This is a genomic window from Geodermatophilus sp. SYSU D00742 (assembly GCF_054049935.1).
Window position 1 is genome coordinate 1 of record NZ_JBJGYJ010000022.1, and the last position, 82713, is coordinate 82713.

The following is an 82713-nucleotide window of genomic DNA, read 5'->3' on the forward strand; positions in this document are numbered from 1 at the left end:
CGGGGCTCCCCCCGCCGCGCCCCCCCGGCCGGGGGCCGCGCCGCTGGCCGCGCCCCTCGGCCCCCGCCGGGGCGGCCCCCCCCCCCCCGGCGGCCGGCAGGTGCCGGCGCAGTCCGCCGCCGACGCCGTCGTCCGGCTGGCGCGGGCGGAGGAGGCGGCCAGCTACGCCCGCCCGGGCAGTGCGCCGACGGCGGGCGCGGACCTGGCGGCGGCGCTGGCGACCGCCCGGCGCGGGCTGCTGGCCGGCGCCTCGCGGCGGGCACGGCTGCGGGCGCTGCTGGTGCCGCCCTCGCTCGGCCGCGCGGCGCGCGACCTGACCGCCCGGCTGCCGCGGCCGGGGTGGGGCCGCCGGGCGGCGCTGCGCGGCTGAGGCGCCGGTGGCTCAGGCCGGTCCGTCGACCTGCAGCCGCAGGAGGCGCTCGGTCAGGTCGGTCAGGGGCACGGGGAACCCGTCGCCGCCGGCGGAGAGCACCGCGGTGCCGATCCCGGCGCCCAGCCAGCCGGGGATCTCGGCGAGCAGCGTGTCGAGGTCGAGGAACACCGGTGCCTCACCGGGGTCCCCGTCGGTGCCGGCACCGGCCGCGGCCAGCTCCGCCGAGGCCCACAGGGGGACGACGTCGCGGCCGTCCTCCCCGGCCCACGGGACGATGCCGTCGTCGTCGCCCCAGCCCCACAGCCCGCGGGCGGCGGTCAGGGCCTGCCACACCTGCTCCTCGGACACGGCTCCTCCTGCGGTCGTCGGGGCCCCGACGCGCGACAGCCGCCGTCCCGGTGGGGACGGCGGCTGTCGCGAGGGGCGTACGGGCTACTGGTCGTAGCGGCGGCGGAAGCGCTCCTCGAGCCGGTTCTTCAGCGGCTGGCGGCGGGGCTTCCCGGCCCGGCCGCTGCGCCCGGGGGCGGCGGCGGGCCCGGCGGGGCCGGACTCGACCACCCCGGTGGCCGACCGGTAGTTGAGGACGGCGAGCGCCAGGCCACCGAAGGCGACCAGGAACCCGAGGACGCCGAGGGGGACCGAGGGAGCCACGGCGCCACCGACGAGGACGGCCATGCCGACCAGGAGCAGGAGGGCGCCCAGTTGCAGCTTGCGGCGGGCCTTGACCCGGCGGTCACCGGTGCGGACCTGCGAGGCGAACTTCGGATCGTCATCGACGAGGGCGCGCTCGATCTGCTCCAGCAGACGCTGTTCGTGCTCGGAGAGCGGCACGTCGACCTCCATTGGGCCTGAACACATCCCGTCGGAGGTGCCGCCGACGGTGACAACGAGGATACGAGCCCTTTGCGGGGCGCGAAAGGCGAGTCGTCCCCGACCCGTCGTGATCACTCTCGCGGGTGGGTCGGGAACTCCACGGAGAGGACGAACGGGAGCCGTCCCGGGTTCCTCGGACGGTGGTCACCGGGCGCGCTGCCGGTCGCGGTGCAGCAGGGTCGCCGGGCGCACCGCGCCCGCCCCGAACCGGCGGGCGGCGCGGTCGGCGGCGAGCTCGGCCTCCCGGCGGCCGTGCTCCCGGGCGCCCAGCTCCAGCTGCCGGGGCGCGGCACCGGCCTCGACCAGCCGCTCCGCGCGCACCCCCACCAGCCGGATCCGGGCCCGCTCCAGGCCCAGGGCGTCGAACAGCGCGCGGGCGGTGTCGTAGAGCTCCTGCCCGACGTCGGTCGGCACGTCGAGGGTGCGGGACCGGGTGATCGTGGCGAAGTCGGCGAACCGGACCTTGATGCTCACCGTGCGGGCCAGCCAGCCACCCGAGCGCAGTCGGCCCGCCGTCCGCTCGGACAGCCGCAGCAGCTCCCGGTGGACGACCACCGGGTCGTCGACGTCCGTGGCGAAGGTCTCCTCGTGCCCGGCGGACTTCTCCGGCTCGTCGGGCACCACCCGGCGGGGGTCACGCCCCCACGCCAGCGCGTGCAGCGAGGCGCCGGCCGCGGGACCCACCGCCCGCTGCAGGGTGCGCGCCGGCACGTGGGCGAGGTCACCGACGGTGCGCAGCCCCAGGCGCAGCAGCACCTCCTCGGTCTTGGCACCGACCCCCCACAGCGCGCCGACCGGCAGCGGGTGCAGGAACTCCATGACCTCGGCGGGCCGGACGACGAGCAGGCCGTCGGGCTTGGCCCGGGTGGAGGCCAGCTTGGCGACGAACTTGGTGCCGGCCACGCCCACCGAGCAGGTGATGCCCTGCTCGTCGTAGACGCGGGCGCGGATGTACTCCCCGATCTCGGCGGCGTCGCCGAGCCGCCGGCCGGCCCCGGAGACGTCGAGGAAGGCCTCGTCCAGGCTCAGCGGCTCCACCAGCGGGGTGATGGAGCGGAACAGCGCCATCACCGCCCGGGAGACCTCGGTGTAGAGCGCCATGTCCCCCGGCAGCACCGTGGCCGTCGGGCACAGCCGCAGCGCCCGCGAGGTGGGCATCGCGGCGTGCACCCCGTACCGGCGCGCCTCGTAGGTGGCCGAGGTGACCACCCCGCGGTTGCCGGCCCCACCGACGATCACCGGGGTGCCGGCCAGCTCGGGGCGGCGGCGCACCTCGACGCTGGCGAAGAACGCGTCCATGTCGACGTGCAGGACGCTGCAGCCGGCAGCACGGGCGGACTGGCTCATGACCCCTTCCCGACCTCGAACAGGTGTTCGACGGACGGGAGGACGGTAGCGCCCCCGGCCCGGTCCGGGCACCTCGACGCGGCGCACGTGACCGGGCTCGCGAGGTCACGACACGGCCACGGCACCCCGGGCGCGGGACCACGAGCGCCGGCGGGGAGACCCGTGACCGAGCCGTTGCCGAGCCGCCGTTCCCGCTGGTCGGCGTGGGTGTGTGAGAGCAGGATCGGTGAGGTACAGCACGCCCGGAGGGCCACCGCCCGGTGGCCCTCGACCCGATCTGATCGGAGACCCATGGCGCTCGACGACGATGACATGACCACGGCCGGCGTGGGTGACGGTGGCGCGGACGGCGGTGCCGACTCCGGTGCCGACGGCGGGGCCGACAGCGGCGCGGGCCACGGCCCGGCGGACGGCGGCGCGGGTGACGGTGGTGCCGATGGTGGCGCGGACGGCGGTGCCGACGGTGGCGCCGACGGCGGGGCGGACGGTGGTGCCGACGGCGGCGCGGACGGCGGTGCCGATGGTGGCGCCGACGGCGGGGCCGATGGTGGCGCGGACGGCGGCGCGGACGGTTCGGCCTGACTGAGACCCCCACCGCGCAGGGCCGGCCGGGGTCCCGGCCGGCCCTGCGCCGGTGCACCGCCCTCGACCCGCAGGTCTTCGCCGACGAGTACTGGTCCCGCCAGCCACTGCTCACCCGTGCCGAGCAGACCGGGGGGTCCTTCGCCGACCTGCTCGACCTGGCCGCGGTCGACGAGCTGCTGTCCCGCCGGGGTCTGCGCACCCCGTTCCTGCGGATCGCCAAGGACGGCGCCGTCGTCGACCCCAAGCGGTTCACCACCTCCGGCGGCGCCGGAGCCGAGGTCGCCGACCAGGTCTCCTCCGACGCGGTGCTGCGGCTGTTCGCCGACGGCAGCACCGTCGTCCTGCAGGGCCTGCACCGGCTGTGGCCCCCGCTGATCGAGTTCGCCGACCAGCTCGCCGCCGACCTGGGCCACCCCACCCAGGTCAACGCGTACATCACCCCGCCGTCCTCGCGCGGGTTCTCCCCCCACTACGACGTGCACGACGTCTTCGTGCTGCAGGTGGCCGGCGAGAAGCACTGGCGCATCCACGAGCCGGTGCTGGCCGACCCGCTGCGCACCCAGCCGTGGAGCGACCGGTCCGCCGCCGTGGCTGCCGCCGCGGGAGGCGAGCCGGTCATCGACGCGGTGCTGCGCCCCGGCGACGCCCTCTACCTGCCCCGCGGCTACCTGCACTCGGCGGTTGCGCTGGGCGAGATCAGCGCGCACCTGACCATCGGCGTGCACCCGGTCACCCGCTGGGCGGCCGCCGAGTCGGCGCTCGACCTCGTGCGCGTGCTCGCCACCGAGGACCCCGAGCTGCGCCGCTCGCTCCCCCTGGGTGTCGACCTCGCCCAGCCGTCGGCGGTGACCGCGGACGTGACGGCCGTCGTGGCGGCGCTGAAGGACTGGCTGGACCGCGTCGACCCCACCGAGGTCGCCGACCGGCTCCGCTCGCGGACCTGGGCCCAGGTGCGGCCCGAGCCCGTGGCGCCGCTGGCCCAGGCGACCGCCGCCGCGGCCCTCTCCCCCGACACCGTGCTGCGGCTGCGCGGCCGGCTGCGCACCCAGCTGCGGGAGCCGGTCGGCGACCGCGTGACGCTGGTCGCCGGCCGCCGGTCGCTCGAGCTGCCCGCGCAGACCCGCCCCGCGCTGGCCGCGCTGCTGGCCGCCGGCGAGCTCAAGGTCGCCGACCTGCCCGGGCTGGACGACGCCGACCGGCTGACCCTCGCCCGGCGGCTGGTCACCGAGTCGATCGCGGTCGTGCCCGACGCCGTCGTCCCGGACCTGTCCGCGGGGCACGATGGCGAGCGTGACCGCGTTGCCGACCCCGGGTCGTGAGCCGGCCGGGCACGCCGGCATGAGCCGACCGGCCGGCGCACCCCGCTCCTCGCCCGGTCCCGGAGCGCGTCCACCGCGGCCGGGCGGGGCCGAGGATCCCGACTTCTGCCGCCCGGCGGAGGTGCCGGGCCGGCCCGCCGGCCGGATCGACGAGGACCGCTGCTCGGTGCGTGCCCTCGTCCGCGGGGACTCCGGGGTGGCCACGGCCTCCCCCGCGCAGCGCTGGCTGCTCATCGAGCAGCCGGGGCCGTGGGGCGTCGACGCACTGCGGCAGTCCCGCTTCGACCCCGCGGTCGCCAAGGAGGTGGCGCACCGGGCACGGGCGGAGAACGTGCGGGTGCTGCTGGTGCGCCGTCCCGGTGACCGGCTGACCGACTCGCGCCGGCGCTGGGCCTACGCCGACGGCCGGCCCGGCCGGGAGGGACTGTGGTGGTCCGAGCGCGACACGGACGGCGACCTGCTCGACGTCCCGTGGGACGGCTCGGCCGGCGAGCCCGCCACCGGGCCGACGTACCTGGTGTGCGCGCACGGCGGCCACGACGCCTGCTGCGCCCTGCGCGGCCGGCCGCTGGCGCGCACGATGCCGTCCGACGACGTGTGGGAGTGCAGCCACCTGGGCGGTGACCGCTTCGCCGCCAACGTGCTCGTGCTGCCGCACGGCTTCTACTACGGCCAGGTGCCCGACGACGGCGCGCGGCTGGTGGCCGCGCACGCCGAGGGGCGGGTGGCGCTGCCGTGGCTGCGCGGCCGGGCCGGCTGTCCGCCGCCGGTGCAGGCCGCCCAGCACGCCGCCCGCGGCGAGCTGTCCCTGCTCGGCATCGACGACCTGCCGCCGCGCGGGGTGCGCCGGCTGACCCCGCCCGGCGCGGACGTCGAGCGCTGGGTGGTCACCCTCGCCGGCCCGGACGGCGACGTGGTGGCCGAGGTGGAGAGCCGGATGTCGGAGGAGCCGGCCCGGCTCACCTGCCGGGCCACCCACGAGGCGCACACCCACGTCTGGCGCGTGCGGCTGGTCGCGGCGGTCTGAGCCGCGTCAGGTCAGGGCGCGGCCCCGCGCGGCGAGCAGGGGGATCGCGAGCTCGGTCGCGGTGAGTGAGCCGTGGTACCCGACCAGCCGGCTGGGGCCGGGCTCCCGCTCGGTGGCGGTGAGCGCCCACGTGCCCCGGGTGAGGGCCACGACGTCCCCGATGCGCTGCGCGAGGTCGTCGTCGACCGGGCCGAAGACGCCGCTGGCGATCGCCTCGTCCCGGCCGGCGACCCAGGCGCGGTCCCCGAGCACCTCCCGCCACCGGGCCAGCAGGTCGTCGGCCGCACCGGGGACGGCGTGCACGTAGCGGGCCCGCGGCTCCCCGGCCAGCAGCCGGACGCCCTCGTCGAGGACCGGGTCGGCGTCGAGGTCGATCCGGGTCTCCGGCGGGACGTCGAGCATGCCGTGGTCGGCGGTGACGAGCAGCGCGGCGTCGTCCGGCAGGCCGTCGACGACCTGCTCGACGAGCCGGTCGACCTGTGCGAGCTGCGCGCGCCAGCTGTCGGAGTCGACGCCGCGCACGTGGCCGGTGAGGTCCAGCTCGGCGGTGTAGCCGTAGACGAGGGTCCGTGGTGCGGCGGCCAGCGACTGCAGCAGGCGAGCGGCGAGGTCACCGGGGCTGACGGTGCCGGAGTACCGGGCACCGCGGTAGGCCGCACGGGTGAGCCCGGAGCCGGCGAAGGCGTACGGGGCGACCGCGGCGACCTCGACCCCGGCCGCCGCGACCTGCTCGAAGACGCTGGGCCGGGCCTGCCAGAGCTGCGGGTCGGGGTCGTCGGCCCACTGGATGTGGTTGAGGGTGCGCTCCTCACCCGGCACCGCCGTGACGAAACCGAGGATGCCGTGACTGCCGGGCGGCAGCCCGGTGCCGAGGGTGGCGAGACTGACCGGGGTGGTGCTCGGGCAGGGCGCCGAGAGGTCGCCGACCGGGCTGGCGAGACCGGCCAGAACGGGCGCGGTGGCGGCGTGTGCGCGCACGAGGTCGGCACCGAGGCCGTCCACCAGCAGGACGGCGACGCGGCGGGCACCGGCCAGCGCGGCGGTGAGCCCCAGGGGGTCGGCGGGGAGGTGCCCACGCTCGAGCGGGACCCCGAGCGCGGCCGCGGCGCCGGGGAGGACGTCGGCGAGCGTCGCCGTCCCGTAGCGCGGGCGGCCCAGGTCCGCCGGGAGGGTCGCGCGTCGGCCGGCGGGCCCTGGAGCGGGGCCGTCCCCGGTCACGCGCGGGTGGCCAGGACGTGCAGCCCGGCGGCGACGTCGCGGTACGGCGAGCTGCCGGCCAGCGCGAGCTCCAGCCGGCGGACGGCCGCCGGGTCGGCGCCGGAACCGATGTCGAGGAGGTCGGCGACGACCGACACGCCCCGCCAGGTGCCCGGCTGCAGCCCGGCCGCCTCGACGAGGGCGAGCAGGTCGTCGGGTGCGAACCGCCGGCGCGCGGGGCGGGTGGCGCCGGGCTGCCTCCCGGCCCCTCCGGCGGGGTCGCGGTCTTCGAGCAGCGCCAGGGCCTCAACCGGGTGCCCGGCGAGGGCGCGGGCGAGGACCGCCCCGGCGCGGTTGGCCGCGGCGATGCTCGCCGTGCCGCCGGGGCGCAGGGCGCGGGCGATCTCGCGGAGGGTGGTGGCGGGGTCGTCGACGACCTCGAGCACCGAGTGGCACAGCGCCAGGTCGTAGCTGCCCTCGGCGCCCTCGCCGGCGGGGACGACCTCGTGCAGGAGGTCCCCGTCGCCCTGCACGCCCCGGACCCGCGGCGCGACCCCGGCGGTCTCGGCCCGCCGATGGAGGGTGGCGAGGGCGTCGGCGCTGGGGTCGACGACGGTCACCTCGTGCCCCATCTGGGCCAGGCGCACGGCCGAGTTGCCGCTCCCGCCGCCGACGTCGAGCACGCGCAGCGGGGTGCCGGCCGCGACGAGCGGGTCCAGGGCGGCCCAGACGGCGGCCGCCCGGGCGGGGAGCTGATCCGCGGTGGGCGAGGCGGGAGCAGACGGCGGCACCCGTCGGAGCCTAGTGGCGGGCGCCGTCCGGCACAGCGACGCGCGGGGCTGCCGGTCCTCGCGGCGGGCTCAGGCCGGAACGCCGTCCGCGGCGCGCCTGATCTCGGCGATGTCGATGCGGCGCATCTGCAGCATGGCCTGGGTGGCGCGCTGTGCCCGGCCGGGGTCGGGGTCGTTCACCAGGCTGAGCAGCTCGACGGGGAAGACCTGCCAGGAGACGCCGAACCTGTCCTTGAGCCAGCCGCACATGCTCTCCTCGCCACCGTCGGCGGTGAGCCGATCCCAGTAGTGGTCGGCCTCTTCCTGGTCGGCGCACATGATCTGGAAGGAGATCGCCTCACTGAAGGGGAACTGCGGCCCGCCGTTGAGGGCCGTGTACTCCTGCCCGTCGAGGGTGAAGTCCACGGTGAGGACGTCGCCCTCCTCCATCGGCGGCGGCATGCCGGGGCCGTAGCGGGTGACCTGGCCGATCGAGCTGTTCGGGAAGACCGAGGTGTAGAGCTGGGCGGCCTCCTCGGCACGGCCGTCGAACCACAGGCACGGGATCTGCTTCGGCATCGCGGTGTCCTCTCGGTGTGCTGCGGGTGGGTCCGTCGGTGGGTGGACCGGACGCCGGACCGGAACTCATCGGTGCGGTCGGGCCCCCTCGTCGATCCAGGCCTGCCAGCGCGGCCAGAGGAGGTCGGCGCACTCCTGGTAGCCGGCCGCCGCGGGGTGGGCGCCGTCTCCGGCCGCCACCTCGCGGACCCAGGTCGGGTTCGTCCCGAGTCCGGCGCGGACACCGACGTAGGGGACGCCGGCACCGGCGCAGACCTGCCGGAACCGGACGTCGAGGCCGGCGATGCGCTGGTCCTGCCCGGGGTCGGCGATGGGCGGTGGTCCGACGACGAGGGCGGACCAGCGGGCGGCTGCGGCCTCGGCCAGGACGGCGGCGAGGTTGCCGGCCGACTCCTCCGGGGGCACCCGGAGGGCACCGTCCTCCACGGTGGTGTCGTTGACGCCGAACGAGACCACGACGCGGCTGTCCCACTCGGCCGACAACCGCGGGGCGCACTCGGCGGCGATGCGGGCGCGGACGTCCCGGCTGGTCTGCCGGCGCACCCCGAGGCCGTAGGCGGTCAGCGGCTGCCCCGCCCGGTGCGTGCGGGCGCAGAGCCGCCCGACCCAGCCCAGGTGCTCGGGGTCACCGACGCCGGCGACGAAGGAGTCCCCGACGAAGCACACCCGCAGGTCGCGTGTCACCGCGGCATCCTCCCCGGCTGGGCGGGCCGCTCGTCCCGGCGGGCAGCACGGCCGCGCCCGGCTGCCTGCTGTCAGTGGCCCGAGCTCCCGGGGCTGGAGTGCCACAGCTTGCGCGGCGCCGCAGCTGCCCGCCGCGCCGCGGTGGCGGCGTCGTCCCCGGCGGGCTTGATGTCGGCGTAGGGCGACATCCGGAAACCGGTCGGGTGGACGAGCACCGGTCTCACCACCACCGGGCGGGAGCCGCGGGAGGCCGCCGCCCCGGTGATGGCCGCCTCGGTGTACTCCCCCGGGCGGGCCATGTGCTCGGCGACCGCCGCCACGCCGCCGGTCTCCCACGCCTCGTGCAGCGCCGGCAGCTCCCACGCCCCGGTGGCCCGCAGCGAGACCCCGCGCGGACCGGTGCGGCGCAGCACACCGCGGATGACCAGCAGCCACGAGTGGAAGACCGTGGCGGCGTAGGGCCCCTGCGCGTCCTCGAAGAAGGTGGAGTCGGTGCAGCCGGTGCCGTCGTCGAGGGTCACGAACACCACCCGGCGTCCGGACCGGATCGGCGGCGTCTGGGTCGCCACCTTGACCCCGGCGACGAGCACCTCCGCGCCACTGCGGCTGCCGAGCAGGTCCCCGGCCGGCACCGCGCCGATCGCGGCGAGGAACGGCCGGTAGAAGTCGACGACGTGCCGGCTGGCGTCCAGGCCCAGCACCTCCAGCTCCGCGCGGACCAGCTCGGCGTCGGTGAACTCGGGCAGCCCGCTGCTCGCCGCCCAGCTCAGGCCCGGCTCCTCCGCACCGGCCTCCTCCTCCGGGAGCTCCAGCCCCATGAGGTCGAGGGTGAGCTGCCCGCTGGAGCCCGCCTTCGCGCCGCTGCGGCTCCACCGGTCCAGCTCACCGATCTGGAGCAGGAGGTCCCGGCGGGTGACCTGCCGCCTGGTGCGGGTGGGTCGGCCTGCCTCGCGGTCGCGCACCCCGAAGCCGTAGAGGGAGTCGAAGCCGCCGGCCAGCACCAGCCGTTCCACCACCGGCCGGGACACCGACGCCCGGTGCCAGAAGTCGGTCAGCGAGCGGTAGGGCTGCCCGGCGACGACGCGGGCCACCTCGTCGTCGGAGATGCCCTTGACGTCGGCCAGGGACAGCCGGATGCCGTACCGCGACGGGTCGGGCATCGACGCCGGCATCCACTCCGGACGCCGCCAGCCGGGCGGGTCGGCCACACCGGCCCCGGCCCCGACGTCGTCCTCGCCGCCCGGGATCCGCTCGACGCGGTAGACGCCGGTCGAGGCGTTGACGTCCAGGCCCAGCACCCGGACGCCGAAGTTGCGGGCGTCGTCGAGGATCAGCCGCTTCGGGTACATGCCCGGGTCGTGGGTCAGCACCCCGGCCAGGAAGGCCGCCGGGTGGTGCGCCTTGAGCCACGCGGACTGGTAGGTGGGCAGGGCGAAGGCCGCGGCGTGGGCCTTGCAGAAGCCGAACGAGCCGAAGGCGACCAGCACCTCCCACACCTGCTCGGCCACCTCCGGCGGGTAGCCCTCGGCCAGGGCCCGCGGCACGAACCAGGCGCGGACCTCGGGGTGGGCGTCCCGTTCGCCCAGCGCCCGGCGCACCTCGTCGGCCTCGGCCAGGGTGCAGCCGGTCATCCGCGCCACGACCTGCAGCACCTGCTCGTGGAAGACCACCACCCCGGCGGTCTCCTCGAGGGCGAAGGCGAGGTCGGGGTGCGGGTAGACCGTCTCCCGCCAGCCGTTCCGGGCCATGAGGAACGGGGTGACCATGTCGCTCTTCACCGGCCCGGGGCGGAACAGCGAGATGTCGATGATGATGTCCTCGAACGTCTCCGGCCCGAACTTGCCGACCAGCTCGCGCTGTCCCGGTGACTCGATCTGGAACATGCCGAGGGTCCGGGTGCTGCGGATCAGCTCGAACGTCGTCGGGTCGTCGCGGGGCACCGCGTCGATGTCGACGGTCTCGCCGTCGATCCGGGCCACCTCGTCGAGGGCGTGCGCGATCGCCGACTGCATCCGGATGCCGAGCAGGTCCAGCTTGAGCAGCCCGAGCTCCTCGACGTCGTCCTTGTCGAACTGGCTCATCGGATACCCGAGGTAGCTGTTCTCCACCGGGGTGCGGTCGAGCAGCGTGGCGTCGGAGAGCAGCACCCCGCACGGGTGCAAGGCGATGTGCCGGGGCAGGCCGTCGAGCCGGGCGACGAGGTCGAACAGCAGGTCCAGACCACCGCTGCCGCCGGACCGTCGCGACCCCAGCCGGCTGGCCTGCAGCTCCGGGAGGTCCTTGAGCGCGGCGTGCACCTGGTTGGCCCGGATGTGCGGGAAGGCCTTGGCGACGGCGTCGATCTCCGCCGGCGGCAGGCCCAGCGCGGCACCGACGTCGCGGATGGCGTGCCGCACCCGGTAGGTGTCCATCATCGAGATGCAGCTGACCCGGTGGGCGCCGAAGCGGTCGATGACCGCGTCGTAGACCTCCATCCGGCGCGCGGACTCCACGTCGATGTCGATGTCGGGCAGCTGGTGGCGCAGCGGGGAGAGGAAGCGCTCCATCAGCAGGCCGTAGCGGATCGGGTCGACGTCGGAGATGCCGAGCAGGTAGGTGACCAGGCTGCCGGCGCCGGACCCACGCGCCGCCGCGCGGACCCTCAAGCTCGAGATGAGGTCGACCACGTCGGCGACGGTGAGGAAGTAGGACGGGTAGCCGAGGGCGTCGATGACCCCCAGCTCCTCCTCCAACCGCACCCGCACCCGTTCGGTCAGGGCCATCCCGCGCCGGCCCAGCCCGGCCTCGCAGCGGGCGCGCAGCACCTGGGACGGGCTCATCCCCTGCTCGGCCGGGGTGGTGACCACGTCGAGCTCGGGGTAGCGGACGGTGCCGATGCCGAGGTCGGCCCGGACGTCGACGGCGCACTGCTCGGCCAGCCGGGCGGTGCGCTCCAGCAACCGCAGCACCGCGTCGCGGTCGGGGCCGACGAGGTCCTCGGCGACCTCGGCCATCTCCTTGCCCGACTTCAGGTAGCCCTCGGCGGTGCGCCGGTCGACGTGCCGGGTGTCGAGCGGGACCAGCCGCCGCGCGGCGTCGAGGACGTCGGCGGTGGGCGCGTCGAGGGCGTCGACGTAGCGGACCGCGTTGGTCAGCACCACCGGCACCCCCTCGGCGGCGGCGAAGCGCATCAGCGCCCGGGCGCGGGAACGGTCGCCCCGGCCGCGGTGGTGCACGACCTCCAGCACCAGGGACCCGGCGCCGAAGACCGCGCGCCAGGCCGCCAGCCGCGCGGCGGCGACGTCGGCCCGGCCGGCCGCCAGCGCCCGCCCCACCGGCGAGTCGGGACCCAGCAGCGCGACCAGCCCCGCGGCGTGCTCGGCGGCCAGCGCCAGCGAGCTCACCGGCTCGCCGCGCGTACCGCGCAGGTGGGTGGCGCTGGTGAGCCGGCACAGCGAGCGCCAGCCGGCGCCGTCCCTGGCGAGGAAGGTGACCCGGGGCAGCCGCGGGTCGACGCTGGCCCCGCCGCGGGCCGGCACGCGGCGGCCCGCGCCGGCCGGCACGGCAGGTGCACCCGGCCGGCGCGCGCGGGTCAGCCCCGGTGAGTGTCCCTCCCCGAGGACCGGCGCCAGGGCCGGCGGGACGGTCGAGTCGACCGCCGGGACCACGGCCAGGTCCACCCCGAAGACCGGGCGCACGTCGGCCGCCCGGCAGGCGAGGGCGAACTTCACCGCACCGTAGAGACCGTCGCGGTCGGTCAGCGCCAGGGCACGCATGCCGTGCTCGGCGGCCCGGTTCACCAGGTCGGCCGGGTGGTTGGCCCCGTACTGCATGGAGTAGCCCGAGGCGACGTGGAGGTGGACGAAGGGGTCGGCACTCACCTCCGGCGGCGGTGCTCGGAGCCGCCGACCACCCGGGGGCGCGCCCGCCGGGGCGACTCGGCCACCGGGGTGTCCCCCAGGCTGTTCTCGACCACGGCGAGGAAGGCGCGGACGTCGCGGACGAGGTCGTCGGCCTCGCGCTCGGTGACCGCCCGGGACAGCCCGGCTTCGGCAGCGGCCCGCTTGGCGGCGCCGGCGGCGAAGAAGGTGGCCCACTCCCCCAGTTCCGGGGCGACCTGGCCGAGCAGCACCCAGGCGCTGCGCGGACGGCGGCGGCCGCCCTCCGGACGGGTGCGGGCGGCCAGCACCGCCGCGGCGGCGCGGAGGGCGCCGAGGTGGGCGGTGGCGTAACGCTGCCGGGGGTCGGAGCTCGCCGCCGCCTCGTCCAGCGCCCGGGAGGCCTGGTCGAGCAGCTGGACGGCCGCAGCGGGCAGCGGCGGGGGCAGGGGCAGCTGGTCGGCCATGACGTGGGCGGCGCCCATCAGTCGTGCACCCGCACGAGCGACCACCGGTTGACCGTCGGCTCCCAGGTCAGGTCGAAGACGCCGGCGAAGCTCATCCGTGACCGGCCGGCCCGGACCGCCTCCAGCCGCCACACCTCACGGGTGGCGACCAGCTCGGCCGAGGCGCCACCGGCCACCGCGGCGTCGCGCTGCCACCACGGCGCCGTCTCCACCCACGAGTCGAGCAGCTCGCCCACGACGTACCGCGACTGCCCGCGCCAGAACTGTGCCGGACCGAGCGGCCCCCGCTCGACCTGCACCTCCTCGCCGACCCGACCGCCGACCCCACCCAGCACCCGGCTCATGACAGACTCCCCACCGCTCTGCGCCGACCGGCCGGCCCCGGTCCACCGCTCCGGGTGGGGAAGGACCCGGGAGCGGTGGGAGGCCGGCACGTCGTTCGAACGCGTGTTCGAACGACGTCGAGTAGACCGGACCCTGCCGACGGCGTCAAGCGGGACGCGCAGGAATGGGCGGACCCCGCGCCGCGCGCGGCGGCGGGCCGCCCGGGCCGATGGCAGGATCGGCCCCATGAGCCGACCCGAGCACCCACGGGTGGCCGCCATCGCCCGGCTCCTGGCCGACTCCGGTGCGGCCGGGCAGGTGCTCGAGCTGCCCGAGAGCGCCCGCACCGCCGCCGCGGCCGCCGCACAGCTCGGCGTCCCCGTCGGTGCGATCGCCAACAGCCTGGTCTTCGACGTCGACGGCGTGCCGCTGCTCGTGCTCACCAGCGGCGCGCACCGGGTCGACGTCCCCCAGGTGGCCGCGCTGCTCGGGGTCCCCCGCATGCGGCCGGGCTCCCCCGACTTCGTCCGCCGGCACACCGGCCAGCCCATCGGCGGCGTGGCCCCGATCGGCCACCCCGAGCCCATCGGCACGCTGGTCGACATCGAACTGGCCCGCCACGAGCGGGTGTGGGTCGCGGCGGGGCACCCGCACGCGGTCTTCCCCACCACCTACGAGGAGCTGCTCCGGTTGACCTGTGGCACCGCAGCCGAGGTCGGCACCGGCCCCCTCACCCCGGTGGGGGTGGTGTCCTCGTGACCGGGCACGTGCGGTCCCGCACGGGCGGGGCGCCCACCGGCACGGGGGCGCCCGGCGCCGACGGGGAGGCACCGTGACCGGCACGACCCCGGCCGCGCGGGTCACCGAGCTGCCCACCACCTGGCTGCGCGAGCACATGCACGACGCCCTGGCGATCTACGGCGCGGCCATGGGCTACTCACCGTCGGTCGTCGCCGGCCGCTACGGCTACGCGATCCAGCACACCGAGCGCCCCGGCTTCCGGGCCGTGGGGGCCTTCGTCCAGACACCGGAGGGCGAGCAACTGGTCGGGTTCGGCTACGGCTACCTCGTGGCCCCCGGGCAGTGGTGGCACGACCAGGTGCGCGCGGCGCTGGACCGGCGGACGGCGAAGCGCTGGCTGCCGGGCGCCTTCGAGGTCTGCGAGCTGCACGTGCACCCCGACCACCAGAGCCGCGGGCTGGGCCGACAGCTCCTGCACGCGCTGGTGGCCGACCTGCCGTACCCGGCGGCGCTGCTGTCGACCCCGGACAACGACACCAAGGCCTTCCGGCTGTACCACGCCGACGGCTTCGTCGACCTCGCCCGCAACCACCACTTCCCCGGTGACTCACGGCCCTTCGCGATCCTCGGCGCCCGTCTGCCGCTGCGGCCGCCGGCCCCCCGGTCCGACCGCGCGTGAGGGCCGAGGCCACCGCCACCGCCGACGTCACCACTGACGCCGTCGTCGTCGGCGCCGGGCACAACGGGCTGGTCGCGGCCTGCTACCTGGCCCGCGCCGGGCTGGCCGTGGAGGTGGTCGAGTCCGACGAGGTGCTGGGCGGCGCGGTCTCCACCGTCGAGCGGTGGCCCGGCGTCCGTGTCGACCGCGGCTCCAGCGCGCACGTGATCATCCGGCAGAGCGGCATCGTCGAGGAGCTCGACCTGGTCGCGCACGGCCTGCGCTACCTGGACTGCGACCCCTGGGGCTTCGCCCCCGCGCCCTCCCCCGGCGCCCCCGGTCCCGACGGCCGGCCACTCGTCTTCTCCGTCGACCTGGACGCCACCTGCGCCTCGATCGAGGCCGCCTGCGGCGCCGCCGACGCCGCCGCCTACCGGCGCTTCGTCGAGGTGTGGGCGCCCCGCAGCCGGGCCGTGGTCGCCTCGTTCGGCCGGCGGCCGGACGCCGCCGGGCTGCTGCGCTCGTTCTGGCCGCTCGGCGCCCCGGCCGAGGGCCGGCCGCGCACCCCCGGCGGGGACCTCGCCGTCGACTTCCTCGGGTCCGGCGACGCGCTGCTGGACCGCTGGTTCACCAGTGAGCGGCTCAAGGCGGCCCTGGCCTGGTTCGGCGCGCAGTCGGGGCCACCGACGTCCGAGCCGGGCACCGCGGCGATGGTCGCCTGGGCGACGCTGCTGCACGACGTCCCGCCCGGGCACCCCGTCGGCGGCTCCGGGGGCCTGACCGCCGCCCTGCGCCGCCGGCTGGAGGCCGACGGCGGGCGGGTGACCCTCGGCGACGGCGCCGCCCGGCTGCTCGTCGACGACGGCCGGGTGGCCGGTGTGCAGACGAGGTCGGGACGGCGGATCGCCGCGCCGGTGGTCGTCGCCGCCTGCCACGTGCTGGCGACCCGCGACCTGGCCGGCGAGCACGCCCCGCCGGCCCTGGCCGACGCCGCCCCGCCGCTGGGCAACGGCTTCGGCCTGGTGCTGCGCGCCCTCACCGACTCCCCGCCGGTCTACCCGGGCGTGCCCGAGGAGCTGGCCCAGGGCGGGCTGCAGCTGCTGTGCACCGACCGCGCGCAGCTGGCCGCCGCCCACGGCGACTGGCGGGCCGGCCGGCTGCCGCGGGAGCCGGTGCCGCTGGCGATGTGCTTCTCGGCCACCGACGACACCCTCGCCCCACCCGGGCAGCACGTGGTCACCGTCTGGGGCCAGTGGTACCCGTACGAGCCGGCCGACGGCGCGGACTGGGACGCCCTCGCCGACACCGAGGCGCAGCGTCTGGTCGCGGCCGTCGACCGCTACGCTCCCGGCTTCGCCGCTTCGGTACAGCGACTGTACGTCCAGACGCCGGTGCTGCTGGAGCGGGAACTGTCCCTCCTGCGTGGCAACGTCATGCACGTGGAGATGGGCCTGGCCAGCATGTTCGCCTTCCGGCCCACCCCGGCCCTGTCCGGCTACCGGGTGCCCGGGCTGCCCGGCCTCTACCTGGCCGGCGCCTCGACCCACCCCGGCGGCGGCGTGTCGGGCAACTCGGGCAGGACGGCGGCCCGCGTCGTGCTCGGCGACCGGCGGCTGCCGCAGCGGGCCCGCGAGGCGGCCGGCCGGCTGGCCCGCCGGGTGCGGAGCCGGCGGTGACCCTCGCCGTGCCGCGGTCGCGCCGCGCCGCCGACGTCGTGCCCTGGGCGCTGGCCGGGCTGCTGGTGCTGGTCGCGATCTCCTACCCGCTCACCGCCGGTGAGGTCCGGAACACCGTCAGCTGGACCATCGTGCTGCTCGGCGCCGCCCTGTCGGTCGGTCACGCCGGGCTCGGCCGGGGCGCGCGCACCGGCGTCGGCGTCCTGCTGGTCACCGCGGCGACGGCGGTGGCCTTCGAGGCCGTGGGGCTGGCCACCGGCGTCCCGTACGGGCAGTACACCTACAGCGACGACCTGGGTCCCACGCTGTTCGGCGTCCCGTTCCTGGTGCCGCTGGCCTGGCTGATGATGGCCTGGCCGAGCTGGCTGCTCGGCGCCCGGCTGACCCGTGGCCTGCGTCCGTCCCGGCGCCGGCCGGCGCGCGTCGCCGTCGCCGCGGCGGTCTTCGCCGCCTGGGACGTCGTGCTCGACCCGCAGATGGTGCAGGCCGGCTACTGGACGTGGGCGCACCCGCAGCCGTCCCTCCCCGGCATCGACACGGTGCCGCTGACCAACCTGGCCGGCTGGCTCCTGGCCGGGCTGGTGCTCATGACGCTGCTCGACGTGCTCGTCGCCCGCACCGCGGCCACGCCCGCCCGCGTCGGTGACGGCGCCCCGCTGCTGGCCCTGGGCTGGATGACGCTGGGCGGGGCGCTGGCGCACGCCGGCTGGCTGGGCCTGCCGGGTTCGGCGGCGTGGGGCGTCGTCCTCGCCGTCCCCGTCCTCGTGGCGCTGGCCGTCCAGACCCGGCGGACCCCGAGCCGGTGAGCGGGCGCCTGCTGCCGGTCCTGTCCGGCGTGGCCGTCGCCGGTGCGCTGCACGCCGCGGTCAACGCCGCGTTGCTGCGCCGTCCCCCGGGGCACCCGCCGCCGGTGCGCCGGCCGGTGACGGTCGTGCTGCCGGTGCGCGACGAGGAGGCGCAGGTCGGCGGCTGCCTGGCGGCGGTCCTCGCGCAGCAGGGGGTGCCGGACCTGCGTGTGGTGGTCGTCGACGACGGCTCCACCGACGGCACCGCGGCGGTGGTCCGCGCCGTGACCGACCCGCGGGTGCGGCTGGTGACCGCGCCGGAGCCGCCGGTGGGCTGGCTGGGCAAGCCGCACGCCTGCGCCGTCGGCGCGGCCGCGGAGGACCACGGCACCGACGACGGCGTGCTGGTGTTCGTCGACGCCGACGTCCGGCTCTTCCCGGACGCCGTGGCCGGGGCGGTGGCGCTGCTCGACCGGCACTGCCTGGCCCTGGTCTCCCCCTGGCCCCGGCCGGTCACCGGAACGCTCGCCGAGCGGCTGGTGCAGCCCCTCGGCCCCTGGCTGTGGATGACCACCCTGCCCCTGCGGCTGGCCGAGCGCTCCCCCCGACCGTCGCTGACCGCGGCCAACGGGCAATTCCTCGTGCTCACGCGGGCCGGCTACGCCGCCGCCGGCGGGCACGGCGCGGTGCGCGGGGAGGTGATCGAGGACGTCGCCCTGGCGCGGGCGGTGAAGCGGGCCGGGGGCCGGGCGGCGCCGGCCGACGGGTCGCGGTTGGCCGCGTGCCGGATGTACTCGGGCTGGCCGGAGCTGCGCGCGGGGTACGCCAAGTCGCTGTGGGCCTCGGTCGGCGGGTCGCCGGTGGCGAGCGCCGCGGTCGCCGCCGGGCTGACCGCGGTAGAGGTGCTCCCCGCGCTCGCCGCCCTGCGGGGCTCCCGGGCCGGGCTGGCCGGCTACGCGGCCGGGGTCGCCGGGCGGGCGGTGTCGGCGGCGGTCACCGGCACGCGGGTGTGGCCGGACTCCCTCGCCCACCCGCTGTCGGTGCTGCTGTTCGACGTCCTGCTGGCCGGCTCGCTGGCCGGACGGCGCCGGGGTTCGCTGTCCTGGCGCGGCCGCCCGGTCGGCGCCACCGGGGCGGTGCGGGAGACGATGGCCCGGTGACCGGTCCGACCACCCGCGTGCAGTTCGACCCGGCGACCATGGACAGCGGCGCCTTCTACCGGGTGCTGAACTCGGTCGTCGTGCCCCGCCCGATCGCCTGGGTGACCAGCCGGTCGGCCGAGGGGGTGGTGAACCTGGCGCCGCACTCCTTCTACACCGTGGCCTGCGTCGACCCGCCGGTCGTGCAGTTCACCTCCGTCGGGCGCAAGGACTCGCTGCGCAACGTCGAGGCCACGGGTGAGTTCACCGTCAGCCTGACCCCGGAGTGGCTGTTCGAGCAGGTCAACGCCACGGGCACGGACTTCCCGCGCGGGGTGAGCGAGGCCGACGAGTGCGGCGTGCGGCTCGAGCCGGGCGAACGGGTGTCGGTGCCGCGGGTGGCCGGGTCCCCGGTCGCGGTGGAGTGCACGCTGCACTCGACGCTGCGGCTGGGTGACAGCACCGTCGTCTTCGGCCGGGTCGAGGTGATCAGCGTGTGGGAACGCGCGGTCCGCGACGGCCGGCCCCGGATCGAGGAGCTGCAGCCGCTGGCCCGCCTCGGGGGCAACGAGTGGACGACGATCGGCGAGGTCAAGGAGATCCGGCGCATCTCCTACCGCCGCTGGAACGACGACCCCTCCATCGGCGCCCAGCTCCGCGAGGAGTAGCAGCACCCCGCACCCGGCCCCCGTCCGGCGCACAGGTGGTGCCGTCCGGGGCCGCGAGAGCCCGTGCGGTGCGCAGGAGGTGCTCCCGGGCCCGGACGCGACCGGGTTCAGCCCGGCAGGTGGGGGGCGACCTCGTCGGCGGCGTCGGCGCCGAACGCGGCGGCGAACCGCTCCAGGAACGGCGTCTTGTGCAGCTCGTACTCCTGCGTGCCGACGACCTCGACGGCCTCGGTGGCCACGGCCGACCCGAGCTGCGCGGCCCGCTCGAAGCCCAGGCCCCACATCCGCCCGGCGATGAACCCCGCCCGCAGGGCGTCGCCGCCGCCGGTCGGCTCCACCGGCTTGGTCTCCGGGACGGCGATGACCGAGATCGGCTCGGCCCCGGCCTGCCGCACCCGCACGCCGGCCGACGCCCGGGTGGTGACCCAGGTGCCGACCCGGTCGAGCACCTCGGCGTCGCTCCAGCCGGTCTTCTGCAGCAGCAGCGCCGCCTCGTACTCGTTGGTGAACAGCAGGTCGGCGCCGTCCACCAGCTCGCGGATCATGGCACCGTCGGCCCAGGCCAGCTGCTGGCTGGGGTCGGCGGCGAAGCGGTAGCCGCGGTCCCGGCACTCCTGGGTGTGCCGCACCATCGCGGTGGGGTCGTTGGGCCCGACGACGACGAGGTCGGGCTCACCCACCCGGCGGGCGACCGGCGCCAGTTCGATGGACGCGGCCTCGCTCATCGCGCCCGAGTAGAACGAGGCGATCTGGTTGTTCACCGCGTCGGTGGTGCACACGAACCGCGCGGTGTGCTTGAGCTCCGACCAGTGCACGCTGCCGGTGTCGACGCCGTGCCGCGACAGCCACGCCTCGTAGTCGGCGAAGTCGCTGCCCACCGCGCCGACCAGCACCGGCGCCAGCCCCAGCAGGCCCAGCCCGTAGGCCATGTTCGCGCCCGCGCCGCCCCGGTGCTGCACCAGGTCGTCGACGAGGAAGGAGAGCGAGACGTTCTCCATCTGCCCCTCGACGAACTGCTCGGTGAACTTCCCGGGGAAGGTCATGAGGTGGTCGGTGGCGATGGATCCGGTGACGACGACGGGCACGGGGGCTCCCTCGGGGACGGTCGCTGAGACGGCCCGCGCGGTGTCGGGTCGAGCTGGACGGCGGGGGTGCCGGGCCGCGACCAGCCTAGAGGCGCCCCCGGTCGCTGCCGAGCCGAGTCAGTCGGCCAGCGCCCGGCGCAGCCCCACCCCGAGCTGGGCGACGCCGACGACGCCGAGCAGGCACCCCACGGCGGCGCCGGTCGTCACCACCTCCGCCGCGAGGCCCGGGCCGGACAGCACACCGGCCCCGCCGAGGGTGAAGCCGGTCATCGCCACGCGCGTCGGTCTCTCCCAGACCGAGACGGCGCCGGTCTCGGTGACCCCGGCCTGCCCGGCCCGGGCGCGCAGGTAGTCGGGCAGCCAGCACAGGCCGCCGTAGGCCGCGGCCAGCCAGCCGGGCGCCCCGGCGGCCCACAGCGCGGCGGCGAAGGCGGCCTCGCTGAGCCGGTCGACCGCGGAGTCGAGGACGAACCCGCGGCGGGAGGCCCGGCCGGTCGCGATGGCCAGCGCACCGTCGAGGGAGTCCAGGGCGGCGGAGACGCCGACCAGCGGCCCGGCGACCATCAGCCAGGCACCTCCGGCCCAGGCCGGGACGACGGCGGCGACCGCCACGGCGAGGCCGAGCGCGGTGGCCGCGATCGGGGGCACCCCGGCCAGCGGGCGGGCCGCGGTGTAGGCGGCCGACAGCCAGCCCCGGACCAGTCGGCTGTCCGCGGGGTCGGTCCCGCCGTGCCACTGCGACCACGCGGCGAGGTACTCGTCCCGGCTCAGCACGGCGTCCTGCCCACGCCGGCAGTCCACCAGGCGCGGCCTGCGCCGGCGAGACCGGGGACAGTGGGCGGGTGCCCGCCGGTTCCCCGACGTCCCGTCGTCTCCTCCTGGGGGCCGTCGCCCTCGCCGTCGTCGCCGCCCTGGGAGTGGGCGCGGTGCTGCTGCTGCGGGGCGGCGACCCCGGGGGCGCCGGGACGGCGGCGGTCGCGGAGCGGCCGGGCCCGGTGGTGCTCGTCCCGGGGTACGGCGGCTCGACGGCCGCGCTGCAGCCGCTGGCCGACCGGCTGGGCGCCGAGGGCCGCGACGCCACCGTGGTCGCCCTGCCCGGCGACGGCACCGGTGACCTCACCCGGGCGGCCGACGCGCTGGCCGCGGCCGTCGATGACGCCCTCGCCCGCACCGGTGCCGACAGCGTCGACGTCGTCGGCTACTCGGCCGGCGGGCTCGTCGCCCGGCTGTGGGCCGCCGACGGCGGCGCGCACCTGGCCCGCCGCGTCGTCACCCTCGGCTCGCCGCACCACGGCACGACCGTCGCCGACCTCGCCGCCACCGTGGCCCCGGACCGGTGCCCGGAGGGGTGCCGGCAGATGACCACGCGCAGCGCGCTGGTCGCCGCGCTCAACGCCGGGGACGAGACCCCGGCGGGCCCGGACTGGGTGTCGGTCTGGACGACGGCCGACCGGACGGTCACCCCGCCGGAGTCGGCCCGGCTGGACGGGGCGCTGAACGTGCCGGTGCAGTCGGTGTGCGCCGACGCCCGGACCGGCCACGAGGAGCTGCCGTCCGACCCGCTCGTCGCGGGCCTGGTGGTCGAGGTGCTCGGGCCCGGCGAGCTCGTCGCACCGGTGGCCGCGGACTGCGGGCGGCTGCGCGCGGGCTGAGCCCGCGGGGTGAGGCGCCCGCTGGGCAGGAGTCCGCGGCCGCGCTGCCGATGGCGGCCGGTGGACGGACACCCCGGTCCGACGACCGACGGGCACGCCCGCGGATCCGCATGGACCGGCGGCACCGGCGGGTAGGACCCGCTCATGGCAGCCATCAGCGATGCGGTCGTCGTCGACGTCCTCCGGCGGGTCGACCGCCTGACCGCCCCGCTGGTCCGCCGGCTGGGCCGGCCCCCGGCGCTGCCGCAGGCCGAGCGCACGCGGTGGTGGGCGCACCGCGTGGCCCGGGTGGCCGCCGGGGTGAGCGCGGTCCCGCGGTTCGCCGGCAAGCTCGCCGACCTGCTGCCGCTGCAGAACACCGTCGGGGCGGCGGTGCAGGCCCTCGTCGTGGGCGGGGTCGCCGCCGAGCACGGCGTCGAGGACCCGGCCGAGCGGGTGTCGCTGCTCGCCCGGGTGCTGCTGGGCCGGGAGCTGCCCGTGGAGGAGGTGCGGCCGCTGCTGCAGCGCGCGAGGGGCACCTACGCCGACGAGGCCCTCGGGGCGCGGGACGACCGGGCCGGCGTCCGCGGCAACGTCCGCACGCTGTGGCGGGTGGCCCGACTGCTCAGCCGGATCGACGAGACCCTCGACGCCCGCCCCAAGGGCAAGCTGCGTCACCGTTTCCTGGCCAACCTGCCGGTGGTCGGGGTGGTCGGTGGCTACGCCGCCGAGCGGGAGGCGCTGCGCCGGGCCGCCGCCGAGGCCGCCGCGGCGCTGGGGGCGGCGCCGGTCAGTGGACGGCGGGGACCGCGGTCAGGTTGGCGTACACCTCGCGCGTGGCCGTCGAGCGGTTCATGGTGATGAAGTGGATGCCGGGCACGCCCTCGTCCAGCAGCGTCCGGCACAGGTCGGTGGCCACCTCGACGCCGTAGGCACGCACGGCCGCCTTGTCCTCGGGCCGGTCGCCGTCCAGCTCGGCGAAGCGCGCGGCCAGGGGGGCCGGGAACGCCTGGCCGGACAGCTGCACGATCCGGGTGATCTGCCGGGCGTTGGTCACCGGCATCACCCCGGCGATGATCGGGACGTCGCAGCCGCGGCCGGCCACCCGGTCGCGCAGCCGCAGGTAGTCCTCGACCCGGAAGAACATCTGCGTGATGGCGAAGTCAGCCCCGGCGCGGCACTTGCGGACGAACATCTCGACGTCGGTGTCGAAGTCCGGCGAGCGCGGGTGGCGCTCGGGGAAGGCGGCCACCCCGACGCTGAAGTCGCCCATCGAGCGGATGAGCTCGACCAGCTCCGCGGCGTAGGTCAGGCCCTGCGGATGGGCCACCCACTCCGCCTGCGGGTCGGTGCCGGGCGGGTCGCCGCGCAGCGCCAGCAGGTTGCGCACCCCGGCGGCGGCCAGCCTGCTGACCACGTGCCGCAGCTCGGCGACGCTGTGGTCGACCGCGGTCAGGTGCGCCAGCGGCGTCATCGTCGTCTCGGTGGCGATCCGCTCGGTCACCGACACCGTGCCCTCGCGGGTGGAGCCGCCGGCGCCGTAGGTGACCGACACGAACGACGGCCGCAGCCGCTCGAGCTCACGCAGCGCCGTCCACAGCTGGGCCGCACCGTCGGCGGTCTTGGGCGGGAAGAACTCGAACGACCAGGTCGGCCGCGCCTCCGCGAGCAGGTCCCGCACGGTGCCGGTCATGGGCCCCGAGGATACGGATCGAGTTCCCCCGCGATGGCTGCATCCACCCGGTGTCGTCGGGCGAAGAGGACGGAGGACGTGTGCACGCGCGGAACGAGGAGGCTGGCCCGTTGACCCTGATCGAGGACGTCCCACAGGCCGCGCGGGCCGCCACACCGGCAGGCGATACTTGGGCGATGACCGCTGGGGCGCGCACGCGCGGGACCACCGCCCTGCCCGACGCCCCGCCCGTGGCCGCCGCGGAGGTGGACCGCGTCCGCGCCGCGGTGCACCTGGCCCTCGCCGGCTTCCTCGACGAGCAGCGGGACGTCCTCACCGCCATGGACGCCGCCCTCCTGCCCGTGGTCGACGAGGTCCGCGCCCTGGCCGACGGCGGCAAGCGGCTGCGTCCGCTGTTCGCCTACTGGGGCTGGCGCGCGGCGCGCGGCGAGGGCCCGGCCGAGGACGACGCCGCCGTGCTGCGCGCCGTCGCGGCCCTGGAGTTCGTGCACGCCAGCGCGCTGGTCCACGACGACGTCATGGACGGCGCCCTCACCCGCCGCGGCCGCCCGGCCACCCACGTGGGCTTCGCCGCCCGGCACGGTGACGGGCGGCTCACCGGGGACGGCGGGACGTTCGGGGTCGGCGCGGCCATCCTCGTCGGCGACCTGGCGCTGGTCTGGTCCGACGAGCTGCTCCGCCGCTCGGGCCTCTCCCCCGCCACCCTCACCCGGGCCCGCGCGGTCTGGGACACCATGCGCACCGAGGTGACGGCGGGCCAGTACCTGGACCTGCTGCGGGCCGCCGGCGGCCTGCCCGGCGCCCAGGGCGCGCTGACCGTCGCCCGCTACAAGAGCGCCGGGTACACCGTCCAGCGGCCGCTGCAGCTCGGCGCCGCCATCGCCGGGGCCGGCGAGCGGGCCGCTGAGGCCTGTACCGCGATCGGGCTGCCGCTGGGCGAGGCGTTCCAGCTGCGCGACGACGTCCTCGGGGTGTTCGGCGACCCGTCGGTCACCGGCAAGTCCGCCGACGACGACCTCCGGGAGGGCAAGCAGACCCTGCTCGTCGCCCTCGCCGAGGAGGCGACGGACGACGCCGGGCGCCGGTTGCTGGCCGCTCTGCTCGGCAACCCGGACGCCTCGACGGAGGACCTCGACGCGCTGCGGGCCCTCATCGAGACCACCGGCGCCCGCGCGCGGGTGGAGGAGCGCATCGCCGAGCGCACCGCCCTCGCGCGCACCGCCATCGCGGAGGCCCCGTTCGCCGGCGACGCCCGGGCCGCGCTCGACGCGCTCGCGGTGGCCGCCACCACCCGCACCGCCTGATGGTCCGGACCGTGCCCGGGCGCACCGACCGCGTGGTCGTGGTGGGCGCCGGGCTGGCCGGCCTGTCGGCCGCGCTGCGGCTGCGCGGCGCCGGGCGCGAGGTCACCGTCGTCGAGCGCGGTCCCGGCCCCGGTGGCCGCGCCGGCCGCATCGAGGAACGCGGCTACGCCCTCGACACCGGCCCGTCGGTGTTCACCGCCCCCGAGCTGGTCGCCGACACCCTCGCCGCGGTCGGGGAGGAGCTCGAGGACCGGCTGCCCCTCGTCCCGCTGGACACCACCTACCGCGCGCAGTTCGCCGACGGGTCGCACCTGGACGTGCACGCCGACCCGGCCGCCTTCGCCGCGGAGGTGGAGGCGCTGTGCGGGCCGGGCGAGGCCGCCGCGCTGCGCCGCTACCTGGCCGAGCTGGCCGAGCTCTACCGGTTGCAGCTGGACACCTTCATCGACCGCAACCTCGACACCCCGCTGGACCTGCTCGGGCCGGAGCTGGTCGCGCTGGCCCGGCGCGGCGGGTTCGGGCGGCTGTCCCGGCACGTGGCGCGGGCCTTCACCGACGACCGGCTGCGCCGGCTGTTCAGCTTCCAGGCCCTCTACGCCGGGGTCAGCCCGCAGCGGGCGATCGCCGCCTACGCGGTCATCGCGCAGCTCGACATCGGCGCCGGCGTGTGGCACCCGGTCGGCGGGATCGCCGCCGTCCCGCGGGCACTGGCGGCCGCGGCGGCCGACGCCGGCGTGGCCCTCCGGTACGGCACCGCCGTCCGGGAGCTGGAGCTGTCCGGGCGGCGGGTCACCGGCGTCCTGCTCAACGACGGGGACCGGCTGCCGGCCGACGCCGTCGTGGTGACCGTGGACCGGCCCGAGCGCCTGGTGCCCGGCTCCTCCCGGCGGCGCCGGCCCGTGTACTCGCCGTCCTGCGTCGCCCTGCACGTGGGTGTGCGCGCCGAGCTGCCCGGCCAGGCGCACCACACCATCAGCTTCGGCACCGCGTGGGAGGAGGTGTTCGAGGAGCTGACCCGCGCCGGCCGGCCCATGAGCGACCCGAGCCTGCTGGTGAGCATGCCGTCGGCCACCGACCGCAGCCTGGCCCCCGACGGCGGGCAGGTGCTCAGCATCGTCGCCCCCACGCCCAACCTGGACCCGCACAGCGGCGGCAACCCCGACCTGGACTGGACGGCGCTGGGCCCCCGCTACCGCGACGAGGTGCTGGCCACCCTGGAGGCGCGCGGCTGGACCGGCCTGACCGGCGGCATCGAGGTCGAGCACATGGACACCCCGCGCACCTGGGCGGCGCAGGGCATGGCCGCCGGGACGCCGTTCGCGCTGGCCCACACCTTCGGCCAGACCGGCCCGTTCCGGACGCCGACCCTCCCCCGCCGCGGCCCGGAGAACGTCGTGCTGGCCGGGTCGTCGGTGCAGCCCGGGGTGGGCGTGCCCATGGTCGTCATCAGCGGCCGGCTCGCGGCCGAGCGGATCACCGGCCCCGCGCACAGCCGCGGACCCGCACGGCGCACGCCGGCGGACGTGCACGGACGGGCGGGGTGACCACGCTGCAGCCGCCGCCGACGCGGGAGGAACGGCAGGAGCGCCTCGACGCCGCCTACCGGCACTGCGCCGCGATCGCCGCCGCGCACGGCAAGAGCTACCACCTCGCCACCCGGCTGCTGACCCCCGAGCGCCGCCCGGCGGTGCACGCCCTCTACGCCGCCGCCCGCACCGCCGACGACCTGGTCGACCACCCCGGCGCCGACCCCGCCGGCGACCTGGCCGCCTGGTCCCGCGCGGTGCTCGCGGAGCTCGACGCCGGCTGGTCCGGCGACCCGGTGCGCCTGGCGCTGGTGCACACCTACCGCCGGTACGACATCGCCGTCGAGCACCTCGTCGACTTCCTGGCGGCGATGACCAGCGACCTCGACGTCACCGGCTACGCCGACATGGACGCCCTCGACCGTTACATGTGGGGCTCGGCGGCGGTGATCGGGCTGCAGGTGCTGCCGGTCCTCGGCACCGCGCGGGGCGTGGCCCGTGAGGAGGCCGAGCCGCACGCCATCGCCCTGGGCGAGGCGTTCCAGCTGACCAACTTCCTGCGCGACGTGGCCGAGGACGTCGACCGCGGCCGCGTCTACCTGCCCGCCGACCTCATGGCCGCGCACGGCGTGACCCGCGAGCAGCTCGCGGCCAAGCGGTACGACGCGCGCTTCCGCGCGCTGATGCGGGAGATGGTGGCCATCGTGCGGCGCCGCTACGACGACGCCGCGCCCGGGACGCCGATGCTCGCACCGGAGTCCCGCGACTGCGTGCGGGCCGCGACCGACCTCTACGGCGGCATCCTCACCGAGATCGAGCGCGCCGACTACCGGGTGCTCGACCGCCGGGTGCGGGTGTCCAGGCCGCGCCGCCTGGGGGTGTTCGCCCGCCGGTTGACCGCCGCCCAGCTGGCCAGGGTCAGGGTGACCATGGCGAAGCCGAACAGCAGGTCCTCGACCGGGGCGTAGGCGATCCGCGGGCCCCAGATGGTGTCCGGGGCGTAGACGACGACCTCCATCCCGGTGAGCACGCCGTTCATCAGCAACTGGAAGGTGACCACGATCGCGTAGGCCACCCAGAAGACCCGCCGGGTGACCATCCGCGTCCGGTAGACCGCGAGGTCCACCACGAGGACGGCGACCACCGCGAGCACCGCCAGCGTCGAGTAGCTCACCGCTCGGCCTCCTCGGCCGGGTAGCCGGCGTCCCAGCCGGTCACCTTCCGCACCGCCTCCAGCGCCAGCACCGAGCACAGCGGGACGACGAGGAAGAACAGCACCTCCTCGACCGGGAGACCGCCGGGCAGCCGGACGCCCAGGGTCAGGCGGTCGGAGTAGTCCCAGTGCCCCTGCGCGATCGCGTACAGCACCCAGACCACGAAGACGGCGAACTCCGGGACGACGGCCACCAGCAGCCGCCGCCAGCGCGCGTAGACCCGCACCCGGAGGACCAGCTCCAGCGGCGCGGTGACGACCAGGCAGCCGGCCAGGAGCGCCAGGTACGTCAGGGAGCCCACGCGCGACTCAGAACGCCAGTGCCTGGGCCCGGCGGGTGACCTCGGTGTGCCGGTCGTTGCGCAGCGCCTCGACCGGGGTGCCGGGCAGCGACTCGTCGGCCCGGAACAGCCACTCGAAGGCCTCCTCGTCGCTGAACCCGCCGTCCCTGAGGACGGTGATGAGCCCCGGCAGGTGCTTGAGGACGGCGCCGTCCTGCAGGAAGTCCGCCGGGATCCTGCTGTTGCCGCTCCCGGGCACCGCCATGAGCTTGCGCTCGCGCAGCAGCTGACGGACCCGGTTCGGTGAGACCCCGAGGACGGCGGCGACCTCCGCTGGGGTGAGCGTCTCCATGGGCAGCGAGCCTATGGCGCCCGGGCGACGGACACCGGCGGGACCGGTCCCGCGGCCACGGCTACCATCGCTGCGGGGCCGTGACTGGCGCATCGAGGTGGGCACGACCACCGGGGAGCGGCCCGCACCACCCCCGCCGGGCGCCTGGGCACCTCCCCGAGTCGACCCCCGCTGGAGGGCTCCCATGACCGACGCCACCGCCGCCTTCGACGCCGCCACCGCGTCGGCGGCCTACCGCAGCGCCCTCGACGTCATCGGGGCCGTCGAGCCCCGCGTGGCCGACGCCATCGGCGCCGAGCTCGCCGACCAGCGTGCCTCGCTCAAGCTCATCGCCAGCGAGAACTACGCCAGCCCCGCGGTGCTGCTGACCATGGGCAACTGGTTCAGCGACAAGTACGCCGAGGGCACCGTCGGGCACCGCTTCTACGCCGGCTGCCAGAACGTCGACACCGTCGAGGCGCTGGCCGCCGAGCACGCCCGCGCGCTGTTCGGCGCGCCGCACGCCTACGTCCAGCCGCACTCCGGCATCGACGCCAACCTGGTCGCCTTCTGGGCGGTGCTGGCCACCCGCGTCGAGGCGCCGGCCCTGGAGAAGGCCGGCGTGCGGCACGTCAACGAGCTCACCGACGCCGACTGGAGCGACCTGCGCCACGCCCTGGGCGACCAGCGGATGCTCGGCATGTCGCTGGACGCCGGCGGCCACCTCACCCACGGCTTCCGGCCCAACATCAGCGGCAAGATGTTCGAGCAGTCCTCCTACGGCACCGACCCCGCGACCGGGCTGCTCGACTACGACGTCGTCCGGGAGCGGGCCCGCGAGTTCCGCCCCCTGATCCTCATGGCCGGCTACTCCGCCTACCCGCGCCGGGTCGACTTCGCCAGGATGCGGGAGATCGCCGACGAGGTCGGTGCGACCCTCGTCGTCGACATGGCCCACTTCGCCGGCCTGGTCGCCGGGAAGGTGCTCACCGGCGACTTCGACCCGGTGCCGCACGCCCACGTCACCACGACGACGACGCACAAGTCGCTGCGCGGTCCGCGCGGGGGCATGGTGCTGGCCCAGCCGGAGTACGCCGACGCCGTCGACCGCGGCTGCCCGATGGTCCTGGGCGGTCCGCTCCCGCACGTCATGGCGGCCAAGGCGGTGGCCTTCGCCGAGGCGCGCCGTCCGGAGTTCGCCGGCTACGCGCAGGCCGTCGCCGACAACGCGCAGAGCCTCGCCGAGGGCCTGACCCGCCGCGGGGCGACGCTGGTCACCGGCGGCACCGACAACCACCTGGTGCTCGTCGACGTCAGCTCCTTCGGCCTCACCGGCCGGCAGGCGGAGTCCGCGCTCCTGGACGCCGGCATCGTGACCAACCGCAACGCCGTCCCGGCCGACCCCAACGGCGCCTGGTACACCTCCGGCGTCCGGCTGGGCACCCCGGCGCTGACCACCCGCGGCTTCGGGGCGGCCGAGTTCGACCGCACCGCCGAGCTGATCGTCGACGTCCTGTCGGGCACCACGCCCACCGCCACCCGGGACGGCGGCGTGTCGAAGGCCGGGTACACGACCACCGAGGGCCTGGCCGAGCGGACCCGCGCCGCCGCCGCGGAGCTGCTGGACGAGCACCCGCTCTACCCCGGCCTCGACCTGTAGGGGACCGCGGGGCCGGGTCCGTTCGGCCCGGCCTGACGGGTAGGAGGGGACGGGTGTGACGGGTGAACCGCCACACCGGTCACACCCGCGTGTGCGGGCGGCGGACGTCCCGGCCGCTCCTACACTCGACCGGGTGGACACCGCCGTGACCGACCCCGCGGTCGGCCTCGTCCTGGAGGGGCGCTACCACCTCCAGGAGCGGCTGGCCCGCGGCGGCATGTCGACCGTCTACGCCGCCCAGGACCTGCGGCTGCACCGGACGGTCGCGGTCAAGGTCATGGCCGAGCACCTCATGCACGACCCGACCTTCGTCGACCGGTTCACCCGCGAGGCGCGGGCCGCGGCGATGCTGAGCCACCCCAACGTCGTCTCGGTGAGCGACCAGGGCAGCGACCAGGGCCTGGTGTTCCTCGTCATGGAGCTGGTCCGCGGCCGCACGCTGCGCGACCTGCTGCAGGCCCGCGGCCGGCTCACCATCGGCGAGGCGTTCGCCGTGCTCGAGCCGGTGCTGTCCGGGCTGACCGCCGCGCACCGGGCCGGCATCGTGCACCGCGACATCAAGCCGGAGAACGTCCTCATCGGGGCCGACGGGGTCGTGAAGGTGGCCGACTTCGGCCTCGCCCGCGCGCTCACCGGCACCGGACAGACCAGCCACACCGGGGGCGTGCTCATCGGCACCGTCGCCTACCTCTCCCCCGAGCAGCTCGAGCGCGGCAGGGCCGACGCGCGCAGCGACGTGTACGCCGCCGGGGTCGTGCTGTTCGAGATGCTCACCGGTCACCCGCCCTACGGCGGCGACACCCCGCTGGCGGTGGCCTACCAGCACGTGCACCACGACATGCCCAGGCCGTCGGACGAGGTGCCGGGCATCCCGTGGGAGGTCGACGAGCTCGTCGCGCGCACCACCCGCCGCGACCCCGCCGTCCGGCCGCTGGACGCCGGCGCGTTCCTCGCCGACCTCGAGGACGTGCGCAGCGACCTCGGCATCGACCGGGTCCCCGTGCCCACCGGCCGCAGCACCGCCGGCCCCGGCACACTGCGCCCCACCAACCGGCCCAGCCGTCCGCGGCACCCCAGCGACCCGGGCCCCTCCGACGGCACCGAGGTGCTCGGCGCCACGAGCACCCGCCCGGGTCGCGGCGCGCGCACCTCGATGCTGCCCGGCACGGTCCCCGGCCCGACCACCGACGTCGCCGGCCGCCGCCCGTCGCTGGAGCAGCGCCGTCCCGGCGTGCCCCAGCACATCCGCCGCCGCCGCGCGCGCCTCGCCGTCGCGGTGGTGCTGCTGCTGGCGATCACCATCGGCGCCGTCGGCTGGTGGATGGGCTCCGGCCGCTGGACGACGGTGCCGGCGCTCGCCGGCAAGGAGCAGTCCGCCGCCATCGACCTGCTGCAGGAGGCCGGGCTGGACCCCGACTGCTGCGCGGAGGAGTTCAGCGAGGAGGTCGACGCGGGCGTGGTCATCGCCGCCGACCCCGACGGCGGTGAGGCGATCCGCGGCACCGACGTCCGGCTGACCGTCTCCAAGGGCCCCGAGCGGTTCGAGGTGGACCCGGCGATGGTGGGTCGGCCGCAGGAGGAGGTGCTCGGCCGGATCGAGGCCGGCATCCCGGTCGTGTCCAAGGTGGTGCAGGACTACGACAACAAGGTGCCCGTCGGCCACGTGACCGGCTTCGAGCCCGAGGCGGGCACCGAGCTCAAGCGCGGTCAGGAGCTGATCGTCTACGTCAGCCGCGGGCACGAGCCCGTGGCCGTCCCCGCCGTCGTCGGCCTGTCGCCCGACGAGGCGGCGGCCAACCTGCAGGCCCTCGGGTTCACCGTGCAGCGGACCGAGGGGCGCAGCGCCGACGTCGACCCCGGCGAGGTGATGGCGGTCGACCCGGCCGCCGGCCAGGCCGCGCCGCACCGGAGCACCGTCACGATCCAGGTGTCGGTCGGCCTGCCGCAGGTGACGGTCCCCGACGTGGTCGGCAGGAGCGAGGAGGAGGCGACCGCCGCCCTCCGGGCCGCCGGCCTGCAGGTGCAGGTCAGCCAGTTCTTCGGCAACCGCGTGCTGCGGCAGACGCCCAGCGCCGGCGAGGTGGTCGACATCGGCACGTCGGTGACGATCCTGGTGACCTTCGGACAGGACTGAGGACACTGCGCACACTCCCCGGTGTGCCGCCGATCGGCGCGCACATCCAGATCAAGGGCGGGCTGGCCAAGGGCGGCCTGGCCTACACCGACGCCGTCGCCGCCCGGGCCGTGCAGGTCTTCGTCGGCAACCCCCGCGGGTGGAAGCTCACCGCCGGTGACGCGGAGCAGGACGCCCTCTTCGTCGAGGGCTGCGCCGAGCGCGGGGTGCCGTCGTTCATCCACACGCCGTTCCTGGTCAACGTCGGCTCCCCCACCGAGGCCACCGTCGAGCAGTCGATCGCCTCGATCGCGCACAACCTCGCCCGGGGTGCGCAGCTGGGCTGCCGGGGCGTCGTCGTGCACGCCGGCTCCGCCGTCGGCGAGGACCGCTACGAGGACGCCCTGCGCCAGCTGCACGAGCGGTTGCTGCCGGTGCTGGAGGCGGCGCCGGCCGACGGCCCGCGGCTGCTCGTGGAGCCGACGGCCGGTGGTGGCAGGTCGCTGGCCGCCACCGTCGAGGACCTCGGCCCGTACCTGGCGGCTCTCGAGCACCACCCCCTGGTCGGCGTCTGCTTCGACACCTGCCACGCCTGGGCGGCCGGTCACGACCTGTCGGTGCCCGGCGGCATGACCGCCACGCTGGACGCGCTCGAGGCCACCGTGGGCCCCGGCCGGCTGGGCCTGGTGCACGCCAACGACTCCCTGGACGACTGCGGCTCCAGGCGCGACCGGCACACCACCATCGGCGAGGGCACGATCGGCAGCGGCGAGTACGGCACCGGCCCGTTCGCCGAGCTGCTGGCGCACCCGTCGATGGCCGGCGTCCCGGTCGTGGTGGAGACGCCGTCGGAGCGGGACGGCGTCGCCTGGGCCGGTCACGCCGCGGACATCGCCCTGCTCAAGGACCTCACGGCCCCCCGGCCGGCCGCCGTCCCGCTGGCGAGCTGAGTCCTCCGACCGTCGCGGGACGTCCTGCTGGTGATGCCGCACACATCCCGGCTCCCGAAGATGGGCACAACGACCCTTGGCGTTCCGCTAAGGGTCGGCTAACTTAGGGGTGCCTTTCCTTCCCCGGCCCCGGGAGTGCGCGTGTACGTCTGCATCTGCTTCGCCGTCAGCGACACCCAGCTGGCCGGCGTGATCGACGAGGGCGCGCGCACCGAGGAGGAGGTCGGCGAGGCCTGCGGTGCGGGCACCGGGTGCGGCAACTGCCTCGACCGCATCTGCGACCGGCTGCGCGCCGTCGACCCGCTGCACGGCCTCGAGCTCCGCGAGCCCGCCGCCTGAGGACAGGCTGCCCATGCTGAGGCCGACCTGGGTGCGGCCGGGCCCGGACCGTGCCACTAGCCTCGGCCCCAGTCGAGCCGAGGAGGAGCGCCATGCAGGGTGACGCACGGGTCATCGAGTACCTCAACGAGCAGCTGACCAGCGAACTCACCGCCATCAACCAGTACTTCCTGCACGCCAAGATGCAGGCCAACTGGGGCTACAACAAGCTGGCCAAGCACACCCGGGACGAGTCCATCGAGGAGATGACCCACGCGGAGCGGCTCACCGACCGCATCCTCTTCCTCGAGGGTCTGCCCAACTACCAGAAGCTGCTGCCGCTGCGGATCGGGCAGACCGTCCGCGAGCAGTTCGAGTCCGACATGGCCATCGAGGTCGAGGTCATCGCGCGGCTGCGCGAGGCCATCCCCTACTGCGAGTCGGTCGGCGACCGGGTGAGCAAGAACCTCTTCGAGCAGATCCTCGCCGACGAGGAGCACCACATCGACTACCTCGAGACCCAGCTGCACCTGCTCGACACCCTCGGCGAGCCGCTGTACCTGGCCGGCCAGATCGAGCACCCCACCCCCGGCGACCACGCCGAGTAGCCCTCCACACGCACGGCAGCGGGCCCGCACCCCCCGGGGGTACGGGCCCGCTGCCGTGCCGGCGCCCGACCCACCCGCCACACGCGTCACGTGCCCGCGTGGGAACCGGACGCGGTCCCCGTCCCCGTGTTCGCTGCCGGTGCCTCCCACCGCGGACCCGAGGCGCCGCAGCCTGCGATCGAGGAGACCCCGTGCCCATCCGCCGCCCCCTGGCCGCTGCCGTGCTGGCCGTCCTGGCCGCCACCGGAGTGGGGGCCACGGCCGGCCCCGCAGCCGCTGCCCCCGCCGAGACCGCACCCGGCTCGGCTCTCGCGTCCTACGTCGTCACCGTCGACCCCGGGACGCGCCCGGCGACCGCCGCCGAGCGGGCGCGCGGACTCGGAGGACGGATCAGCCACGTCTACACCGAGGCGCTATCCGGCTTCGCCGTCCGTCTGCCGGCAGCGCTCGCCCCACGCCTCGCCGCGCTGCCGGGCATCCGCGCGGTCGAACCGGACGGGCCGGTCCGGGTGTCGGCGACCCAGGCGATCGCGCCGTCCACCGGGCCGTGGGGACTGGACCGCACCGACCAGCGCGCCCTGCCGCTCGACGGGTCCTACACGTACACCGCGACCGGCTCCGGCGTCACGGCGTACGTGATCGACACCGGGATCCTGACCGGCCACACGGAGTTCGGCGGGCGGGCCGCGGTGGGCACGGACGTGCTCGGCGGCACCGGACAGGACTGCAACGGGCACGGCACCCACGTCGCCGGCACGGTCGGGGGCGCCACGTACGGCGTCGCCAAGGACGTGTCGCTGCTCGCCGTGCGCGTGCTGGACTGCGCCGGCAACGGCAGCATCTCCGGCGTCATCGCCGGCGTCGACTGGGTGACCGGCCACCACCAGGCCGGCGTGCCCGCCGTCGCCAACATGAGCCTCGGCGGCGCGACCAGCACGGCGCTCGACAACGCCGTGGCCCGCTCGATTGCCGACGGCGTCACGTACGCCGTGGCGGCCGGCAACGGCAACGCCGCGGGCATCCCGCAGGACGCCTGCAAGACCTCACCGGCGCGGGTCTCCGGGGCGCTCACGGTGGCGGCCAGCGACGAGACCGACCGCCCGGCCTCCTTCAGCAACTACGGCCGCTGCGTCGACCTGTTCGCCCCGGGCGTCCGGGTCGCCAGCGCGTGGCACACGGCCCCGGCCGCGACGGCGGTCCTGAACGGCACCTCGATGGCCACCCCGCACGTGGCGGGGGTCGCGGCCCGCTACCTGCAGGACCACCGGACCGCCTCACCCGCCGCGGTCGGTAGCGCCGTCCTCGGCGCGACCACGAGGGACGCCGTCCCCACGACCCGCACGGCGAACAACGACCTGCTGCACGGCACCTGGTGAGCAGCGCGCCGGGCCGCCTCCGTGCGCGGAGGCGGCCCGGCGCGGCGGGGTCAGCGGTCCAGCAGCCCCGCGAGGACGTCGGCGGCGCGCTCGACGCCGGCCCGGTCGACGTCGAGGTGGGTCACCAGCCGGACCCGGCGCGGGCTCACCTGGGAGACCAGCACCCCCTGGGCCTTGGCGGCCTCGGCGACCACGGGCGCGGGGACGTCGTCGAGCACGACCATGTTCGTCTCCACCGTGGCCGGGTCGACGCCCAGCCGCTTGGCCAGCAGCCGCGCGTGCTCGTGGTCCTCGGCCAGCCGCGCGAGGTGGTGGTCCAGGGCGTACAGACCGGCGGCGGCCAGGACGCCGACCTGCCGCATGCCGCCGCCGAGCCGCTTACGCCACAGCCGGGCGGCCGCGATCCGCTCGGCCGAGGCGACCAGCACCGAGCCCACCGGCGCGCCCAGGCCCTTGGACAGGCACACCGAGGCGGTGTCGGCCAGCCGCCCGTAGGTGGCCAGGTCGATCCCCGAGGCGACCGAGGCGTTGAACAGCCGGGCGCCGTCGAGGTGCACGGCGACCCCGGTCTCCCTCGACCAGTCCCACAGCCGCTGCAACTGCTCCAGCGGCTGCACCAGGCCGCCGCCGCGGTTGTGGGTGTTCTCCACGGCGACCGCGGCGGTGGCGGTCAGGTGCCAGTCGCCGCGCGGGCGCACCTGGGCGATCAGCTGGTCGGCGTCGAGCCGGCCGCAACCAGCCGTCCCACCCTCCCGCCCCTGACCACCGGTCACGACCGTGCGGGTCGAGATGCCGAACACCGCGGCCGCGGCGCCCATCTCGTAGGTGACCACGTGCGCGTCGGCGTCGCAGAGCACCTCCTGGCCCGGCTCGCAGACCAAGCGCATGCCGATCTGGTTGCCCATGGTCCCGGAGGGCACGAACAGCGCCGCCTCGTGGCCCATGAGGTCGGCGACCCGCTCCTCCAGCGCCCGCACCACGGGGTCCTCGCCGTAGACGTCGTCGCCGACCTCGGCCCCGGCCATCGCCCGCCGCATGCCGGGCGTGGGCCGGGTGACGGTGTCACTGCGCAGGTCGACCACTGCGGTCATGACGACCTCCCGCAGGGTCCCTGCACCGGCCCCGTCCAGAGGCCCGTCCCGAGCTTGCGGGGGATGAGGAGGACGGGACCCTTACCCACGCAGCATCTCGGCGACCAGGAACGCCAGCTCCAGCGACTGGCCGGTGTTCAGCCGCGGGTCGCAGGCGGTCTCGTACCGGCTGTTGAGGTCCTCGTCGCTGATCTCCATGGCGCCGCCGAGGCACTCGGTGACGTCCTCACCGGTGAGCTCGACGTGGATGCCGCCGGGCCACGTGCCCAGCGCCCGGTGCACGTCGAAGAAGCCGAGGACCTCGTCGACGATGCGGTCGAAGTGGCGGGTCTTGTAGCCGGTCGAGGACTCGTGGGTGTTGCCGTGCATCGGGTCGCACTGCCACACGACCTGGTGCCCGCTGGCGGTGACCTTCTCGACGATCGCCGGGAGGACGTCGCGGATCTTGCCGTTGCCCATGCGGCTGATCAGCGTGAGACGCCCGGGGACACCCTCGGGGTCCAGCCGCTCGACCAGCTCGGTGGCCTGCTCCGGGGTCGTCGTCGGGCCGATCTTGACGCCGATCGGGTTGGTGATCCGCGACATGAACTCCACGTGCGCGCCGTCGAGCTGCCGGGTGCGCTCACCGATCCAGACGAAGTGCGCCGAGGAGGCGTAGGGCCGGCCCTCGTGCACCCGCAGCAGCGCCCGCTCGTAGTCGAGGACCAGCGCCTCGTGGCTGTTGTAGAGCTCCACACCCCGCAGCGCGGCGTCGTCGACCCCGCAGGCCTTCATGAACGCCAGCGCCCGGTCGATCTCGCGGGCGATGACCTCGTAGCGCACCCCGGCCGGGGAGTTGGCCACGAAGTCCTTGTTCCAGTCGTGCACCGCGTGCAGGTCGGCCATGCCGCCGCGCGCGTACGCCCGGATCATGTTCATCGCCGCGGCCGAGTTGGCGTAGGCGCGGACCAACCGGTGGGGGTCCGGGATGCGCTGCTCGAGCACCGGCTCCAGCGCGTTGACCATGTCGCCCCGGTAGGAGGGCAGGCCCAGCGCGTCGATGTTCGACGACCGCGGCTTGGCGTACTGCCCGGCGACCCGCCCCACCTTGACCACGGGCACGCTGGCGCCGTAGGTGAGCACGACGGCCATCTGCAGCAGCGTGCGCGTGGTGCTCTGCAGGTGCGCGTCGGTGTTCAGGTCGAAGGTCTCCGCGCAGTCCCCGCCCTGCAGCAGGAACGCCCGACCCTGCGCGACCTCGGCCAGGCGGGTGCGCAGCTCGTCGACCTCGCTGGGGGCGACGATCGGCGGCACCGACGACAGGGTGGAGAGGACGGCGTCCAGCGCGGCGCGGTCGGGCCACTCCGGCTGTTGGGCAGCCGGCAGCTCACGCCACCGGTCGAGGCCGGGGACCACATCCGCGGGATCGGGAAGGCTCACGCCTACAGAGGGTACGGCGGTGCCGCCGCTCAGCCGAAGAAGACCTCCACCTCCGCGTACCGCTCCACGGGCACCAGTTTCAGCCGGGCGGTCGCCGCCGTCAGCGGGACGCGGACGATGTCGGTGCCCCGCAGCGCCACCATCACGCCGGACTCGCCGTCGTGGACGGCGTCGACGGCGGCCAGCCCGAACCGCGTGGCCAGCACCCGGTCGAACGGCGAGGGGGTGCCCCCGCGCTGGATGTGCCCGAGCACGACCGCCCGCGCCTCCCGCCCGGTGCGCTGCTCGATCAATGAGGCCAGCGCCGTGCCGATGCCGCCGAGCCGCACGTGGCCGAACGCGTCGGTCTCCCCCGTCGCGAGCACGAGGTCCCCGCCCTTGGCGACCGCCCCCTCGGAGACCACGACGATCGGCGAGTAGCCGGAGTCGAAGCGGTGCTGGCAGTGCGCGACGACGGCGTCGACGTCGAAGGGCTGCTCCGGGATGAGGACGACGGTGGCCCCGCCGGCCATCCCCGCGTGCAGGGCGATCCACCCGGCGTGCCGGCCCATGACCTCCACGACGAGCGTGCGGTGGTGGCTGTCGCCGGTGGTGTGCAGCCGGTCGATGGCCTCGGTGGCCACGCCCAGCGCGGTGTCGAAGCCGAACGTGTAGTCGGTGGCGTCCAGGTCGTTGTCGATCGTCTTCGGGACACCGACGACGGTCACGCCGGCCTCGGCCAGCCTGGTGGCCACCCCGAGGGTGTCCTCCCCGCCGATGGGGATCAGCGCGTCGATGCCCAGCCGCTCGAGGTTGGCCATCACCCGGTCGGCGCCGCCCTCGAGGGCGTAGGGGTTGGTCCGCGAGGTGCCCAGCACGGTGCCGCCACGGGGCAGGATCCCGCGGACGGCGGACAGGTGCATCGGCACCGTGTCCGCCTCGAGCACGCCCCGCCAGCCGTCGCGGAAGCCGACGACCTCGTCGCCGTGCTGGGTGACGCTCTTGCGGACGACCGCCCGGATGACCGCGTTCAGGCCAGGGCAGTCACCGCCGCCGGTCAGGATGCCGATGCGCATGTGCGTCCTCCGCGGGAAGGGTCCTCGCTGCTCAGCGGTTCGTGCGGTCATGATGCCGCACTCCGGGCCAGGTCACCCGTGACGCGCACGATCGGGGTCACCGGGGCCACCGGCACCCTCGGCGGGCGGGTGGCCGCCCGCCTCGCCGGGCGGGACGACGTCGCCCTGCGACTGGTGGTCCGCGACCCGGGGCGGGCCCCGCGGTTGCCGGGCGCGGAGGTCGTCGCCGCACCGGGCGGGTACGCCGACGGGCCCGGCCTGGCCGCCGCGCTCGCCGGCGTGCACACCCTCTACCTGGTGTCGGCGGCCGAGGCCGAGGACCGCCTGGAGCAGCACCGCACCGCCGTCCGCGCCGCCGCCGACGCCGGCGTGCAGCGGGTCGTCTACACGTCCTTCCTCGGCGCCGCGCCGGACGCCGTCTTCACCCTCGCCCGGCAGCACGCCGCCACCGAGGACGCCCTCGCCGCCACGGGCGTCCGGTCCACGGTCCTGCGGCACGCCATGTACGCCGACTTCGTGCCGTTCTTCGCCACCCTCGAGGAGGGGCGGGTGGTGATCGCCGCCCCGGCCGGCGAGGGCCGGGCGAGCTTCGTCTCCCGCGACGACCTCGCCGACGTCGGCGCCGCCGCCCTCCTGGACGACTCCCCCGCCCTGGACGGCGCCACGCTGGACGTCACGGGGCCGGCGCCGCTCTCGCTGGACGAGGCGGTGGCGGTCCTGGCCGAGGTCACCGGCCGGCCCGCGGTCTACCGCCGGCAGACGGTCGAGGAGGCCTGGGCGACCCGCCGTCCGTCCGGGCACCCCGACTGGGAGATCGAGGGCTGGGTGACCAGCTACCTCGCGATCGCCGCCGGCGAGATGGCGGCGGTCAGCGACGTCGTCCCCTCGCTCACCGGCCGGCCCGCCCGGACCGTCGCCGAGCACCTGCGTGCCCACCCGGAGGACTGGGCGCACCTGCGGGGCGCAGCCGGGACCGGCCGGAGCACTAGTGCCCTGCCCGGTGCCTCCCCGGACGCCTAGCGTCGAGCCGCGGGCCGAGCCGCGGCGCCGCCGAACACCCCGTCCGGAGGTGCCGGGATGGACAGTCCCTACCAGGCCGCGCCCGACGTCCACGTGCTCCCCGCCAACCTGGCGCTGCCGGGAGCCGGCGTCCTGCCGATCAACGCCTTCCTGATCATGGCCGAGGAGCCGGTGCTCGTCGACACCGGGCTCGGGGTCGACGCCGACCAGTTCATCGACGCGCTGAGCTCGGTCATCGACCCCCGCTCGCTGCGCTGGATCTGGCTGACCCACGACGACGCCGACCACACCGGCAACATCCAGCGGGTCATGGACCTGGCGCCGGACGCCCGGCTGGTCACGCACGGGTTCAGCGCCCTGCGGATGGCGACCTGGTGGCCGGTGCCGATGGACCGCGTGCACGCGATCCGGTTCGGTGACGAGGTCCACGTCGGCGACCGCACCCTGACCGCCGTCGCCCCGCCGCTGTTCGACAACCCGATGTCCACCGGCGTGCTGGACCGCTCCACCGGCGCGCTCTTCAGCGTCGACGCCTTCGGGGCGATCATCCCGGAGGCGACGCACGACGCCGCCGAGGTGCCGCCCGAGGCGCTCGCGGGCGGGATGCTCGGGTGGGCGACGATGGACTCGCCGTGGGTCCACCTGACCGAGCCCGCGGAGTTCGGTCAGGTCCTGGACCGGGTCCGCCGGCTGCAACCGACCCGGATCTTCTCCTCGCACCTGCCCACCGCCAACGGGACGGCGCTCGAGGACTTCCTGCGGGTGCTGCAGCAGGTGCCGACGGCCGAGCGCTTCGTCCCGCCGGACGCGGAGGAGTTCACCCGGATGATCACGGCGCTCACCGAGCTGCAGCGCGCCGGGGTGCCGGTGCCCCGCACGGGGGCGGAGCCGCGGGCGAACGCACCGGCCACCTGACGGGTCACCGCGTCCCGGGGAGGCATCGACCCGGTCCCCGCCCGGTGCCACGCTGGTCCCCGTCCCACGGGGGTCCTGCGACCGGAGGGGAGCCGGCCATGACCGTGCCCACCACCCCGCTGGCCGACCCGCTCGAGCTGGCCGACCCCTGGCCGGTGCTCGCCGCGCTGCGCGAGAGCGGGCCGGTCCGCCGCACCGACCCGCGGTTGGGGCTGCCCGTGTGGGTGGTCGCCCGCTACGACGACGTCCTGGCGGCGCTGGGCGATCCGCGGCTGAGCAACGACCCGCACCACGCGGTCGCGCTGCGCCCGCTGCTGCGCGGCGACTTCCTGAGCCGCAGCATGATCGGCACCGACCCGCCGGAGCACACCCGGCTGCGCCGGCTGGTGTCCCAGGCCTTCACCGCCCGCCGCGTCGAGGGGCTGCGGCCACGGGTGCAGCAGATCACCGACGCGCTGCTCGACCGGTTCACCCCGCGCGGCACGGCCGAGCTCGTCGGCGAGTTCGCCCTGCCCCTGCCGATCACCGTCATCGGCGAGCTCCTCGGCGTCCCGGAGGCCGACCGGGAGCGCTTCCGCGCGTGGACCGACGAGGTGCTGGACCGGCCGTTCGACCCGCACGAGGACATGGCGCGGGTGGCGGCGGCCCGGCAGCGGATGCACGGCTACCTCGCCGACCTCGTCGAGACCAAACGCGCACGGCCCGCGGACGACCTGCTCAGCGACCTGGTCGGGGCGACCGACGAGGGTGAGCGCCTCGACCGGCAGGAGCTCCTCGCGATGACCTTCCTGCTGCTCGTCGCCGGGTACGTCACCACCGTCAACCTCATCGGCAACGGCACGCTGGCCCTGCTGCGCTCCCCCGACCAGCTCGACCGGCTGCGCGCGGACACCTCCCTCGTGCCCCGGGCGGTCGAGGAGCTGCTCCGCTTCGACGGCCCGGTCAACCCCGGGCTCACCCGCTACGCCGTCGAGGACCTCGAGATCGGCGGGGTGGCCATCCCCCGCGGGGACGTGGTGCTGCTCGCGATCGCGGCGGCCGACCGCGACCCCGACCGCTTCCCGGACCCGGACTCCCTCGACGTCGGGGCAGGCGGTCGCGGACACCTGGCCTTCGGGCACGGCGTCCACTACTGCCTGGGCGCTCCGCTGGCCCGGCTGGAGGGACAGGTCGCGTTCACCGCGCTCCTGGCCCGGCTGCCGGACCTCGCCCTCGCCGTGGCCGAGGACGAGCTGGAGTGGTCGGCCGGCGGCGTCCTGCGGGGCGTGAAGGAGCTGCCGGTCCGCTTCACCCCCACGCCGGCCCGGGGCGCCTGACCGCCGCGGCCGTCAGCGCGGCCGTGCGCCCTCCATCGCCTGCCAGCGCGCCAGGTTGTAGCGCGCGTCGACCAGCGCGTCGTGGGTGCCGGCCGGCTTGGGCGGCAGCGGCGGCTGACCGAGGTCGTCCCACCGCTGGCGCAGCTCCCGGGTGAACCGCGGGATCGGCCGGGGCAGCGCCGGCATCGCGCCCCACAGCTGGCACAGCGCCACGTGGTCGTAGGCGGCGAACCAGGCCCACAGCTCGATCTCCTCACCGGGCCCGGTGAGGAAGGCCAGGAGGTCCTCGCGGATGCGCTGCCGGCTGCGCCAGGCCCGGTCGGCCGGCGGGGGCAGCTGGTCGAGCACGTTGCGCCGCACCCACGGGATGGCCCGGCGCTCGTCGAACTCGGTGCTGACGGCGTAGAACTCCCGCCCGGTCTCGTCGACGACACCGATCGACACCAGGTCGATCGTGGTGCCGTCCTCGATGAACTCGGTGTCGTAGAAGAACCGCCGCACGGCACCCACCGTAGGCGGGTGGGCTCGGCGCGGTGCTCGCCGCAGGGGCCACCGGATAGGTTCGGGCCCATGCCGGTGCTGGCGATCGACGCGGGGACGACCGGGGTGACCGCGCTGGTCGTGGGTGAGGACGGAGCCGTCCTCGCCCGCGGCTACCGCGAGTTCGCGCAGCTGTTCCCCCACCCGGGTTGGGTCGAGCACGAGCCCGAGGACATCTGGACGGCGACCCTCGCCGCGTGCCGTCAGGCGCTGGCCGGCACCGACGCGCAGCCGACCTGTGTCGGGATCACCGACCAGCGCGAGACCGCCGTGGTCTGGGACCGGCGCACCGGCCGCGCGCCGCGGCCGGCGATCGTGTGGCAGGACCGGCGCACCAGCGGCATCTGCGACCGGCTGCGCGAGGCCGGGCACGAGGAGCGGGTCGCCGAGCTGACCGGGCTGCGGCTGGACCCCTACTTCACCGGCACCAAGTTCTGCTGGCTGGCGGCCGAGGAGCCGCGCCTGTGGGCCGGGGTCCGCGACGGCAGCCTGGCGCTGGGCACGGTCGACTCGTTCGTCGTCGCCCGGCTGACCGGCGGGGCCGCGCACGTCACCGACCCCAGCAACGCCTGCCGCACGCTGCTCTACGACCTCGGGACGGGCGGGTGGTCGGAGGAGCTGTGCGCGCTGTTCGACGTCCCCCGCGCCGCGCTGCCGGAGGTGGTGCCCAGCTCCGGCGCCGTCGGCACCACCGACCCCGACGCGTTCCTGGGGCTGGAGCTGCCCGTCGCGGGCATCGCCGGCGACCAGCAGGCCGCGCTGTTCGGCCAGGCCTGCTACTCCCCCGGCATGAGCAAGTGCACCTACGGCACCGGCTCCTTCGTGCTCACCAACACCGGGGCGACGCCGGTCCGCTCGGACGCCGGGCTGCTGACCACGGTGGCGTGGGACCTCGGCGACGGCCTGGTCTACGCGCTGGAGGGGGCGATCTTCGTGACCGGCGCGGCGGTGCAGTGGCTGCGCGACGGGCTGGGCCTGATCGACTCCGCCGCCGAGATCGAGGGCCTGGCGCGCACCGTGCCGGACTCCGGCGACGTCGTCTTCGTCCCCGCGCTGACCGGCATGGGCGCCCCGCACTGGGACCCCCACGCCCGCGGCGCCATCGTCGGCCTCACCCGCGGCACCACCCGCGCGCACCTGGCGCGGGCCACCCTTGAGGCGATCGCCTTCGAGGTGCGCGACGTCGTCGACGTCATGGTCGACGAGGCCGGGCTGGAGGTGCCGGAGCTGTCGGCCGACGGCGGCGCCAGCGCCAACGACCTCCTGCTCCAGCTGCAGGCCGACCAGCTGGGCGTGCCGGTGCGCCGTCCGGTGGTCACCGAGACCACGGCGCTGGGTGCGGCGTTCCTCGCCGGGCTGGGCACCGGGGTGTGGTCGACCACCGACGAGCTGGCCGCGACGTGGTCCCTGGACCGCCGGTTCGAGCCCGAGCCGGGACGGCGGGACGACGGCCGGCACGACCGCTGGCGGGCCGGCCTGGCCCGGGCCGGCGGCTGGGCGGTGTGAGCATGCCGACGACCGGCCGCCACGCGGACCTCCCCCTCCGGGACGGCGACCTCGTGGAGTTCCTGCTGGCCCGGTTCGACGAGGACGAGGAGGCCGCCCGCTTCGTCCAGCTCAGCCCCGTGCCGAGCAACCGGGCCCTGGTCGAGCACGTCCTGCGGGACGCCGCGGCCAAGCGGCAGCTGGTGGAGTACTTCCGCGACCTGGAGCGGCAGGGCACGCGCGGCGACACGATGGACCACGCCCTGCGCCTGATCGGCCAGACCTACGCCGAGCACCCGCACTACCGCGACGAGTGGCGCCCCGGGCCGCACCCGGCGTGACGGTGGACCCCGTCCGGCCCCTCCCGGGCACCGCCCGGGAGGGGCTCAGCCGGCCAGGGTGTCGGGCGCCCGGTCGCCGGCCTCGTCGACGGGGGGCTGCATCTCCCGGATGACCTCGGAGGCGCTGGCCCCGGTCGCGTCCATCGACTTCTTGACCTTGGCGCCGTAGACGTCGACGTACTCCTGCGACGACAGGGTCATGATCTCGTACATGATCTCGTCGGTGATCGACCGCTCGACGAAGCGGTCGCCGGCCAGCCCCTCGTAGCGGCTGAAGTCCAGGGGCGCCCCGAAGCGGACGCACACCCTGGGCAGTCTCTCCCCCACCAGGGGCAGCCGGCGGGGCCGGTAGACCATCGCGACGGGGACGACGGGCGCGCCGGTCTCCAGCGCCATCCGCGCCACGCCGGTCTTGCCGCGGAACAGCCGCCCGTCCGGCGAGCGGGTGCCCTCGGGGTAGATGCCGAGCAGCTTGCCCTCGCGCAGGATCCGCAGCCCGGTGCGGATCGCGTTCTCCGCGGCCGAGGCGTTGGTGCGGTCGATCGGCACCTGCCCCGCGCCGGAGAAGAAGGCGCGCTGCAGGAAGCCCTTCACGCCCTTGCCGGTGAAGTACTCCGACTTCGCGAGGAAGGTGACGCGACGGCGCAGCGACAGGGGCATGAAGACCCAGTCGGCCGCCGACAGGTGGTTGCTGGCGAGGATGGCCGCCCCCGTGCGGGGGACGTTGTCCACGCCCTCGGCCCGCGGCCGGAACACCACCTTGACGACCGGGCCGACCGCCACGAACTTGAGGAACCAGTAGAACAACACGCCTCCCTCGGGGGCTGCCAGACTAAGGAGCCCGGCGGCCCGGCGACAACGTGACGTCCGCGCCGCCGGTCCCCGCCCGCCCTGCCGGTCGGCTGCACCGCCGACGACGAGGAGGACCACCGTGCCCACGAACGAGGCACCCGGAGCCGGTCTGCTGCCGGGTGCCGAGCCGTTCGCCTTCCCCGGCGGCCCCGCCGGCGGTGGCACCGGCGTCCTGCTCGTCCACGGGTTCACCGGCTCGCCGGGCAGCATGCGGCCGTGGGGGGAGCACCTGGCTGCCCAGGGCTTCGCCGTCCGGGCGCCCCTGCTGCCCGGCCACGGCACCCGCTGGCAGGACTGCAACCTGACCGGCGACCAGGACTGGGTGGATGCCGTCTCCACCGCCTTCGACGAGCTCGCCGCCGATTGCGACCGGGTCGTCGTCGCGGGCCTGTCGATGGGCGGCACCCTGGCGATCCGGCTGGCGGAACTGCGGCCGGACGAGGTCGCCGGGCTGGTGCTGGTCAACCCCTCGCTGCTCACGCAGCGGCTGGACGCCAAGCTGCTGCCGCTGCTGGCCCGCCTCACCCCCAGCTGGAGGGGCATCGGCAACGACATCAAGAAGCCCGGCGTCACCGAGCCGGCCTACCTCGAGCTGCCCACCCGCGCGGTGCTCGGCCTGCGCCGGCTGTGGACGGCGACCCGTGCCGACCTGGGCCGGGTCACCGCTCCCCTGCTGGTGTTCCGCAGCGTCACCGACCACGTCGTCGAGCCGGCGTCGGTGCGGGTGCTGCTGGCCGGCGTCTCGAGCACCGACACCACCGAGGTGCTGCTCGAGGACAGCTACCACGTCGCCACCCTGGACAACGACGCCCCGCGCATCCTCGCCGGCTCGGTGGACTGGATCCGCGCCCGCACGCCGGCGCTGGAGGCCGGGGCGTGAACGGGCGACGGGGGCGCCGTGACAACGGCCTGGACGCCGCCCTCTGGACGCCGCTGCGCGACGTCGACCCGAGGGTCGGCGAGCACCTGCTCGACGTGCTGCGCGACGCGGGCATCGCCGCCTACCTGGAGCCCTCGGCCGACGTCGAGCCCTACACCCGCACCGTGTCGCTGCCCAGCCCGCCGACCGACCGCCTCTTCGTCGACCGTGCCCGCACCGGTGAGGGACGCGCCCTGGTCGAGCAGCACGTCGACGAGCACGTGCCCGAGCGGACCCGCGCGGCGCGCGCCCCGCGCCCGGACGTCGACGAGGACGCCGAGTGGACCCGGATCGTGGCCGCCTTCGAGGCCGAGCACGGCCGCACCGCCGTCGACGACGAGCCGTCCGACGCCCCACCCCCGCCGCCGGCCGAGCCCGAGGTGCTGGACCGGCCGGAGGAGCACTACGAGCCGCCACCGCCCCCGCCGGTCCCGGCTCCCGCACCCGCCTCGCTGTACGCGGTGCTGCTGATCGCCGTCGGCGCGGTGCTGGTGGTGGCGCCGCGCGTGCTCCGGCTGTCCCCCGACGTCGGCCTGGTGCTCGGCGTGGCCGCGGTCGTCACCGGGGTGGCGATGCTGGTGTCGCGGATGCGGGAGCGGTCGACGGAGGACGGCGACGACGGCGCGGTCGTCTGAGACGGGCCCCGTGGAACTCGCCCGGCACACCACCACGGTGTCGCTGAGCGGCCACCTCATGGACACCGGCATCCTGGCCCGGGTGCTCGACGACGTCCTGGAGTACGGCGGCGACTACCGCATCGAGACCCTCGACCTCGGTCGGGAGCACGAGGACGAGTCCCGCGCGACGGTGCGGATCAGCGCCGGGGACGCCGACCTCCTCGAGCGGATCGTCATGCGCCTGCAGACCCGCGGGGCCAACGCCGTCGACCCGGGGACGGCGACCACCCGGCCCGCCCCTGCCGACGGCGTCTTCCCGGAGGACTTCTACTCCACGACCAACCTCGACACCTTCGTGCGCCTGGACCGCGAGTGGCTGCCGGTGGACCGCGCCGAGATGGACTGCGGCCTGGTGGTCGGTGAGGAGGCCGGGCGCACGGTCGTCCGCACGGTGCCGGTCAGCGACGTGCGGGCCGGGGAGGCCGTGGTCTGCGGCGCGCACGGCGTCCGGGTGGAGATGCCACCCGCGGTGGCCCGCGGCCAGGAGGAGGCCTTCGGGTTCATGTCGTCGGCGGCCTCCAGCGAGAAGCCGCAGGCGCTGCTGGTGCGACAGATCGCCGAGCGGATGCGGGAGGTGAGGGCGGCCGGGCAGAAGGTGCTCTGGGTGGGCGGCCCGGCAGTCGTCCACACCGGCGCGGCCCCGGCGATGGTCCGCCTGGTGGACGCCGGCTACGTCGACGTCCTCTTCGCCGGCAACGCCCTGGCCACCCACGACATCGAGTCGGCGCTGTACGGCACCTCGCTGGGCGTCGACCTGGCGAAGGGCTCGGGGGTCCCGCACGGCCACGAGCACCACATCCGGGCGATCAACACGATCCGCCGGGCGGGCTCGATCGCGGCCGCCGTGGAGTCCGGCGTCCTGACCGGGGGCGTCATGCACGCGATGGTGCGGGCCGGCAAGCCCTTCGTGCTGGTCGGCTCGGTGCGCGACGACGGCCCGCTGCCCGACGTGTACACCGACGTCATCGCCGGTCAGCGGGCGATGCGTGCCCAGCTGCCGGGCGTCGGCTTCGCGATCATGGTGGCCACGATGCTGCACGCGATCGCGACCGGGAACATCCTGCCGGCGTCGGTGCCGCTGGTGTGCGTGGACATCAACCCGGCGACGGTCACCAAGCTCGCCGACCGCGGCAGCGCGCAGGCGATGGGGATCGTCACCGACATCGGCCTCTTCCTCGAGCAGCTCGCCCGGGAGCTCACCTGAACGGAGTGCCACGGGCCCGTTCCCCGCGCCCGGGCACCCCACCTCAGGCGTCGCCCTCGCAGACGGCGCGCCGCACCAGGTCCGCGGCACCCACCAGCCCGGCCTGCGCGCCGAGCCGGGCGGCCACCACCCGCGGCCCCGGTCGGAACCCGCGGCCGGGCAGCGCCCGCTCCAGCCGCTCCCGCGCCGGGCGCAGCACCATCTCGCCGAGCACGCTCACCCCGCCGCCGATGACGACCACCTCGGGGTCCAGGACGGCGGCCAGGTCGGCGATCCCCTGCCCGAGCCAGGAGCCGACGTCGGTCAGCAGCTCCAGCGCGAGCGGATCGCCCTCGGCCGCGGCCCGGGCGACGTGCTCCCCGGTGAGCCGGTCGGCCTCGCCGTCCACCCGCTCCAGCAGCAGCGCCGCGGCCGCCGGCGAGCTGCGCGCCACCTCCCGGGCGGTCTGACCGAGCGCCGTGCCGCTGGCGTACTGCTCCCAGCAGCCGCGGTTGCCGCACGCGCACAGCCGCCCGTCGGGGACCACGCGCATGTGCCCCCACTCCCCGGCCACGCCGTGCGACCCGCGCTGCAGCCGGCCGTCCATGACGATGCCGCCACCGATGCCGGTGCCCAGGGTGATCATCAGGGCCAGGTCGGCGCCGGCCGCAGCGCCGTAGCGGTACTCGGCCCAGGCGGCGGCGTCGGCGTCGTTGCCGACCCACATCGGCCGCTGCAGCCTCGCGGCGAGGTCCTTGCGCAGGGTCGAGTTCCGCCAGGCCAGGTGCGGGCTGAACAGCACCGTGTCGCCGGTGCGGTCGAACCAGCCGGCCGCCCCGACCCCCACGCCCACCAGCGGGCCGTCGTGCACGCGGGCGAGGTCGTCGACGACGGCGGCGATCGCGTCCTCGGTCTCGCTCACCGACGACCCGGGGGTGGCGCGGCGGGCGGTGGCGACGACCGTGCCGTCCGGTGCCACGACACCCCCGGCGACCTTCGTCCCGCCGATGTCGATGCCGAGGGCCGGCAGCTCGGCGGCGGCCGGCTGCCGGGCGCCGTGGGTGCCGGCCACTCAGGCGATCTCGATGCGCTGCACCGGCGCCACCGGCTCCGGGGCGGCCGGCTCCGGGGCGGCCGGACCCTCGCTGCCGGCGGGACCCTCGCTGCCGGCGGCGGGACCGCCGGCCGGTGTCGTGTCCCGCGCCGGTGCGGCAGCCGACGACTGCTCGGCGACGGAGCGCAGTGCCGCGGCGGCGGCGCCGAGCACGTCGGCCAGCGCGGCGGTCACCTCCGGCCGCTCGCCCCGGACCACGGCCGCCACCTGGCAGACCGGGCACCAGCGGCAGTCGGCCGGGTGGCCGGCGTCCCCGCCCGCGGCGTGCCCACGGGTGCGGGACGCCTCGCCGAGGGTCTGGCCCAGCCCGGCGACCAGCCGGCGGGCCTGCTCGACCCAGTCGGGTCCGTCGGTCATGGAGTGCTCCCCTCGGCGGCCAGCAGATCGGCCGGCCACTGCTGCGGATCGGGTGTGAAGGTGACCTCGAGCCGGGCCCGCGCGGTGCCGGCGTCGGCCAGGTGGCCGGCGGTGACCACGCACCGGCGCAGGAGCGCGTCGAGCCGGAGCGACCGGCGCGCCCCGGCGGCGGTGACCACGAGGTCGTCCTGCCAGCGGGTCAGTTCCAGCCCGTCGCGCTCGGCGAACGGCAGGGGCAGCACCAGCCGCCGCCCGCCGTCGACGCGCTCGGACACCGGCCTGACGGCGGCCGCGGCGGCTGCGCCGTCCGCGCCGGGGAGGAGGCCGGCCAGCGCGGCGACGTCGTCCGGCGTCTCCGGGAGCTCCGGCACCCGCCGCACGGGAGCCAGGTCCGCGAGGGCGGTGAGGACGGCGTCCTGCTCGGCGGCGCGCCGGCGCCACCACTCCCCCGTCCCGCCGTCGGGCAGCACGCGGACGAGGACGGCGGTCGGGCGCTGCCCGTACAGGGCCAGGGCGGTCACCGCCGCGCGCAGCACCGGGACGGCGTCCGGGCGGGGTGCGGCGACCAGGTGCACCTCGGTGGTGGCCGGGTCGGTGAGGTCGACACTGCCGATGAGCGCCTCGAGCTCGGGCACGGCGTCCAGGGCCGCGTCGACCGGGCCGCGCTGGACCGCGCCGGAGCGCACCGCGGCGGTCCGGACGGCGCCCAGCACGCGCAGCCGGGTGGGCAGTGCCTGGTCCAGCCACCAGCGCAGCACGCCGGGCAGCCCGACCAGGGCCGCGCCCGAGGGCAGCGGGCCGGCGTCGACGACGACGAGGTCGGCCTCGGCGTCGCGCGCGGCACGTGCCAGCCGGGCGAGCAGGGCGAGGTCGCGGGCCCCGGGCAGGGGGACGACCGAGCTCGACGGCGGCAGGGCGACCCCGGGAACGGCCGCGGACAGCGCCGCGGCCGAGGCGCCCCAGACCGACTCCAGCGCGCCCAGCGGCTCGACCGGGTCGACCGCCAGCCCGGGGACGTCGGGCAGCCCCGGGCGGGCGGCGGAGGTCAGCAGCAGGGTGCGGGAACCGCCGCGGGCGGCCCGGGCGGCGGCGGCCGCCGCGAGGGTGGAGGTACCGGCCCCACCCGGGCCGGTGACGAGCAGCGTGCGCACGGACCCGATCAGCCCTCGACGCGCTTCTTGAGCTCCTTGAGGGCGGTGTCGAGGATGACCTTCTCCGCCTTCCGCTTGAACATCCCGAGCAGCGGGAGGTGGGTGTCGATCGTGATCCGGTAGGTGACCTCGGTCCGGCCGTCGCGCTCGTCGAGGGTGTAGGAGCCCTCCTGGCGCTTCTGCATCTGGCCCTGCACCAGCGTCCAGGAGACACGGCGGTCGCCGTCCCAGTCGTACTCCAGGACGTAGTCGTCCTTGACCATCCCGGCGTCGATGACGAAGTGCACCCGGCGGGCCCGGCCGTCGGCCCCCGCCTCGACGACCTCCACCTGCTGGGCCGCGGCGACCCACTGCGGATAGGCCTCGAAGTCGGCGATGACCGCCATGACCTCCGCCGCGGGAGCCTCGACGGTGATCGACTGCGTGGACTGGTCGGCCATGGCAGCAGGCTATCCGTTCACCGCCGTGTCGCCCGGTCGTGGCACGTCCGCCTGCTACTCATGGGTAGCCCCCAGCGGCTAGATTTGGCCCGTCCCGGTCCGGGACCGCTGGCGACGGTGCCCGTGGTCGGGCAGGGAGGAGAGGACCAGGCGTGCGCGAGTTCAGCGTCCCGGCGACGACCGAGGTGGGCCCGGACGAGGCCCTGCCCGACCTGCTCACCACCAACGTGACCCGGTACGGCGACGACGTGGGCCTGCGGGTCCGGCGGGACGGCCGGTGGGCCGACGTCACCTGGCGCGAGTTCGGTGCCCAGGTGGACGGCGTGGCCAAGGGTCTGATCGCCGCCGGCGTCCAGGCCGGTGACCGGGTCGCCCTGCAGGCCAGGACCCGCTACGAGTGGACGGTCCTGGACTTCGCCATCTGGGCCGCCGGCGGCGTCGTCGTCCCGGTCTACGAGACCTCCAGCGCCGACCAGGTCGCCTGGATCCTGTCGGACTCCGGCGCCCGGGCCGCCGTCGTGGAGCGCCCCGAACACGCCGAGGCCGTCGACTCCGTCCGCGACCAGGCCCCCGAACTCGGCCCGGTGTGGGTCATCGAGGACGACGCACTCGGCACGCTCGCCGCCGCCGGCGCCGGCGTCCCCGACGCCGAGCTGACGGCCCGCCGCGCCACGCTCCGCTCCTCGAGCCTGGCCACGATCATCTACACCAGCGGCACGACCGGGCGCCCCAAGGGCTGCCAGCTCACCCACGCCAACTTCCTGTTCGAGATCGGCAACGGCATGACGCTGCTGGACCGGTTGCTGAACGAGAAGGGCTCCCTGCTGCTGTTCATCCCGCTGGCCCACGTGCTGGCGCGGGTGCTGCAGGTCGGCGCGGTGAAGACCCGCACCGTCATCGGCCACACGCCCGACGTGACCCACCTCGTCGAGGACCTCGGGTCCTTCCAGCCCACCTTCGTCCTCGCCGTCCCCCGGGTGTTCGAGAAGGTCTACAACCAGGCGAAGGCCAAGGCCGAGGCCGCCGGCAAGGGGAAGGTCTTCGACCGCGCGGCGCAGGTCGCCATCGACTGGTCCCGCGCCCAGGACACCGGCGGCCCCGGCCTCGCGCTGCGGGCCCAGCACGCGCTGTTCGACAGGCTGGTCTACGGCAAGCTGCGCGCCGCCCTCGGGGGCCGCTGCCTCGGCGCGGTCTCCGGTGGCGCCCCGCTCGGCGAGCGGCTCGGCCACTTCTTCCGCGGCATCGGCGTCACCGTCTACGAGGGCTACGGGCTCACCGAGACCACGGCCGCGGCGTCGGTGAACCACGACGCCGCCTTCCGCATGGGCACCGTCGGCCGGCCGCTGCCCGGCGTGGCGGCCGCGATCGCCGACGACGGCGAGATCCTCATCCGGGGCGGCATCGTGATGTCCGGCTACTGGAAGAACGAGCAGGCCACCGCGGAGGCCATCGATCCCGAGGGCTGGTTCCACACCGGCGACCTCGGCGACATCGACAGCGACGGCTTCATCCGCATCACCGGGCGCAAGAAGGAGATCCTGGTGACCGCGGGGGGCAAGAACGTCGCCCCCGCCGTCCTGGAGGACAGGCTGCGCGCCCACCGGCTGGTCAGCCAGTGCATCGTCGTCGGCGACCAGCGACCGTTCATCGGCGCGCTGATCACCCTCGACGAGGAGGCCCTGCCCGCCTGGCTGGAGTCCCGGGGCAAGCCGGCCGGCACGACGGCGGCGGACCTGACCGACGACCCCGACGTCCTGGCCGAGGTCGAGTCCGCCGTCACCGAGGCCAACAAGGCGGTGTCCAAGGCGGAGTCGATCAAGAGGTTCCGGGTGCTGGCCACCGACTTCACCGAGGCCAACGGGATGCTCACCCCGAGCCTGAAGCTCAAGCGCGCCGCGGTGATGAAGGAGTTCGACGCCGAGGTCGAGGCCCTCTACACCCGCTGAGGCGACGATCCCGAGCCCCGTCCCGCTCCGTGCGGGGCGGGGCTCAGTGCCGTGCCGGGTCCAGCAGCCCGGCGAACGTCGTCGCGATCGACGCCCACGACCAGCGCTGCTCGACCCACGCCCGGCCGGCCGCGCCCATGGCCCTCGCCCGGTCGGGGTCGTCGAGCAGGGCGCTCACCGTGGCCGCCACACCCGCGGGTGACCGGGGGTCGGCGACGACGTGGCCGGTCACGCCCTCCTGCACCGTCTCCGGCGCGCCACCGGAGGTGCCGGCGACCACCGGCCGGCCGCAGGCGGCGGCCTCCAGGTAGACCATGCCCAGCCCCTCGACGTCCAGCCCGCCGCGGCGGGTGCGGCACGGCATGGCGAAGACGTCGCCAGCGGCGTAGTGCCCGGGCAGCTGTTCCGGGCGCACCGGCCCGGTGAGGACGACGGAGTCCTCGAGTCCCGCGGCGGCCACGGCCCGGCGCAGGCCGCCCTCCAGCGGGCCGCCGCCGACCAGCAGCAGGCGGGCCCGGGGGTGACGGGCCAGCACCGCCGGCCAGCCGGCGACCAGGACGTCCTGCCCCTTGCGCGGCACCAGCCGGGAGACGCAGGCGACCACCGGGCCGTCGCCGAGCCCGTACCGCGCGCGCACGACGGCTCCGTCGGCGGCGGGCGTGAACAGGTCGACGTCCACCCCCGGTGACAGCTGCGCCATGCGCGTCGCCCCGCCCAGTGCCGGCGCCAGCCGGCTGTGGGTGTACTCGCTGATGTAGGTGGTGACGTCGAGGCCGCCGGCGATGCGCCGCATGAGCTGCCGCGCTCCCGGCAGGGACACCCAGCCCGTCTCGTGGCCGTGCGTGGCCCCGACCAGGTGCCGGACGCCGGCGGCGCGCAGCGCGGGGGCCAGCAGCCCGAGCGGCGCGGCGGCCCCGAAGAAGGCGGTGTCGCAGCCGTACCGGCGGGCCAGCTCCGCCGCGGCGCGCGCCGTGGCGGGCGTGGGCAGCAGCATGCCGGTCGGCCGGCGCACCACCGGGTACGGCAGGGCGGCGTCGAACTCCTCCCACCCCGGCGAACGGGAGGCGAGCACGACCAGGGAGTCCGGCGGACGGCGCGCCAGCAGGGCGGCGACGAAGGTCTGGATGCCGCCCTGGCGCGGCGGGAAGTCGTTGGTGACGACGAGCGTCCTCACCCCGCCTCCTGCAGCCGCTGCCAGTCCGCGGCGAACGCCACCCGCTGCGGTCCGGTCGGGTGCGAGCCGAAGAACCACTGCCACGCCGCGGGCGGGTCCGGGTCGGAGAGGTTCACGCGGGCCAGCCGGTTCTGCATGGCCACGAACGCCTCGGCGTCCCCGGTGAGCTCCAGCGCGTGCAGGTCCGCGCGCGCCTCCACGTGGCGGGACACCAGGTTCTGGACCGGGGTGGCCACCAGCGTGCCGACCGCGGCCAGGAACAGGACCAGTGGCACCACCCGTGGGTCCCCGGCCGACTCCGCGCCGGCCCGCCGCAGCAGCGGCGTCCAGGACAGCAGCCAGCCGAGCAGGGCGACCGCCGCCGCCGCCCCGAGCGCCCCCTCCAGCGTCCCGGTCAGGACGTCGTCGGTGGCGACGTGGCCGAGCTCGTGGGCGGCGATCGACTCGATCTCGGCGTCGGGCAGCTGGGCCAGCGTCGTGTCGTAGAGGACGATCCGCCGGGTGGACCCGAACCCGGAGACGTAGGCGTTGAGCGCCGTCGTCCGCCGCGAGGCGTCGGCGACCAGCACGTCCTCGACCGGGGTGCCGTTCTCCTCGGCCAGCTCCAGCAGGTCGGTGCGCAGCTGTCCGGCCGGCAGCGACTCGAAGCGGTTGAACGCCGGCTCGATGACCACCGGGTAGAGGAAGGAGCCTGCCACCACCGTGGCGGCCGCCGCCCCGGCGGTCCAGGCCCACCACGTCCGCGGGGCGCGCCGGGCCAGCCACACCACGGCGAGGAGGGCGAGGGCGGTCAACGCGGCGTCGATGGCCGTGGAGACGGCGACGTCGCGCAGCCACAGCGGCCAGCTGCGCGTCGACAGCCCGTACCGGTGGCGGACCACCTCCCCGTAGGCCGAGAGCGGCAGCGTGACCAGCCGGCCGGCCACCGTCAGCGCCACCGTGCCCAGCAGCACCTGCCAGACCCACCCGCCGCCCAGCGGGCGGGCCGGGGTCCGGACCAGCCACCGTCCGAGCGGGGTGAGCGCCAGCACCGCGGACGCCACCAGCCCGAGCACCAGGGCGGCCAGGGACGCCGGGCGGATCGCCGCGGCGAAGGACTCCGCGCGCTCGGCGACACCCGGGGGCAGACCGGCCCCGGGACGGACCGGGGTGGCGCCGCCGGGCGGTTCGGGCAGCAGGCTCCACGGCGTGCCGACGGCGACGACGACCACGAAGGCCGCTCCGAGCACACCCGCGACCAGCAGCGCGGCCCGGCGGGCGCTCACCCCGCCGATCCTAGGAGGACCCCTGCCCACCACCGCGGGAGGACCCCGCCCTCCAGCGAGCTCACGGCGAGCCGCTGGACCGGCCGGGCCCCGGACGGCCGCGTCGGGACCCTGTACGGGGCCGGGACCCCCGAGGACGTCCCGGCCCGTGCCGTGTGCGTGGACTAGGCGACGCGGCGCATGGCGGTGATGCCGCCCATCGAGTCGACGCTGACCACCTTGACCGGCTGGCCGGACGTCGAGGCGTGCACCATCTGGCCGTTGCCGATGTACATGGAGACGTGGCTGACCGGGCTGTAGTAGAAGATCAGGTCGCCCGGCTGCAGGTCGGCGCGCGAGACCGCCGTCCCCAGCGTCGACTGGATGCGGCTCGAGTGCGGGAGGCTGATGCCCGCCGCGGCGTAGGCGTACTGGGTGAGCCCCGAGCAGTCGAAGGAGTTCGGGCCGCCGGCGCCCCACACGTAGGGGTCGCCGACCTGCGCGAGCGCGGTGTCGACGGCGGCCTGGGCGGCACCGCTGGAGGCGGCGGCCGGCGCCGGCGTGGCCACGGGCCGGCCGGCGTGCGCGGTCACGACCTCCTGCTGCTGCGCAGCCGAGAGCGCGTCGTACTGCGCCCGGTAGTCGGCGATGTCGGACTCCAGCCGGGCCTGCCGGGCGGTGACGTCGTCCAGGGTGGCCTGCGCCGCCGCCTGGGCGACGTCGGCGTCCGCCCGGGCCTGCTCGGCGGCCGCCGCCCGCGTGGCGACCTGGGCCAGGACGTCGGTGGTGTGGCCGGCGATCAGCTCGAGGGTCGCGAGCTGGGAGACGAAGTCCGCGGCCGACGCACTGGTCATGAGCAGCTCCAGCTGGGTCGTCCCGTCGCCGGTGTAGGCGGTGCGGGCGACCTGCCGGATCTGGTTGTCGAGGGCGCCGAGGTGCTCCTGCGCGTCCGCGGCGGCCCGGCGGGCGCTGTCGGCGGCCACCTGCTGCTGCGCGAGCACCTCACGGGCCTCGTTCACCTGCTCGGTCACGGCCTCGAGCTCGCGACCGGCCTGGGCGACCAGCTGGGCGGCCTGTGCGGCGGTGCCGGCCTGCTGCGGGTCGGCGGCGGCCGTCCCCGGCAGGAGGGTGAGGGCGAGGGTGGCGGTGGCCCCGAGGACGAGCCCGCGACCGAGTCGGCGGGCGAGGCGGGGGCGGCGGAACGCGACCGGGAGGTCGGGGTGGAACTGGTCGAGTGCATGCCCCAGGGCAGGGCGAGGCGTCGCCACGGTCGGCGGCTCTCCGTTCTTCCTCAGCAACCGCCTACCGAGTTAGCTGACGGGTTCGGGCTGGGAAGAATCGCCCTATCTCTGCGCGCCGGCGGGCCGGCGCGTGTGCTCCGGCGGTGACCGGCGCACGCGAGAACTCACCCCAGTACTGCGGTGGGTCCCCGGTTCCCCTCCGGCGCCGCGTGGGCGCGTCGGGGGATTCGGCGGTGTCCGCCCGAGGTCACCTCTCTCGGGTGACGACCGCCCGGTCGGACCGGCTCACCGTACGGGCCGTGATGATGTTGTGACAAACGGGGCCGGCGTGGACTGTGGGATCTCCCACGCGACCGCGCCCCGCCACGCCGGCGGCCACGCGGGGGCACCGCACCGGTCGACGGTGCGTGCCGGCCGGGGCCCGGCTCTGCCTCAACCGGTGCGCCGGCGGTGCCGCGCCGCCCCGGCCGCGCGGCCACCCGGGGACGCCTGGTGCCGCAGCGGGGGCACCAGGCCGACGTCGGCCAGTGCCCGCACCGCCCGCCGCTCGACCTCGTCGAACTCCACGACCACACCGGGCCGGGGCACGACGACGTCCTCGGCGGCCTCGGCTGCGCCGTCCTGGCGCCGCCCGGTCATCGGGACCACCGTCGGGTCGGCGGTCTCCCACCCCGGCGGGGCGCCCAGCAGGACGGTGACGACGCAGTCGGCACACCCGGTGCCCCGGGCGGTGCACGTGTCGCAGTCGATGAACATGGCCCACTCCTCTGCTGGCCGACGCCTCGTCGCAGGAGCCCTCCATGGCCCCGGTCGGTCCGCGCAGCACGCTAGGGAGGGGTTCCGACAGTTCCGCGCGACCATGATCCGGGGTCACCCGGGCGATCCGGCGGGCACCGGCGCGCGTCCCCGGGACTGTCACTGCCCCGACCTACCGTCCGCCCCGTGCCCTCTTCCCCTGCCCGGCTGGCCGGGACAGCCGCCCGGGCCGCCGCGGGGCTCCCCCGCTACGAGCAGGCGACCATCGAGGAGCTCGGCACCCCGCTGGCCGAGGTCACCTTCGTCGTCGTCGACCTGGAGACGACCGGCGGTTCACCCAAGGACAGCGCCATCACCGAGATCGGCGCCGTCAAGGTCCGGGGCGGCGCCGTCCTCGGCGAGTTCCAGACCCTGGTCGACCCCGGCTGCGAGATCCCGCCCTACATCAGCGTCCTGACCGGGATCACCTCGACGATGGTCGCCACCGCCCCACGCATCGGCGCGGTGCTGCCGAGCTTCCTGGAGTTCGCCCGCGGCGCGGTCCTGGTCGCGCACAACGCCCCGTTCGACCTCGGGTTCCTCAAGGCCGCCTGCGCGGAGAACGGCATCCCGTGGCCGGCCGCGGCCTCGGTCGACACCGCCGTCCTCGCCCGCCGGCTGCTCAGCCGCGACGAGGTGCCCAACTGCAAGCTGGCGACCCTGGCGCCCTACTTCCGCACCACCACCGAGCCCTGCCACCGCGCGCTGGCCGACGCCCGCGCCACCGTCGACGTGCTGCACGGGCTCTTCGAGCGGCTCGGCCCGCTCGGGATCACCAGCCTGGAGGAGCTCACCGCCCTCACCCGCCAGGTCGACCCCGAACGGCTGCGCAAGCGGCACCTGGCCGACGCGGTCCCCTCCGGCCCGGGCGTCTACCTCTTCCGCGGCCCGCGCGAGGAGCCGCTCTACGTCGGGACGTCGAACGACCTGCGCAGCCGGGTGCGCAGCTACTTCACCGCCGGGGAGCAGCGCAGCCGGATCACCGAGATGGTGGCGCTCGCGCAGCGGGTCGACGCGATCCCCTGCGCGCACGACCTCGAGGCCGCCGTGCGGGAACTACGGCTGATCGCCGAGCAGAAGCCGCGCTACAACCGGCGGTCGAGGTTCCCGGAACGGGCGCTGTGGGTGCGGCTGACCGAGGAGCCGTTCCCCCGGCTGTCGGTGGTCCGCCGGGTGCGCCCCGGCGCGGGGGTGTTCCTGGGCCCGTTCCCCGACCGCCGGGCCGCCGACGCCGCCGTCGCCGCCATCCACGAGTCCCTGCCGCTGCGGCAGTGCACCGGCCGGCTGTCCCTGCGCGTGCTGCGTACCGCCTGTGCCCTGGCCGGGATGGGCCGCTGCGGCGCCCCCTGCACCGGCGCACAGTCGGTGGAGGAGTACGCCGGCATCGCGGGGGTCCTGCGGGCCGCCGTCGCGGCCGACCCGGAGGCACTGCTCGCGCCGCTCCTGGCCCGGGTGGACCGGCTGGCCGCCGAGGAGCGCTACGAGGACGCCGCGGTGCTGCGCGACCGGGTGGCGGTCCTCGTCCGCGCCGTCCGCCGGCGGCAACGGCTGGAGTCGCTGGCCGCGGTGCCGGAGCTGGTCCTGGCCCGCCCCGACGGCGAGGGCGGCTGGCAGCTGTCCGTCGTCCGCCGGGGGCGGCTGGTGGCCGCCGGCTGCGCACCCCGGGGGACGTCGGTGCGGGAGACGCTGGCCGGCCTGCTGGCCACCGCGGAGACGCCCCTGGGCCCGGAGGACGAGCTGGCCGCCTCGGTCGACGAGACGGAGCTGGTCCTGCGCTGGATGGAGAAGCCGGGCACGCGCCTGGTGCAGGTGTCCGGCACCCTGGCGTGCCCGGTGCCCGGCACGGGGAGCTACAGCGCCTTCCTCGACCGGGTGGAGGCCGGGCGCGCCGGCCGCGACCCGTTCGCCGACACCCGCTCCCTCAGCACCCGCGCGCGGCCCGACCGCGTCTCGCCCGGGTCGCGTGCGGCCACCGGGGCCGCGGCACCCCGGCTAGCATCGCCGGCGTGATCACCGCCATCGTCATGATCGACGCGGCCACCGACGCGATCCCCGAGGTGGCCGAGGCCGTCGCCGACCTCGACGGGGTCAGCGAGGTCTACTCGGTCGCCGGCACCGTCGACCTCATCGCCGTGGTCCGCGTGCGCGAGTTCGAGCAGATCGCCGACGTGGTGGCGGGGCGGATCAACAAGGTCCCCGGCGTCCTGGAGACCGACACCCACATCGCCTTCCGCGCCTACTCCCGGCACGACCTCGAGGCGGCGTTCGCGATCGGGTTCGACTCCGCCGACTGAACGGCCCCGTCCGGAGCCCGCGCGCGGTGCGGCGGAGGGGTGCCTGCTCAGCCGCGCAGCGACCGGCTGACCTCGACCCACCGGTCGAGCTGCGCCTGCGCCCGCCCGTCGTCGATCGCCGCGGCGGCCCGCTCCACCCCGCCGGCGAGGACGTCGTGCAGCCGCCCGGCCCGGTCGTCGAACGCGGCGAGCGCGGCGGCGGCGTTGAGGAGCACCGCGTCCCGGACCGGCCCCCGCTCACCGGCCACCACCCGCCGGAAGACGTCGGCGTTGAAGGCCGGGTCACCGCCCCGCAGCGCGCCTTCCGGCGGGACCTCGATCCCCAGCGCGGTGGGGTCGAGCCGGTCGGCCTCCACCCCCCCGTCGCGGACCACCCACACCGACGAGGTGGTGGTGGTCGTGAGTTCGTCCAGTCCGTCGTCCCCCCGGAACACCAGACCGCGCGTGCCGCGTCCGGCCAGCACGGCGGCCAGGACCGGCGCCATGCGGACGTCGGCACAGCCGATGGCGGCTGCGACCGGGCGCGCCGGGTTGGCCAGCGGTCCGAGGAAGTTGAAGACCGTCCCCACGCCCATCTCCCGCCGCGGCACGGCGGTGTGCCGGTACCCCGGGTGGAAGACCGGCGCGAAGAAGAAGCCGATCCCGGCCTCCTGCACGCAGGCGGCGACCGCCTCGGCCGGCAGGTCGATCACCACACCGAGCGCCTCGAGGACGTCCGCGGCCCCGGAGGACGACGATGCGGCCCGGTTGCCGTGCTTGGCGACCGGCACCCCCGCCGCGGCGGTCACGACCGCGGCCATCGTCGAGATGTTGACCGTGTGCGCCTGGTCCCCACCGGTGCCCACGATGTCGACGCAGTCCAGGGGCAGGTGCACCGGCGTGGCGCGCTCGAGCATGGTGGCCGACAGGCCGGCGACCTCCTCCGCCGACTCGCCCTTGGCCCGCAGCGCGACGGCGAAGGCGGCGATCTGGGCCGGCGTCGCCTCGCCGGCCATGACCTCCCGCATCGCCCAGGCGGCATCGTCGGTGGAGAGGTCCTGCCGGGCCAGCAGGCGGGTGAGCAGCCCCGGCCAGGTGGGCGCGCCGGCGCTCACCGGCGGGCGGCCGGCCGGCCCACCCGGTCGCGCAGCACGTCGGCGACGACGGTGGGGGCGGTCAGCGGGTCCACGGGGAACGGCAGGGTGGCGTCGGCCTGGGACCAGTGCGCCAGCCAGCGGTCGGGCTGCCGGGCGATGAGCACGCACAGCGCCGGGCGGTCGGCGACCTCGACGGTGATCTGGCGGCTCAGGGCGAGCCCGCCGGCCGGCTGGGCCTCGCCGTCGAGGATGCAGAGGTCGACGGACCCGCCGTCCACCGTCTCGATGACCTCCTGGTCCGTGGCGCACTCGATCCAGGTCAGGGGGCCGACGTCGGCCGCCGGTCGGCGGCCCACGGCCGTCCGCACGGCAGCACGTACCTCGGGCCGGGAGCTGTAGACCAGGACGGTGGCCGGCGCGTCGCTCACTCGGCCGAGACTAGTGCCCGGACCGCCCGCGCCGGGGACGACAGTCGCGAGGTATCGGGGAGGTCACGCTGCCGCCACGCGCGCCCACCCGCGGTCGTCGGCTCACCGGGGCCGATGCCATGATGGCCTCGTGACAACGGCTCCCGTCGCGAGCGGCACCTTCGACACCTCGCGGGTGCACTCCCTGACCCGTCCGAACATGGTCAGCGTCGGCACGATCATCTGGCTCTCCAGCGAGCTGATGTTCTTCGCCGGGCTCTTCGCCATGTACTTCACCGCGCGGGCCCGTGCCACCGAGGGGTGGCCGCCCGAGCCGACCGAGCTGAACCTGCCCTACGCGCTGGTCTTCACGATCATCCTGGTGGCCTCCTCGGTCACCTGCCAGCTCGGCGTGTTCGCGGCGGAGAACGGCAACGTCTACGGCCTGCGGCGCTGGTTCACGATCACCTTCGTGATGGGCCTGGTGTTCGTGCTCGGGCAGGCGAACGAGTACCGCGTGCTCGTCGTCGACCACGGCACGTCGATCTCCAGCTCCACGTACGGCTCAGTCTTCTACCTGACGACCGGCTTCCACGCGCTGCACGTGATCGGGGGCCTGGTCGCCTTCGTCTACATGCTCATCCGGTCCACCATGGGCCGCTTCACGCCGGCACAGGCGACCGCGGCGATCGTGGTCTCCTACTACTGGCACTTCGTCGACGTCGTGTGGGTCGGGCTCTTCGCCACGATCTACCTGATCCGCTAGGGAACCGGTGTCCACCACGAACCCGCAGTCCGACGCCCAGCCCGACGACGTGACGCCGCGCGGCCGCGCCCGCTGGTCGCGCCGTCCGGCTGAGGGCTCCCCCGCCGCCGCGGCCCGCACCCGCCGCCGCTCGAAGCACCGCCGCCGGGTGGTCAACGTGGCCGGCCTCATGGCTGCCCTCGTGCTGACCGGCACCCTGTACTCGGCGCTGTCGCCGGCCTACGCGACCGACGAGGGGACCACCACCGAGTCCTCCGCCGAGGCCGCCGGCCGGGAGCTGTACGAGCGCAGCTGCATCACCTGTCACGGCGCGAACCTCGAGGGTGTCCCCAACCGCGGGCCCTCGCTCATCGGTGTCGGTGAGGCGGCCGTCTACTTCCAGGTGCACACCGGCCGCATGCCGCTGGTCCGCCAGGAGGCGCAGGCCCCGGACAAGCCGGCCGTCTTCTCCGACGAGGAGATCGACCAGCTGATGGCCTACGTGCAGGCCAACGGCGGCGGGCCGACGCTCCCCTCCGGGGACCTCCGGGACGGCGACCTGGCCCTCGGTGGCGAGCTCTTCCGGCTCAACTGCGCGTCGTGCCACAACTTCGTCGGCGAGGGTGGCGCGCTGTCCTCCGGCAAGCGGGCGCCCAGCCTCAACGACGTCAACGACCTCGAGATCTACACCGCGATGCTGACCGGACCGGAGAACATGCCGGTCTTCGGGGACAACCAGCTCACCCCCGACGAGAAGCGGTCGATCATCAACTACGTGCAGACGATCCAGGGCCAGGCCGACCCCGGCGGCTTCGGCGTCGGCCGCATGGGCCCGGTCGCCGAGGGCCTGGTCATCTGGACCGTCGGCGTCGCCGCGCTGCTCTTCGGCATCTTCTGGATGGGGAGCAAGGCGTGAGCACGCCCACCGGCTCCGCACCGGCGACTTCGGCCCAGCGACCGCTGACCGTGTGGGTCAGCGAGGAGGAAGCGTGAGTACGCGCGACAGCCGCCCCGGTTCCACCGGCGGCGCCGACGTCCCCGGGCCGCTGCACAGCGGTCCGGACGACGACTACACCCCCGAGCAACTGGCGGCGATGCCGCGCGAGGAGCTCGACCGCCTGGGCGCCCGCTACGACGGGGTCGAGATCCTGCACGTCGACCCGGGCCCCGAGCCCGGGTCGCGGCTGGAGAAGCGCGCCGTCCGCCAGGTGGGTCTCACCTTCGCCCTCGCCGGCCTGGCCGCCCTCGCCTTCGTCGTCGTGTACGTCGGCTCCGGCTGGTTCCTGCCGGACTGGCGGTGGGAGATCACCGACGGCGGGTGGAGCGCACTGTTCACCCCCCTCCTCGGCGTGCTGATGGGCCTCGCTCTCGCCCTGGTCGGCGTCGGGCTGGTGCTCTACACCAAGAAGCTGCTGCCGCACGAGACCGCGGTCCAGGACAAGCACGACGGCTCGCACTTCGACCGGGTCACCACCGGCGCGACGCTGGTCGGCGGCCTGCACAACAGCGGCCTGGCCCGCCGGAAGCTGCTCACCCGCTCGATGGCGTTCATGGGCGGCGGCCTCGGCCTCATGCTCCTCATGCCGCTGGGCGGTCTGATCAAGAACCCCAACCGGGGCGACCCCCTGGGCACCACGAGCTGGGCCGAGGGCGTGCGGCTGGTGCGTGACGACGGCACCCCCATCCGCCCCGGCGACCAGGAGCCCGGGTCGATCGAGACGGTGTTCCCGGCCGTCCCCGGCGGGAACCACGAGTCCGACGCCCCCACGATGCTCTTCCGCCTCCGGCCGGAACAGGTGGAGGTGCTGCGTCCCCGGGAGGGCCACGCGGACTTCGCCTACGGGGACTACGTCGCCTTCTCCAAGATCTGCACGCACGCCGGGTGCCCGGTGTCGCTGTACGAGCAGGAGACCAGCCGCATCCTCTGCCCGTGCCACCAGTCGATGTTCGACATCACCCAGGGCGCCAAGCCGGTCTTCGGCCCGGCCACCCGGCCCCTGCCCCAGCTACCGATCACGGTCGACGACGAGGGCTACTTCGTGGCCCGCAGTGACTACATTGAGGCTGTCGGCCCGACCTACTGGAACCGGGAGCGCATCTGATGGCTCGCACCGCCACGGCGCCGGGTACCCCCACGACCCGACTCGGCAAGGCGGCCTTCGAGGTCGACGACCGTCTCATCGTCGCCGGCCCCCTCCGCCGCACGCTGAACAAGGTCTTCCCGGACCACTGGTCGTTCCTCCTGGGCGAGATCGCCCTGTACGCCTTCATCATCCTGCTGCTGTCGGGCACCTACCTGACGTTCTTCTTCGACGCCTCGATGACCGAGGTGGTGTACGAGGGCTCCTACGCACCGCTGCGCGGTGTGACGATGTCCGCCGCGTACGACTCGGCGCTGCAGCTGTCCTTCGACGTCCGCGGCGGCCTCTTCATGCGGCAGATCCACCACTGGGCGGCGCTGCTGTTCGTCGCGGCCATCGTGGTGCACCTGTTCCGCATCTTCTTCACCGGGGCGTTCCGCCGGCCCCGGGAGAGCAACTGGCTCATCGGCGTGGTCATGCTGGTCCTCGCCCTGCTCATGGGCGTCACCGGTTACACCCTCCCCGACGACCTGCTCTCCGGCACGGGCCTGCGGATCATCAGCGCGATCCTGCTGTCGGTCCCCGTGATCGGCACCTGGGCACACTTCGCGGTGTTCAACGGCGACTTCGTGGGCACCGAGATCATCGGGCGCTTCTACATCGCCCACGTGCTGATCATCCCGGCGATCCTGCTGGCGCTCATCGCGCTGCACCTGCTGATCCTGGTCAAGCAGAAGCACACGCAGTTCCCCGGCCCGGGCCGGACCGAGCACAACGTCGTCGGCAACCGCCTCTTCCCCACCTTCGCGGGGAAGGCCACGGGTCTGCTGTTCATCGTGTTCGGCGTCTGCGCCGCCCTAGGTGGGCTCGTGCAGATCAACCCGGTGTGGCTGTGGGGCCCGTACAACCCGGCCCAGGTGTCGGCCGCCTCCCAGCCGGACTGGTACATCATGTTCCTGGACGGGTCGACGCGTCTGTTCCCGGCCTGGGACATCAACCTGCCCGGCGACTACACCATCCCGGCCCTGTTCTGGCCGACCGTCGTCATCGCCGGGCTGATGTTCACGGTCCTGGCGCTGTACCCGATGATCGAGCGCAAGCTGACCCGCGACACCGCGTCGCACCACCTGCTGCAGCGTCCGCGCGACGTGCCGGTGCGCACGTCGCTCGGGACGATGGCGATCGCCTTCTACGTGATCCTGCTGATCTCCGGTGGCAACGACGTCATCGCGGACAAGTTCGACATCAGCCTGAACGCGATGACCTGGTTCGGCCGCATCGGCGTGATCATCATCCCGCCGATCGTCTACGTGTTCACCTACCGGATCTGCCTGGGCCTGCAGCAGCACGACCGCGAGGTGCTCGAGCACGGCATCGAGACCGGCGTGATCCGCCGGCTCCCGAACGGCGAGTTCATCGAGGTCCACCAGCCCCTGGGTCCTGTGGACGAGCACGGTCACGGCGCGCTGGCCTACGGCGGTGCCCCGGTGCCCAAGCGCATGAACCACGTGGGCGGCGCCCGTCGCGCCATCCGCGGCTTCTTCACCCCCGTCGAGGAGCCGGCGCAGGTGGAGCTCGAGCAGCGGCAGGAGGCGCACGGCCAGGCCTCCAGCGAGGCGGCCCGTGAGCTGACCTCCTCCGGTCGTCCGGCGGACGGCGGCCGGCCGCAGGAGCCGCGCGACTGATCGACCGCAGTACGAGTGGGGCCCCGGTGGATTCCGCCGGGGCCCCACTCGTCTGTCCCGCCCGTCCTCGCGCCCACCCCCGGCCGACCGGACGCGCCGGGGCCGCAGCGCGTGCGCAGGCCACTGCGTGGCCGTGGAGCGGGCAGCCACACCAGCGCGGGCCCGCACCTCCTCCTGCACCGGTCGACCGGCCTGTTGCCGTACCGCGGCCCCGCCCGTCAGCCCCCGCCGGTGCGCACCGAGGGTCCCCTGCCTCCGTCGGAACGGGGAGCCACCGCCGGCCACGGGCCCGGTCCCCGCTCGGCGTGCAACCCGGGCGGACGACGCCCCCGCCCCCGGCCGGGGCGCGCGGACGCACAGGACCCCGTCCCCCACCCTTCGATCGGGCCACCGCCGCGTCGAGCTGCCGCCACGGCGCGGCCCAGGCCCCCTCCGCCGCTCGAGCCACGCCGGAGCCCCGGCCGGTGCTCAGGCGGACGCCGCGGGCCGATGCCCCGAGCCGCTGCTCCCGCCGAGCCGGCGGTGCCGGCCCAGGTGCGGTGACGTCTGCGGTGGGTGGCCTCGGTGGCCCCCGGACACGCCGTGCGGGCGCGACGCTGCCGCGAGGGGTGTCTCTCGACCGCACCGTCGTCACAGCGCCGCCGGGGCCGCACCGGCGGCAGGCGTCGCTCCGTGGCCTGATCGTGCTGTGCCGGGCAGGGACGGCGACCGGTACCGCAGCCGGGCGACGGTGCGCCGTCCACGACCGCCCGACTCCGGGACCGTGCGCGTTCTCCGGCAGCCGTTCGGCGTCCACCGACGACGAGGGCCCCTCCCCGCGGATGCGGGGAGGGGCCCTCGTCGGTGAGCCGGGAGGACTCAGCTCTGCGCGTTCTGCCCGACGTAGTACTCGAACAGCAGCCCACCGATGGTGATCAGCAGGGCCGCCCCGGCGAGGATGATCAGCCACGGGTAGAAGAACGCCAGGGCGACACCCATGAGCGCCGCGGAGAGTGCGATCGCGAACGGCCAGTAGCTACCCGGGCTGAAGAAGCCCAGTTCGCCGGCGCCGTCGGCGATGTCGGCGTCCTTGCGGTCCTCCGGGCGCGCGTCGATCCGGCGGGAGACGAACCAGAAGAACCCGCCGATCAGGAACGTGAGTCCACCGGAGAGCACCAGAGCCGTCGTGCCGATCGGCTCCCGGGACCACACCCCGTAGACGATCGCCATCGCGATGCAGAAGACACCGATGACGTTGAAGATGAGCGCTTCGACCTTCACGGCCGTCCCTCCTGCTGCGTGGTGGAGACCCGGTGGAGCCGCATGTCAGCCATCGGCCCGCTGCGCGTCGTCGACGAGGTCCCACGCCGACGTGGTCTGCGCCTCACCGGGCTGACCGATGCTCTCCAGGGCGTCGAACGTGCTCAGACCCGACTCGCGGGCCGCCAGGTAGGCGTCGTAGTCGTCGGCGGTCACGGCCCGGAGCTCGAAGTTCATGTACGCGTGGTAGGTGCCGCACAGCTCGGCGCAGCGACCGACGAAGGCACCCTCCTCGCGGACGGTCACCTCGAAGACGTTGTCCCGGCCGTTCTCGTTGCCGGGGATGACGTCGAGCTTGAAGAGGAACTCGGGCACCCAGAACGAGTGGATGACGTCGGCCGAGGCCACCTCGAACCGCACCGTCTGGTCGGTCGGGACCACGAGGATCGGGATCTCCGCGCTGTTGCCCACGGTGCTCACCGGCTCGCCGTCGGCGCCCGTGGTCTCGGGGTAGACGAACTGCCAGTTCCACTTGAACGCGTTGACCGCGATGGTGGTGTCGGGGTCCTCGCTGCGCTCCATGACCTTGTTCTGCGTCACCACGGTGAAGAAGAACAGGCCGGCGATGATGAGGAACGGGATGATCGTGTAGACGATCTCCAGTGGCAGGTTGTACGCCGTCTGCTTGGGCAGCTCGTCGGAGCGCTTCCGGTGCCGGACCACCGACCACAGGATCAGGCCCCAGACGCCGATGCCGACGATCAGCGCCGCGATGACCGACCAGATCCACAGGTCCCGCATCGCGTAGGCCTCGTCGGTGATCCCGTCGGGCCACCCCCAGCGCCAGAACTCGTTGTTGGGCGTGCACCCGGTGAGGGTGACCACCCCCAGGAGACCGAGCGCGGCGACCCGCGCGAGCCTGCTGCCTCGAGCCACTGCTCGCTGCCTCCTCGTCCTCCGCCCGGACCTCCCGGACGGTCGTTCCCGGCGCGCCGTCCACCGGTTCGGCGGACGGCTGCTGTGCCGACCACAGTCTGGGGCGAGACTAGCCGACCCCGCATGGCGGCCGACCACCGGAGACGGACTCGCGGCGGGTCGCGCCCGTGCCCCCGTGGGAGCCCGCCTCCGAGGTGAGCCCCCTCACCGGTGACCCCGGCGACGCGGGCACGCCGGTTACAGTCGGAGCCGTGTACACCCGGTTGCTGACCCCCAAGTGGGTGCTCATGCACCTGCTGGTGGCGGCACTGTTCGTCGCCACGTTCTTCCTGGGCTACTGGCAGCTGACCAAGGCCGAGGCCGGAGGCGGCGCGGTCAACTGGAGCTACGCGCTGCAGTGGCCGCTGTACGGGCTCATGGGCCTGTGGTTCTACGTGCGCATGTGCCGCGAGGAGCTGAACCGCGACCCCGACGCCGACGAGCCGGGCGTCGACATCGTCCTCTACCAGCGGCCGCGCATCGACACCACCGGCGACCCGGAGCTGGCCGCCTACAACGCCTACCTGGCCGAGCTCAACGAGAAGGCGCTGGGCCAGCGGAGCGACCGTGGCCGCTGAACGGACCGGAGGCACCAGCGCCCTCCCCCGGGCTCTCGCGCGCCGTGTGGGGCAGAACGTGCCCGCCGCGCTGGTGCGCTACCGGGTCATGGCATGGATCGTGGGCGTGCTGCTGATCGCGCTGATCCTGGTCGCCGTCCCGCTGAAGTACGCCGCCGACATGGACCAGCCGGTCGCCGTCATCGGCACCCTGCACGGCTGGCTCTACTTCATCTTCTTCCTGGTCGCCTGCGACCTCGCGCTGCGCGCGCGGTGGACCCTCAGGGGCTCCGTCCTCGTGCTGCTCGCGGGCACCGTCCCGATCCTGTCCTTCGTCGCCGAGCGGATCGCCACCCGCAAGACCCGCGCCGGCGAGCGCGTCTGACCCCGTCCCCGGCCGTGACGGCCGGGACTCGAGCCGACCCCCCGGAGACCTGCGCCTCATGTGCGGCCTGCTGGCATACCTGTCCACCGACGCCGACCGGGTCGGCGACTCCCACGTCTCGGACGTGCAGGAGGCCCTGCACTGCCTGCACCACCGCGGGCCCGACGACACCGCCGTCTGGGCGGACTCCCGGGTCGTCCTTGGCTTCAACCGGTTGTCCATCATCGACGTCGAGGGCAGTCCCCAGCCCCTCCCCTACGCCGGCGGCCGCTACCGGATCCTGTTCAACGGGGAGATCTACAACTACCTGGAGCTGCGCGAGGAGCTGGCCGCCGCCGGCGCGGAGCTGACCACGCACGGCGACACCGAGACGATCGTCGCCGGCTACCACCTGTGGGGTCAGGACGTCGTCCGCAAGCTGCGCGGGATGTTCGCCTTCGTCATCTGGGACACCCGGACCCGGACGGCGTTCGGCGCCCGTGACCCGTTCGGCATCAAGCCGCTGTTCACCGCCCGGCTGGCCGACGGCGGCCTGGTCTTCAGCTCCGAGAAGAAGGCCGTGCTCGAGATGCTCGGCGGCAGCGCGGCCGCCGGCGGTGTCGACCCCGCGTCCCTGCAGCACTACCTGACGCTGCAGTACGTCCCCGAGCCGGCGACGCTGCACCGGGGCATCCGCCGCATCGAGAGCGGCACCAGCTTCACCGTCGTGGACGGGGAGCTGCACACCAGCCGCTACTTCCACCCCACCTTCCGGCCGCAGCCGGTGGCGACGGGCCGGGAGCAGGAGCTCTACGACCGGATCGCGGCGGCGCTCGACGAGTCGGTGGCCAAGCACATGCGCGCCGACGTCACCGTCGGCTCGTTCCTCTCCAGCGGCATCGACTCCACCGCCATCGCCGCGCTCGCCCACCGGTACAACCCCGACCTCATGACCTTCACGGTCGGCTTCCAGCGGGAGTCGACCTCCGAGGTGGACATCGCCGCGGAGTCCGCACGGACCCTCGGCGTCCGGCACGTGCCGGTGGAGATCACCGCGGAGCAGTTCGCCGAGGTGATCCCCGAGGTGGTCTGGTACCTGGACGACCCGGTCGCCGACCCCGCGCTGGTGCCGCTGTACTTCGTGGCCCGCGAGGCCCGCAAGCACGTCAAGGTCGTGCTGTCCGGCGAGGGGGCCGACGAGCTGTTCGGGGGCTACACCATCTACCGCGAGCCGCTGAGCCTGGCCTGGGCCGAGCGGGTCCCCCGGTTCGGCAAGCGGGCGATGGCGGCGCTGTCGGAGCGGCTGCCCGAGGGGATGCGTGGCAAGGACCTCCTGCGCCGGGCGTCGATCCCGCTCGAGGAGCGCTACTACGGCAACGCCCGCAACTTCTCCGGGCCGGAACTGGCGCAGCTGATGCGGGGCCACGACCCCGACCTGTCGCACGTCACCGTGACCGAGAGCCTCTACCGCCAGACCCGCGAGGCCGGCTACGACGACGTCACGGCCATGCAGTACGTCGACCTCTTCACATGGCTGCGCGGGGACATCCTGGTCAAGGCCGACAAGGTGACCATGGCCAACTCCCTGGAGCTCCGGGTGCCCTTCCTGGACCCCGAGGTCTTCGCCCTGGCCAGCACCATCCCGCTCGACCAGCGGGTCCCCCGGGGCAGCGACGCCACGAAGTACGCACTGCGGCGGGCGATGGAGCAGATCGTGCCGCCGTCGATCCTGCACCGGCGCAAGCTGGGCTTCCCCGTGCCGACGGCGGACTTCCTCGCCGGCCCGCTGCACCAGTGGGCCCGCGACATCGTCACCGACAGCCAGACCGACGAGTGGCTCGACCGCGGCCACGTGCTGGACCTGCTCGACCGGCTGCGCGGGGCCGAGGTGCCCAGCAAGCGGATCGCCCGCCAGGTGTGGGAGGTGCTGGTCTTCATGGTCTGGCACGGCATCTTCGTGGAGGAGCGGATCCGCCCCGAGATCCCCGAGACCGTCTACCCGGTCACGCTGTAGGGACGCGCACAGCACGAAGGCCCGGCCCCCTCGGGGGCCGGGCCTTCGTGCGTGTCGGTCAGGTGCGCCGCTGCTGCGAGCGGTGGCGCCGCGACGCCGGGGCCCGGGGGGTTCCGGCCCGGTGCCACGGTGCGGCTCGACGCAGCGGCGACGACACCTGGCCGCGGTGCGGTCCGGAGGACCGCGGTGTGCTCAGTGGAACGAGTCGCCGCAGGCGCAGGAACCCTGCGCGTTCGGGTTGTCGATCGTGAAGCCCTGCTTCTCGATGGTGTCGACGAAGTCGATCACCGCGCCGCCGAGGTAGGGGGTGCTCATGCGGTCGACGATGACCTCGACCCCACCGAACTCGAAGGTCTGGTCGCCGTCGAGGAACCGCTCGTCGAAGAAGAGCTGGTAGCGGAGGCCGGAGCAGCCGCCGGGCTGGACGGCGATGCGCAGCCGGAGGTCGTCGCGGCCTTCCTGGTCCAGCAGCGCCTTCACCTTCGCGGCAGCAGGCTCGCTGAGGACGACGCCGGTTGCTGCGGTGTCCTGCACCGTCATGTCTGTAGTCCTCCCACGTTCGAGGGTGCCCGGAGCGGCACGTCCTGTTCCAGGCCAACACCGCCGGAGCGGGTCCTCTTCCACTGTACGGCCGACGGCCGCGCAGAGGCCGGGAACGGTCCAGGTCACACGTAGACTCGCTGCCGTGAAGTTCCGTCTGCCCGGGCGCCGCGACCGCGCCGAGGCCGCCCCCGCCACCGACGCCGACCTGACCGCGCAGCTGGTGAAGGCGGGCGGCAAGGGCCGGCCCACCCCCAAGCGGAGCGAGGCCCAGGGCCGCCGTCCCGGTCCTCCCCCGCCGCCTCCGACCACCCGCAAGGAGGCCTACCGCCGGATGCGGGAGCAGCAGGCGACCACGCGCGGCGCCGCCCGCGCCGGGGCCCTGGCGGGCGACGACAGCTACCTGCCGGCTCGCGACCGTGGCCCGGTGCGCAAGCTGGTGCGGGACGTGGTGGACGCGCGGCGCAACGCCGGCAGCTTCTTCCTCGTCGTGGCGGCCCTCGTGCTGGTCGGCTACTTCATCCCCAGCCCGGCGGTGCAGAGCTACACCGTCTTCCTCTGGTTCCTGTTCTTCCTGGTGATCATCGCCGACTCGGTGTTCCTGGGCCGGCGCATCAAGCGCAAGGTGCTCGAGCGCTTCCCGGGGCAGGACCACAGGATGCGCGGCCTGGTCTGGTACGGCATCAGCCGCTCGACCATGGTCCGCCGGTGGCGGTTCCCCAAGCCCGAGGTGGCACTGGGCGCGGAGGTCTGACGGCCTCCTCCACGCGGGGGGCCTGCAGGCCCCCTCCACGCGGCGGTCCGGAGGCCCGTCCAGGGGCCCGCGCCGAGCGGGCGAGGCGCGAGGCGGACGGGGTCCTTATAGCGTCGGCGCCCGTGGAATCCCGACGACTGGGCCGCTCCGGCCTCACCATCTCCGCGATCGCCTACGGCAACTGGCTCACGCACGGCAGCCAGGTCGAGGAGGACGCCGCGCACGCCTGCGTGCGGGCCGCCCTCGACGCCGGCATCACGACCTTCGACACCGCCGACGTCTACGCCGGCACCCGCGCCGAGTCCGTGCTGGGTCGCGCCCTGGCCGGTCAGCGCCGCGAGGGGCTCGAGGTCTTCACCAAGGTCTACTGGCCGACCGGCCCGGGGCACAACGACCGGGGGCTGTCCCGCAAGCACATCACCGAGAGCTGCCACGCCTCGCTGCGGCGGCTGCAGACCGACTACGTCGACCTCTACCAGGCGCACCGCTACGACCCGACCGTCCCGCTCGAGGAGACGATGACCGCCTTCGCCGACCTCGTGCGGGCCGGCAAGGTGCTCTACATCGGCGTCTCCGAGTGGCGGGCCGACGAGATCGCCGCCGGTGCTGCCCTCGCCCGGGACCTCGGCGTCCAGCTGATAAGCAACCAGCCGCAGTACTCGATGCTGTGGCGGGTCATCGAGGACGAGGTCGTCCCCACCTCCGAGAAGGAGGGGCTGTCCCAGATCGTGTGGTCGCCGCTCGCGCAGGGCGTCCTGACCGGCAAGTACCTGCCCGGGCAGCAGCCCCCGCCGGACAGCCGGGGCGGGCACGCCGAGGTCGGGGGGTCGATGCAGCGGTTCCTGCGCGACGACGTCCTCACGCGGGTCCAGGAGCTGCGGCCGATCGCCGCGGACCTCGGCCTGTCGATGGCGCAGCTCGCCGTGGCGTGGGTGCTCCAGAACCGCAACGTCGCCGCGGCGATCATCGGCGCCAGCCGACCCGAGCAGGTGCAGGACAACGTGCAGGCCGCCGGCGTGACCCTCGACGGCGACGTCCTGAAGCGGATCGACGAGGTCCTCGGCGACGTCGTGGAGCGCGACCCGGGCAAGACCTCCCGCGGCTGAGGAGGACCCCGACCGCCGCTCCCTGGGCCCGCCCGGCCGCCCCTCGCGGGCGGGCTCAGGTGGCGGCGAGCCCCATCGGGCCGTAGACCTCGTCGTCGCCGTCGAAGAGTGTCACCGTGGCCACCCCGCGTTCGAGCAGCACCCGCCAGTGCTCGCCCAGCCACGACTCGGCGTCGCCCTGGTTGTCCGTCTCCGGGACCTCGACGCCGACCGACGCCGGGTCCACCTCCGCCCCCGAGGGGTCCTCCAGCCGCCAGTACCAGCTCATGGCGGCGAGGCTAGTGGCCGGCGCGGCCGTGCCCGGAGTGTGACCTGCCCCTGGTTACCCGATCGATCATCGCGGGCATGTCAGGTCATCGACCGTCCCTTCCCGGACCGGAGGACCGATGACCCACCCCACCGCGGGCGCGAGCCGAGCCCCCGCACCGCCCCCCGCACCGGAGGACGCCTCCACCGGGCAGCTGATCGGCCAGCTGACCGAGCAGATCTCGAAGCTGGTCCGCGACGAGGCCCGGCTGGCCCAGGCCGAGATGACGCAGAAGGCCAAGCGGCTGGGTGTCGGTGCCGGCCTGTTCGGCGGCGCCGGGCTGGTCGCGTTCTTCGGCCTGGCTGCGCTCGTCACCACCGCGATCCTGCTGCTGGACCTCGCGCTGCCGACCTGGGCGGCCGCCCTCGTGGTCACCGTCGTGCTCTTCGTGGTCGCCGGGGTGCTGGCCCTGGTCGGCAAGAAGGACGTGCAGAAGGGCACGCCGCCGGTGCCCACCGAGGCGATCGCCAGCACCCGGACCGACATCGCGACCGTGAGGGAGAGTGCACGCCGGTGAGCACCCCGCGCAGCGCAGGCCCGGCCGGGGACGGCGCGCCGAAGGACCCCGACGCGATCAAGGCAGAGATCGAGGCCACCCGCGAGCAGCTCAGCCGCACCGTCGACGAACTGTCGCACCGGCTCGACGTCCCGGCCCGCGCCAAGGAGAGCGCGTTCCGGGCCCGGGACACCGCCGTCGAGACCTACCGCGAGAGCCCGCCCGCCGTCGTGGGCGCCGGCGCGGGTCTCGCCGCGCTCCTCGGCCTGCTGGTCTGGCGCCGCCGGACCAGGGACCGCCGGGTGGCGAGGCGGGCTGCGAGGCGGGAGGCGAAGCAGGCCGCCAGGGCGCTGACCGCCCGCCGGGCGGCCACCGGGAGAACCGCCCGCACATCGGCACGGAAGTCCGCGCAGAAGGCCCGGCGGGCCGCGAGGAGGACGAAGTGAGCAGCAAGGGAGCCAAGCTCGCCTACCGGCCGATCGGCCTGATCGGCGGCGTCCTCGCCGGCACCGTGTCCGGCGCGATCTTCAAACAGGTGTGGAAGTGGGTGGCCAGGCGGGACGACGCCCCGGACGCGCTGCAGAGCGAGTACCCGATGTCCCAGGTGGTCATCTCCGCCGCTCTGCAGGGCGCCATCTTCGCCGCCACGAAGGCCACCATCGACCGGCTCGGCGCCCGCGGCTTCACCAAGCTGACCGGCAGCTGGCCGGGCGACTGACGTGTCCGGCACCCGACACCACGACAGCGCCGTCGACCGGATCCGGGAACGGGTCGAGGAGAAGGCGGCGCGCCGCGCGGCCGCGAAGGCCGCCGCCGAGCGCCGTCCGCACCCCGACGCCGGCGGCCCGCCACCCGGGTCGCCCAGCGAGCAGCAGCTCCCGGGCGTCACCGCGGAGTCCCCCACGCAGATCCCCCTGCGCGGCTGGAAGCAGGTCGTCAAGCGGGCCTGGGCGGAGAACAAGGCCGACAACATGCCGATCATCGCCGGCGGCGTCGCCTTCTTCGGCTTCCTCGCCATCTTCCCGGCGCTGATCGCGACCATCTCGATCTACGGGCTGGTCGCCTCCCCGGAGCAGGTCACCGAGCAGATCGAGTCGATCTCGGCACAGTTGCCCGAGAGCGCGCAGCAGATCCTCACCGAGCAGCTGACCTCGATCACCAGCAACAGCGGCGGGGCGCTGACCGTCGGCCTGATCGTCTCCATCCTCGCCGCGCTGTGGAGCGCCTCCGGGGGCGTGGGCAACCTGATCACCGCGGTGAACCTCGCCTACGACGAGGTGGAGACCCGCGGGTTCGTCAAGCTGCGCGCGACGTCGTTGGCCCTGACCCTCGGTGCGATCGTCTTCGTGCTGGTCACGATCACCCTGGTCGCCGTCGTCCCGGCGGTCCTGGAGGACCTCCCCCTCGGTGTGGTCGGCACGGTGCTGGCCCAGGTCGTGCGCTGGGTGCTCCTGCTCGGCGTCTTCGCCGGCGGCCTGGCCGTCGTCTACCGGGTGGCGCCGGACCGAGACGCCCCGCAGCTGCGCTGGGTCAGCCTCGGCTCGATCGTCGTCACCGTCGTGTGGGCGCTGGTCAGCATCGGCTTCAGCTTCTACGTCGACAACTTCGGGTCCTACAACGAGACCTACGGGGCGATCGCCGGCGTCATCGTGCTGATGCTGTGGCTGTACCTGACCTGCTACCTGGTGCTGCTCGGCGCCGAGATCAACGCCGAGGCCGAGCACCAGACGGCACGGGACACCACCTCCGGGGAGCCGCGGCCGATGGGTGAGCGCGACGCCGTGGTGGCCGACACGCTGCCCGACAAGCCGGAGCCCACCAAGGAGGACAAGGACCCCACCCGCAAGAACCGGTAGCGCTGCGGCGCTCAGCGCACGTGCGAGGGCACGAACGGCGGCCGCACGACCTGCACGGTCTGCGGCCGCCCACGCACGTCGACGGCGAGCTCGGCGCCCTCCGCCGGCCCCGCCGCGGTGTCGAGCAGCGCGAGGGCGATCCCCGTGCGCAGGGACGGCGAGAACGTGCCGCTGGTGACCTCCCCGACGCGGGCCCCCTCGGCGTCGAGCACCGCCATCCCCGGCCGCGGGATGCCCCGGCCGGTGGCACGCAGGCCCCACAGCTGCCGGGCCGGGCCCCGCTCCTTCTCCGCCAGCAGCGCCTCCCGGCCCCAGAACGCCGGCTTCCGCCAGCCGACCGCCCAACCGGCGCGGGCCTGGGTGGGGGTGATGTCCGGGGACAGCTCGTGCCCGTGCAGGGGGTACCCCATCTCGGTGCGCAGGGTGTCGCGGGCGCCGAGGCCGCACAGCCGCAGCCCCTCGTCGCGGCCCATGTCGACCAGCACGTCCCACAGCTCACCGGCCTCCTCGGCCGGTGCGAGCAGTTCGTAGCCGTGCTCGCCGGTGTACCCGGTGCGGCATACGGTCACCTCGGTGTGCCCGCCCCCGGTGCCGGTCACGAAGGACATGTAGGGCAGTTCGCCGGGCAGGCCGAGGAAGGACAGCACCTGCGCCGACCGCGGCCCCTGCACGGCGAGGACGGCGACGTCGGCGTGCCGGTCGGTGACGACCACCCCGGACGGCGCCGCGTCGGTCAGCCGGGCGACCACCTCGGCGGCGTTGGCGGCGTTGGGGACCAGCAGCACGTCGTCGGCGCCGTGCAGGTAGACGATGAGGTCGTCGACCACGCCGCCGGCCCGCGGGTCGCCGTCGGGCAGGCAGCACATCGTGTACTGCGCCTGCCCCGGCCCGATGCGGGACAGGTCGTTGGTCAGGCACGAGTCGACGAACGCCGCGGCACCCGACCCGCGCACGGTGACCGTCCCCAGGTGGGAGACGTCGAAGAGACCGACCCCCGTACGGACGGCGGTGTGCTCGGCGAGCACGCCACCGCCGGCGTACTCGATCGGCATCGTCCAGCCGCCGAAGTCGGCCAGCTTCGCGCCGGCCGCGACGTGCCGCTCGTGCAGGGGCGAGGTCCGCGGGGTCACGGACGGCACGCTAGCCCTCGTCGCGGGCCCCGGGCGGCCTGCCTGCGGGTCCACCGGGAGCGGGCGGACGGCGGGGGCATGGCGGGCGGCCTCCTCGCAGGGGCCCGCGCCGAGCCTGCGAGGCGTGGGGGGCGAGGGGGTCCTTCTAGGATCGAGCGGTGCCGCCGACGATCACCGCCACCGACCGCCCGCTCGAGAAGCTCACCGCCGACGCCGTCGTCGTCGGCATCGGCAAGGGCCCCGACGGCCTCCTGCCCACGCCCGGCGCGGAGGCCGTGGACCGCCTGCTGGGTGGCCGCCTGCTGCCCGCGCTGGCCGACCTCGGCGCGCGCGGCGGCGAGGAGGAGGTCACCCGGGTGGCCAGCCTCGGGCAGGGCCCCTTCGCGGTGGTCGCGGCCGTCGGGCTGGGCGCTCCGGAGTCGGCCGGCGGATACGGCGCCGAGGCGGTCCGCTGCGCGGCCGGGGCCGCCAGCCGGGCGCTGGGCGGGCGCGGCTCGGTCGTGACCCTGCTGGCCGCCGTGGGCGGCACCCCCGATGCCGCGCGCCTGCACGCGGTCGGCGAGGGCAGCCTGCTGGGCGCCTACGAGTTCACCGCCTACAAGTCCGGCCTGGCCGCCGACCGGCCCACCCCGCCGCGGGAGTTCACCGTCGTGGTCCCCGATGCCGGCGACGCCCGCGCCGCGCTGGCCCGCGCCCGTGCCGTGGCCGACGCGGTGACCCTGGTCCGCGACCTGGTGAACACCCCGCCCAACGACCTCTACCCGGCCGAGCTCGCCGACCGCGGCGCCGCCGCGGGCAAGGCCGCCGGACTCTCCGTCGAGGTCCTCGACGAGGACGCGCTGGCGGCAGGCGGCTACGGCGGCATCCTCGCCGTCGGCGGCGGCTCGGTGCGCAAGCCGCGCCTGCTGCGCCTGACCTACAGCGGCAAGAAGGCCCGCAAGAGGATCGCGCTGGTCGGCAAGGGCATCACCTTCGACAGCGGCGGCCTGTCCATCAAGCCCGCGTTGAAGATGGAGGACATGAAGAGCGACATGGCCGGCGCGGCCGCCGTGATCGCCACCGTGTGCCTGGTCGCCGAGCTCGGGCTCCCGGTCGAGGTGACCGCCACCGTCCCGATCGCCGAGAACCTGCCCAGCGGCACCGCCTACCGGCCCGCCGACGTGGTGACCTTCCGCAACGGCAAGAAGGCCGAGATCACCAACACCGACGCCGAGGGCCGCGTCGTCCTGGCCGACGCGATCTCCCGTGCCGCGGAGGACTCCCCCGACTACCTGCTGGAGACCGCCACCCTCACCGGCGCCCAGCTGGTCGCGCTGGGCTCGCGCACCGCCGGCGTCATGGGCAGCGACGACCTGCGGGACGCCGTCGTGGCCGCCAGCCGGCGCAGCGGGGAGTCGATGTGGCCGATGCCGATGCCCGCGGAGCTGCGCAAGGGGCTGGACTCACCGGTCGCCGACTTCGTCAACGCCAACGCCGACCGGATGGGCGGCATGCTCGTCGGTGCGCACTTCCTGGCCGAGTTCGTGCCGAGCGGCCTGCCGTGGGCGCACATCGACATCGCCGGGCCGAGCTACAACACGGGGGCCGCGTGGGGCTACACGCCCAAGGGCGGCACCGGCGTCCCGGTGCGGACGCTGCTGGCCACCATCGAGGACCTCATCGCGGAGTGACGTGGCGGTCGTGCCCGGCTCCTCCCGCCGGGCGCGACCGCCTCAGCCCGTCCCGTCCGCGCGCCGTCGGGCCGTCCAGTCCCGCATCCGCTGCGGGTACCCGGTGACCTGCGCGTCGTAGACGGGCACCCCCAGCTCGCGGGACAACCGCCGCGCGGTGTCCGGTCCGTGGATGCGGCGCCGGGTCCACTCGCCGTCGGCGGCCACGAGGACGATCGTGGACTCGGTGACCGCTGTCCGCGGCTCGACGAAGCCCTCGACGCCCCGGCGGGTCGCGACGAACTGCTCCAGGTGGGCGAGGTCGGCCTTGCCGGCCCCGCGGTCGAGGGTGCCGCGCCGGTCGGCCGCGGGGGCTCCCCGCCGGAGACGCGTCCAGAACCCCATGTCTCGCTCCCGTCCGAACCGGCCACGGCCGCGCCGCGACGTCCGCGCTCCAGAACGGCACTGTCGGCCGTCGCGTTCCCGGAGTGGCAGGATGGGCGCGGACGTTCCCCCGCCCGCGTGAACGGGACGGGCCACTGCATTCGAGGAGAACTCGTGAGCGCACCCACCTCCCCCGCCGACCTGGTCATCCTCGGTGGTGGCTCGGGTGGCTACGCCGCCGCGCTGCGCGGCGCCGAGCTCGGCATGTCCGTCGTCCTGGTCGAGCGGGACAAGGTCGGCGGCACCTGCCTGCACCGGGGTTGCATCCCCACCAAGGCCCTGCTGCACGCCGGCGAGATCGCCGATGCCGCCCGCGAGGGTGAGCAGTTCGGGGTCAAGACCTCGCTGGCCGGCATCGACATGGACGGCGTCAACGGCTACAAGGACGGCGTGATCTCCCGGCTCCACAAGGGCCTGCAGGGCCTGATCAAGAGCCGCAAGATCACCTACGTCGAGGGTGAGGGCCGGCTGGTCTCCCCCACCGCCGTCGAGGTCGGCGGCCAGCGCTACGAGGGCAAGCACGTCCTGCTCGCCACCGGCTCGTACGCCCGCAGCCTGCCCGGCATCGAGATCGACGGCACCAAGGTCATCACCAGCGACCACGCGCTCAACCTCGACCGCGTACCCACCTCGGCGATCATCCTGGGCGGGGGGGTCATCGGCTGCGAGTTCGCCAGCGCCTGGAAGTCCTTCGGCGTCGACGTCACCATCGTCGAGGGCCTGCCGCACCTGGTCCCGCTGGAGGACGAGGCCTCCTCCAAGCTGCTGGAGCGGGCCTTCCGCCGCCGCAAGATCGACTTCTCCCTGGGCAGCCTGGTCTCCGGCGTGCAGACCACCGAGAACGGCGTCAAGGTCAGCCTGCAGAACGGCAAGGAGTTCGAGGCCGAGCTCGTGCTCGTCGCCGTCGGCCGCGGCCCGGTGAGCCAGGGCCTGGGCTACGAGGAGGCCGGGGTCGCGATGGACCGCGGCTACGTGCTGGTCGACGAGTACTGCCGGACCAACGTCCCCACCATCTCCGCGGTGGGCGACCTCATCCCCACCCTGCAGCTGGCCCACGTCGGTTTCGCCGAGGGCATCCTCGTCGCCGAGCGGCTGGCCGGGCTCAACCCCGCCCCGATCGACTACGCCGGCGTCCCGCGCATCACCTACTCCGACCCCGAGGTCGCCTCCGTGGGCCTCACCGAGGCCCAGGCCAAGGAGCGTTTCGGTGAGGTCAAGACCCTCACCTACGACCTCGGCGGCAACGGCCGCAGCCAGATCCTCAAGACGGCCGGCGCGGTCAAGCTCGTCCAGGCCGTCGACGGCCCCGTCGTCGGCGTGCACATGGTGGGCAGCCGCGTCGGTGAGCTCATCGCCGAGGCGCAGCTCATCTACAACTGGGAGGCCGAGGCCGACGACGTCGCCAGCCTCATCCACCCGCACCCGACCCAGAGCGAGGCCCTCGGCGAGGCGCACCTGGCGCTGGCCGGCAAGCCCCTGCACGTGCACGGCTGATCCACGTACCACCCCACCCACCCGAAGCGCCGAGAAGGAGCCCCGCCCCGATGCCGACCTCCGTCACCATGCCCGCCCTGGGCGAGAGCGTCACCGAGGGCACGGTCACCCGCTGGCTGAAGCAGGAGGGTGAGCAGGTCGAGGCCGACGAGCCTCTCCTCGAGGTGTCGACCGACAAGGTCGACACGGAGATCCCCTCGCCCGCAGCCGGGGTGCTGACCAAGATCCTCGTCGCCGAGGACGAGACCGTGGAGGTCGGCGCCGAGCTCGCCGTCATCGGCGGGGACGGCGACGGCGGCGCACCGGCCTCCGAGCCGGCGTCCGCCGAGGACACCACGGACATGCCGCAGACGCCGACCGAGCAGGTCCAGGACGTCGACGTCGCCGACCAGCAGGCGCAGGAGCCGGCACCGGCCGCCCCGGCGCCGTCGGGTGGGGGCTCCGGTGGCGGCGAGGGCACGCCGGTGACCATGCCGGCGCTCGGCGAGAGCGTCACCGAGGGCACCGTCACGCGGTGGCTGAAGTCCGTCGGCGACGAGGTCACCGCGGACGAGCCGCTGCTCGAGGTCTCCACGGACAAGGTCGACACCGAGATCCCGGCACCGGTCTCCGGCACCCTGCTGTCGATCTCGGTCAACGAGGACGAGACCGTCGACGTCGGCGCGGAGCTCGCCGTCATCGGCACCGGCGCGGCCGGTGGCGGGGCCCCGGCGGCTCCGGCTCCCCAGCCGGCCCAGGAGCAGGCGCCGGCCCAGCAGGAGGCGCCGGCCCAGCAGGAGGCGCCGGCCCAGCAGCAGGCCCCGGCCCAGCAGCAGGCCCCGGCCCAGCAGCCGACGCCGGAGCCGGCCCAGCCGGCGACGGCGACCGCCCAGCCCGGTGGGGACTACGGCTCCAGCGGCGCCCTGCCCACGCAGTCGCCGACCTCCGCGCCGTCGCCGGCCCAGGCGGTGGGCCCGTCGGCGCCCGCGTCGCAGGCCGGTGGCGGTGACGGCGGCGGGGACGGCGGCGGCACCTACGTCACCCCGCTGGTGCGCCGCCTCGCCGCCGAGCGCGGCGTCGACCTGTCCACCGTCAAGGGCACCGGCGTCGGTGGGCGGATCCGCAAGCAGGACGTGCTGGCGGCGGCCGAGGCGGCCTCCGCGCCGGCACCGGCCGCGGCTCCGGCTGCTGCCTCGGCGGGGGCCGGGCGCACCGCGCCGAAGCCCTCGCCGGCGGCCATGCCCGACACCTCGCTGCGCGGCCGGACCGAGAAGCTCTCCCGCCTGCGCACGGTCATCGCCCGCCGGATGGTGGAGTCGCTGGCGGTCAGCGCCCAGCTGACGACGGTCGTCGAGGCCGACGTGACGGCGATCGCCCGACTGCGCGCCCAGGCGAAGAAGGACTTCGAGGCCCGCGAGGGCGTCAAGCTCTCCTTCCTGCCCTTCTTCGCCAAGGCGGCGGTCGAGGCGCTCAAGGCCCACCCGGCGGTGAACTCCTCGATCGACCTCGAGGCCGGCACGGTCACGTACCACGACTCCGAGAACCTCGGCGTCGCGGTCGACACCGAGCGCGGGCTGCTGGTGCCGGTCATCAGGGACGCCGGTGACCTCAGCCTCGGCGGGCTGGCGCGCAAGATCGCCGACCTGGCCGAGCGCACCCGCACGAACAAGGTCACCCCCGACGAGCTCGGTGGCGGCACGTTCACGCTGACCAACACCGGCAGCCGCGGGGCGCTGTTCGACACGCCGATCATCAACCAGCCGCAGGTCGCGATCCTCGGCACCGGCTCGGTGGTCAAGCGTCCGGTGGTCGTCCAGGACGAGGACCTCGGCGAGGTCATCGCGGTCCGGTCGATGGTCTACCTGGCGCTGACCTACGACCACCGCATCGTCGACGGCGCCGACGCCGCCCGCTTCCTCACCACCGTGCGGGAGCGCCTCGAGGCCGCTCAGTTCCACGGCGAGCTCGGTCTCGCCTGATCCGCACCGATCGGGGGGGGGGGGGGGGGGGGGGGGGGCCGGGGGCGGCGTCGGGGCCCGCGGGGGGGCGGGGCCTCCCAAAAACGGGGGGGTCTCCCGGCCCGCGGGG

The 82713-nt window shown here is 75.2% G+C and carries 83 protein-coding genes, 2 pseudogenes and 2 riboswitches; of the genes and pseudogenes, 48 read left to right on the top strand and 37 right to left on the bottom strand.

Annotation, left to right across the window (positions count from 1 at the left end):
• Positions 1-370: pseudogene (locus ACI78V_RS15235) on the top strand (transglutaminaseTgpA domain-containing protein); the annotation flags it as partial.
• Between the two features lie 12 nt (positions 371-382).
• Here ACI78V_RS15235 and ACI78V_RS15240 read toward each other — a convergent pair.
• From ACI78V_RS15240 to dinB, 3 genes are all read right to left on the bottom strand, one after another.
• Positions 383-721 carry a hypothetical protein gene (locus tag ACI78V_RS15240; protein ID WP_456852158.1) on the bottom strand — a complete coding sequence of 113 codons (339 nt, stop codon included), beginning with the start codon at positions 719-721 and terminating at the stop codon, positions 383-385.
• Positions 722-805: 84 nt separating this feature from the next.
• The gene (locus ACI78V_RS15245) at positions 806-1204 is read right to left on the bottom strand and encodes a DUF3040 domain-containing protein (RefSeq protein WP_456852159.1); all 399 of its coding nucleotides are present in this window, start codon (positions 1202-1204) and stop codon (positions 806-808) included.
• Positions 1205-1390: 186 nt separating this feature from the next.
• Positions 1391-2593 carry a DNA polymerase IV gene (gene dinB / locus ACI78V_RS15250; protein ID WP_456852161.1) on the bottom strand — a complete coding sequence of 401 codons (1203 nt, stop codon included), beginning with the start codon at positions 2591-2593 and terminating at the stop codon, positions 1391-1393.
• A 291-nt stretch (positions 2594-2884) separates the two neighbouring features.
• Here dinB and ACI78V_RS15255 point away from each other — a divergent pair, with 291 nt between their 5' ends.
• The 3 genes from ACI78V_RS15255 to ACI78V_RS15265 all read left to right on the top strand — a co-directional run bounded on the left by ACI78V_RS15255 (position 2885) and on the right by ACI78V_RS15265 (position 5524).
• Positions 2885-3175, top strand: a complete 291-nt coding sequence (locus tag ACI78V_RS15255; protein ID WP_456852163.1) for a BatC protein — start codon at positions 2885-2887, stop codon at positions 3173-3175.
• A 308-nt stretch (positions 3176-3483) separates the two neighbouring features.
• The gene (locus tag ACI78V_RS15260) at positions 3484-4497 is read left to right on the top strand and encodes a cupin domain-containing protein (RefSeq protein WP_456852165.1); all 1014 of its coding nucleotides are present in this window, start codon (positions 3484-3486) and stop codon (positions 4495-4497) included.
• A gap of 166 nt (positions 4498-4663) precedes the next feature.
• Positions 4664-5524, top strand: coding sequence for a sucrase ferredoxin (locus tag ACI78V_RS15265; protein ID WP_456852167.1), 861 nt, complete (start codon positions 4664-4666; stop codon positions 5522-5524).
• A 6-nt stretch (positions 5525-5530) separates the two neighbouring features.
• On the opposite strand, the gene ACI78V_RS15270 is transcribed toward ACI78V_RS15265, so the two are convergent.
• The 7 genes from ACI78V_RS15270 to ACI78V_RS15300 form a co-directional block, all read right to left on the bottom strand.
• A complete protein-coding gene (locus ACI78V_RS15270; protein ID WP_456852169.1) occupies positions 5531-6742 on the bottom strand; it encodes an alkaline phosphatase family protein in 1212 nt (403 codons plus the stop codon).
• Entirely contained in the window at positions 6739-7512 is a 774-nt protein-coding gene (locus ACI78V_RS15275) for a class I SAM-dependent methyltransferase (protein ID WP_456852171.1), read from the bottom strand. Before ACI78V_RS15275 ends, ACI78V_RS15270 begins: the two co-directional genes overlap by 4 nt.
• Before the next feature lie 69 nt (positions 7513-7581).
• The gene (locus ACI78V_RS15280; protein WP_456852173.1) at positions 7582-8070 is read right to left on the bottom strand and encodes a VOC family protein; all 489 of its coding nucleotides are present in this window, start codon (positions 8068-8070) and stop codon (positions 7582-7584) included.
• 66 nt (positions 8071-8136) lie between these two features.
• Positions 8137-8754, bottom strand: coding sequence for a GDSL-type esterase/lipase family protein (locus ACI78V_RS15285; RefSeq protein WP_456852175.1), 618 nt, complete (start codon positions 8752-8754; stop codon positions 8137-8139).
• A 71-nt stretch (positions 8755-8825) separates the two neighbouring features.
• Entirely contained in the window at positions 8826-12614 is a 3789-nt protein-coding gene (locus tag ACI78V_RS15290; RefSeq protein WP_456852177.1) for a DNA polymerase III subunit alpha, read from the bottom strand.
• Entirely contained in the window at positions 12611-13096 is a 486-nt protein-coding gene (locus tag ACI78V_RS15295; protein ID WP_456852179.1) for an SAV_6107 family HEPN domain-containing protein, read from the bottom strand. The genes ACI78V_RS15290 and ACI78V_RS15295 overlap by 4 nt, the downstream gene beginning before the upstream one ends.
• Complete coding sequence (locus ACI78V_RS15300) at positions 13096-13422, bottom strand: DUF6504 family protein (RefSeq protein WP_456852181.1); 327 nt, start codon at positions 13420-13422, stop codon at positions 13096-13098. The genes ACI78V_RS15295 and ACI78V_RS15300 overlap by 1 nt, the downstream gene beginning before the upstream one ends.
• A gap of 226 nt (positions 13423-13648) precedes the next feature.
• Here ACI78V_RS15300 and ACI78V_RS15305 point away from each other — a divergent pair, with 226 nt between their 5' ends.
• From ACI78V_RS15305 to ACI78V_RS15330, 6 genes are all read left to right on the top strand, one after another.
• Complete coding sequence (locus ACI78V_RS15305) at positions 13649-14161, top strand: YbaK/EbsC family protein (RefSeq protein WP_456852183.1); 513 nt, start codon at positions 13649-13651, stop codon at positions 14159-14161.
• Between the two features lie 73 nt (positions 14162-14234).
• Positions 14235-14822, top strand: a complete 588-nt coding sequence (locus ACI78V_RS15310) for a GNAT family N-acetyltransferase (RefSeq protein ID WP_456852185.1) — start codon at positions 14235-14237, stop codon at positions 14820-14822.
• Complete coding sequence (locus ACI78V_RS15315; RefSeq protein WP_456852187.1) at positions 14819-16477, top strand: phytoene desaturase family protein; 1659 nt, start codon at positions 14819-14821, stop codon at positions 16475-16477. Before ACI78V_RS15310 ends, ACI78V_RS15315 begins: the two co-directional genes overlap by 4 nt.
• Positions 16474-17283: a carotenoid biosynthesis protein gene (locus ACI78V_RS15320; protein ID WP_456852189.1), complete on the top strand. Its 810-nt coding sequence runs from the start codon at positions 16474-16476 to the stop codon at positions 17281-17283. Before ACI78V_RS15315 ends, ACI78V_RS15320 begins: the two co-directional genes overlap by 4 nt.
• The gene (locus tag ACI78V_RS15325; RefSeq protein ID WP_456852191.1) at positions 17280-18422 is read left to right on the top strand and encodes a glycosyltransferase; all 1143 of its coding nucleotides are present in this window, start codon (positions 17280-17282) and stop codon (positions 18420-18422) included. The genes ACI78V_RS15320 and ACI78V_RS15325 overlap by 4 nt, the downstream gene beginning before the upstream one ends.
• Positions 18419-19069, top strand: a complete 651-nt coding sequence (locus ACI78V_RS15330; protein ID WP_456852193.1) for a flavin reductase family protein — start codon at positions 18419-18421, stop codon at positions 19067-19069. The genes ACI78V_RS15325 and ACI78V_RS15330 overlap by 4 nt, the downstream gene beginning before the upstream one ends.
• Before the next feature lie 107 nt (positions 19070-19176).
• Here the strand turns inward: ACI78V_RS15330 and ACI78V_RS15335 are convergent, their stop codons facing one another.
• Together ACI78V_RS15335 and ACI78V_RS15340 are read right to left on the bottom strand one after the other, a co-directional pair.
• Complete coding sequence (locus ACI78V_RS15335) at positions 19177-20154, bottom strand: carbohydrate kinase family protein (protein ID WP_456852195.1); 978 nt, start codon at positions 20152-20154, stop codon at positions 19177-19179.
• A 117-nt stretch (positions 20155-20271) separates the two neighbouring features.
• Positions 20272-20955 (bottom strand): CDP-alcohol phosphatidyltransferase family protein, encoded by a 684-nt coding sequence (locus tag ACI78V_RS15340; RefSeq protein WP_456852197.1) that lies wholly within the window; start codon positions 20953-20955, stop codon positions 20272-20274.
• Between the two features lie 41 nt (positions 20956-20996).
• Between ACI78V_RS15340 and ACI78V_RS15345 the strand changes: the two genes are divergently transcribed.
• Together ACI78V_RS15345 and ACI78V_RS15350 are read left to right on the top strand one after the other, a co-directional pair.
• Positions 20997-21806, top strand: coding sequence for a lipase family alpha/beta hydrolase (locus ACI78V_RS15345; protein WP_456852199.1), 810 nt, complete (start codon positions 20997-20999; stop codon positions 21804-21806).
• A 144-nt stretch (positions 21807-21950) separates the two neighbouring features.
• On the top strand, positions 21951-22646 hold the full coding sequence (locus ACI78V_RS15350; protein WP_456852200.1) for a hypothetical protein: 696 nt from the start codon (positions 21951-21953) through the stop codon (positions 22644-22646).
• Here ACI78V_RS15350 and metF read toward each other — a convergent pair.
• Positions 22576-23478 (bottom strand): methylenetetrahydrofolate reductase [NAD(P)H], encoded by a 903-nt coding sequence (metF, locus tag ACI78V_RS15355; protein ID WP_456852202.1) that lies wholly within the window; start codon positions 23476-23478, stop codon positions 22576-22578. The genes ACI78V_RS15350 and metF overlap by 71 nt on opposite strands.
• Positions 23479-23654: 176 nt before the next feature.
• Here metF and ACI78V_RS15360 point away from each other — a divergent pair, with 176 nt between their 5' ends.
• Genes ACI78V_RS15360 through ACI78V_RS15370 form a run of 3 tightly spaced genes read left to right on the top strand, consistent with a single transcriptional unit; the run spans position 23655 to position 27276 of the window.
• Positions 23655-24782 carry a polyprenyl synthetase family protein gene (locus ACI78V_RS15360; protein WP_456852204.1) on the top strand — a complete coding sequence of 376 codons (1128 nt, stop codon included), beginning with the start codon at positions 23655-23657 and terminating at the stop codon, positions 24780-24782.
• Between the two features lie 11 nt (positions 24783-24793).
• Positions 24794-26326, top strand: coding sequence for a phytoene desaturase family protein (gene crtI / locus ACI78V_RS15365; RefSeq protein WP_456852206.1), 1533 nt, complete (start codon positions 24794-24796; stop codon positions 26324-26326).
• Positions 26323-27276, top strand: coding sequence for a phytoene/squalene synthase family protein (locus tag ACI78V_RS15370; protein WP_456852208.1), 954 nt, complete (start codon positions 26323-26325; stop codon positions 27274-27276). Before crtI ends, ACI78V_RS15370 begins: the two co-directional genes overlap by 4 nt.
• Here ACI78V_RS15370 and ACI78V_RS15375 read toward each other — a convergent pair.
• From ACI78V_RS15375 to ACI78V_RS15385, 3 genes and pseudogenes are all read right to left on the bottom strand, one after another.
• Positions 27273-27560 (bottom strand): annotated as a pseudogene (locus ACI78V_RS15375) (hypothetical protein); the annotation flags it as partial. The gene ACI78V_RS15370 and the pseudogene ACI78V_RS15375 overlap by 4 nt on opposite strands.
• Positions 27479-27823: a lycopene cyclase domain-containing protein gene (locus ACI78V_RS15380; protein ID WP_456852210.1), complete on the bottom strand. Its 345-nt coding sequence runs from the start codon at positions 27821-27823 to the stop codon at positions 27479-27481. The pseudogene ACI78V_RS15375 and the gene ACI78V_RS15380, both read right to left, overlap by 82 nt.
• A 7-nt stretch (positions 27824-27830) precedes the next feature.
• Positions 27831-28154, bottom strand: coding sequence for an Rv2175c family DNA-binding protein (locus ACI78V_RS15385; protein ID WP_456852212.1), 324 nt, complete (start codon positions 28152-28154; stop codon positions 27831-27833).
• 70 nt (positions 28155-28224) lie between these two features.
• A riboswitch (ZMP/ZTP riboswitch) is annotated at positions 28225-28311 on the top strand.
• A 27-nt stretch (positions 28312-28338) separates the two neighbouring features.
• Here ACI78V_RS15385 and ACI78V_RS15390 point away from each other — a divergent pair.
• The 6 genes from ACI78V_RS15390 to ACI78V_RS15415 all read left to right on the top strand — a co-directional run bounded on the left by ACI78V_RS15390 (position 28339) and on the right by ACI78V_RS15415 (position 35158).
• Positions 28339-29793 (top strand): glycine hydroxymethyltransferase, encoded by a 1455-nt coding sequence (locus ACI78V_RS15390; RefSeq protein ID WP_456852214.1) that lies wholly within the window; start codon positions 28339-28341, stop codon positions 29791-29793.
• A 133-nt stretch (positions 29794-29926) separates the two neighbouring features.
• The gene (gene pknB, locus ACI78V_RS15395) at positions 29927-31927 is read left to right on the top strand and encodes a Stk1 family PASTA domain-containing Ser/Thr kinase (RefSeq protein ID WP_456852216.1); all 2001 of its coding nucleotides are present in this window, start codon (positions 29927-29929) and stop codon (positions 31925-31927) included.
• A 23-nt stretch (positions 31928-31950) separates the two neighbouring features.
• A complete protein-coding gene (locus tag ACI78V_RS15400) occupies positions 31951-32856 on the top strand; it encodes a deoxyribonuclease IV (RefSeq protein ID WP_456852218.1) in 906 nt (301 codons plus the stop codon).
• 141 nt (positions 32857-32997) lie between these two features.
• Complete coding sequence (locus ACI78V_RS15405; RefSeq protein ID WP_456852220.1) at positions 32998-33195, top strand: (2Fe-2S)-binding protein; 198 nt, start codon at positions 32998-33000, stop codon at positions 33193-33195.
• Between the two features lie 92 nt (positions 33196-33287).
• Positions 33288-33782, top strand: coding sequence for a bacterioferritin (bfr, locus tag ACI78V_RS15410; RefSeq protein ID WP_456852222.1), 495 nt, complete (start codon positions 33288-33290; stop codon positions 33780-33782).
• Positions 33783-33973: 191 nt separating this feature from the next.
• On the top strand, positions 33974-35158 hold the full coding sequence (locus tag ACI78V_RS15415) for a S8 family peptidase (RefSeq protein WP_456852224.1): 1185 nt from the start codon (positions 33974-33976) through the stop codon (positions 35156-35158).
• A 50-nt stretch (positions 35159-35208) separates the two neighbouring features.
• On the opposite strand, the gene ACI78V_RS15420 is transcribed toward ACI78V_RS15415, so the two are convergent.
• The 3 genes from ACI78V_RS15420 to ACI78V_RS15430 all read right to left on the bottom strand — a co-directional run bounded on the left by ACI78V_RS15420 (position 35209) and on the right by ACI78V_RS15430 (position 38723).
• Entirely contained in the window at positions 35209-36249 is a 1041-nt protein-coding gene (locus ACI78V_RS15420; protein WP_456852226.1) for a threonine aldolase family protein, read from the bottom strand.
• Positions 36250-36330: 81 nt separating this feature from the next.
• Positions 36331-37668 (bottom strand): class II 3-deoxy-7-phosphoheptulonate synthase, encoded by a 1338-nt coding sequence (locus ACI78V_RS15425; RefSeq protein ID WP_456852227.1) that lies wholly within the window; start codon positions 37666-37668, stop codon positions 36331-36333.
• A 29-nt stretch (positions 37669-37697) separates the two neighbouring features.
• Positions 37698-38723 carry a 6-phosphofructokinase gene (locus tag ACI78V_RS15430; RefSeq protein WP_456852229.1) on the bottom strand — a complete coding sequence of 342 codons (1026 nt, stop codon included), beginning with the start codon at positions 38721-38723 and terminating at the stop codon, positions 37698-37700.
• A gap of 78 nt (positions 38724-38801) precedes the next feature.
• Here ACI78V_RS15430 and ACI78V_RS15435 point away from each other — a divergent pair, with 78 nt between their 5' ends.
• From ACI78V_RS15435 to ACI78V_RS15445, 3 genes are all read left to right on the top strand, one after another.
• Positions 38802-39743 (top strand): SDR family oxidoreductase, encoded by a 942-nt coding sequence (locus ACI78V_RS15435; protein ID WP_456852231.1) that lies wholly within the window; start codon positions 38802-38804, stop codon positions 39741-39743.
• Between the two features lie 57 nt (positions 39744-39800).
• Positions 39801-40658 (top strand): oxygen-binding di-iron domain-containing protein, encoded by an 858-nt coding sequence (locus tag ACI78V_RS15440; RefSeq protein WP_456852233.1) that lies wholly within the window; start codon positions 39801-39803, stop codon positions 40656-40658.
• A gap of 98 nt (positions 40659-40756) precedes the next feature.
• Positions 40757-41974, top strand: a complete 1218-nt coding sequence (locus ACI78V_RS15445; RefSeq protein ID WP_456852235.1) for a cytochrome P450 family protein — start codon at positions 40757-40759, stop codon at positions 41972-41974.
• A 12-nt stretch (positions 41975-41986) separates the two neighbouring features.
• On the opposite strand, the gene ACI78V_RS15450 is transcribed toward ACI78V_RS15445, so the two are convergent.
• Entirely contained in the window at positions 41987-42475 is a 489-nt protein-coding gene (locus tag ACI78V_RS15450) for a polyadenylate-specific 3'-exoribonuclease AS (protein WP_456852237.1), read from the bottom strand.
• Positions 42476-42544: 69 nt separating this feature from the next.
• Here ACI78V_RS15450 and glpK point away from each other — a divergent pair, with 69 nt between their 5' ends.
• Both glpK and ACI78V_RS15460 read left to right on the top strand, forming a co-directional pair.
• Positions 42545-44020: a glycerol kinase GlpK gene (gene glpK / locus ACI78V_RS15455; protein WP_456852239.1), complete on the top strand. Its 1476-nt coding sequence runs from the start codon at positions 42545-42547 to the stop codon at positions 44018-44020.
• Positions 44021-44022: 2 nt separating this feature from the next.
• Positions 44023-44340 carry a DUF6221 family protein gene (locus ACI78V_RS15460; RefSeq protein WP_456852241.1) on the top strand — a complete coding sequence of 106 codons (318 nt, stop codon included), beginning with the start codon at positions 44023-44025 and terminating at the stop codon, positions 44338-44340.
• A 45-nt stretch (positions 44341-44385) separates the two neighbouring features.
• Here the strand turns inward: ACI78V_RS15460 and ACI78V_RS15465 are convergent, their stop codons facing one another.
• The gene (locus tag ACI78V_RS15465; protein WP_456852243.1) at positions 44386-45150 is read right to left on the bottom strand and encodes a lysophospholipid acyltransferase family protein; all 765 of its coding nucleotides are present in this window, start codon (positions 45148-45150) and stop codon (positions 44386-44388) included.
• Between the two features lie 121 nt (positions 45151-45271).
• Here ACI78V_RS15465 and ACI78V_RS15470 point away from each other — a divergent pair, with 121 nt between their 5' ends.
• From ACI78V_RS15470 to ACI78V_RS15480, 3 genes are read left to right on the top strand one after another with little or no spacing between them, the layout of a single operon-like run.
• Complete coding sequence (locus tag ACI78V_RS15470) at positions 45272-46072, top strand: alpha/beta hydrolase (protein ID WP_456852245.1); 801 nt, start codon at positions 45272-45274, stop codon at positions 46070-46072.
• Positions 46069-46746, top strand: coding sequence for a hypothetical protein (locus ACI78V_RS15475; protein ID WP_456852247.1), 678 nt, complete (start codon positions 46069-46071; stop codon positions 46744-46746). The genes ACI78V_RS15470 and ACI78V_RS15475 overlap by 4 nt, the downstream gene beginning before the upstream one ends.
• A 10-nt stretch (positions 46747-46756) precedes the next feature.
• Positions 46757-47992: an ornithine cyclodeaminase, nickel-pincer nucleotide-dependent gene (locus tag ACI78V_RS15480; RefSeq protein ID WP_456852249.1), complete on the top strand. Its 1236-nt coding sequence runs from the start codon at positions 46757-46759 to the stop codon at positions 47990-47992.
• A gap of 43 nt (positions 47993-48035) precedes the next feature.
• On the opposite strand, the gene ACI78V_RS15485 is transcribed toward ACI78V_RS15480, so the two are convergent.
• From ACI78V_RS15485 to ACI78V_RS15500, 4 genes are read right to left on the bottom strand one after another with little or no spacing between them, the layout of a single operon-like run.
• Entirely contained in the window at positions 48036-49043 is a 1008-nt protein-coding gene (locus ACI78V_RS15485; RefSeq protein ID WP_456852251.1) for an ROK family glucokinase, read from the bottom strand.
• A complete protein-coding gene (locus ACI78V_RS15490) occupies positions 49044-49442 on the bottom strand; it encodes a hypothetical protein (protein ID WP_456852253.1) in 399 nt (132 codons plus the stop codon).
• Positions 49439-50593, bottom strand: a complete 1155-nt coding sequence (locus tag ACI78V_RS15495) for an ArsA-related P-loop ATPase (RefSeq protein WP_456852255.1) — start codon at positions 50591-50593, stop codon at positions 49439-49441. The genes ACI78V_RS15490 and ACI78V_RS15495 overlap by 4 nt, the downstream gene beginning before the upstream one ends.
• Positions 50594-50601: 8 nt before the next feature.
• A complete protein-coding gene (locus tag ACI78V_RS15500) occupies positions 50602-51033 on the bottom strand; it encodes an SRPBCC family protein (protein ID WP_456852257.1) in 432 nt (143 codons plus the stop codon).
• Between the two features lie 152 nt (positions 51034-51185).
• On the opposite strand from ACI78V_RS15500, the gene ACI78V_RS15505 reads away from it, so the two are divergent.
• Entirely contained in the window at positions 51186-52979 is a 1794-nt protein-coding gene (locus ACI78V_RS15505) for an AMP-dependent synthetase/ligase (protein WP_456852258.1), read from the top strand.
• A 43-nt stretch (positions 52980-53022) separates the two neighbouring features.
• Here ACI78V_RS15505 and ACI78V_RS15510 read toward each other — a convergent pair whose 3' ends face one another.
• The 4 genes from ACI78V_RS15510 to ACI78V_RS15525 all read right to left on the bottom strand — a co-directional run bounded on the left by ACI78V_RS15510 (position 53023) and on the right by ACI78V_RS15525 (position 57394).
• Complete coding sequence (locus ACI78V_RS15510) at positions 53023-54153, bottom strand: glycosyltransferase family 4 protein (protein ID WP_456852260.1); 1131 nt, start codon at positions 54151-54153, stop codon at positions 53023-53025.
• Positions 54150-55418: a M48 family metallopeptidase gene (locus ACI78V_RS15515; protein WP_456852262.1), complete on the bottom strand. Its 1269-nt coding sequence runs from the start codon at positions 55416-55418 to the stop codon at positions 54150-54152. Before ACI78V_RS15515 ends, ACI78V_RS15510 begins: the two co-directional genes overlap by 4 nt.
• Before the next feature lie 164 nt (positions 55419-55582).
• The gene (locus ACI78V_RS15520) at positions 55583-56665 is read right to left on the bottom strand and encodes an NlpC/P60 family protein (RefSeq protein WP_456852264.1); all 1083 of its coding nucleotides are present in this window, start codon (positions 56663-56665) and stop codon (positions 55583-55585) included.
• Between the two features lie 16 nt (positions 56666-56681).
• A riboswitch (cyclic di-AMP (ydaO/yuaA leader) is annotated at positions 56682-56881 on the bottom strand.
• Between the two features lie 189 nt (positions 56882-57070).
• A complete protein-coding gene (locus tag ACI78V_RS15525; protein ID WP_456852266.1) occupies positions 57071-57394 on the bottom strand; it encodes a hypothetical protein in 324 nt (107 codons plus the stop codon).
• A 186-nt stretch (positions 57395-57580) separates the two neighbouring features.
• Between ACI78V_RS15525 and ACI78V_RS15530 the strand changes: the two genes are divergently transcribed.
• A complete protein-coding gene (locus ACI78V_RS15530; RefSeq protein ID WP_456852268.1) occupies positions 57581-59443 on the top strand; it encodes a DEDD exonuclease domain-containing protein in 1863 nt (620 codons plus the stop codon).
• Positions 59440-59727, top strand: coding sequence for an Lrp/AsnC family transcriptional regulator (locus tag ACI78V_RS15535; RefSeq protein WP_097204490.1), 288 nt, complete (start codon positions 59440-59442; stop codon positions 59725-59727). Before ACI78V_RS15530 ends, ACI78V_RS15535 begins: the two co-directional genes overlap by 4 nt.
• A gap of 47 nt (positions 59728-59774) precedes the next feature.
• Here ACI78V_RS15535 and trpD read toward each other — a convergent pair whose 3' ends face one another.
• Both trpD and ACI78V_RS15545 read right to left on the bottom strand, forming a co-directional pair.
• On the bottom strand, positions 59775-60821 hold the full coding sequence (gene trpD / locus ACI78V_RS15540) for an anthranilate phosphoribosyltransferase (RefSeq protein WP_456852270.1): 1047 nt from the start codon (positions 60819-60821) through the stop codon (positions 59775-59777).
• Positions 60818-61231, bottom strand: coding sequence for a hypothetical protein (locus tag ACI78V_RS15545; protein WP_456852272.1), 414 nt, complete (start codon positions 61229-61231; stop codon positions 60818-60820). The genes trpD and ACI78V_RS15545 overlap by 4 nt, the downstream gene beginning before the upstream one ends.
• Before the next feature lie 130 nt (positions 61232-61361).
• Between ACI78V_RS15545 and ctaE the strand changes: the two genes are divergently transcribed.
• The 4 genes from ctaE (at position 61362) to qcrB (ending at position 65721) form a co-directional block, all read left to right on the top strand.
• On the top strand, positions 61362-61976 hold the full coding sequence (gene ctaE, locus ACI78V_RS15550; RefSeq protein ID WP_456852274.1) for an aa3-type cytochrome oxidase subunit III: 615 nt from the start codon (positions 61362-61364) through the stop codon (positions 61974-61976).
• A 7-nt stretch (positions 61977-61983) separates the two neighbouring features.
• Positions 61984-62871 (top strand): cytochrome bc1 complex diheme cytochrome c subunit, encoded by an 888-nt coding sequence (gene qcrC, locus ACI78V_RS15555; RefSeq protein WP_456852276.1) that lies wholly within the window; start codon positions 61984-61986, stop codon positions 62869-62871.
• A gap of 73 nt (positions 62872-62944) precedes the next feature.
• Complete coding sequence (gene qcrA / locus ACI78V_RS15560) at positions 62945-64057, top strand: cytochrome bc1 complex Rieske iron-sulfur subunit (protein WP_456852278.1); 1113 nt, start codon at positions 62945-62947, stop codon at positions 64055-64057.
• Positions 64057-65721 (top strand): cytochrome bc1 complex cytochrome b subunit, encoded by a 1665-nt coding sequence (qcrB, locus tag ACI78V_RS15565; protein ID WP_456852279.1) that lies wholly within the window; start codon positions 64057-64059, stop codon positions 65719-65721. Before qcrA ends, qcrB begins: the two co-directional genes overlap by 1 nt.
• A gap of 858 nt (positions 65722-66579) precedes the next feature.
• Here qcrB and ACI78V_RS15570 read toward each other — a convergent pair.
• Positions 66580-66981 carry a cytochrome c oxidase subunit 4 gene (locus ACI78V_RS15570; RefSeq protein ID WP_456852281.1) on the bottom strand — a complete coding sequence of 134 codons (402 nt, stop codon included), beginning with the start codon at positions 66979-66981 and terminating at the stop codon, positions 66580-66582.
• A 45-nt stretch (positions 66982-67026) separates the two neighbouring features.
• Positions 67027-67896: an aa3-type cytochrome oxidase subunit II gene (ctaC, locus tag ACI78V_RS15575; RefSeq protein ID WP_456852283.1), complete on the bottom strand. Its 870-nt coding sequence runs from the start codon at positions 67894-67896 to the stop codon at positions 67027-67029.
• Positions 67897-68147: 251 nt separating this feature from the next.
• Here ctaC and ACI78V_RS15580 point away from each other — a divergent pair, with 251 nt between their 5' ends.
• Genes ACI78V_RS15580 through asnB form a run of 3 tightly spaced genes read left to right on the top strand, consistent with a single transcriptional unit; the run spans position 68148 to position 70870 of the window.
• On the top strand, positions 68148-68513 hold the full coding sequence (locus ACI78V_RS15580) for a metalloprotease (RefSeq protein WP_456852285.1): 366 nt from the start codon (positions 68148-68150) through the stop codon (positions 68511-68513).
• Positions 68503-68877, top strand: coding sequence for a DUF3817 domain-containing protein (locus ACI78V_RS15585; RefSeq protein WP_456852286.1), 375 nt, complete (start codon positions 68503-68505; stop codon positions 68875-68877). Before ACI78V_RS15580 ends, ACI78V_RS15585 begins: the two co-directional genes overlap by 11 nt.
• Before the next feature lie 58 nt (positions 68878-68935).
• A complete protein-coding gene (asnB, locus tag ACI78V_RS15590; RefSeq protein ID WP_456852288.1) occupies positions 68936-70870 on the top strand; it encodes an asparagine synthase (glutamine-hydrolyzing) in 1935 nt (644 codons plus the stop codon).
• A 192-nt stretch (positions 70871-71062) separates the two neighbouring features.
• Here asnB and ACI78V_RS15595 read toward each other — a convergent pair whose 3' ends face one another.
• Entirely contained in the window at positions 71063-71410 is a 348-nt protein-coding gene (locus ACI78V_RS15595; RefSeq protein ID WP_456852290.1) for a HesB/IscA family protein, read from the bottom strand.
• 145 nt (positions 71411-71555) lie between these two features.
• On the opposite strand from ACI78V_RS15595, the gene ACI78V_RS15600 reads away from it, so the two are divergent.
• A complete protein-coding gene (locus ACI78V_RS15600; RefSeq protein WP_456852292.1) occupies positions 71556-72164 on the top strand; it encodes a DUF3043 domain-containing protein in 609 nt (202 codons plus the stop codon).
• A gap of 122 nt (positions 72165-72286) precedes the next feature.
• Complete coding sequence (locus tag ACI78V_RS15605) at positions 72287-73270, top strand: aldo/keto reductase family protein (RefSeq protein ID WP_456852294.1); 984 nt, start codon at positions 72287-72289, stop codon at positions 73268-73270.
• A 55-nt stretch (positions 73271-73325) separates the two neighbouring features.
• Here ACI78V_RS15605 and ACI78V_RS15610 read toward each other — a convergent pair whose 3' ends face one another.
• Positions 73326-73538, bottom strand: a complete 213-nt coding sequence (locus tag ACI78V_RS15610; protein WP_456852295.1) for a hypothetical protein — start codon at positions 73536-73538, stop codon at positions 73326-73328.
• Positions 73539-73656: 118 nt separating this feature from the next.
• Here ACI78V_RS15610 and ACI78V_RS15615 point away from each other — a divergent pair, with 118 nt between their 5' ends.
• From ACI78V_RS15615 to ACI78V_RS15630, 4 genes are read left to right on the top strand one after another with little or no spacing between them, the layout of a single operon-like run.
• Positions 73657-74094, top strand: a complete 438-nt coding sequence (locus tag ACI78V_RS15615) for a phage holin family protein (protein WP_456852296.1) — start codon at positions 73657-73659, stop codon at positions 74092-74094.
• Positions 74091-74519 (top strand): DUF3618 domain-containing protein, encoded by a 429-nt coding sequence (locus tag ACI78V_RS15620; RefSeq protein WP_456852297.1) that lies wholly within the window; start codon positions 74091-74093, stop codon positions 74517-74519. The genes ACI78V_RS15615 and ACI78V_RS15620 overlap by 4 nt, the downstream gene beginning before the upstream one ends.
• The gene (locus ACI78V_RS15625) at positions 74516-74791 is read left to right on the top strand and encodes a DUF4235 domain-containing protein (RefSeq protein ID WP_456852299.1); all 276 of its coding nucleotides are present in this window, start codon (positions 74516-74518) and stop codon (positions 74789-74791) included. The genes ACI78V_RS15620 and ACI78V_RS15625 overlap by 4 nt, the downstream gene beginning before the upstream one ends.
• Position 74792: 1 nt before the next feature.
• Positions 74793-75929, top strand: coding sequence for a YihY/virulence factor BrkB family protein (locus ACI78V_RS15630; protein ID WP_456852300.1), 1137 nt, complete (start codon positions 74793-74795; stop codon positions 75927-75929).
• Positions 75930-75940: 11 nt separating this feature from the next.
• Here the strand turns inward: ACI78V_RS15630 and gcvT are convergent, their stop codons facing one another.
• Positions 75941-77059 carry a glycine cleavage system aminomethyltransferase GcvT gene (gene gcvT / locus ACI78V_RS15635; RefSeq protein WP_456852302.1) on the bottom strand — a complete coding sequence of 373 codons (1119 nt, stop codon included), beginning with the start codon at positions 77057-77059 and terminating at the stop codon, positions 75941-75943.
• 158 nt (positions 77060-77217) lie between these two features.
• Between gcvT and ACI78V_RS15640 the strand changes: the two genes are divergently transcribed.
• Entirely contained in the window at positions 77218-78729 is a 1512-nt protein-coding gene (locus ACI78V_RS15640) for a leucyl aminopeptidase (RefSeq protein ID WP_456852303.1), read from the top strand.
• Positions 78730-78771: 42 nt separating this feature from the next.
• On the opposite strand, the gene ACI78V_RS15645 is transcribed toward ACI78V_RS15640, so the two are convergent.
• Positions 78772-79113, bottom strand: a complete 342-nt coding sequence (locus ACI78V_RS15645) for an oxidoreductase (protein WP_456852304.1) — start codon at positions 79111-79113, stop codon at positions 78772-78774.
• Between the two features lie 153 nt (positions 79114-79266).
• Here ACI78V_RS15645 and lpdA point away from each other — a divergent pair, with 153 nt between their 5' ends.
• Together lpdA and sucB are read left to right on the top strand one after the other, a co-directional pair.
• A complete protein-coding gene (gene lpdA, locus ACI78V_RS15650) occupies positions 79267-80646 on the top strand; it encodes a dihydrolipoyl dehydrogenase (protein WP_456852306.1) in 1380 nt (459 codons plus the stop codon).
• 50 nt (positions 80647-80696) lie between these two features.
• Positions 80697-82604 (top strand): 2-oxoglutarate dehydrogenase, E2 component, dihydrolipoamide succinyltransferase, encoded by a 1908-nt coding sequence (sucB, locus tag ACI78V_RS15655; RefSeq protein WP_456852307.1) that lies wholly within the window; start codon positions 80697-80699, stop codon positions 82602-82604.
• Positions 82605-82713: the final 109 nt, after the last annotated feature.

What these genes read in the sequence shown, in the direction of transcription:
- dinB (WP_456852161.1), bottom strand. Translation starts at nt 2,593, where the DNA reads ATGAGCCAGTCCGCCCGTGCTGCCGGCTGCAGCGTCCTGCACGTCGAC.
- ACI78V_RS15255 (WP_456852163.1), top strand. Translation starts at nt 2,885, where the DNA reads ATGGCGCTCGACGACGATGACATGACCACGGCCGGCGTGGGTGACGGT.
- ACI78V_RS15280 (WP_456852173.1), bottom strand. Translation starts at nt 8,070, where the DNA reads ATGCCGAAGCAGATCCCGTGCCTGTGGTTCGACGGCCGTGCCGAGGAG.
- ACI78V_RS15295 (WP_456852179.1), bottom strand. Translation starts at nt 13,096, where the DNA reads ATGGGCGCCGCCCACGTCATGGCCGACCAGCTGCCCCTGCCCCCGCCG.
- ACI78V_RS15300 (WP_456852181.1), bottom strand. Translation starts at nt 13,422, where the DNA reads ATGAGCCGGGTGCTGGGTGGGGTCGGCGGTCGGGTCGGCGAGGAGGTG.
- ACI78V_RS15305 (WP_456852183.1), top strand. Translation starts at nt 13,649, where the DNA reads ATGAGCCGACCCGAGCACCCACGGGTGGCCGCCATCGCCCGGCTCCTG.
- ACI78V_RS15350 (WP_456852200.1), top strand. Translation starts at nt 21,951, where the DNA reads ATGGCAGCCATCAGCGATGCGGTCGTCGTCGACGTCCTCCGGCGGGTC.
- metF (WP_456852202.1), bottom strand. Translation starts at nt 23,478, where the DNA reads ATGACCGGCACCGTGCGGGACCTGCTCGCGGAGGCGCGGCCGACCTGG.
- ACI78V_RS15360 (WP_456852204.1), top strand. Translation starts at nt 23,655, where the DNA reads ATGACCGCTGGGGCGCGCACGCGCGGGACCACCGCCCTGCCCGACGCC.
- ACI78V_RS15385 (WP_456852212.1), bottom strand. Translation starts at nt 28,154, where the DNA reads ATGGAGACGCTCACCCCAGCGGAGGTCGCCGCCGTCCTCGGGGTCTCA.
- ACI78V_RS15390 (WP_456852214.1), top strand. Translation starts at nt 28,339, where the DNA reads ATGACCGACGCCACCGCCGCCTTCGACGCCGCCACCGCGTCGGCGGCC.
- bfr (WP_456852222.1), top strand. Translation starts at nt 33,288, where the DNA reads ATGCAGGGTGACGCACGGGTCATCGAGTACCTCAACGAGCAGCTGACC.
- ACI78V_RS15420 (WP_456852226.1), bottom strand. Translation starts at nt 36,249, where the DNA reads ATGACCGCAGTGGTCGACCTGCGCAGTGACACCGTCACCCGGCCCACG.
- ACI78V_RS15430 (WP_456852229.1), bottom strand. Translation starts at nt 38,723, where the DNA reads ATGCGCATCGGCATCCTGACCGGCGGCGGTGACTGCCCTGGCCTGAAC.
- ACI78V_RS15440 (WP_456852233.1), top strand. Translation starts at nt 39,801, where the DNA reads ATGGACAGTCCCTACCAGGCCGCGCCCGACGTCCACGTGCTCCCCGCC.
- ACI78V_RS15445 (WP_456852235.1), top strand. Translation starts at nt 40,757, where the DNA reads ATGACCGTGCCCACCACCCCGCTGGCCGACCCGCTCGAGCTGGCCGAC.
- glpK (WP_456852239.1), top strand. Translation starts at nt 42,545, where the DNA reads ATGCCGGTGCTGGCGATCGACGCGGGGACGACCGGGGTGACCGCGCTG.
- ACI78V_RS15460 (WP_456852241.1), top strand. Translation starts at nt 44,023, where the DNA reads ATGCCGACGACCGGCCGCCACGCGGACCTCCCCCTCCGGGACGGCGAC.
- ACI78V_RS15490 (WP_456852253.1), bottom strand. Translation starts at nt 49,442, where the DNA reads ATGACCGACGGACCCGACTGGGTCGAGCAGGCCCGCCGGCTGGTCGCC.
- ACI78V_RS15500 (WP_456852257.1), bottom strand. Translation starts at nt 51,033, where the DNA reads ATGGCCGACCAGTCCACGCAGTCGATCACCGTCGAGGCTCCCGCGGCG.
- ACI78V_RS15525 (WP_456852266.1), bottom strand. Translation starts at nt 57,394, where the DNA reads ATGTTCATCGACTGCGACACGTGCACCGCCCGGGGCACCGGGTGTGCC.
- qcrB (WP_456852279.1), top strand. Translation starts at nt 64,057, where the DNA reads ATGGCTCGCACCGCCACGGCGCCGGGTACCCCCACGACCCGACTCGGC.
- asnB (WP_456852288.1), top strand. Translation starts at nt 68,936, where the DNA reads ATGTGCGGCCTGCTGGCATACCTGTCCACCGACGCCGACCGGGTCGGC.
- ACI78V_RS15595 (WP_456852290.1), bottom strand. Translation starts at nt 71,410, where the DNA reads ATGACGGTGCAGGACACCGCAGCAACCGGCGTCGTCCTCAGCGAGCCT.
- ACI78V_RS15610 (WP_456852295.1), bottom strand. Translation starts at nt 73,538, where the DNA reads ATGAGCTGGTACTGGCGGCTGGAGGACCCCTCGGGGGCGGAGGTGGAC.
- ACI78V_RS15615 (WP_456852296.1), top strand. Translation starts at nt 73,657, where the DNA reads ATGACCCACCCCACCGCGGGCGCGAGCCGAGCCCCCGCACCGCCCCCC.
- ACI78V_RS15645 (WP_456852304.1), bottom strand. Translation starts at nt 79,113, where the DNA reads ATGGGGTTCTGGACGCGTCTCCGGCGGGGAGCCCCCGCGGCCGACCGG.
- sucB (WP_456852307.1), top strand. Translation starts at nt 80,697, where the DNA reads ATGCCGACCTCCGTCACCATGCCCGCCCTGGGCGAGAGCGTCACCGAG.